General features: G+C 61.8%; 88 protein-coding genes, 1 tRNA gene and 2 pseudogenes (1 of these 91 cut by a window edge). 45 read left to right on the top strand and 46 right to left on the bottom strand.

The features are described from left to right. Positions 1 to 5: 5 nt before the first annotated feature. Both HU730_RS15575 and HU730_RS15570 read left to right on the top strand, forming a co-directional pair. On the top strand, positions 6 to 665 hold the full coding sequence (locus tag HU730_RS15575; protein ID WP_169922153.1) for a helix-turn-helix transcriptional regulator: 660 nt from the start codon (positions 6 to 8) through the stop codon (positions 663 to 665). Positions 666 to 771: 106 nt separating this feature from the next. After that, a pseudogene (locus HU730_RS15570) lies at positions 772 to 936 on the top strand (LuxR C-terminal-related transcriptional regulator); the annotation flags it as partial. A 119-nt stretch (positions 937 to 1,055) separates the two neighbouring features. Here the strand turns inward: HU730_RS15570 and HU730_RS15565 are convergent. From HU730_RS15565 to HU730_RS15550, 4 genes are all read right to left on the bottom strand, one after another. Then, positions 1,056 to 3,014 carry a MacB family efflux pump subunit gene (locus HU730_RS15565; RefSeq protein WP_034127385.1) on the bottom strand — a complete coding sequence of 653 codons (1,959 nt, stop codon included), beginning with the start codon at positions 3,012 to 3,014 and terminating at the stop codon, positions 1,056 to 1,058. A 3-nt stretch (positions 3,015 to 3,017) separates the two neighbouring features. After that, positions 3,018 to 4,169 carry a macrolide transporter subunit MacA gene (macA, locus tag HU730_RS15560; protein WP_034127384.1) on the bottom strand — a complete coding sequence of 384 codons (1,152 nt, stop codon included), beginning with the start codon at positions 4,167 to 4,169 and terminating at the stop codon, positions 3,018 to 3,020. An 888-nt stretch (positions 4,170 to 5,057) separates the two neighbouring features. Beyond that, entirely contained in the window at positions 5,058 to 16,385 is an 11,328-nt protein-coding gene (locus HU730_RS15555) for a non-ribosomal peptide synthetase (protein ID WP_186527150.1), read from the bottom strand. Further along, the gene (locus tag HU730_RS15550) at positions 16,382 to 29,293 is read right to left on the bottom strand and encodes a non-ribosomal peptide synthetase (RefSeq protein WP_186527151.1); all 12,912 of its coding nucleotides are present in this window, start codon (positions 29,291 to 29,293) and stop codon (positions 16,382 to 16,384) included. The genes HU730_RS15555 and HU730_RS15550 overlap by 4 nt, the downstream gene beginning before the upstream one ends. Positions 29,294 to 29,622: 329 nt before the next feature. On the opposite strand from HU730_RS15550, the pseudogene HU730_RS15545 reads away from it, so the two are divergent. The 3 genes and pseudogenes from HU730_RS15545 to HU730_RS15535 form a co-directional block, all read left to right on the top strand. Beyond that, positions 29,623 to 29,781, top strand: a pseudogene (locus tag HU730_RS15545) (transaldolase family protein); the annotation flags it as partial. A 62-nt stretch (positions 29,782 to 29,843) separates the two neighbouring features. Further along, positions 29,844 to 30,839, top strand: a complete 996-nt coding sequence (locus HU730_RS15540; protein ID WP_034127747.1) for a helix-turn-helix domain-containing protein — start codon at positions 29,844 to 29,846, stop codon at positions 30,837 to 30,839. A 111-nt stretch (positions 30,840 to 30,950) separates the two neighbouring features. Then, entirely contained in the window at positions 30,951 to 32,150 is a 1,200-nt protein-coding gene (locus tag HU730_RS15535; RefSeq protein WP_186527152.1) for an NAD(P)/FAD-dependent oxidoreductase, read from the top strand. 169 nt (positions 32,151 to 32,319) lie between these two features. Here HU730_RS15535 and HU730_RS15530 read toward each other — a convergent pair whose 3' ends face one another. The 3 genes from HU730_RS15530 to HU730_RS15520 form a co-directional block, all read right to left on the bottom strand. Then, the gene (locus HU730_RS15530; protein WP_020303072.1) at positions 32,320 to 33,510 is read right to left on the bottom strand and encodes a sugar transporter; all 1,191 of its coding nucleotides are present in this window, start codon (positions 33,508 to 33,510) and stop codon (positions 32,320 to 32,322) included. 112 nt (positions 33,511 to 33,622) lie between these two features. Beyond that, a complete protein-coding gene (locus HU730_RS15525; RefSeq protein ID WP_034127749.1) occupies positions 33,623 to 33,985 on the bottom strand; it encodes a type 1 fimbrial protein in 363 nt (120 codons plus the stop codon). Between the two features lie 87 nt (positions 33,986 to 34,072). Continuing rightward, complete coding sequence (locus tag HU730_RS15520; RefSeq protein WP_034127750.1) at positions 34,073 to 35,071, bottom strand: bile acid:sodium symporter family protein; 999 nt, start codon at positions 35,069 to 35,071, stop codon at positions 34,073 to 34,075. An 85-nt stretch (positions 35,072 to 35,156) separates the two neighbouring features. On the opposite strand from HU730_RS15520, the gene HU730_RS15515 reads away from it, so the two are divergent. Then, positions 35,157 to 35,945 (top strand): helix-turn-helix transcriptional regulator, encoded by a 789-nt coding sequence (locus HU730_RS15515; RefSeq protein ID WP_014718855.1) that lies wholly within the window; start codon positions 35,157 to 35,159, stop codon positions 35,943 to 35,945. Between the two features lie 92 nt (positions 35,946 to 36,037). Continuing rightward, positions 36,038 to 36,469 (top strand): hypothetical protein, encoded by a 432-nt coding sequence (locus tag HU730_RS15510; RefSeq protein WP_034127751.1) that lies wholly within the window; start codon positions 36,038 to 36,040, stop codon positions 36,467 to 36,469. A 286-nt stretch (positions 36,470 to 36,755) separates the two neighbouring features. Here HU730_RS15510 and HU730_RS15505 read toward each other — a convergent pair whose 3' ends face one another. The 10 genes from HU730_RS15505 to HU730_RS15460 form a co-directional block, all read right to left on the bottom strand. Beyond that, positions 36,756 to 38,000, bottom strand: coding sequence for a zinc-dependent alcohol dehydrogenase (locus HU730_RS15505; RefSeq protein ID WP_034127752.1), 1,245 nt, complete (start codon positions 37,998 to 38,000; stop codon positions 36,756 to 36,758). A gap of 84 nt (positions 38,001 to 38,084) precedes the next feature. Continuing rightward, positions 38,085 to 39,203: a carboxylate-amine ligase gene (locus tag HU730_RS15500; RefSeq protein WP_186527153.1), complete on the bottom strand. Its 1,119-nt coding sequence runs from the start codon at positions 39,201 to 39,203 to the stop codon at positions 38,085 to 38,087. 7 nt (positions 39,204 to 39,210) lie between these two features. Next, positions 39,211 to 40,155, bottom strand: coding sequence for a class I SAM-dependent methyltransferase (locus HU730_RS15495; RefSeq protein WP_186527154.1), 945 nt, complete (start codon positions 40,153 to 40,155; stop codon positions 39,211 to 39,213). An 11-nt stretch (positions 40,156 to 40,166) separates the two neighbouring features. Beyond that, positions 40,167 to 41,546 carry an iron-containing redox enzyme family protein gene (locus HU730_RS15490; protein ID WP_186527155.1) on the bottom strand — a complete coding sequence of 460 codons (1,380 nt, stop codon included), beginning with the start codon at positions 41,544 to 41,546 and terminating at the stop codon, positions 40,167 to 40,169. A gap of 295 nt (positions 41,547 to 41,841) precedes the next feature. After that, on the bottom strand, positions 41,842 to 43,584 hold the full coding sequence (locus tag HU730_RS15485) for an ABC transporter substrate-binding protein (RefSeq protein ID WP_003192009.1): 1,743 nt from the start codon (positions 43,582 to 43,584) through the stop codon (positions 41,842 to 41,844). 179 nt (positions 43,585 to 43,763) lie between these two features. Continuing rightward, positions 43,764 to 44,036 (bottom strand): DUF2160 domain-containing protein, encoded by a 273-nt coding sequence (locus HU730_RS15480; protein ID WP_014718862.1) that lies wholly within the window; start codon positions 44,034 to 44,036, stop codon positions 43,764 to 43,766. 11 nt (positions 44,037 to 44,047) lie between these two features. Then, positions 44,048 to 44,848, bottom strand: a complete 801-nt coding sequence (locus HU730_RS15475; RefSeq protein ID WP_003232361.1) for a carbohydrate ABC transporter permease — start codon at positions 44,846 to 44,848, stop codon at positions 44,048 to 44,050. 10 nt (positions 44,849 to 44,858) lie between these two features. Then, positions 44,859 to 45,725, bottom strand: a complete 867-nt coding sequence (locus tag HU730_RS15470; RefSeq protein ID WP_003192014.1) for a sugar ABC transporter permease — start codon at positions 45,723 to 45,725, stop codon at positions 44,859 to 44,861. Continuing rightward, a complete protein-coding gene (locus HU730_RS15465; protein ID WP_034127757.1) occupies positions 45,722 to 46,819 on the bottom strand; it encodes an ABC transporter ATP-binding protein in 1,098 nt (365 codons plus the stop codon). Before HU730_RS15465 ends, HU730_RS15470 begins: the two co-directional genes overlap by 4 nt. Beyond that, positions 46,819 to 47,913: an ABC transporter ATP-binding protein gene (locus HU730_RS15460; protein WP_014718865.1), complete on the bottom strand. Its 1,095-nt coding sequence runs from the start codon at positions 47,911 to 47,913 to the stop codon at positions 46,819 to 46,821. The genes HU730_RS15465 and HU730_RS15460 overlap by 1 nt, the downstream gene beginning before the upstream one ends. Before the next feature lie 351 nt (positions 47,914 to 48,264). On the opposite strand from HU730_RS15460, the gene HU730_RS15455 reads away from it, so the two are divergent. Beyond that, a complete protein-coding gene (locus HU730_RS15455) occupies positions 48,265 to 50,082 on the top strand; it encodes a sigma-54-dependent Fis family transcriptional regulator (RefSeq protein ID WP_060764788.1) in 1,818 nt (605 codons plus the stop codon). Position 50,083: 1 nt separating this feature from the next. Here the strand turns inward: HU730_RS15455 and HU730_RS15450 are convergent, their stop codons facing one another. The 6 genes from HU730_RS15450 to HU730_RS15425 form a co-directional block, all read right to left on the bottom strand. Further along, entirely contained in the window at positions 50,084 to 52,201 is a 2,118-nt protein-coding gene (locus tag HU730_RS15450; protein WP_186527156.1) for a TonB-dependent receptor, read from the bottom strand. 128 nt (positions 52,202 to 52,329) lie between these two features. Continuing rightward, positions 52,330 to 52,605, bottom strand: coding sequence for a hypothetical protein (locus HU730_RS15445; RefSeq protein ID WP_186527157.1), 276 nt, complete (start codon positions 52,603 to 52,605; stop codon positions 52,330 to 52,332). A gap of 132 nt (positions 52,606 to 52,737) precedes the next feature. Further along, positions 52,738 to 53,478: a hypothetical protein gene (locus HU730_RS15440; RefSeq protein WP_186527158.1), complete on the bottom strand. Its 741-nt coding sequence runs from the start codon at positions 53,476 to 53,478 to the stop codon at positions 52,738 to 52,740. 151 nt (positions 53,479 to 53,629) lie between these two features. Then, positions 53,630 to 53,947, bottom strand: a complete 318-nt coding sequence (locus HU730_RS15435) for a hypothetical protein (RefSeq protein WP_034127762.1) — start codon at positions 53,945 to 53,947, stop codon at positions 53,630 to 53,632. 351 nt (positions 53,948 to 54,298) lie between these two features. Continuing rightward, the gene (locus HU730_RS15430) at positions 54,299 to 54,496 is read right to left on the bottom strand and encodes a hypothetical protein (protein ID WP_032900739.1); all 198 of its coding nucleotides are present in this window, start codon (positions 54,494 to 54,496) and stop codon (positions 54,299 to 54,301) included. Positions 54,497 to 54,695: 199 nt separating this feature from the next. After that, positions 54,696 to 54,786 (bottom strand) — tRNA-Ser (locus HU730_RS15425). A gap of 152 nt (positions 54,787 to 54,938) precedes the next feature. Between HU730_RS15425 and HU730_RS15420 the strand changes: the two genes are divergently transcribed. Continuing rightward, the gene (locus tag HU730_RS15420) at positions 54,939 to 55,610 is read left to right on the top strand and encodes a Bax inhibitor-1/YccA family protein (RefSeq protein ID WP_003192030.1); all 672 of its coding nucleotides are present in this window, start codon (positions 54,939 to 54,941) and stop codon (positions 55,608 to 55,610) included. A 70-nt stretch (positions 55,611 to 55,680) separates the two neighbouring features. Here the strand turns inward: HU730_RS15420 and murB are convergent, their stop codons facing one another. The 8 genes from murB to HU730_RS15380 form a co-directional block, all read right to left on the bottom strand. Beyond that, on the bottom strand, positions 55,681 to 56,700 hold the full coding sequence (gene murB / locus HU730_RS15415; RefSeq protein WP_186527159.1) for a UDP-N-acetylmuramate dehydrogenase: 1,020 nt from the start codon (positions 56,698 to 56,700) through the stop codon (positions 55,681 to 55,683). Then, positions 56,697 to 57,161: a low molecular weight protein-tyrosine-phosphatase gene (locus HU730_RS15410; protein WP_054917236.1), complete on the bottom strand. Its 465-nt coding sequence runs from the start codon at positions 57,159 to 57,161 to the stop codon at positions 56,697 to 56,699. The genes murB and HU730_RS15410 overlap by 4 nt, the downstream gene beginning before the upstream one ends. Next, on the bottom strand, positions 57,161 to 57,925 hold the full coding sequence (kdsB, locus tag HU730_RS15405) for a 3-deoxy-manno-octulosonate cytidylyltransferase (RefSeq protein ID WP_054898278.1): 765 nt from the start codon (positions 57,923 to 57,925) through the stop codon (positions 57,161 to 57,163). Before kdsB ends, HU730_RS15410 begins: the two co-directional genes overlap by 1 nt. Further along, on the bottom strand, positions 57,922 to 58,107 hold the full coding sequence (locus HU730_RS15400; protein WP_003174668.1) for a Trm112 family protein: 186 nt from the start codon (positions 58,105 to 58,107) through the stop codon (positions 57,922 to 57,924). The genes kdsB and HU730_RS15400 overlap by 4 nt, the downstream gene beginning before the upstream one ends. Before the next feature lie 24 nt (positions 58,108 to 58,131). After that, entirely contained in the window at positions 58,132 to 59,142 is a 1,011-nt protein-coding gene (gene lpxK / locus HU730_RS15395; RefSeq protein WP_096143836.1) for a tetraacyldisaccharide 4'-kinase, read from the bottom strand. Next, positions 59,142 to 59,570 (bottom strand): biopolymer transporter ExbD, encoded by a 429-nt coding sequence (locus tag HU730_RS15390; RefSeq protein ID WP_014718877.1) that lies wholly within the window; start codon positions 59,568 to 59,570, stop codon positions 59,142 to 59,144. Before HU730_RS15390 ends, lpxK begins: the two co-directional genes overlap by 1 nt. After that, the gene (locus HU730_RS15385; RefSeq protein WP_034128146.1) at positions 59,567 to 60,202 is read right to left on the bottom strand and encodes a MotA/TolQ/ExbB proton channel family protein; all 636 of its coding nucleotides are present in this window, start codon (positions 60,200 to 60,202) and stop codon (positions 59,567 to 59,569) included. The genes HU730_RS15390 and HU730_RS15385 overlap by 4 nt, the downstream gene beginning before the upstream one ends. 108 nt (positions 60,203 to 60,310) lie before the next feature. Next, positions 60,311 to 62,536, bottom strand: coding sequence for a DNA internalization-related competence protein ComEC/Rec2 (locus HU730_RS15380; protein WP_186527160.1), 2,226 nt, complete (start codon positions 62,534 to 62,536; stop codon positions 60,311 to 60,313). A 135-nt stretch (positions 62,537 to 62,671) separates the two neighbouring features. Here HU730_RS15380 and HU730_RS15375 point away from each other — a divergent pair, with 135 nt between their 5' ends. Further along, the gene (locus tag HU730_RS15375; RefSeq protein WP_003192045.1) at positions 62,672 to 63,187 is read left to right on the top strand and encodes a DUF2062 domain-containing protein; all 516 of its coding nucleotides are present in this window, start codon (positions 62,672 to 62,674) and stop codon (positions 63,185 to 63,187) included. A gap of 3 nt (positions 63,188 to 63,190) precedes the next feature. Here HU730_RS15375 and HU730_RS15370 read toward each other — a convergent pair whose 3' ends face one another. Beyond that, a complete protein-coding gene (locus HU730_RS15370; RefSeq protein ID WP_186527161.1) occupies positions 63,191 to 64,549 on the bottom strand; it encodes a sensor histidine kinase in 1,359 nt (452 codons plus the stop codon). Then, positions 64,536 to 65,264 carry a response regulator transcription factor gene (locus tag HU730_RS15365; RefSeq protein WP_034127860.1) on the bottom strand — a complete coding sequence of 243 codons (729 nt, stop codon included), beginning with the start codon at positions 65,262 to 65,264 and terminating at the stop codon, positions 64,536 to 64,538. Before HU730_RS15365 ends, HU730_RS15370 begins: the two co-directional genes overlap by 14 nt. A gap of 205 nt (positions 65,265 to 65,469) precedes the next feature. On the opposite strand from HU730_RS15365, the gene HU730_RS15360 reads away from it, so the two are divergent. The 4 genes from HU730_RS15360 (at position 65,470) to HU730_RS15345 (ending at position 70,272) form a co-directional block, all read left to right on the top strand. Continuing rightward, positions 65,470 to 68,223 (top strand): response regulator, encoded by a 2,754-nt coding sequence (locus HU730_RS15360; RefSeq protein WP_186527162.1) that lies wholly within the window; start codon positions 65,470 to 65,472, stop codon positions 68,221 to 68,223. A 146-nt stretch (positions 68,224 to 68,369) separates the two neighbouring features. Continuing rightward, on the top strand, positions 68,370 to 69,359 hold the full coding sequence (locus HU730_RS15355) for a 2-hydroxyacid dehydrogenase (protein ID WP_034127862.1): 990 nt from the start codon (positions 68,370 to 68,372) through the stop codon (positions 69,357 to 69,359). 71 nt (positions 69,360 to 69,430) lie between these two features. Then, positions 69,431 to 69,871, top strand: coding sequence for a hypothetical protein (locus HU730_RS15350; RefSeq protein WP_003192054.1), 441 nt, complete (start codon positions 69,431 to 69,433; stop codon positions 69,869 to 69,871). After that, complete coding sequence (locus HU730_RS15345) at positions 69,868 to 70,272, top strand: META domain-containing protein (protein ID WP_034127863.1); 405 nt, start codon at positions 69,868 to 69,870, stop codon at positions 70,270 to 70,272. The genes HU730_RS15350 and HU730_RS15345 overlap by 4 nt, the downstream gene beginning before the upstream one ends. A 132-nt stretch (positions 70,273 to 70,404) precedes the next feature. Here HU730_RS15345 and HU730_RS15340 read toward each other — a convergent pair whose 3' ends face one another. Beyond that, on the bottom strand, positions 70,405 to 70,866 hold the full coding sequence (locus tag HU730_RS15340; protein ID WP_003192057.1) for a TlpA disulfide reductase family protein: 462 nt from the start codon (positions 70,864 to 70,866) through the stop codon (positions 70,405 to 70,407). 115 nt (positions 70,867 to 70,981) lie between these two features. On the opposite strand from HU730_RS15340, the gene arsC reads away from it, so the two are divergent. From arsC to HU730_RS15325, 3 genes are read left to right on the top strand one after another with little or no spacing between them, the layout of a single operon-like run. Further along, a complete protein-coding gene (gene arsC / locus HU730_RS15335; protein ID WP_034127864.1) occupies positions 70,982 to 71,335 on the top strand; it encodes an arsenate reductase (glutaredoxin) in 354 nt (117 codons plus the stop codon). After that, positions 71,332 to 71,946: an NAD(P)H:quinone oxidoreductase gene (gene wrbA, locus HU730_RS15330; protein ID WP_034127865.1), complete on the top strand. Its 615-nt coding sequence runs from the start codon at positions 71,332 to 71,334 to the stop codon at positions 71,944 to 71,946. The genes arsC and wrbA overlap by 4 nt, the downstream gene beginning before the upstream one ends. Next, entirely contained in the window at positions 71,930 to 72,334 is a 405-nt protein-coding gene (locus HU730_RS15325) for a DUF2069 domain-containing protein (RefSeq protein WP_034127866.1), read from the top strand. The genes wrbA and HU730_RS15325 overlap by 17 nt, the downstream gene beginning before the upstream one ends. A 133-nt stretch (positions 72,335 to 72,467) precedes the next feature. Here HU730_RS15325 and HU730_RS15320 read toward each other — a convergent pair whose 3' ends face one another. Next, a complete protein-coding gene (locus HU730_RS15320) occupies positions 72,468 to 73,139 on the bottom strand; it encodes a DNA-3-methyladenine glycosylase I (RefSeq protein ID WP_034127867.1) in 672 nt (223 codons plus the stop codon). A gap of 67 nt (positions 73,140 to 73,206) precedes the next feature. After that, positions 73,207 to 74,031, bottom strand: a complete 825-nt coding sequence (gene ttcA / locus HU730_RS15315; protein WP_054917314.1) for a tRNA 2-thiocytidine(32) synthetase TtcA — start codon at positions 74,029 to 74,031, stop codon at positions 73,207 to 73,209. 362 nt (positions 74,032 to 74,393) lie between these two features. Here ttcA and HU730_RS15310 point away from each other — a divergent pair, with 362 nt between their 5' ends. Further along, the gene (locus HU730_RS15310; protein WP_014718889.1) at positions 74,394 to 74,996 is read left to right on the top strand and encodes a Yip1 family protein; all 603 of its coding nucleotides are present in this window, start codon (positions 74,394 to 74,396) and stop codon (positions 74,994 to 74,996) included. Positions 74,997 to 75,124: 128 nt separating this feature from the next. Then, positions 75,125 to 75,619 carry a SprT family zinc-dependent metalloprotease gene (locus tag HU730_RS15305; protein ID WP_003192067.1) on the top strand — a complete coding sequence of 165 codons (495 nt, stop codon included), beginning with the start codon at positions 75,125 to 75,127 and terminating at the stop codon, positions 75,617 to 75,619. Positions 75,620 to 75,713: 94 nt separating this feature from the next. On the opposite strand, the gene HU730_RS15300 is transcribed toward HU730_RS15305, so the two are convergent. Next, positions 75,714 to 76,889 (bottom strand): CaiB/BaiF CoA-transferase family protein, encoded by a 1,176-nt coding sequence (locus HU730_RS15300; protein ID WP_186527163.1) that lies wholly within the window; start codon positions 76,887 to 76,889, stop codon positions 75,714 to 75,716. Between the two features lie 157 nt (positions 76,890 to 77,046). Here HU730_RS15300 and tusD point away from each other — a divergent pair, with 157 nt between their 5' ends. The 6 genes from tusD (at position 77,047) to HU730_RS15270 (ending at position 80,483) form a co-directional block, all read left to right on the top strand. Further along, positions 77,047 to 77,439 carry a sulfurtransferase complex subunit TusD gene (tusD, locus tag HU730_RS15295; RefSeq protein ID WP_186527164.1) on the top strand — a complete coding sequence of 131 codons (393 nt, stop codon included), beginning with the start codon at positions 77,047 to 77,049 and terminating at the stop codon, positions 77,437 to 77,439. A gap of 1 nt (position 77,440) precedes the next feature. After that, positions 77,441 to 77,791 (top strand): sulfurtransferase complex subunit TusC, encoded by a 351-nt coding sequence (gene tusC, locus HU730_RS15290; RefSeq protein ID WP_034127870.1) that lies wholly within the window; start codon positions 77,441 to 77,443, stop codon positions 77,789 to 77,791. Continuing rightward, positions 77,791 to 78,069: a sulfurtransferase complex subunit TusB gene (gene tusB, locus HU730_RS15285; RefSeq protein ID WP_186527165.1), complete on the top strand. Its 279-nt coding sequence runs from the start codon at positions 77,791 to 77,793 to the stop codon at positions 78,067 to 78,069. The genes tusC and tusB overlap by 1 nt, the downstream gene beginning before the upstream one ends. Continuing rightward, the gene (locus HU730_RS15280) at positions 78,066 to 78,401 is read left to right on the top strand and encodes a TusE/DsrC/DsvC family sulfur relay protein (RefSeq protein ID WP_186527166.1); all 336 of its coding nucleotides are present in this window, start codon (positions 78,066 to 78,068) and stop codon (positions 78,399 to 78,401) included. Before tusB ends, HU730_RS15280 begins: the two co-directional genes overlap by 4 nt. Next, a complete protein-coding gene (locus HU730_RS15275; RefSeq protein ID WP_186527167.1) occupies positions 78,398 to 79,399 on the top strand; it encodes a glycosyl transferase family protein in 1,002 nt (333 codons plus the stop codon). Before HU730_RS15280 ends, HU730_RS15275 begins: the two co-directional genes overlap by 4 nt. Before the next feature lie 88 nt (positions 79,400 to 79,487). Continuing rightward, a complete protein-coding gene (locus tag HU730_RS15270; protein WP_186527168.1) occupies positions 79,488 to 80,483 on the top strand; it encodes a glutathione S-transferase family protein in 996 nt (331 codons plus the stop codon). A 110-nt stretch (positions 80,484 to 80,593) separates the two neighbouring features. Here HU730_RS15270 and cysG read toward each other — a convergent pair whose 3' ends face one another. Genes cysG through ftsK form a run of 6 tightly spaced genes read right to left on the bottom strand, consistent with a single transcriptional unit; the run spans position 80,594 to position 88,095 of the window. After that, positions 80,594 to 81,988, bottom strand: a complete 1,395-nt coding sequence (gene cysG / locus HU730_RS15265) for a siroheme synthase CysG (protein ID WP_034127875.1) — start codon at positions 81,986 to 81,988, stop codon at positions 80,594 to 80,596. Further along, entirely contained in the window at positions 81,989 to 83,269 is a 1,281-nt protein-coding gene (gene serS / locus HU730_RS15260; protein WP_032896683.1) for a serine--tRNA ligase, read from the bottom strand. It lies immediately after the preceding gene. 15 nt (positions 83,270 to 83,284) lie between these two features. Beyond that, a complete protein-coding gene (gene crcB, locus HU730_RS15255; protein WP_003192080.1) occupies positions 83,285 to 83,659 on the bottom strand; it encodes a fluoride efflux transporter CrcB in 375 nt (124 codons plus the stop codon). Next, positions 83,656 to 84,981 (bottom strand): replication-associated recombination protein A, encoded by a 1,326-nt coding sequence (locus tag HU730_RS15250; protein WP_034127878.1) that lies wholly within the window; start codon positions 84,979 to 84,981, stop codon positions 83,656 to 83,658. Before HU730_RS15250 ends, crcB begins: the two co-directional genes overlap by 4 nt. Before the next feature lie 27 nt (positions 84,982 to 85,008). Further along, on the bottom strand, positions 85,009 to 85,632 hold the full coding sequence (gene lolA, locus HU730_RS15245) for an outer membrane lipoprotein chaperone LolA (RefSeq protein WP_003174700.1): 624 nt from the start codon (positions 85,630 to 85,632) through the stop codon (positions 85,009 to 85,011). Between the two features lie 54 nt (positions 85,633 to 85,686). Next, positions 85,687 to 88,095, bottom strand: a complete 2,409-nt coding sequence (ftsK, locus tag HU730_RS15240; protein WP_032896677.1) for a DNA translocase FtsK — start codon at positions 88,093 to 88,095, stop codon at positions 85,687 to 85,689. Positions 88,096 to 88,571: 476 nt separating this feature from the next. Here ftsK and aat point away from each other — a divergent pair, with 476 nt between their 5' ends. From aat to infA, 3 genes are all read left to right on the top strand, one after another. Further along, positions 88,572 to 89,252, top strand: a complete 681-nt coding sequence (gene aat / locus HU730_RS15235; RefSeq protein ID WP_054899047.1) for a leucyl/phenylalanyl-tRNA--protein transferase — start codon at positions 88,572 to 88,574, stop codon at positions 89,250 to 89,252. Positions 89,253 to 89,308: 56 nt separating this feature from the next. Beyond that, positions 89,309 to 90,016, top strand: a complete 708-nt coding sequence (locus HU730_RS15230) for an arginyltransferase (RefSeq protein ID WP_003192088.1) — start codon at positions 89,309 to 89,311, stop codon at positions 90,014 to 90,016. Positions 90,017 to 90,116: 100 nt separating this feature from the next. Then, positions 90,117 to 90,335 carry a translation initiation factor IF-1 gene (gene infA / locus HU730_RS15225; RefSeq protein ID WP_002553999.1) on the top strand — a complete coding sequence of 73 codons (219 nt, stop codon included), beginning with the start codon at positions 90,117 to 90,119 and terminating at the stop codon, positions 90,333 to 90,335. Positions 90,336 to 90,579: 244 nt separating this feature from the next. On the opposite strand, the gene clpA is transcribed toward infA, so the two are convergent. Together clpA and clpS are read right to left on the bottom strand one after the other, a co-directional pair. Continuing rightward, on the bottom strand, positions 90,580 to 92,850 hold the full coding sequence (gene clpA / locus HU730_RS15220) for an ATP-dependent Clp protease ATP-binding subunit ClpA (RefSeq protein WP_003192090.1): 2,271 nt from the start codon (positions 92,848 to 92,850) through the stop codon (positions 90,580 to 90,582). A 29-nt stretch (positions 92,851 to 92,879) separates the two neighbouring features. Beyond that, complete coding sequence (gene clpS / locus HU730_RS15215; RefSeq protein WP_005789091.1) at positions 92,880 to 93,248, bottom strand: ATP-dependent Clp protease adapter ClpS; 369 nt, start codon at positions 93,246 to 93,248, stop codon at positions 92,880 to 92,882. A 225-nt stretch (positions 93,249 to 93,473) separates the two neighbouring features. Here clpS and cspD point away from each other — a divergent pair, with 225 nt between their 5' ends. After that, positions 93,474 to 93,749, top strand: a complete 276-nt coding sequence (cspD, locus tag HU730_RS15210; RefSeq protein ID WP_034128147.1) for a cold shock domain-containing protein CspD — start codon at positions 93,474 to 93,476, stop codon at positions 93,747 to 93,749. A gap of 74 nt (positions 93,750 to 93,823) precedes the next feature. Here the strand turns inward: cspD and icd are convergent, their stop codons facing one another. Next, positions 93,824 to 95,080 carry an NADP-dependent isocitrate dehydrogenase gene (gene icd, locus HU730_RS15205; protein WP_034128148.1) on the bottom strand — a complete coding sequence of 419 codons (1,257 nt, stop codon included), beginning with the start codon at positions 95,078 to 95,080 and terminating at the stop codon, positions 93,824 to 93,826. Positions 95,081 to 95,563: 483 nt separating this feature from the next. Here icd and HU730_RS15200 point away from each other — a divergent pair, with 483 nt between their 5' ends. The 16 genes from HU730_RS15200 to nuoH form a co-directional block, all read left to right on the top strand. After that, positions 95,564 to 97,789 carry an NADP-dependent isocitrate dehydrogenase gene (locus HU730_RS15200; protein WP_106117762.1) on the top strand — a complete coding sequence of 742 codons (2,226 nt, stop codon included), beginning with the start codon at positions 95,564 to 95,566 and terminating at the stop codon, positions 97,787 to 97,789. A 204-nt stretch (positions 97,790 to 97,993) separates the two neighbouring features. Continuing rightward, complete coding sequence (locus HU730_RS15195) at positions 97,994 to 98,440, top strand: NUDIX hydrolase (RefSeq protein ID WP_106117763.1); 447 nt, start codon at positions 97,994 to 97,996, stop codon at positions 98,438 to 98,440. Positions 98,441 to 98,499: 59 nt separating this feature from the next. Further along, entirely contained in the window at positions 98,500 to 99,624 is a 1,125-nt protein-coding gene (gene mnmA / locus HU730_RS15190) for a tRNA 2-thiouridine(34) synthase MnmA (RefSeq protein WP_106117764.1), read from the top strand. Then, positions 99,621 to 100,244, top strand: coding sequence for a high frequency lysogenization protein HflD (hflD, locus tag HU730_RS15185; RefSeq protein ID WP_003192101.1), 624 nt, complete (start codon positions 99,621 to 99,623; stop codon positions 100,242 to 100,244). The genes mnmA and hflD overlap by 4 nt, the downstream gene beginning before the upstream one ends. A 125-nt stretch (positions 100,245 to 100,369) precedes the next feature. Continuing rightward, positions 100,370 to 101,740 (top strand): adenylosuccinate lyase, encoded by a 1,371-nt coding sequence (purB, locus tag HU730_RS15180; protein WP_014718906.1) that lies wholly within the window; start codon positions 100,370 to 100,372, stop codon positions 101,738 to 101,740. Positions 101,741 to 101,824: 84 nt separating this feature from the next. Next, entirely contained in the window at positions 101,825 to 102,991 is a 1,167-nt protein-coding gene (locus HU730_RS15175; RefSeq protein WP_014718907.1) for a cupin domain-containing protein, read from the top strand. Continuing rightward, a complete protein-coding gene (locus HU730_RS15170; protein WP_003192105.1) occupies positions 102,984 to 103,406 on the top strand; it encodes a GNAT family N-acetyltransferase in 423 nt (140 codons plus the stop codon). Before HU730_RS15175 ends, HU730_RS15170 begins: the two co-directional genes overlap by 8 nt. Before the next feature lie 227 nt (positions 103,407 to 103,633). Continuing rightward, positions 103,634 to 104,371, top strand: a complete 738-nt coding sequence (locus HU730_RS15165; RefSeq protein ID WP_014718909.1) for a secretin N-terminal domain-containing protein — start codon at positions 103,634 to 103,636, stop codon at positions 104,369 to 104,371. A 493-nt stretch (positions 104,372 to 104,864) separates the two neighbouring features. Further along, entirely contained in the window at positions 104,865 to 106,190 is a 1,326-nt protein-coding gene (aceA, locus tag HU730_RS15160; RefSeq protein ID WP_003174717.1) for an isocitrate lyase, read from the top strand. Positions 106,191 to 106,832: 642 nt separating this feature from the next. Then, positions 106,833 to 107,246 carry an NADH-quinone oxidoreductase subunit A gene (locus HU730_RS15155; RefSeq protein ID WP_003192109.1) on the top strand — a complete coding sequence of 138 codons (414 nt, stop codon included), beginning with the start codon at positions 106,833 to 106,835 and terminating at the stop codon, positions 107,244 to 107,246. A 10-nt stretch (positions 107,247 to 107,256) separates the two neighbouring features. Then, positions 107,257 to 107,931, top strand: coding sequence for an NADH-quinone oxidoreductase subunit B (locus HU730_RS15150; protein WP_003174719.1), 675 nt, complete (start codon positions 107,257 to 107,259; stop codon positions 107,929 to 107,931). Between the two features lie 72 nt (positions 107,932 to 108,003). Then, positions 108,004 to 109,788 carry an NADH-quinone oxidoreductase subunit C/D gene (gene nuoC, locus HU730_RS15145; protein WP_003192111.1) on the top strand — a complete coding sequence of 595 codons (1,785 nt, stop codon included), beginning with the start codon at positions 108,004 to 108,006 and terminating at the stop codon, positions 109,786 to 109,788. A gap of 2 nt (positions 109,789 to 109,790) precedes the next feature. After that, positions 109,791 to 110,288 (top strand): NADH-quinone oxidoreductase subunit NuoE, encoded by a 498-nt coding sequence (gene nuoE / locus HU730_RS15140; protein WP_056861694.1) that lies wholly within the window; start codon positions 109,791 to 109,793, stop codon positions 110,286 to 110,288. Next, complete coding sequence (nuoF, locus tag HU730_RS15135) at positions 110,285 to 111,640, top strand: NADH-quinone oxidoreductase subunit NuoF (RefSeq protein ID WP_032896666.1); 1,356 nt, start codon at positions 110,285 to 110,287, stop codon at positions 111,638 to 111,640. Before nuoE ends, nuoF begins: the two co-directional genes overlap by 4 nt. A 135-nt stretch (positions 111,641 to 111,775) precedes the next feature. Beyond that, complete coding sequence (nuoG, locus tag HU730_RS15130; protein WP_186527169.1) at positions 111,776 to 114,490, top strand: NADH-quinone oxidoreductase subunit NuoG; 2,715 nt, start codon at positions 111,776 to 111,778, stop codon at positions 114,488 to 114,490. Next, positions 114,487 to 115,343: the 5' portion of an NADH-quinone oxidoreductase subunit NuoH gene (gene nuoH / locus HU730_RS15125; RefSeq protein ID WP_003174724.1), read on the top strand. Its footprint extends 151 nt past the window's final position; only the first 857 of its 1,008 coding nucleotides appear in the window; its start codon is at positions 114,487 to 114,489; the stop codon falls past the right edge of the window. Before nuoG ends, nuoH begins: the two co-directional genes overlap by 4 nt.

The raw sequence follows: 115,343 nt of genomic DNA, 5'->3' as shown, positions 1-115,343 counted from the left end.
AATTGATGAACTCACACCTGTTCCCACAGATAGGCAAGGTCATCGCCAGCACCGGCAGCCGCCATTTCCCACGCATGCTGCATGACCTGATCCTCACCCAATTGGCAGTGGACGCCACCCATATCACCCAATTGCAAGTCAGCCGCGAAGGCCTTGGCCGCCGCAAGATCAGCCCGGTGTACACCGATTCGGCGGCGGCCCTGGGCAGCGAGCAACTCGCCGCACAACTGCACCTCACGCGTCGCAAGGACGATGTGCGCTATGTGCTGTCGGTGTATCGCTCGCACCCGTCCGACAGCTTTTCCGCGCAAGAGCGCAGCATGCTCCAGGACTTCTCCACGCTGTTGCTGCCCATGGTGGAAAAACACATCACCGCCCTGCAGCCCTCGCTCCCGGACAGCCCGTGCGCAGTGCCTCAACCCCAGGGCATCGACACCTTGCGCCGACGCATCCAGGAGCGCCTGCTGCAATCGGGGCTGACCTTGTCCAACCGTGAACTGGAAGTGTGCGTAGGCCTGCTGGCCGGGCGCACCGCGCCGGAGTTGGCCGAGCAATTGGCGTTGAAGGTCAACACCATCGAGAGCTACCTCAAGCGTGCGGCGATCAAGTTGGGGATCAGCGGGCGGCACTCGTTGTTGCGGTGGATGTACTCGACCGAAGACTAAGATCGTTCCCACGCTCCGCGTGGGAATGGATCCCGTGACGCTCTGCGTCACTGTGGACGCAGAGCGTCCATGGCGGCGTTCCCACGCAGAGCGTGGGAACGATCAACAAGTGTGCGTAGGCCTGCTGGCCGGGCGCACCGCGCCGGAGTTGGCCGAGCAACTGGCGTTGAAGGTCAACACCATCGAGAGCTACCTCAAGCGTGCGGCGATCAAGTTGGGGATCAGCGGACGGCACTCGTTGTTGCGGTGGATGTACTCGACCGAAGACTAAGATCGTTCCCACGCTCCGCGTGGGAATGGATCCCGTGACGCTCTGCGTCACCGTGGACGCAGAGCGTCCATGGCGGCGTTCCCACGCAGAGCGTGGGAACGATCAGCAGCTCCCTCAGGTCAGTCCCGGGCCAGTGCCTCTATGGGGTCCAACCGCGCCGCATTCCGCGCCGGTACAAAACCAAACACAATGCCGATCAACGTCGAACAGGCAAACGCGGTAATGATCGAGCCCACCGAAAACACCATCTCCCACTCCTTCACAAACAGCGAAAACAGGTAGCCGATGGCGTAGGACAAGGAGATCCCGATGATCCCGCCGATCAGGCACACCATCACCGCCTCCACTAGAAACTGTTGGCGAATATCCGATTGCCGCGCCCCCACCGCCATGCGAATCCCGATTTCACGGGTGCGCTCGGTGACCGACACCAGCATGATATTCATCACACCAATACCGCCCACCAGCAAAGAAATCACCGCAATCAATGACAGCAACAGCGCGAGGGAGCGGCTGGTTTTCTGCACCGTCTGCATGATGCTGTCGAGGTTGTTGGTGAAAAAATCCTTGGTGCCATGGCGTTGCAGCATGAGTTTATTGACGTTGTCTTCCACCACCTTGCTCGGCTGGCCGTCCTTGATGCGCACGGTGATGCTGTCCAGATGACGCTGGCCCAGCAGACGGCCCGCCGCGGTTTCGTATGGCACCCACACGTTCAGGGCCTTGCTGGCGGCGAACATGTTTTTATTGTCCGCCGTCACGCCGATCACCGTGCACGGCAGGTTGCCTATCAGGATCACCTGGCCCAGCGGGTCGATGTTGGGCCCGAACAGGCGCTGGCGGGTATTGTGGTCGATCACCACCACCTGGGCCTGGCGCCGCGCGTCGCTTTCGCTGAAGGCAATGCCGGCTTCAAGCTTGAGGCCCTTGACCTTGAAGTAGCGGTCACTGACACCATTGACCTGTGCATCCACGTCGATATTGCCAAAACGCAGCATCAGGTTGCGGCCCACCACCGGCGTGGCGCTGTCGACGTAATACAGCTGGTTCAGCGCGTCCACATCCGAGGGCATCAGCGTCTGGATCGCCGAGGCTCGACTGTCGCCAAAGCTGGTGCCGGAAAAGATATCGATAGTGTTGCTGCCAATCGCCTGGATGTCCTTGAGCACATAGCGCTTGGCGCCTTCGCCGATGGCCGAGATCGACACCACCGAGGTGATGCCGATGACAATCCCGAGCATGGTCAGCAAGGTGCGCATGCGGTGGGAAATCAGCGCCACCCACGCCATGTTGAACGCTTCCTTGAACAGCCCCAGGCTCGCCACCAGGCGCCGCGCCCCGCTGCGTCGGGGCTCGACCGGCGCCTCGACGGGCAATTCCAGGCCGACGCTGTCGTTGGCCTTGTCGCTGATGATCTCGCCATCACACACCTCGACAATGCGCTGGGCGTTCGCCGCGACCTTGGGGTCGTGGGTGACGATAATCACCGTGTGCCCCGCCGCGTGCAGTTCGGCGAGGATGCGCATCACCTCCTTGCCGCTGTGGGTGTCGAGGGCGCCGGTGGGTTCGTCGGCCAGGATCACTTCACCGCCATTCATCAAGGCCCGCGCGATACTCACCCGCTGCTGTTGCCCGCCGGACAGCTGGCTGGGCCGATGGCTGGTGTGGCCCGACAGGCCCAGGCGTGCCAGCAATTCCCCGGCGCGGCTATGGCGCTGGCTTTGCGGGGTGCCGGCGTAGATCGCCGGCATCTCCACGTTGTGCAAAGCGCTCAGGTGCGCGAGCAAATGGTAACGCTGGAAGATAAACCCGAAGTAATCGCGCCGCAGCTCTGCCAGTTGCTCATCGCCCAGGGAGCGGGTTTCGATGCCATTGATCTTGTAGCTGCCGGCGGTGGCGTAATCCAGGCCACCGAGGATGTTCATCAGGGTCGACTTACCCGAACCGGAGGCGCCGATGATCGCCAGCATTTCCCCGGCATGGATGGTCAGGTCGATGCCCTTGAGCGCGATGAATTCACGCTCGCCGGCCATGAAGCTGCGGGTGATGCCCTTGAGTTCCAACAGAGGCTGGGTCATGACTCAACTCCCCGCCACGGCAGGTGTAGCATCGCCGATCACCACGGTGTCGCCCTCGGCCAGGCCGTCCAGGATCTGCACCTTGACGTTGTTATTGATACCGGTCTTCACCGTGCGGGCGACCGCCTTGCCCTTGGCATCCAGCACCCGCACTTCGTAGCGGCCATCGGCATTGCGCACGCCCAGCGCCGCCACGGGCACTATCAGCGCGGCCTGGGCGGTGTCGAGCACGATGCGCACCTGGGCGGTCATGGCGATGCGCAGGCGGTGCTCTGGGTTGGGCACGTCGAACAACGCGTTGTAAAACACCGCGGTGTTTTGCTTCGGCGTGCCGGCGGTCTGGGTTTCCAGGAAGTTCTGCGGCGCCGGCTCGGTGCCGCGCAGCTTGGCGTAATAGCGCTTGTCCGCCTCGCCGAGAATGGTGAAGTACACCTGCTGGCCGGGGCTGATATGAATCACATCCGCTTCCGACACTTGGGCCTTGACGGTCATGGTGTCCAGGTCTGCCAGCTTGAGCAGCACGGGCGCCAACTGGCTGGCGATCACGGTCTGGCCTTCCTGGGTGACAATACCCACCACGTCGCCGTCGATGGGCGCGTTGATGCGGGTATAGGCCAGGTTGACCTTGGCGGTGTCGATCTCGATGTGCGCGCTTTTGATCTGTGCGTCCAGGGACAGCAGGTTGGCCTGCTGCACCTGGTAGGTCGATTCGGCGTCTTCGAAATCCTGGCGTGACACCGACTCGTCGGCCTGCAAGCCTTTGTAGCGTTCATATACAGACTTGGCCTGCTTGAGCTGCGCTGCTGTCGCCCGGCGTTGGGCCTGGAGGTTTTCTTCATCGACCTGGGCTTTGCGCAGGGTGTTCTGCAGGATCAAGGGGTCGATTTCGGCCAGCCATTGGCCCTTCTTTACCTTGTCGCCAACTTTGACTTTCAGCGACTTGAGCTGGCCAGAGACCTGGGCACCGACGTCGACTTGTTTGACGCCTTCGAGCAGGCCGGTGGCCAATACCGCGTTTTCGATATCGCCGCGTTCGGCGGTCGCGGTGAGGTATTGGGGGGCGTCGGCGGGGGCGTTTACGGTGTAGATGGCCAGGCCGATTGCGACGGCCACTGAAGCCAGAATGCCGATTTTGCGGAATTTAGACGTTTGCATGGTTGGCTTCTTGATTGAGTACAAATATGGTTGCGCGCTGACGCTGGCCTGGGTAAAGACCTGACAGCCGACCCCTGTCTACCTGACGCTCCCCGGTCCAAATGTGGGAGCTGGCTTGCCTGCGATGGCTGCCTTCTGGTCGACCATTTAGTTGGGTTGGAATGCGTACATATCCATTCCTGCGGTAACGGCCACCTAGGGTTCCGCTCTTACAGCGGCTCACTTTTGAAAAGCGCAAAAGTAAGCAAAACGCTCTTGCCCCACTACTCGGCACCTCGCCCAGGCTCGGTGTGCCCGTAATCCGCCAGTGATTTGGGGGGCCGCCGCCACGCGCCATCCATGGCGTGGGGCGGCTAAACCGGCATCCCTGCCGGTTTACCCCCCAAATCCCTGTCGAATTCCGGCCAGCGTGGTTTAACGGGGCGCCTAAGATCAAAAGCAGATCAAGATCAAAAGCCGCTCGCTTCGCATCGTGGTTTCCGGGGGCAAGATTGCCCCCCCATGTCTCACCGTGTTCCCCCTTACCACCCGGTCGGCTATAAGGCCGCCGCGCTCTGCTTTTGATTTGAAATCGCCCCGTTAAACCACGCTGGCCGAACGCGGGCTTTGCAGCGTGGGTAACCCGGCAGGACGCCGGGTTAGCCGCACTGGGCCAGGGATGGCCCATTGCGGCGGCCCACGCTGCAAAGCCTGCGGTCGGGCACACCGAGCCTGGGCGAGGTGCCGAGTGGTGGGGCGAAGGCCTTTTGGTTACTTTTGGGCCTTTCCAAAAGTGACCCGCTGTAAGAGCGGAACCATAAGTGGCCGTTACCGCAGGAACGGATATGTACGCAGACAAACCGTTATCGCAGGCAAGCCAGCGGCCACATCTGGATCGGTGCACACCCCTCAAGACACCACCTCCCCAACCCCAACAACTTCCAACCACCACCTGGCCAACCCCAAAACATTCGGCGCCTTGAGCAACGTAAAGTGATTCCCCCCGCCATACCAAACCTCCAACCCACCTCCCAGCCCTCGCCAGCCTTCGATCATCAACCCCTGCTCACGCTGGTTCCCCGCCGAATCCAACGCCGGGTCCTGCGCCAACACCAGGCGCACCACCCCGTCATACCGCCCTTGCGGCTGATACACCGTGCGCAACGCCGCCGCGTAAGTGCGCGCCGGCCCATCCATTGCCTCCAGCGCCGCACGCGCCGGCAACAACCCCACACTCACCATCCCCCCATGCAACGCTTGTCGCTGCGCCACCTCATCGCGCCCGGCAAAGTCCACAGGATCAATCCCCAGCGACTTCCCAGCCGCCAACTGCATCGCCTCGATCAACCGCAACAACGCCGCCGTCGAGGTATATGCCTTGCCCGCACGCCCCGGCGACTCGCTGTCGATCACCGTCAACGACCCCACCTCACGCCCCATTGCCTGCAAGCGCAGCGCCATTTCCAGTGCCACCCAGCCGCCGAACGAATGCCCGACCAGATGCACCGGCCCCTCGGGGCACTCCTGTTCCAGCGCCGCCAGGTAACACTGGGCCGCCGCTTCCACCTGGCTATGAGGCACCGCCTCGCCATCCAGCCCCCGCGGCTGCAAGCCATACAGCGGCCAGTCGCGCCCCAGCGCTTCGCTCAAACCCACAAAGCCGGTGACGCTGTCTCCCGCGCCTGGCACGCAGAACACCGGCGCATAACCGGCGCGCCCGCTCTGGATACGCAGCAAGGGTGAGTGCGCAGCGCAACTCACCGGAGTGCTCGCCGCCAGCGCTCGGCTCATGGCCTGGCCAAGGCTCTGAATATGCGGCGCCTGCATCATGCTCTGGTGATCCCCCGGTACCTGCACCTGGCGCAGTTGCCCAGGCGCCAGGGCGATGTCCCAACCCAGCGCGGCACTGCGCCGCGACAGTTCGGTAGGCCGCTGCTCGGCGCTGAACAAGTGAACCGGGATCGGCAGCGGGAACAGGCTGTAGTGGGCCAGGGCATGCCCATGGCCAACTTCCCGTTGCAAAAAGCTCAGCAGGTCGGCGTCCGTCGCCGCTGCCATTTGCGCGTATAGCAAACCTTGATCGCGACAGCGTTGCAGCAGAGCCGCAAAGTCCAGCTGTCCAAGGCCTGCCTCCAGTTGTTCCAGGTTCGCCAGCTCATCCACACCTCCCTGTGCCTTCCAATAGGCCGTGCACTGCAACAACAAATGCCGCTTGAGGGCATCCGGCCCGCTCCAGCGTGACTTGCCCTGGTCGGTCATGCGCGGCACGTAGCTGTCGATCAAGCCCAGAAACGCCACGGCCTCATCCTGCCCCAGCAACTGCATGGCAACTTCATAGGCCAGCACACCCCCAAAGGACCACCCCGCCAGCCGGTAAGGACCGTGGGGCTGGATCTGGCGAATCAGCCCGACCATGCGCGCGGCCAGGCCTTCCATGCTGTCCAGATGCGCCTCGCCCAGGGCCATGCCCGGCAGGCCATAAATCGGGTAATCGCCAGGCAGGTGCTGGCCCAGCGCCGGGAAGTACACGTCCATGCCACTGAACTCATGCACCAGGAATAACGGTGCCTGCGCCCCGCGGCTACGCACTGTGATCACTGCCGCCTCAGGCAGCACATCGTCACCGCGTAGGCGCAGCAGCGCCGCGACCGAGGCCACGCTGGCATGCTCGAACAGCTCGGCCAGCGACACCGGCAACCCGGCCTCGTCCAGCCGATGGACCAGGCGAATCGCCAACAAGGAATGCCCGCCCAGTTCGAAGAAACTGTCATGGCGCCCCACCTGCTCAAGCTTCAACACCTCGGCCCACAGCTGGGCCAAGGTCTGCTCCAGTGCATCGACCGGTGCTTCAAATGTGCCGCTGGCCGAAGCGTCCCACGTCGGTACCGGCAAGGCTTTGCGATCGACCTTGCCATTGGCCGTCAACGGCAGTTGCTCAAGGATCACAAAGGCCGACGGCACCATGTAGGCCGGCAAGTGCGTCTGCAGATAAGCACGCACCGGCTCGATGCCGACCGGCTCGCCCGCCCAGGTGAAATAGGCCACCAGGCGTTTGTCCCCCGGCACGTCTTCGCGGGCCAGCACCACCCCCTCGCGGATTCCGGAGAATGTCGCCAAGCGTGCTTCGATCTCACCCAGCTCAATGCGAAAGCCACGGATCTTCACTTGGTCGTCATTGCGCCCGATGCACTCCAGCAGTCCGTCTGCGGTCCAGCGTCCGAGGTCGCCGGTGCGGTACAGCAAGGCGCCTGGGTTGAACGGGTTTTGCACGAACTTTTCCGCCGTCAACTCAGGGCGGTTCAGGTAGCCCTGGGCGACACCGTCGCCGCCGATGCAGATTTCGCCGGTCACCCCCAGGGGCAGCAGGTGCAACTGCGCATCCAGCACGTAGACCTGCGTGTTGGAAATGGGTCGCCCTACCGGCACGCTGTCGGCTTCAGCGGCAATGGCGCGCACTTCAAAAGTGGTGGCGTAGGTGGTGGTTTCGGTCGGCCCGTAGCAATGCACCAGGCGCAGCCCCGGAGCCAGCCCCAGCAGGTTGCGGAACGCCGCCGGGTCGGCACGCTCGCCGCCGCACAGCAAAATACGCAAGCCGGCCAGGGCCTGGGGAATCAGTTGCACATACTGGTTGAACAGCGCCGTGGTAACGAACAGCACCGTCGCGCCCTTGAGTGCCGCGCCGAACGCCAGCGGGTCGAGCAAGGTGGCGTGGTCGATCACCTGCACCTGACCGCCGTTGAGCAACGGCCCCCAGACGTCCATGGTGCTGGCATCGAAGGCCGGGTTCGAGGCGAAGGCTACGCGATCATTGGGATTGAAATCGGCGTAGCCGTTGTTGAGCACCAGGCGCGTGATGCCACGGTGAGGCACCAATACGCCTTTGGGCATGCCGGTGGAGCCGGAGGTGTACATGATGTACGCCACGCTCTGCGAGGATTGCGGCAGGCCCGGGTTGTGGTCGGGGTGCGAGTCAAGGCCCAGGGTGTCCAGGTCCAGGCGCTGCGCCGCGCTCTCCACGCTGCAGTCGCTACCGGTCAACAGCCAGGCCGCGCCGCTGTCTTGCAGCATGAAGCCTTGGCGTTCGGCCGGCGCGCTGATGTCCAACGGTACATAGGCGGCGGCGCATTTGAGAATCGCCAGTTGGCTGACCAGCAACGCCACCGAGCGTGGCAGCAGGATCGCCACGTTATCGCCGGGGCACACACCCAGGCCGAGCAGGTGATGGGCCAGGCGGTTGGCGCGGCTATTGAGCTCGCCATAGCTTATCCGTTGTTCGCCGTGCAGCACCGCCACCGCGTCGGGGCGCGCCTGCGCCTGGGCTTCGAACACCTGCTGCACGCTGTGTTCACGTGGGAACGCACGAGCCGTAGCGTTGAAGCCCTCAAGCAGTTGCTGGCGTTCAGCCAGGGGCAGGATCGGCAAACCACTGAGGACGATGTCGCTGCGCTCTTCCAGTGCCTGCACCACCTGCACCAAGGCGTTATGCAGGTAGTCGCCCAAGCGTCGGGCCCCCTGCCCCATGGCCGTGAGGCTGAAACCTTCACCCAGGTCATCCACGCTCATCGACACGCCGTAGTGGGTGTGTTCCTCGGTCTTGAGCACCTCGATCCCCTGCCACGCGTCGGCCACGCCCCCGGCCTGGGGCGCACTGTGGCGGTAGTTGAACAGCACGCTGAACAACGGCGTGGCCATGGGTACGCCGCTGCAACGCTGGGCCAGCGCCAAAGGCGCGTGTTCGTGGCTGAGCAATTGGGTCAGGCGCCCATGGGTGGCACGCAGCGCATTCAGTACCGAGTGTTCACCCAGGTCGACTCGCAGCGGCAAGGTATTGATAAACACCCCCATGGCGCGCTCGGCACCTTCGCCGCCTTGCAGGCGACCGAGCATCACCGTGCCGAACACCACCTGTTCACGGGCGCAGACCGTGCCCAGCACATGGGCCCAGGCCAAGTGCATGAGGCTGGCGGCGCTGACTCCCGCTTGACGCGCCTGGTGGCGCAGGCGCCGACTCAACCCGAGGTCGAGGTTCAGATACGCATGCTCATCGGCACCCAGGTGCGGTACGTCGGTGGGTTCGTCGACCTCAGCGAGCATCTCGCGGAAAAACGGCTCGTGGTCCTCAGCGCCCAGACGAGTCTGGGCCACGTAGTTGCGGTACGGCACGGGCGCGGCCAAGGTGTCTTGCGTGCCCAACAGGAAGGCCTGCATTTCCTGTTGCAGGATGTCCAACGCGATGTGGTCCATCACCAGATGGTGGAACAGCAACGTCGCCACCACCCGCTGCGACTCCTCGGCATACACCAGGCGCATCAAGGGTGCCTGGGCGAGGTCCAGGCGTGGCGGCACCGAGCTGTTTTCAACACGTAATGAGGCGGTGCGCCATACCACCTGCACCGGCTCCTCCAGCCCGTCCCAGTGGAAGGATGAACGCAGGATGTCATGGCGCTGGATCACCGCCTGCAAGGCATGGGCAAAGGCGTCCAGGCGCAGGCGGCTGTCGAAGGCAAACTGCGCCTGCAGCACATAGGCATCGTCACCTTGCACGGCGCGATGCTGATACAGGATGCCGGCCTGCAAGGGTGCCAGCGGGTAAATATCCTGCACATTCGCCGCACCGCCGGGGATGCTGGCAACGATGCGCTCGATGGCAGCGGGGTCCAGGGTGATCAGCGCAAGCATGTCCGGCGTAATCCGGGTGCAATCGGCCGCAATGCGATTGGCCGGCACCGTCACTTCACGCCCACCGCCCAAGGCCGCAGCCAGGGCGGACAAGGTCGGTTGGCCGAACAGCACTTTCACATCCGCCGACAAGCCCAGGCGGCGCATGCGCCCGATCAGGCTGACTGCCAGCAATGAGTGGCCACCCAATTCAAAGAAATTGTCATGCCGACCCACGCGCTCCACGCTGAGCAATTCGGCCCACAGTGCGGCCAGGGTGATTTCCGTATCACCCAAGGGCGCTTCATAGTCGCGCACGCTCAACGCGTCCAGGCCCGGCGCCGGCAGTGCCTTGCGGTCGAGCTTGCCGTTGGGGCTCAGCGGCAGCGCCTGAAGGTGCATAAAGCTCGTCGGCAGCATGAATTCCGGCAGGTGTTGCAGCAGGTGGGCGCGCAGGCTTTCGACGTCGCTCGGCACGCCGGTGTAATAGGCGATCAGGCGCTGCTCGCGGGCAATCACGGCAGCTTCCTGCACCGCTGGATGCTCGGTCAGGCGCGCCTGGATTTCCCCCAGTTCGATGCGCAGGCCACGAATCTTCACCTGGTCATCATTGCGCCCCAGGTACTCGAGAGTGCCGTCGGGCAAGTAGCGACCCACGTCACCGGTACGGTACATGCGCCCCGGGGTAAACGGGTCGTCGAGGAAGCGTTCGGCTGTCAGCTCAGGACGGTTGAGGTAACCCCGCGCCACCTGCACGCCGGCGATAAACAATTCACCGACCCCCCCCAACGGCACCGGCTGCAACTGCTCGTCCAGTACATACAGGCGCGTATTGGCAATCGGCTTGCCGATGGGGGTGTTATCCGGCACCACGGCGCCTGCGCAGTCCCACGCGGTGACATCCACCGCCGCTTCGGTGGGGCCATACAGGTTGTACAAGCCACCCCCCGGCAATTGCTGTTTGAAGCGCCGTACCAGGCTGCCCGGCAGGGCTTCGCCACTGCACATCACCCGCACCAGCCCGGCGGCCTGGCTGACATCGCCGTGGGCCAGGAACACGTCAAGCATCGACGGCACAAAATGCAGCGTCGTGACCCCCTCGGCCTCGATCACCTGGCACAGGTAGTCAGGGTCTTTATGCCCACCAGGACGAGCCATGACCAGGCGTGCGCCGGTGAACAGCGGCCAGAAGAACTCCCACACCGACACGTCGAAGCTGAACGGGGTTTTCTGCAAGACCGTATCGCTGGCGGTCAACGCGTATTCGTCTTGCATCCACAGCAGGCGGTTGACCACCCCAGGGTGTTCGTTGATCACACCCTTGGGCTGGCCGGTGGAACCGGAGGTGTAGATCACGTAGGCCGCCACGCTGGCCGCCTGCGGGTTATGGGTGGGCTGGTGCTGCCAGGTGGGCGAATCCAGGTTTACCACCGGCACCTCGCCCAGCAACCCAAGGGTGCTGGACTGGCCCAGCACTACCGTCGGCGCGCTGTCGTGGAGCATGTAGGCGATGCGTTCCAACGGGTAGGCCGGGTCCAGCGGCACATAGGCGGCGCCGGCCTTGAGGATCGCGTACAGGCCGATGACCATGTCCAGGCCACGCTCCACGCAGATCGCCACCCGCGCCTGGGGCTGCACACCCAGGGCTTGCAGGTGATGGGCCAGTTGGTTGGCGCGCGCGTTCAGTTCGGCATAGCTCAGTTGCTGCGCGCCCGCCTTCAGGGCAATGGCCTGGGGTGTACGCAGTACCTGGGCTTCAAACAGGCCGTGCAGGGTCTGGTCGAGGTTGTACTCAACGGCGGTGGCGTTGAAATCCACCAGCAGTTGCCGACGCTCGCGCGCATCCACCAGCGGCACCTGCGCCAGCACCGTCTGGTCGTTATCGACCATGGCCTGCAACACGCGGGTGAAATAGCCGACGTAACGCTGCATCGTCGATTCGTCAAACAGGGCCACGGCATATTCCAGCGCACCGAGGATGCTGCCCTGCACTTCCCCCAGGTTCAACGACAGGTCGAACTTGGCGAAATGGCTGTTCTCGACAATGCTCTCCAGGGCCAGGTCGCCCAGGGCCAGGGTCGGCGCGCTGCTGTCCTGCCAGCTCAGCAGGGTCTGAAACAGCGGGCTGTGGGCCAAGCTGCGCGGCGGCCGGGTGATTTCCACCACCTGCTCGAAGGGCAAGTCCTGATGGGCCTGGGCTTGCAGCGTCAGCGCCTTGACCCGCGCCATCAACGCCTCGGTGCTCAGCTCGCCCGAGGTGTCGATACGCAGCGCCAGGGTGTTGACGAACAGGCCAATCAGCCCTTCGACTTCGGTGCGCATGCGGTTGGCCACCGGCGTGCCGATCACCAACTCGGGCTGCCCGGACAAGCGCGCCAACAGTGAAGCCCAAGCGCTCATCAAGGTCATGTACAAGGTGGTGCCATGGCGTTGGCTCAAGGCCTTGAGCCCGGCGGTGAGGCGTTCATCCAGGCGCACTTCGACGCTGCTGCCAGCGTAGTCCTGCTGCGCCGGGCGCGGGCGGTCGGTGGGCAAGGTCAGCAACGCCGGCGCACCGGCCAACGCCTGTTGCCAGTAGCTGCTTTGGCGCTGCAGCACCTCGCCGCTCAGCCACAGGCGTTGCCACACGGCAAAGTCGGCGTACTGGATCGGCAAGGGCGGCAGCGGGTCGGCGTGGCCGTGGCTGAACGCCTGGTACAGCGCCATCAGCTCGCGGGTCAGCACGCCCATGGACCAGCCGTCAGAGACGATATGGTGCAGGGTCAGCAACAGCACATGGTGATCATCGGCCATCACCACCAGGCGCCCGCGCAGCAACGGGCCGCGCTCAAGGTCGAACGGTGCCGAAGCTTCGCCGTGGATCAGCGCGTCCAGGGCCTGTTGCGGCTGCGGATGGCGACGCAGGTCCTGCACTTGCAGCGGCAATACCTCTTCGGCCGGCACGACCAGCACCTGGGCCTGGTCACCCTGCTGGGCGAAGCGGCTGCGCAGGGTTTCATGCCGCCCCACAATGCGCGCCAGGGCCCGTTGCAACGCTTGCACATGCAACTGCCCGCGCAACCGCAAGCCGATGGGAATGTTGTAGGCGGTGTTGGCACCTTCCATCAAGGCCAGGAACCACAGGCGTTGCTGGGCGAAGGACAGCGGTACGTCCTCATCACGGTTGGCCGGCAAGATATCCGGCAAGGTGCTGCGACCGGCCTGGGCCAGTACCTCGGCGACCGCCGCCAGTTCGGCGTTGGCAAACAGGTCGCCCAGCGCCAACTCGACGCCCAGCCGCTGGCGCACCTGGGACACCATGCGCATGGCCAGCAGCGAATGCCCACCCAGCTCAAAGAAATGGTCATAGCGCCCCACGCGCTGCACCTGCAACACATCGGCCCAGATCTGCGCCAGCACGGTTTCGATTTCGCCCAGGGGCGCGGCGTACTCGCGGGTAAAGACGGCGGCCATGTCCGGCGCCGGCAGGGCCTTGCGGTCAAGCTTGCCATTGGCCGTCAGTGGCAGTGCGTCGAGTTTCATGAACGCGACGGGCACCATGTAGTCCGGCAGATGCGCCACCAGGTGGGCGCGAATCTGGGCCACCGTCAGCGGGTCCAGTTGTGGGTTTTCGGTGAAGTAGGCCACCAGCCGTTCTTCACGCACCACCGCCACCGCTTCCAGAATCCCGGGCAACTGGTTGAGCTGGGTTTCGATTTCGCCCAGTTCGATGCGCACGCCACGGATTTTCACCTGGTCATCGTTGCGCCCCAGGTAATCGAGTGTGCCGTCCGGCAGCCAGCGCACCAGGTCGCCGGTGCGGTACATGCGTCCTTCGTTGAACGGGTCGCGCACAAAACGCTCGGCGGTCAGTTCCGGGCGGTTGAGGTAACCGCGTGCCACGCCCTTGCCGCCCACGTACAACTCCCCCGCCACCCCCAGCGGGACTGGGCGCAGGTGTTGGTCGAGCACGTAGACCTTGGCATTGGCCATGGGTTTGCCGATATGCAACGGCTGGCCCGCCTCGACCTTGCCGGAAGTGGCCACCACCGTGGCTTCGGTGGGCCCGTAGTTGTTGATCAGCTCAAAGCGCTGTGCCCGCCCGAACTGGCGCAGGCGGTCGCCACCGACCAGCAAGGTGCGCAAGGTCGGGTGCTCGATGTTCTGACTGAAGGCGTATTCCGCCACCGGCGTCGGCAGAAAGCTCACATCCAGTGGCTGCGCGCACCACCAGGCCAGCAGTGCGTCGATATCTTCGCCGCCCTCATGGGCCGGTGGCAGGTGCAAGGTGGCGCCCACACACAGCGCCGGCCACACTTCCCAGGCCATCGCGTCAAAGCCGAAGCCGGCAACACTGGCGGTATGCCGCCCGGCGCGCAGGTCGAAGGCGCTGCAATGCCAGTCCACCAGGTTGGCGACGCTGTGGTGTTCCACCATCACCCCCTTGGGCAAGCCAGTGGAGCCGGAGGTGTAGATCACATAGGCGAGATTCGTCGGGCCGACGGCGATTGTGGGGTTGCTCGCCGAATGGTGCTGCCAGGTGAAGCGGTCCAGGTTGATCACCGGCACTTCCAGCACCGGCAGGCGCGTCAGCAACGCATGCTGGGTGAGTACCGCCACCGGCGCGCTGTCGCTGAGCAGATAGTGGAGGCGCTCGGCCGGATGGGACGGGTCCACCGGCACATAACCGGCACCGGCCTTGAGAATCGCCAGCAACCCGGCCAGGGTGTCGAGGCCGCGCCGCGCCACAATCGCCACGCGGTCGTCGGGCTTGACCCCCAGCGCCAGCAGATGATGCGCCAGCAGGTTGGCTTGCTGGTTCAATTCGGCGTAAGTCAGTTGCCGGCCCTGATGCACAGCGGCAATGGCGTGCGGCGTGAGCGCGGCCTGGGCTTCGACGCGGCCATGCAGGGTGGTGCCTTGGGGGAAAACGGTCTGGGTGGTGTTGAACTGTTCCAGCAGCAAGCGCTGTTCGGCAACGGGCACCACCGAGAGTTGATCAAGCGCGGTATGGGGGGCCTGCTCCAGTGCGCTCACCAGGTTTTCCAGCGCGGTGTGCAGGTAGGCGCAGACGCGCTGAGGGTCAACCAGGGTGCTGGCCAGCAAACTCAGGCCGAAGCCCTCACCCAGGTCGTCCACGCTCAGGGTCAGCGGGTAGTTGGTGCGCTCCTCGGCGCGCAGTGCGGTGATACCGTGCCAGGCCGACACCGCCTCGGCGCTGGCGGCGGGCGCGCTGTGGCGATAGTTGAGCAGCGCGCTGAACAGCGGCGTCGGCGCGAGCACGCCACTGCAACGCTGGGCCAGGGCCAACGCCGCGTGCTCATGGCGCAGCAAGGTAGTCAGGCGTGCGTGGGTGGCCTTGACTGCGGTGCGTACGTCCTGGGCGTCTACGTCCACGCGAAACGGCAAGGTATTGATGAAAATGCCCAGGGCGCGGTCGGTGTCATGGCTGCCCTGCATGCGCCCCATCAATACGGTGCCGAACACCACCTGGGCTTTGCCGGCCAACACCCCCAGCACCTGGGCCCAACCCAGGTGAAACAGGCTGGCGGCGCTCACGCCCAGTTGGCGCGCCTGCCCGCGCAAGCGCTGGGCCAGTGCCGGCGCCAATGGCAGGCTGACTTCAGCGATACCCCGCGCATCACCTTGCACGTCCTGCAAACCGAACGGCAAGGTGGGCTCGCTGATATCGCCGAGCATCTGCCGGAAGAAACATTCGTGCTCCTGCTCACTGATCCCCAACCGCGCCTGCGCCACATAGTTGCGAAACGGTACGGCCTGGCCCAGGGCCGCGCCTTGGCCCAACAGGCACGCCTGCATTTCGTGGCACACCACGTCCAGGGCGCTGTGGTCGAGCGCCATGTGATGGAACAACAGGGTGGCGACGATGCGCTGGTTGGCCGGGTCCTCAGCGCGCACCAGGCGCAACAACGGCGCCTGGGTGACGTCGAGGCGATAGTGGCGGGCATCAAACAGGTCATGCAGTTGCGCGGCGATATCGCCATCGGCCGGGTCCAGCATCAAGGCTTGCACCGGCAGGCGTGCCTGGCGCCACACCACTTGCGAGGGTTGCGTCAGGCCATCCCAGACCACCCCGGTACGCAGGATGTCGTGACGGTCCATCACCCGTTGCAGCGCCTGGGCAAACGCATCGAAACGCGCAAGGTTGTCAAAGGCGAACTGCGACTGCATCACATAGGGGTCACCCTGCTCGGCACTGACATGGTGGAACAGGATGCCTTCCTGCAACGGCGCCAGCGGGTAGATGTCCTGGATATTCGCCACGCCGCCCTGCACCGTGGCGACAATGCGCTCGATCTCGTCTTGGCTCAGGGTCGACAGGGTCAGCATCTGGGGAGTGATACGCTCGGCGTTGGCCGGGATGCCATTGGCCGGTACCTGCACCTCACCGGCCTTGGTCGCGGTGTATTCACCGGCCTTGATCAGTTCGATCAGCGCCGGCTTGTGCTCACGCAAGCCGGCCAATATCGCCGGGTCGCTCAAGGCTTGCTTGTTGCCGTTCACCGACAATTGCTCGCCCTTGAGCGCCAGTTGCACATCCTTGGTTTTCAGGGTTGCCAGCAGCTCGAGGATGTTCACAGGACGATCTCCATTCGTTCGGTCATTGCGGCGTAGCCGGCCAGGGTCGGTTGTTCGAACAAGCCCCGCACATCGGCTTCCATGCCTTCCTGGCGCAGGCGCCCGATCAAGCTCACGGCCAGCAGCGAGTGCCCGCCCAGTTCAAAGAAGTTGTCGTGGCGCCCTACCCGCTCCACCTTGAGCAGCTCGGCCCAGAGTTGGGCCAGGAGGATCTCGGTGTCGCCTTCGGGCGCCGCGTACTCACGTACCTGCAACGCGTCCATACCTGGTGCAGGCAGGGCCTTGCGGTCGAGCTTGCCGTTGGGGCTCAGGGGCAAGGCGTCCAGGTGCATGAACAGCGCCGGCACCATAAAGTCAGGCAGGTGCTGCAACAGCTGGGCGCGCAGGCTTTCGATGTCGGTGGGCGCACCGGTGTAATACGCGACCAGGCGCTGGTCACGGGCGACGACCACGGCGTCCTTGACCGCCGGATGCTCGATCAGGCGCGCCTGGATTTCCCCCAGTTCGATGCGCAGGCCACGGATCTTCACCTGATCGTCGTTGCGCCCCAGGTACTCGAGCGTGCCGTCGGGCAAGTAGCGGCCCAGGTCACCGGTGCGGTACATGCGCCCAGGGGTGAACGGGTCGTCGAGGAAGCGCTCGGCGGTCAGCTCAGGGCGGTTCAGGTAACCCCGCGCCACTTGCACGCCGGCGATGAACAGCTCACCGACCACGCCCAGCGGCACCGGCTGTAACTGCCCATCGAGTACATACAGGCGGGTGTTGGCAATCGGCTTGCCGATCGGGGTATTGTCCGGCACCTCAGGGCGTGCGCAGTTCCAGGCCGTCACGTCCACCGCCGCTTCAGTGGGGCCATACAGGTTGTACAAACCAATCCCCGGCAACTGCCGCTTGAAACGCCGCACCAGGCTGCCCGGCAAGGCCTCGCCGCTGCACATCACCCGCACCAACCCCGCCGCCTGGCTGACATCGCCGTGGGCCAGGAATACATCGAGCATCGACGGCACAAAGTGCAGGGTCGTGATCTGCTCCGCCGCGATCACCTCGCACAGGTACGCCGGGTCCTTGTGCCCTTCAGGGCGCGCCATCACCAGACGCGCGCCGGTGAACAGCGGCCAGAAGAACTCCCACACCGACACGTCGAAGCTGAACGGGGTTTTCTGCAACACCGCATCGTGAGCCTTGAGGCTATAGGCGTCCTGCATCCACAACAGGCGGTTGACCACCCCGGCATGTTCGTTGATTACGCCCTTGGGTTGGCCGGTGGAACCGGAGGTGTAGATCACATAGGCCGCGTGTTGGGCAATGAGGCCCGGTACTTGCGGGTTGGTGACGGGTTGGTGCTGCCAGGTGCTGTGGTCGAGGTCGACTACCGCCACGTCCCCCAGCAGGCTGCGGGTGGCGCTTTGGGCCAGCACCACCACCGGCGCGCTGTCGTGCAGCATGTAGGCGATGCGCTCTGGCGGGTACGCCGGGTCCAGCGGCACATAGGCACCGCCGGCCTTGAGGATGGCGAACATGCCGATGACCATGTCCAGGCCGCGCTCGACGCAGATACCCACCCGTGCATCCGGGCGCACACCGCTGTCACGCAGGTGATGGGCCAGGCGGTTGGCGCGTTCATTGAGTTGCTGGTAGCTCAAGGTGTGCTCGCCGGCCTTCACCGCCACGGCCTGCGGGGTACGTACAACCTGGGCTTCAAACAGCCCGTGCAGGGTCTGGTCGAGGTTGTAGTTCACCTCGGTGGCGTTGAACTGCACCAGCAGCTGTTGCCGCTCTTGCAGCCCCAGCACCGGCAGGCGGTTCAGCGCCTGGTGCGGGGCCTGCTCAAGGGCTTCGACCAGACCGCTCAACGCGTTATGCATATAGCCGCACACCCGTTGCGCATCCACCTGGGCCAGGGCGGTGAACGCGTAGCCGTCGCCCAGGTCGTCCACGTTCAAGGTCAGCGGGTAATTGGTGCGCCCGTCATTGACCAAGGTCTGCATGCCTTCCCATGCCAACTGCGCATCCGCCGAACGGGTGGCGGCGCCGCGATGGCGATAGTTGAGCATCGAGCTGAACAAGGGCGCCGGGGCCGCTACGCCACTGCAACGCTGGGCCAAGGCCAGGGAGGCGTGTTCATGGCCGAGCAATTGGGTCAGACGCGCATGGGTGGCCCGCACGGCGGCGCGGGCGCCCTGGTCGTCGATATCCAGGCGCAGCGGCAAGGTGTTGATAAACACACCCAGGGCGCGGTCGGCGCCCTCGCCGCCTTGCAGACGACCCACCAGCACCGTACCAAACACTACCGAATGGCGCGCCGATACCGCGGCCAGCACCTGCGCCCAGGCCAGATGGAACAGGCTGGCAGCACTGACCCCCAGCAGCCGTGCCTGGCTGCGCAGGCGGCGGTTGAGCTGGCTGTCCAGTTGCAGGGTGTGTTCGTCGATGGCATTGCCGTCGCCGCGCACGTCCTGCCAGCCGAACGGCAACGTCGGTTCGTCGACATCGCCCAGCATCTGGCGGAAGAACTGCTCATGCTCCTGTTCGCTGACACCCAAACGGGCCTGGGCCACATAGTTGCGATACGGCATTGGCGCGGCGGTAGGCGCTGCGTGGCCCAACAGGTGGCCCTGCATTTCGCGCAACACCACGTCGAAGGCGGTGTGGTCCAACACGATATGGTGATAGAGCAACACCGCCACCACGCGCTGGTTGGCCGGGTCCTGGGCGTACATCAGGCGGATCAGCGGGGCCTGGCTGATCTCCAGGCGATACCGCCGCGCATCAAACCGCTCGTGCAGGCCGGCGAGTACGTCACCTTCCAGTTGCAGTTCCTGTACGCACAACTGCGCCTGGCGCCACACCACTTGCAGCGGTTGCGCCAGGCCCTCCCACACCACCCCGGTGCGCAGGATGTCGTGGCGGTCGATCACCTGTTGCAGTGCGCGCATAAAGGCGTGCAGGCGCTCGACACCGTCAAACGCCAGGTGTGATTGCAGCAGGTAAGGATCGCCCTGCGCCGCCGTGAGGTAGTGATAGAAAATCCCTTCCTGCAACGGCGCCAGCGGGTAGATGTCCTGCACGTTGGCAGCGCCGCCAGGCACCTGGGCCACCACCTGGTCGATCGCCGACTGGTCGAGGTCCACCAGGGCCAGCATGTCCGGGGTGATGCGCTGGCAACCGGCACTGATGCGATTGGCCGGCACCTGCACTTCGCGGCCACTGCCGACAGCGGCGGCCAGCGCGGCCAGGGTTGGCTGGCTGAACAACACGCGCACATCCGCGCCAAGGCCGGCCTGGCGCATGCGCTCGATCAGGCTGACGGCCAGCAATGAATGGCCGCCCAGTTCGAAGAAGTGGTCATGGCGACCCACTTGCTCCACCTGCAACACTTCGGCCCACAGCAGCGCCAGGGTGGTTTCGACGTCACCCTGGGGGGCTTGGTATTCACGGCTGAGCAAGGCGCACTGGTCTGGCTCTGGCAATGCCTTGCGGTCCAGTTTGCCGTTGGCGGTCAGGGGCAACTGATCAAGCCGCATGTAGGCGACCGGCACCAGCGCCTCGGGAAGTTGGGCCTGCAGGTGCGCACGCAAGGTCTCGATCTGCAGCGGGCGCTGTTCGGTGAACCAGGCCAACAGGCGGCCTTCGCGCACCAGCACCACGGCCTCGCGGATGCCGTCCAGTGCCGTCAGGCGGCTTTCGATTTCACCCAGTTCAACCCGCACGCCGCGCAGTTTTACCTGGTCGTCGTTACGGCCCAGATACTCAAGATTGCCATCGGGCAGCCAACGCACCAGGTCACCGGTGCGGTACATCTGCCCTGGGTTGAACGGGTCTTGCAGGAAGCGCTCGGCCGTCAGCTCGGGACGGTTCAGGTAACCCCGCGCCACGCCGCTGCCGCCCACATAGAGTTCACCGGCCACGCCCACCGGTACCAGGCGCAGGTGCGCATCCAGCACGTAGCTGGTGGCATTAGCGACAGGCCGGCCGATATGCAACACCTGCCCGGCCCGCACGCGGCCGGAGGTGGCAACCACCGTGGCTTCGGTGGGGCCGTAGTTGTTGACCACCGCAAAGCGCCGCTCATGGGTGAACTGACGCAGGCGGTCACCGCCGATCAGCAGGATGCGCAAGGTGGGGTGCTGCTGGGGCAGGCTGAAAGCGTACTCGGCCACCGGGGTGGGCAGGAAACTCACGTCCAACGGCTGTGCCAGCCACCAGGCCAGCAGTTCATCGATGTTTTCGTTGCCGATGTCGGCGGGTGGCAGGTGCAGGGTCGCGCCGACGCACAGGGCCGGCCAGACTTCCCAGGCCATGGCATCAAACCCCATGCCGGCCACGCTGCTGGTGTGGCTTACCGCTGTCAGACCAAAGGCTTCACAGTGCCAATGCACCAGGTTTTCCACGGTGCAGTGTTCCACCATCACGCCCTTGGGCTGGCCGGTGGAACCGGAGGTGTAGATCACATACGCCAGGTGCGCGGGCGTCAGGGCGGGCAGTTGCGGATTGCTGACGGCGTGGCGCTGCCAACCGGGGTCCTGCAGATCGACCACGGCGACGGGCCCCAGCAGCTCCCGCGTGCTGGTCTCGGCCAGCACCGCCACGGGCGCGCTGTCTTGCAACAAGTAGGCGATACGCTCGGCGGGGTACGCCGGGTCGATCGGCACATAGCCCGCGCCAGCCTTGAGAATGCCCAACAGCCCCACCAGCATCTGCGGGCCGCGACGGCAACACAGTGCCACGCGGTCATCGGCTTGCACGCCGAGTTCCAGCAAGTGATGAGCCAACTGGTTGGCCCGTTGATTGAGCTGCTGATACGTCAGCGCCTCGCTGCCTTGCTGCACGGCAATGCGATGGGGTTGGCGCTCGGCCTGTACCTCAAACGCACCGTGCACCGTCTGGCCATGGGGGAAGTCGTGGGCAGTGGCGTTGAACTCGCGCAGCACCGTGTCGCGCTCTGCGGCGGGCAAAATCGGTAACTGGCGCAGCGCGCGGTGGGGCGCCGTCTCAAGGGTGGCAACCAGTTGCTCCAAGGCGCTGAGCATGTAGTCGCAAAGGCGCTGCGCGCCGATTTGCGGCACGGCCAGCACGCTCAGGCCAAAGCCTGCGCCCAGGTCATCCACGCTCAGGGTCAGCGGATAGTTGCTGCGTTCTTCACCGCCCAGCAGTTGCACGCCTTCCCAGATGCCGTGTCCGTCGCGGGCCATTTCGCCTGGGTTGCTGTGGCGGTAATTGAGCAAGGCGCTGAACAGCGGCGTGCTGGTCGGCACGCCGCTGCAACGCTGGGCCAGGGCCAGTGACGCATGCTCATGCCCGAGCAAGGCGCTCAAGCGTGCATGGGTGGCTTTGACCGCCTGCGCTGCGCCGGCTGCAATATCGACCCGCAGCGGCAAGGTGTTGATAAACATCCCCAGCGCACGGTCTGCGCCCTCGCCGGCTTGCATACGGCCCATCAGCACCGTGCCGAATACCACCTCGTCGCGGCCCGAGACCAGGCCCAACACCTGGGCCCAGGCCAGGTGCATCAGGCTGGCGGCGCTGACGCCCAGTTGGCGCGCCTGCTGGCGTACACGCTGGGCCAGGCCCGCTTCCAGGTGCACCTCGGCTTCTTCGATTGCACGGCCATCGCCCTGCACATCCTGCAGGCCAAACGGCAAGGTGGGCTCGTCGACCTCGGCGAGCATGTCGCGGAAAAACTGCTCATGCTGCGCCACACTGACGCCCAGTCGCGCCTGGGCCACATAGTTGCGAAACGGCGCGGCGGCGGGCAAATCCTGGGCCTGGTTGAACATAAAGGCACGCATTTCCTGGCCGACCACTTCCATGGCGGTGTGGTCCAGCGCCAGGTGATGGAACAGCAGGATCGCCGCGACCCGGTTGTGCGCCGGGTCCTGGGCATAGACCATGCGCAGCAAGGGCGCCTGGGTAATGTCCAGGCGGTAGTGACGCGCATCGAAACGCTCATGCAGTTGCGCCATCACGTCGCCGTGTGCCGGGTCGAGCATCACCTCGTGCACCCCCAACTGGGCGGTGCGCCACACCACTTGCACCGGGCTTTCGAGCCCTTCCCACACCACAGCGGTACGCAGAATGTCGTGGCGCGCCACCACCTGTTGCAGCGCGCCCATAAAACCGTGCAGGCGCTCGGCAGTGTCAAAGGCCATGCGCGATTGCAGCAGGTACGGGTCGCCCTGCTCGGCGCTGATGTGGTGGTAGAGAATGCCTTCCTGTAGCGGCGCCAGCGGGTAGATATCCTGGATATTCGCTGCACCACCCGGCACGCTGGCGACAATCCGCGCGATGGCCTGCGGGGTGAGTTGCACCAGGCTCAGCATCGACGGTGTGATCTGTATGCAGCCGGTGGGGATGCCATTGGCGGGCACCACGATTTCTCTGCCGCTGCCCACGGCTGCCGCCAGCGCGGCCAGGCTTGGCTGGCTGAACAACACGCGCACATCGGCGCTCAGGCCCACCTGGCGCATGCGTTCGATCAGGCTGACCGCCAGCAACGAATGCCCGCCCAATTCGAAGAAGTGATCATGGCGCCCCACGCGTTCAAGCTTGAGCACGTCCTGCCAGATCTGCGCCAGCAGGCTTTCCACCTCGCCTTGTGGGGCTTCGTAGCCACGGCTGATCAAGGCGGCCTGGTCGGGTGCCGGCAATGCCTTGCGGTCGAGCTTGCCGTTGGCGGTAAGCGGCAACTGCGCCAGCCACACATAAGCCGAAGGCACCATGTAATCGGGCAACCGGCCTTGCACATGAGCTCGCAGGGTTGCGATATCCAACGTTGCGTTGGCGGCGTAATAGGCCACTAACCGTTTGTGGCCAGGCTCGTCTTCGCGAACCAATACCACAACGTCCCTGATCCCGGCACAGGCACACAGGCACGCTTCGATTTCACCGGGTTCGATACGAAAGCCACGAATCTTCACCTGCAGGTCATTGCGCCCCAGATACATCAAATTGCCGTCGGCTCGCCAGCAGGCCAGATCACCGCTGCGGTAGAGTTGGCCATCGCCGAATGGGTTCGGGACGAATTTTTCCGCGCTCAGCTGAGGCAGATTCAAGTAGCCTTTCGCAACGCCCGCACCGCCGATATAGAGCTCGCCGGTCACACCCACGGGCAGCGGTTGCTGGCGCGCGTCCAGTACATAGGCCTGAGCGTTGGCAATCGGTCGACCAATCGGAATAGCGCCCTCGCCAAGGGTAGTGATCTCAAACGTGGTGGAGAACGTGGTGGCTTCGGTCGGGCCATACCCATTCAGCAGATGCTGGGGTTTGCCGAGCTTGAGTACCCGGCCAATCACCTGAGGGTCAAGCACGTCGCCGCCGACGATCAGGTAGCGCAATTGGCGGAACACCGGCATCAACGCATCGGCGTACTGATGAAATAGCCCGGCGGTCATCCATAACACGCTGACCGCCTGTTCCCGCAACAGCTCGGCGAACGCGGCTTGGGATAACAACTGCACCTGCTCGACCACCACCACACAACCGCCATTGAGCAACGGCGCCCACACCTCGAGGGTGCTGGCGTCAAATGCCGGGTTGGAAGCAAAGGCCACCCGGTCGTGGGCATTGAATTCGGCAAAACGGTTGTTAAGCACCAGCCGCGAGATAGCGAGGTGGGGCACTTGCACGCCCTTGGGCGTCCCGGTGGAGCCGGAGGTGTAGAGGATGTAGGCAACGCTCTGCGCGGATTGGGCCAAGTCTGGGTTAGCGGGCGACTGCGCGTCCAGATCCAACTGCGCCAGGTCGTCCAGCACATGGCGTGCGCCGCTGTCTTTGACGATGAAGGCCTGGCGTTCGACAGGCGCGTTGACGTCCAGCGGCACATACACCGCAGCGCACTTGAGGATCGCCAGTTGGCAGACCAGCAGATCCAGGCAACGCGGCAAGGCAATCGCCACGCTTTCGCCGGGCTGCACACCCTGGCTGATCAGATGATGGGCCAGGCGGTTGGCACGGCGATTGAGGTCACGGTAGCTCAGTGACAGCTCGCCCTGCACCGCCGCCGGCGCTTCAGGGCGGGCCAGCGCCTGGGCTTCAAACAGTTGCGAGACAGTAAGTTGCGAGGGGTATTGCCGGGCGGTGGCGTTGAAACCTACCAGCACTTGATGACGCTCGGAAGGCGGCAGGATCGACACCGCCTGCAGCGGCGTGGTCGGCGCATGTTGCAGCGCGCTCACCACATGGCGCAACGCGGTGAGCATGTACTCACCCACGCGTTGCACATCCAGGTGCGCGACGCCTTGCACCGTCAGCGCAAAGCCACTCCCCAGGTCATCAACGTTGAGCACCAGCGGATAGTTGCTACGTTCTTCGGAGCTGAGAATCTCGATACCGGAAGCGGCAAAGGGGTTGTCCCCCGGCGCTTCATCGGCTGCGCTGTGCCGGTAGTTGAGCAAGGTGCTGAACAGCGGCAGCGAGCCCGGCACGCCACTGCAACGCTGGGCCAGGGACAACGAGGCATGTTCGTGCCCGAGCAGTTGCGCCAGGCGCGCATGGGTGGCGCGCACGCCGGCCTGCACGCCGACGCTGCCAACGCTGACCCGCAGCGGCAAGGTATTGATAAACATCCCCAGCGCCCGGTCCGCGCCCTCGCCGCCCTGCATACGGCCCAGCAACACGGTGCCGAATACCACCTCCTGCTGGCCAGACACCTGGCCCAGCACCTGGGCCCAGGCCAGGTGTACCAGGCTCGCGGTGCTCACGCCCAGTTGCCGCGCCTGTTCGCGCAAGCCCAGGTTGAGCGCAGGCTCCAGCGGCAGGCGCGCTTCATGGATGCCGCTGCCGTCACCGTTCACGTCCTGCAAGCCGAAGGCCAGGGTCGGCTCGTCGATGTCGCCCAGCATCTGGCTGAAGAAGGCTTCATGCTGGGCCTGGGTGACACCGAGGCGGGCCTGGGCCACGTAGTTGCGATACTGCACCGCGTCAGGCAGTTGTGCGCTGTGGCCATGCAGGCTGGCACTCATCTCTTTGACCAGCACGTGCAGGGCCGTGTGGTCGAGGAGGATATGGTGCAGCAGCAAAATGCCGACCAAGCCGTGGCTGTCCTGCGCATACGCCAGGCGCATCAGCGAGGCGCGTGACAGGTCCAGGCGATAGTGGCGTGGGTCGAAACGCTGTTGCAGATGCTCCAGTGCATCACTGCCCAGCGCATCCAGGCGCTCGATCACCAAGGGTGCCTGGCGTAACACCACTTGCACCGGCTCTTCCAGGCCCTCCCAGAGGATGGCGGTGCGCAGGATATCGTTGCGCTCGATCACCGTGTGCAGCGCGTTGACAAACCCGTCGACGGCGCCCTGGTCGTGAAACCGCAACTGCACCTGCAACACGTAGGGGTCGCCCTCGGTGGTCGCCAGGTGGTGGTAGAGAATGCCGGCCTGCAACGGCGCCAGGCCATAAATGTCCTGCACGTTGGCAACGCCACCGGGCACGGCCTCAAGGATATGGTCGATAGCGGCCTGATCCAGCTCGACCAGGGGCAGCATGTCCGGGGTGATGGCCTGCGTGTCTGCTTGAATAAGGTTGGCCGGCACCTGCACGGTCTGCTGGCCGCCCACCGCCGCAGCGAGCGCCGCCAAGGTCGGTTGACCGAACAGCACGCGCACATCGGCGCTGAGGTCGACCTGGCGCATGCGCTCGATCAGTTTGACCGCCAGCAGCGAATGGCCGCCGAGTTCGAAGAAATTGTCCTCACGACCGACACGGTCGACGTTGAGCAGGTCTTGCCAGAGCATGGCGAGGGTGGTTTCCACCGCCCCCTGGGGCGCCGCATACTCGCGTCGGGCCACGGCGTCGGCATCGGGTGCGGGCAAGGCCTTGCGGTCGAGTTTGCCGTTGGTGGTCAACGGCAGCGTATCCAGGCGCACGAAGGCGCTGGGCACCATGTGTTCGGCCAGGCTCAGCAGTAGATGGTCACGCAGGGCGGCCACGTTGAGTTCGCCATCGCTAATCACATAGGCCACCAGGCGTTTGTCGCCCGGCTGATCTTCACGGGCGATCACCACCGCATCGCGCACGCCGCTGGCAGTGGCCAGGTGCGCCTGGATTTCACCCAGTTCGATACGGAAACCACGGATCTTGACCTGGTCATCGTTACGCCCCAGGTACTCAACACTGCCGTCGGCCAGCAGGCGGCCAAGGTCGCCGGTCTTGTACATGCGCAAGCCGGTGGCCGGGTCGGCAAGGAAGCGTTCGGCATTCAGCGCCTGGCGGTTGAGGTAACCACGCGCCACCCCGGCACCGCCCACATACAACTCGCCCACCACACCCAGGGGCAAGGGCTCATGGCGCTCATCCAGCACGTACAACTGCAAATCGGGAATACGCACGCCAATCGGGCTCACGCCGACCAAGTGCGCGTCGGCCGCTTCCAGCGCACGGTAGGTCACATGCACGGTGGTTTCAGTGATGCCGTACATGTTCACCAGTTGCGTACCGGCATTCACTGCCCGTGCGTACCACGGCTTGAGCATGCCCGGTTCCAGGGCTTCGCCGCCGAAAATCACTTGGCGCAAGGAATGGGACTGGGCACTGTTGCCCTGGGCCGCGATCAACTGGCGGAACGCGCTCGGCGTCTGATTGAGGATGCTCACCTGGGCGTCGCACAACAGCGCGTAGCACTCATCCGGCGAGCGGCTGACCAGTTGCGGCACGATCAGCAACTGGCCGCCGTGCATCAGCGCGCCCCAGATTTCCCACACGGAAAAGTCGAACGCGAAGGAATGGAACAGCGCCCACACATCGTGCGGGTTGAACCCGAACCAGTGGTGGGTGGCGCTGAACAGGCGTGCGACCTGGCGATGCTCGATCATCACGCCCTTGGGCTGGCCAGTGGAGCCGGAGGTGTAGATGACGTAGGCCAGGTTGGCCGGGCTCAGGTGCAACCCAGGGTTGGAGATGGGCAACGGGCCCAGGTGGTCCAGGTCGATCCGGGCCAGTGCGCCGGCCCGCTGCGCCGTGTTGGCCTGCACCAGCACCGCCACCGGCTGGCTGTCGGCCAGGGTGTAGGCGATGCGTTCCTGGGGATAGGCCGGGTCGATGGGCACATAGCCCGCACCGGCCTTGAGAATGCCAAGTAGGCCGATGATCATCTGCGGGCCACGCTCCACGCAAATCGCCACGCGCGCGTCGGGGCACACGCCGTGGGCCAGGAGCGCGTGGGCGACCTGGTTGGCGCGTTCGTTGAGTTGGCGGTAGGTCAGGACGTGGTGCTCGAAGCGCAACGCAATGGCATCGGGCTGGGCAGCGGCGTGGGTTTCGACTTGCTGGTGGATCAGTTGGGTGTCGGCGTAATGCGTGGAGCAATGATTCAAAGTGTGCAGCAAATGGTGGCGTTCAGCGTCAGGCAGGATGTTCAGGCCGCAGAGCGGCATATCCGGTCGTTGTTCAAGGGCGTCGGCCAGGCTTTGCAAGGCCGTATGCAGATAACCCGCAACCCGCTGCGCGCCAATGGACGCATCGACCATCACGGTCAGGGCGAAGTCTTCACCCAGGTCATCGACGTTCAGCGTCAGCGGGTAATTGGTGCGCTCCTCGGCGCCCAACACCTGGATGCCGTCGGCGACTTCGATCACCGCCGCCATGTCGGTGGCGGCGCTGTGACGGTAGTTGAGTATCGCGCTGAACAGCGGCGTAGGCGCCGCCACGCCGCTGCAACGTTGTGCCAGCGCCAGGGACGCATGTTCGTGATCGAGCAAGCGCGTGAGGCGCTCATGGGTGATCTTGACCGCAGCGCGCACGCCCTGCTCACCCACATCCACCCGCAGTGGCAAGGTGTTGATGAACATGCCCAAGGCCCGCTCACCGCCCTCACCTGCGCCCATGCGCCCGAGCATCACAGTGCCAAATACCACCGCCTCCCGACCGGAGACTGCACCCAGCACTCGCGCCAAAGCCAGGTGCATCAGGCTCGCCACACTCACCCCCAGCGGGCGCGCCATGCTGCGCAGGCGGCGGCTCAGAGCGCTGTCGACGGGAATGCGCACTTCGTCGATCCCCTGGCCGCCGCCCTGCACATCTTGCAGGCCGAACGGCAGCGTCGGTTCATCGATATCCGCCAGCATGTCGCGGAAGAACGCCTCATGGGCCTGCTCGCTGACGCCATGGCGCACCTGGGCGATATAGCTGCGAAACGCTACCGGTGCAGGGGCCTGGGCTTGCTGCCCGGCCAGGTACAGCTGGATCTCATGCCGAACGCCATCCAGGGCCGTGTGATCAAGGATGGTGTGGTGGAACAGCAGCATCGCCACCACCCGCTGGTTGGCCGGGTCGTCAGCGAATACCAGGCGCAGCAGCGGCGCCTGGCCCAGGTCCATGCGATAAGCGCGGGCATCATAGCGAGCGAGCAATTGAGCGAGGCGGTCAGCACCGTCCAGAGGCACCTCTTCGCAGGCCAGCACAGCCTTGCGCCACACCACTTGCAGCGGCTCGTCCAGGCGCTCCCAGACCATCGAGGTACGCAGGATGTCGTGACGGTCGATGACCCATTGCAACGCCTCGGCAAAGGCCTCAAGGCGTGCGCGGCTGTCGAACACGAACTGCGCGTGCAGCACGTAAGGGTCACCCTTCTGCGCCGAAAGATGGTGATAAAGCATGCCTTCCTGGAGCGGCGCCAGGGAGTAGATATCCTGCACATTCGCCGCGCCGCCGGGGATCGCCGCGACGATGCGGTCGATGGCCGGCTGGTCGAGGTTGACCAGGGCCAGCATGTCCGGTGTGATGCGGTAGGCCGGGCTCAGCCAGTCACCGCCATGTTCGGCGACCAACTGCAACAGTTGGGGTTTGTGCGCGATCAATTGATCCCAGAGCGCGTCGTCCAACGCTTCGTCATCGCCCAGGACGATCAGGTCGCCCTCTTCGGTCTGCAGACGGATCGCATGGGTGGAGATCGCTGCCAGTAAGTCGCTGAACTGCATGGGTAACCTGCCTGATAATTCACGGTTGACGAGAATGTCCGTATTCAGTTTTGCCGCTTGGATCGGCAGTGCCGGGCGCCCAGGAAAAAATAGCGGGCGCAGCCGAGGGCCTGGAGTGGCTTCCGGCAGGCTTGGAAAATTAAGGTATCTGTGGGCTGGGGGGTGACATGGGAAGCGGGGACAAGTGCCCGGCTGAAGGGTTCCACCGAACTCTGGCGGTTACCCCTCTCTGTGGATGCCAAGGCGGCCCGGAGCTGACAGCCTCAGGGTAAACAAGGTGCGCGGGACATGGTAAAACAGCGCCGTGCCCTTTTCCGGAGAACGCGGCGATGACGTCCAAACTTGAACAACTCAAGCCATTCACCACTGTGGTCTGCGACACCGGCAATCTGGAAGCCATCAGCCGCCTGCGGCCCGTGGGCGCCACCACCAACCCGTCGCTGCTGCTCAAGGCCTGCGCCATCCCGGAATACGCCGAGCGATTGCGTGCCGAAGGGATCCGGCCGTTTGCGCGGGATCAGGAAAAACTGGAAAAGCTGCTGGCCAGCGCATGACTGCACTCTCTGCTTTGGCCCAACCACGCACGTTGGTGTTCCTGACCTACCCGCACATGGGCTTGCTCGACCTGACTGGCGCCCAGACGGTGTTCTGGGCCGCGACCAAGGCCATGGCCGAGCGCGGTTTGCAAGGTTATGTGTTGCACAACGCCAGCCTGGCGGGCGGGCTGATGCCGACCGCCGAGGGCTTGAGCGTCGACACAGTCGCCTTGGCACAGTTTGACCCCGCTGCCATCGACACCCTGGTGGTACCCGGCGCGCCAGCCATTGAGCAAGCCATGCTGGAAAATACCGCGCTGGTGGACTGGTTGCGCAACGCCTCCGGCCAGGCGCGACGGACCGCCTCGGTGTGCAGCGGCACGTTTTTGCTGGCGCTGGCGGGCTTGCTGGAGGGGCGCCGCGCGGCAACGCATTGGGCCATGTGCGAGCTGCTCAAGCAACGTTTCCCGAGCATCGAGGTGGACGTGGACGCGATCTTCGTGCAGCAAGGCCAGGTGTGGACCTCGGCGGGCGTCAGCGCCGGGATCGACCTGGCGCTCGCGCTGGTGGAGGCTGACTGCGGGCGCGAAGTGGCGCTGCAAGTGGCACGCGAATTGGTGGTGTTCCTCAAGCGCCCCGGTGGCCAGGCGCAGTTCAGCCAGGTGCTGCAAGCGCAAACCGCCGACAGCGCCAGCTTTGATGCGCTGCATGCATGGATCAGCGACAACCTGCGCGACAGCGACCTCAGTGTCGAGCGCCTGGCCGCGCAGAGCCATATGAGCCCACGCAACTTTGCCCGGGTCTATAAGCAAAAAACCGGTCGCACCCCGGCCAAGGCCATCGAACTGTTTCGCATGGAAGCGGCGCGCCGCATGCTCGAAGACTCCCAGCGCAGCATCGACCAGATCGCCGGGCTTTGCGGGTTTGGCGATGAGGAACGCATGCGCTGCACCTTCCACCGCCACCTGGCCATCTCACCCCGCGACTACCGCGAGCGCTTTTCCCGCTAGGCCGGCAGAGGTGGCAGTCATCCAGGGTTATATGTCCTTTCGGACAGACCCTGCTGCTTTTACAGTGATCCGGCAATGCCTTGCGGCTTATCTGGTCTCTGGAGCAACCCCATGAAACAACACATTCTGATCATTGGCGCCGGGTTCGGTGGCGTGTGGAGCGCCTTGAGCGCGGCTCGGCTACTGGATAAACACGACCGCAACGATGTGCGCATCAGCCTGCTCGCACCCCAAGCGGAGCTGCGTATCCGCCCGCGGTTCTACGAGCCCGATGTACATACCATGCTGGCCCCGCTTGATGCGCTGTTCGACGCTGTGGGCGTGACCTTTGTGCAAGGCGCCGCCGACAGCATCGACGCCACTAATAAGCAAGTGACCTACCGCAACGCGGCCGGCATCCCGGCCACCCTCGCCTACGATCGCCTGGTAGTGGCCGCCGGCAGCCGCCTGAACCGCCCCGGCATGGACGGCATCGAGCATGTGTTCGATGTGGATCAGATCGAAGACGCGGCGCACCTTGAAGCCCATATCAACGCCCTGAAAAACCTGCCCGACAGCCCGGCCCGCAATACCGTTGTGGTGGCCGGCGGCGGCTTTACCGGTATCGAGACCGCCACCGAAATGCCGGCGCGCCTGCGTGCGGCACTGGGTGAGACGGCCAACATCCGTGTGATCGTGGTCGACCGCGGGCCGCAGATTGCCGCGTCGATGGGCGATGGCATACGCCCCTCGATCATCGAAGCCAGCCAGGCACTGGGGCTTGAATGGGTACTGAACACCTCGGTCGCCTCGGTGGATGCCGGTGGCGTGACCCTGGCTGATGGGCAGCGGATTGAATCGAGCACCGTGATCTGGACCATCGGCTTTCGCGCCAACCCCCTGACCGAACAGATTGAGGGCACCCGCGATCCCCAGGGCCGCCTGCACGTGGACGCCCACCTCAAGGTCAAGGGCCAGGCTGCCATCTTCGCCGCTGGCGACGTGGCCTACGCCGCCACTGACGCGCTGGGCAACTTCGCTGCCATGTCCTGCCAGCACGCCATCGCGCTGGGCCGCTACGCCGGCAACAACGTCGCCGCCGATCTGATCGGCGAGGCCCCCATGGCCTACAGCCAACCCAAATACGTCACCTGCCTCGACCTCGGCGCTTGGGGCGCGGTGTACACCGAAGGCTGGGACCGTCAGCTCAAGCTGGTGGGCCAGGAAGCCAAGGAACTCAAACAGCAGATCAATAGCGTGTGGATCTACCCACCGGCAGCGGATAGAAAGGTGGCGTTGGCGGCGGCGGATCCGTTGATCCCGGTGGCGTAGGACAGTCAGTCAAGCGAACGCATTGCTCAAGGCAGTGAAGATCAAATGTGGGAGCTGGCTTGCCTGCGAAAGCGGTCGTGCAGCAACAGATGCAGTGGCTGACACACCGCCATCGCAGGCAAGCCGGCTCCCACACTTAGTCTGTAGTTATCCGGTAGATACGGGGCGATCAGCTTGGCATCGGGGCACCACCCTGCCCAAACCGCCGAATCGCCAGGCAATACCCCACCAACGCCAGCCCCGCCAGCAAACCGCCCGCCGCGCCGATCCAGGCGAAGCCGAAGTGGCTGCCCACCCAACTGCCCATCAACGCGCCGCCGCCGATGCCAATGTTGTAGATCCCGGAAAACATCGCCATGGCCACATCCGTGGCATCCGGTGCCAGCACCAGCACCTTGGACTGCATGGCCAGGCCAAACCCCATGATCGCCATGCCCCAGAAAATGCTCAGCCCCACCAGGTAAGACTCGGCGCCGCTCAACGGCAGCATCAGCGCCAGGCACGCGGCGAGGATAGACACTGCGCCGATCACGAACAGGTGGGGGTTGAAGCGATGCACCAGGCTGAACAACAACGAGCCGATGATGCCAGCACCACCGAACACCAGCAGGATCAGGGTCACGGCACTGCCGCCCAGGCCGGCGACGCCTTCGACGAAGGGTTCGATGTAGCTGTAGGCGGTGAATTGCGCAGTGACGGTCATTGCGGTCAGCACATAGAGCGCCACCAGCGCCGGGCGCTTGAACAGCAACGGCAGGCTGCGCAGGGAGCCGGAGTTCTGGCTGGGCAGCAGCGGCAAGGTGCGCCCAAGCCAGAACACCAGGGCGGCGGCGAACGCGGCGATCACCAGAAAGGTGGTACGCCAGCCCATGGCCTCGCCCAACAGACGGCCCAAGGGAATGCCCAACACCATCGCCAGGGACGTGCCGGTAGCCAGCAAGCCAAGAGCCTGCACCTGCTTGCCCTCTGGCGCCAGGCGTACGGCCAGTGAAGCCGTGATCGACCAGAACAACGCATGGGCCAGGGCAATGCCGACCCGACTGACCATCAGCAAGCCGAAGCTGGTGGCCACGCTGGAGAGGATATGGCTGGCGATAAACAGACCGAACAGCACGATCAGCAATTTGCGCCGTTCGACGTTGCGGGTCAGCAGCATCACCGGCAGCGAGGTCAGCGACACGATCCACGCGTAAATGGTGAGCATCAGGCCGACGCTGGCCACGGGCATGTCAAAGCTGGCACCAATGGCGCTGAGCAGCCCCACAGGCACGAATTCGGTGGTATTGAACACAAACGCGGCCAGCGCCAGGGCGATGACCGGTTGCCAGTTGGCTTGGGGGGTTGCGGCTGAAAGGCTCATTGACGGGCGCGGTACTCTGACGATGATCAAGCGGCCACCCAGGACAAGCGCCGCCGCCGAGCATTCTATAGGTTTCTCGCACCGCTGTTGCTGCGGATCGTCGCCCCAGGGTTTATGGCGAGGTCATGGTAATCACGTAATTGCCCGACTGAATCAGCTTGCCGGCGCGGTCTACCAGCACGTAACGCTGATCGTAATAGCGCCCCTCGCCGGTGTCCGCTACCAGCCGCACATGGGGTGCGTCGACGCTGACCACCGGCGCGACACTGCGCACCTCGATTCGGCTGCCACGACTGGATTGGGCGCAACCGCGCAGTTCCATTACCGAGCCGCTGCGCGCATTTGTCGCACACCCTGACTCGACAATCGCGCCGCTGAACCTGATGGTGCCCTGCCCCACGGTCTGGGCGGCTCCGCAGGTACTTGCCCACAGGCCCAGGAGGCCAGTCATTACCGCAACACGACGAACGTTCATGCCGACACTCCTTCTTGGGTTAGTTAAGAAGTAAGTCGTCGGCACGCCGGTTAACTTGAGCTTATTTACCCGCGAATGAGAGGTGCATCACGGATCCACCTGCCCCATCAATTCAGGAATGCTCTCCGGCCGCTGGGCATAGCGTTGGGCCAACGCCGCACAAACCATCAACTGGATCTGGTGAAACAGCATCAACGGCAAAATCAACACCCCCATGCTCGCCCCGGCAAACAGCACCTGCGCCATCGGCACGCCGGTCGCCAGGCTTTTCTTCGAGCCGCAGAACAGGATGGTGATGCGGTCTTCCTGGTTAAAACCAAACGCCTTGCCCAGCAGCGTCGACGCCACCAACACCAGGGCCAGCAACACGCAGCAGGCCACCACCAACCCGCCCAATTCCCACAGCGGGATCTGGTGCCAGATGCCTTCGTTGACCGCCTCGCTGAAAGCCCCGTAGACCACCAACAGAATCGAGCCCTGATCGACGAATTTCAGCCAGGCTTTGTTACGCCCGACCCAGCCCCCAATCCAGCGGCTGGCGACTTGCCCGGCAATGAACGGCAGCAACAACTGCACGCTGATTTTGACAATCGCATCGACTGTGGAGCCGCCATCCCCATGCACGTTGAGCAGCAGCGCTACCAGCAGCGGCGTCAGGAAGATGCCGAACAGGCTGGACGCCGCCGCGCTGCAGATGGCCGCCGGGATGTTGCCGCGGGCCAGGGAGGTAAAGGCAATCGCCGATTGCACAGTGGCCGGCAAGGCGCAGAGGTAGAGCATGCCCATGTACAGCTCGTTGCCGATCAGCGGCGACAGCACTGGCTTGAGCGCCAGGCCCAGCAACGGAAACAGTACGAAGGTCAGGCTGAACACCAGCAAATGCAAACGCCAGTGGCCGGCACCGGCGACGATGGCCTTGCGCGACAGCTTGGCGCCGTGCAGGAAAAACAGCAGCGCGATGGCCAGGTTGGTGACCCAGCCGAACGCCACGGCGGTCTGGCCGCTGGCGGGCAGCAGTGAGGCGAGGATCACCGTGGCGATCAGGGTGAGGGTGAAGTTGTCGGGGAGAAACCGGGGCCGGGTCATAAGCAATTCTTCCAGGGGTTGCCAAGAGCGTCGCGACGACTCTAACGTAACCACCTGTTACCGACTAACGCCAATGAGCCAGTAAATGCCGCCTAAAGGACATGAAAAAGCCGTGCGCCGCAGTGTACCTGGGCTTTCCAGCCTGCCGAGGCCGGTGTACGGGCGTACTGAATCCTTGCCCAACCGGGCGCTGACACGACGCCACAGCCACCCGTGGGTGCAGTTGTCCTACGCGATTTCCGGGGTGCTGGAGATCCAGACCAGCGTCGGTCGTTTCGTCGCGCCACCGCAGCGCGCCGTATGGATTCCGGCAGGCATGCCCCATCGTGTGTTCAGTTCGCCCCATACGGAAATGCGCAGCTTGTACCTCGATTGCAGCGTCACCGCCTGGGCCGCCGAGCGTTGCCAGGTGCTGGAGGTGAGCAGTTTGTTACGCGAGCTGATCCGCAACTTCAGCCAATTGCCGGTGGAATATACCGAGGACGGGCCGGACGGGCGCCTGGCTCAGGTACTGCTCGATCAGCTCGCCGCCGCGCCCCAGGTGGATTTGATGTTGCCGCTGCCTCACGACCCACGGCTGCGGCAGATCTACCGCAGCCTCAACCTGCATCCCGAGCAGCAGACGACGTTGGGCGAGTGGAGCCGCAAGCTGGAGGTGAGTGAAAAGACCCTCAGTCGGGTGTTCCTGAGTGACACCGGGCTGACATTCCGCGCGTGGCGCCAGCGCCTGCGCCTGTTGAGCGCCCTGCCCGCCCTGGAACAAGGCGAGCGTGTGACGGATGTGGCATTGGGGTGTGGCTATGAATCGACCTCAGCCTTTATCAATGCGTTTCGTCAGCAGTTCGATTCCACCCCCGGTGAGTTCTTCCGCTGACCCTCCCACGACGCAAATAATCCCCAAACCCACGCTCGGCTGGTATTGTGCCGCGCTTTGAAACACAGCAACCGACTGCGAGGAAATGGACGTTGAACACTGACGAAAAAATGACCGGGGACCTGTTCGAGGTTGATAAGCGCCTGTCACTCAAGCCCGTGGTGGACTTCAACGCCTACCTGCGCAGCGCCTTCGGCGACGGCCCTTGCACCTGCGTGCGCTGCACGGCCAACGGCGGCGATGAAAGCGGCTATGAGTTCCAACACACCTTCACCTTCGAGGGTAAGCCGGTGCACCGTCGCTTCGCTTCGACGGCGGGCAGTGATGTATTGATGGCGTTGAAGAAGGCATGGTTGTCGTACACCAAGGCCGAGCTGCCGCTCAGTGGTACGTTGGCGCTGGATACAATCAAAGAGTTTGTCGAGCCACAGTTGCACAAACGCCTGGCGCCACTGTTTGTCGCCAGCGGGTTGGTCAAAGATGTCGAAGGTGAATTGCGCATCCAGCCGCAAGCCGCAGCCTGACACCGGTTAATGTGGGAAACACCACTGTCGAAGCAAAGAAGATCCATGTGGGAGCGAGCTTGCCTGCTATAGCGGTAGTGCAGTAGCAGGCGCAGTGACTGTCACGCCGCCTTCGCGGGCAAGCCAGCTCCCACATTGGTCATGCATCGCCCACAAAATCAGCGTCCGGCACAGATCCCCTGTGGGAGCGGGCTTGCCCGCGAAGGCGGCGTGTCAGTCACTGAATATTCAACTGAACCACCGCTATAGCAGGCAAACCAGCTCCCACATTTTTCCGGTTATTGGCCTAGAAACCGGGAACGCTTTGCACGCGCAACTCAGGGGTCAGTTCGTCCAGCGGCTCGGTCAGCGGCCGGTCGCTCCCACCCGGCAGCAGGATCACCTTGCGGCATTCCTCCTCGGCTTTATCAAACAGCTCATACCCCCGCGCCGCCTGCTCCAGGGGCAGCCTGTGAGTGATGATCGCTTCCGGGTGCAGATGCCCCAGCTCGATGTGCTCCAACAACTCCGGTAAAAACCGCTGCACATGGGTCTGGCCCATCTTGAAGGTCAGGCCCTTGTCGAAAGCATCGCCAAACATGAAGCCATGGATAAACCCGGCATACACCCCGGCCACGCTGACCACACCACCGCGACGTACGGCGGCGATGCACTGGCGCAGCGCCTTGCCGCTGCTGCCCTCGATCTTGAGCGCGGTGAGCAGGGTTTCCGTGGTGCTGCCCTTGGCCTCGAAACCCACCGCGTCCACCACACCATCGACGCCGCGCATGCCGGCGGTCTGGCGGATGATGGTGTCGGCCGGGTCTTCGTCTTCTTCGAAGTTGATCGGGATCACGCCGTACATTTTCTGCGCATAGGCCAAACGATACGGATGGTCGTCGACCATGAAGATCTGCTCGGCACCCAGCATCTGCGCGCAGGCCGCACTGAGCAGGCCCACGGGCCCGGCACCATAGATGGCCACGCTGGAGCCTTTGTCGATGCCAGCGTTGGTCACTGCCTGCCAAGCGGTGGGCAGGATATCGGAGAGGAACAGCACCTTCTCATCCGCCAGGGTGCCGGGCACCTTGAACGGCCCGGTATTGGCCTTGGGCACCCGCACCCACTCCGCCTGACCGCCGGGAATACCGCCATACAGGCGGCTGTAGCCAAACAGCGCGGCACCCGGTGGGATGGATTTTTTATTCAGGATCGCGCCGCGCCCATCGTTGGTGGTTTCGCAGGCGGCGAATTGCTGGAGCTGGCAGAAAAAGCAATCGCCACAGGCAATCACGAACGGAATCACCACACGGTCGCCGCGTTGCACGGCGGTGACGGCCGGGCCGGTTTCTTCGACGATGCCCATGAACTCATGGCCGAAGATATCGCCGTGCTCCACGGTCGGGATCTTGCCCCGGTACAGGTGCAGGTCCGAGCCACAGATCGCGGTGGCGGTGACCCGCAGAATGATGTCGTCGGGTTGTTCAATGATCGGATCGGGCACGGTATCCACCTGCACCTTGTGTGCGCCCTGGTAAGTCATCGCTCGCATGCTCTGCGCTCCTGCCGTTGAGGGGTTACTGATTAAGGGCGGAGCAAGACCATCAGTGTTCCATCAACCTCGTTCAAGACCCGATCAATGGTCGCCGCGAGTCTGGGCCAACAGCAGGTCGACTACCTGGCGCAAGCTGGCAAGCGCATCGGCGCCGCTCGCCTGAGCCTGGGCCTGCCAGCGCAACTGCTCGGCCGCGCTGTTGCCGCGTCGCAGCAGCGCCTGCAGGGTATCGAACAGCAGCGGCTCGCCCATGGCCTCTGCGGTGGCGGCAAAGGTCTGCCGGGCGCACTGCAGCCATTGCTCAGCGCTGCCCAGGGTGCCTGCGGCGTCCAACGCGAAGGTGCCAGCGGCACCATAACGCTTGGCCTGCCAGCGATTTTCCTTGAGTAGCCAGCGCGCCTCGGAATTGAACCTGGCGCCAGGGCGCTGCATCGCGCAGGCATGGGCGACCATCACCCGAAACAGCGTGGCGAGGGCCAAGGTGTCCGCCAACCGTGGGCAGGCGTCGGTCATGCGCAGTTCCAGGGTGGGATAGCGTGCCGCTGGGCGGATTCCCCACCAGCCATTGCCATCGGCCTTGATCGCGCCGATGCGCTGTAACATGGCCAGGTAGCGCTGGTACTCGGCCCAATCGCTGAAGTGTTCCGGCACGCCCATGCGGGGCCACTCGTCGCACGCGGCCTGGCGGTAGCTCATGAAGCCGCTGGGCGCGCCGTCCCAGAAGGGGGACGAGCAACTGAGCAGCAGCAACAACGGCAACCACGGCGACACCTGGTTCATCACCGCGATACGGTCCAGCGTTTGCGGCACCTGCACATGCACATGCAGCCCACACAACACACTGCGCCGCGCTACATATTGAATATCGTCGAACAGGTGCCGGAAATGCGCCTGATCGGTTGGCCGCTGCCCACGCCAATCGGCCAGGGGGTGGCTGCCGGCGCACACCACACCGAGGCCGAACTCAGCCAGGGATTGCGCCAGGTTGCCGCGCACTGCCCGGAAGTAGTCCGCCGCTTCGGCGCTGGAGGTGAACACCGGAGAGGCCGCCTCGATCTGGCCCTGGAACATCTCAAACGAGAAGCCCGCGCCAATCGCTTCGCGACAGGCCGCCAGCACTGCCGCCGAGGGCTCGCCGACCATCTGGCGGCTGTGCAGGTCGGTGATGAAGTATTCCTCTTCAATGCCAAAGGTGAGCATCGGGTATTCAGCGCAATCGGGTGACAGTCAGTGCGACCACGGCGATGCGCTCCACCTGCTCATAGCCTGGTTTTTCCAGTTCTTCACCGAAAACATCCGGGTCCAGTTCGCGGTAGGTCCAGCCGTAGGCGTCGCTGCCCAGCAGCGGCTTGACCGCCTCCACGAAGGGGTCGCTGCCGGCCACCATCGCCACCCCGGTATACAGCAACAGGCTACCGCCCAGGGCCAGGCGCCCGATGGACTCACTGACGATGCGCAGCGACAACTGCTCCCCCAAGGCGCCGCCGCCATGGCGATAGGCGCGCTGGCGGTCATCTTTCATGTACGGCGGGTTAGCGACGATCAGGTCGAATTCGCCCTCCACACTGGCCAGCACATCACTGTGATACACGCTGACGTTATTCAGCGCGGCCAGCTCGGCATTCACCGCGGTCATGCGCAGGGCACGGGGGTTGATATCTACCGCCAGCACCTGGGCGTCATGCCGGGCTTTAGCAATCACCAGCGCACCGACGCCGGCGCCACAGCCAATGTCCACAGCGCGCTTGAGCGGCTCGAAACGCTGTTGCAGATAGGCTTCGATCACGTGGGCAAAGCGGTAGCTGTCGGGGCCGAAAAACACCGCGTCCGCCTGGTCGGTGGGATAAGGCGAATGGGCGAACAGCAGCTCGTCGAGGCTCGACCATCGCACTGCGCTGCGCCATAGCGCGCCGTGCTTTTCGATCACATCCGCTTGCTGCAATTCTTCACGTAGGGCCTCGGGCAACAGGCCTTGATCGAACGGCATCGACCAACCGAACACATCGCGCAGCGTCATTGCCAGGGGCGTCGCCAGCCGCCGATAGACACGCTCATGGGTCAAGGGCGTTGGCGTGATAAAGCGATAACCACCCTCCTTCAACCCGCGGCCCAAATTCAACAAGGCACGATCAGCCAGTTGTTGCGCAGACATAGGCACATTCCTTAGCGCAGGCGCGCACGCAGTTGGATAAAGCGGCGAGTGGCATACAGCCCGGCAGGCGTGCAGTGACGGCGGGCCGACAGCCACGGGATCAGCGCATTGAGCTGTTGCTCATCGGGCAAGTTGCACAATGACTCCGCCAGGGCCTGGGTATCAGGATCCGCGGGACGATGCTGCTCGCGGGAAAACCGGCTGCCGCGTCCCGGCCGCACGGGCGGCACGCGTTCGCTGGCAACCCATTCACCCGCAATCCAGTCATGGATCAGTTGTTTTTCATAACCGCTGAACACCCCGAACATCGCGGCGCCAGCGCCCTCGATCAATTGCCAGAAGCGACTGTTGGTGGGGTCCTGGTTGTGCTTGATCCAGCCTTTGTCTTCGAGGGCCTTGAGGAAAGCGCCGATCTGCCCAGGCCGGGCCAGCCATTGGTTGACGGTCTGCCCTTCAAAGCGGCAATAGTCCGAATGCATGTGCTGGCCGAAGGCGCGCTTGCGCTCAAGCATCGCCACCACCTCGTCCTGCAAGTTGAATTGTTTGATGATAGACGTGGTACCCAGGCCCAAATCATTCAGACGGTAGCCTGCCGCCACACGGCGATAGAAGTCTGCCCTGCCCTCGCCCAGCGGCAACAGGTTCAGCACCGATTGTGCAGCTTTGCACGCGTGGCCACTGCTGGCGTTGTCGATGGTGACATGCAGCGTGAAGTAATAAGGGTCGATGCCTAGCTCACTGAGTTCATAGGCGGTGATCAACAGGTGCAGCGGCAGTTGCTCGTAACCCAGGTTGAAGCCAATGACCTCCGGCAGGAACTCGTCGGCGCACACGCCAAGCGCCAGTTGCAGCGCGCCTTGCAGGTAATGGTCATCCTCCAGGCCGGCTTCGCTGTCGGCATCGTGCTCGCTGAGCAACTTGCGGTAGATCACCACGTGGTTCTGCGCGGCTTCACCGTCGCCCAATTCTTCAAGGTAAGTGGTGAGCAGGCCGTCGAAGCGCTGGTCTTGCCAATAGCGCAGCAAGCCGTATAGCCAGGCGCCGTCGACCTGTTTGGTCGGCGCCACACACTGCAGGAAATACAACGCATGGGCCTTGTTCTGGAAATACCGTCGTGGCCCCCCTTGCTGGCGCTGCTCAAGGTAGTCGGCATAGGCCTGGGCCACCTCGGCGCAGCGTTGCTCGACCCAGGCCATCAGCTGTTCGGGCGCCTCAGGCAAGTCGCAGTCGGTGGCCTCTACCAGGGCCAATTGATCGTGCAGGTATTCACGCGCCAGTTCGGTGGCGTATTGGGTTTCGCCATGCAGCTGTTGGTAGACCCGTTGATGGCGACCTTGGGCCGAGTCGGTGAGAGAGGCCGGCTGGCCTGACAGCGCTGTGAGGAGTGTCATGATGGCAGTTTCCGCAAAGTCCGTTACAACGGGCCTCCCACAAGGTGGCCCCGCAAGAGCGCTCAACATCACGCGCTTCTAAAATGCAGAGCCTCGGGGCGTGCGGAAAATTCAAATGAGGTTGGGTTGGGAGGGATAAGCGGTCGTTTGTCAGGGCTCACAAAACCAAAAAATGCCTGTAGGAGCGAGCTTGCTCGCGAAAAACGTCAACGATAACGCGTGCTTCCTGAATAAACGCGGCGTCGGTGAGTTCTTCGCGAGCAAGCTCGCTCCTACAGGGGTTGAGATGGCGCTGTTACTTACGCGCCGCCTCCCACTGCTTGAGCAGGTCGTTGTAGTTCACGGTTTCGCCCTTGGGCTTTTCGTTGGCCAGTTTCGGCTTCGGTGCACCCGGCTGGTCGAACCAGTATTGCGCGTCACGCTCGGGGTTCATTTTCGGGCCGCACACCGGTTGCACCTTGGAGCGTTCCAGGCGCGTCATGATCGCATCCTGCTCCTTGGCCAGGTTGTCCAGCGCCTGTTGCGGGGTCTTCTCGCCGCTGGCCGCTGCGGCGATATTGCTCCACCACAGTTGCGCCAGGCGCGGGTAGTCCGGCACGTTGGTGCCCGTCGGGGACCACTCGGTGCGGGCCGGGCTGCGGTAGAACTCCACCAGCCCCCCGAGTTTGGGCGCCATGTCGGTCATGGCCTGGGAGTTGATATCGGACTCACGAATCGGCGTCAGGCCAACGATGGTTTTCTTCAGCGACACCGTTTTTGAGGTCACGAATTGCGCGTAGAGCCAGGCCGCGAGTTTCTGCTTTTCGGGGGTGGACTTGAGGAAGGTCCAGGAACCTACGTCCTGATAGCCCTTCTTCATGCCCTTTTCCCAATACGGCCCGACTGGGGACGGTGCCATGCGCCATTTCGGCGTACCGTCGGCATTCACCACCGGCAGGCCCGGCTTGACCATATCGGCGGTAAACGCGGTGTACCAGAAGATCTGCTGGGCGATGTTGCCCTGGGACGGCACCGGGCCGGACTCGGAGAAGGTCATGCCCGCCGCTTCCGGAGGCGCGTAGGCTTTCATCCAGTCCACGTATTTCTGCGTGGCGAATACCGCCGCCGGGCCGTTGGTGTCGCCGCCGCGGGTGACGCTGGAGCCCACCGGGTGGCAATCCTCTACACGGATGCCCCACTCGTCCACCGGCAAACCGTTGGGCAAGCCTTTGTCGCCACCGCCGGCCATGGAGAACCAGGCATCGGTGAAACGCCAGCCCAGGGACGGGTCTTTCTTGCCGTAGTCCATGTGCCCATAAATGCGCTTGCCGTCGATTTCCTTGACGTCTTCGCTGAAGAACTTGGCGATGTCTTCATAAGCCGACCAGTTCACCGGCACGCCAAGGTCGTAGCCGTATTTCTCCTTGAACTTGGCCTTCAACTCCGGCCGCTCGAACCAGTCGGCGCGGAACCAGTAGAGGTTGGCGAACTGCTGGTCGGGCAACTGGTAGATCTTGCCGTCCGGCGCGGTGGTGAAAGACAGGCCGATAAAGTCCTTGAGGTCCAGGGTGGGCGAGGTGAAATCCTTGCCTTCGTTGGCCATCAGGTCGGTGATGGATTCGGTCTTGCCGTAGCGAAAGTGCGTACCGATCAAGTCGGAATCGTTGACCCAGCCGTCATAGATGTTCTTGTCGGACTGCATCTGGGTTTGCAGCTTCTCCACCACGTCGCCTTCCTGCAGCAGGTCGTGGGTCAGCTTGATGCCGGTGATTTCACTGAAGGCCTTGGCCAGCACCTTGGATTCGTACTCGTGGGTGGTGAGGGTTTCCGACACCACGTTGATCTTCATCCCACGGAACGGCTCCGACGCCTTGATAAACCACTTCAACTCTTCAAGCTGCTGGGCTTCGGTAAGGGTCGAGGGTTTGAACTCGCTGCCGATCCATTTTTTCGCGGCATCTTCATACGCATCGGCCCAGGCCGAAGCGCTCAAACCACTGAGGGCCAGTACGGCGGCCAATGAAATGCTATGTCGCAGCTTATTGTTTTTATTCAACATAGAGACCTCCAGGTTAATTTCAAACGGGGCTTGTAGGAGCGAGCTTGCTGTGGCGAGGGAGCTTGCTCCCGCTGGGCTGCGAAGCGGCCCCAAAATAGATATCCGAGTCGGTTATCGGTTTGGGAGTGCTGCGCACTCCAGCGGGAGCAAGCTCCCTCGCCACACAAGCCCGTGCACAGCTAGCCCCAACGCATCACACTCAACAGCCAAACAAGGGAGAGCGCGGACGCCACCCAGATGCTCCAGTCGGTAACGCCAATGACCAGCAAATGCAGGTAGGCGCTGCCGAGAAGACCGATAAACAAGCGATCGCCACGGGTGGTGCTGATCGGCAGCAAACCGCGCCGCGGGATACTCGGCGAACGTAATTCCCAAGTGGTCATGCCCGCCAGAATCAGGGCAATGCCGCCAAAGAACAGCGCAGTGGGGGTGGTCCAGGCCATCCATTCCATCATCGACTCCTCTAGACCCGGCCCAAGGCAAAGCCCTTGGCCACGTGGTTGCGAACAAACCAGATCACCAGCATGCCCGGCAGGATGGTCAACACCCCCGCCGCTGCCAGCACGCCCCAATCAATGCCGGAAGCCGACACCGTACGGGTCATTACCGCTGCGATGGGTTTGGCGTTGACCGAGGTGAGCGTGCGCGCCAGCAGCAGTTCTACCCAGGAAAACATGAAACAGAAAAACGCCGTGACGCCGATACCGGAGCCGATCAGCGGGATAAAAATCTTCACGAAGAACTTGGGAAAACTATAGCCGTCGATGTAGGCGGTTTCGTCGATTTCCTTGGGTACGCCGGACATGAAGCCTTCAAGGATCCATACCGCCAACGGCACGTTGAACAGGCAATGGGCCAGCGCCACGGCGATGTGCGTGTCGAACAGGCCAATGGATGAATACAGCTGGAAGAACGGCAGCAGGAACACTGCCGGGGGCGCCATACGGTTGGTGAGCAGCCAGAAGAACAGGTGCTTGTCACCCAGGAAGCGGTAGCGCGAGAACGCATAGGCCGCCGGCAGCGCCACGCTCAGGGAGATCACCGTGTTCAGGCTCACGTAGTACAGCGAGTTGAGGTAGCCGGTGTACCAGCTCGGGTCGGTGAAGATCACCTTGTAGTTGGCCAGGGTGAAATCCTGCGGAAACAGAGTCAGGCCGCCGAGGATTTCGGTGTTGCTCTTGAAGGACATGTTCAGCAGCCAGTAGATCGGTACCAGCAGGAACAGGATGTAGATCAGTAATGGAATAAGCTTGCGCTTGCTCATGTTGGCGGCCTCAGCGGTTGGCGTCGGAATGGGTCATGGCGGTGTAGAACAGCCAGGACACCAACAGGATGATCAGGAAGTACACCAGGGAAAACGCCGCCGCCGGGCCCAGGTCGAATTGGCCGACGGCCATCTGGGTAAGCGTCTGACTCAGGAAGGTGGTGGCATTACCCGGCCCGCCGCCGGTGAGCACGAAGGGTTCGGTGTAGATCATGAAGCTGTCCATGAAGCGCAACATCACCGCGATCAGCAGCACGCTTTTCATCTTCGGCAACTGGATATGTCGGAACACCGCCCAGGCCGATGCACGATCAATCCGCGCGGCTTGGTAGTACACGTCCGGAATGGCCCTTAAACCTGAGTAGCACAGCAGCGCCACCAGTGAGGTCCAGTGCCACACGTCCATCACCAGCACGGTGACCCAGGCGTCCATGGTGTTGGCCGCATAGTTGTAGCTGATGCCCAGGGCGTTGAGGGTCGAGCCCAGCAGGCCGATGTCGGCACGGCCAAAAATCTGCCAGATAGTGCCGACCACGTTCCACGGAATCAGCAAGGGAATGGCAAGGATGATCAGCACCAGCGAGGACCAGCGGCCCTTGGTGGGCATGGTCAGGGCGATGGCGATGCCCAGCGGGATCTCGATCAACAGCACGCAGGCCGAGTAGATGAACTGGCGCAGCAGCGAGTCGTGCAGGCGTGGGTCGAGCAGCACCTGCTTGTACCAGTCGGCCCCGACGAAATAGCGGCTGGATTGGTCGAAAATGTCCTGCACCGAATAGTTGACCACGGTCATCATCGGGATCACTGCACTGAACGCCACCAGCAGGAACACCGGCAGCACCAGCCACCAGGCCTTGTTGTTCTGCACCTTGTTCATGGCGCCACCTCCAGCAAATAATCGTCGGCGTAGAGCATCAGCCATTGCGCGGGGAAGCTGACGGAGGCCTTGCCTTCCGGCACCGGTTTGTCCTCGGCCAGGCGCACCTTGAGGGTGGCGCCATCGAGGTTGAGGGTCATGATCTTGTAGGTGCCGAGGTCTTCCACATGTACGACGTCGGCTTGCAGGGCGTCAGGGTTGTACTCGTCCCATACGTGGATAAATTCCGGACGAATGCCGACCTGGAGCTTTTTGTAGTCGGTGGTGTTGAGACGTTGCTGCATCGCTTCGGACAGCGGCAACAGGGTATTGGCGAACCCTACACCGCCAGCCTTGGCCTGCACCTCGATCAGATTCATCCCAGGGCTACCGATGAAGTAACCGACAAAGGTGTGGCTGGGCCGCTCGAACAATTCACGCGGCGTACCGAACTGCACGATCTGCCCGCCGTACATCACCGCGATCTTGTCGGCGAACGTGGAGGCTTCCAGCTGATCGTGGGTGACGTAGACCATGGTGATATTGAACTGCTCGTGAATCTGCTTGAGCTTGCGCCGCAGTTTCCACTTCAGGTGCGGGTCGATCACCGTCAGCGGCTCATCGAACAGAATGGCCGACACGTCATCGCGCACCAGGCCACGGCCCATGGAGACTTTCTGTTTTTCGTCGGCGGTGAGGTTGCGGGCTTTTTTGCTCAGCAGGTTTTGCAGGTCGAGGACTTCGGCGATCTCCTGCACCTTGCTGTGAATTCTCGCTTCGGCCATGCCTTGGTTGCGCAGTGGGAACGCCAGGTTGTCGAACACCGTCATGGTGTCGTACACCACCGGGAACTGGAACACCTGGGCGATGTTGCGCTTTTCCGGGGTCAAGTCGTTGACCACTTGGGTATCAAACAGCACCTGGCCTTCGGACGGGCTGAGCAGGCCGGAAATGATATTGAGCAGCGTGGACTTGCCGCAGCCTGACGGCCCGAGCAAGGCGTAGGCACCGCCCTGCTCCCACACATGGTTCATTTCCCGAATGGCGTAGTCTTCTGGCCCTGTAGGCGTAGGGCTGTAGCTATGGGCCAGGTTGCGCAAATGGATCTCGGCCATCAGGCAACCCTCGCGACACGGCGTCCGGGGGCCTGGACCAAGCGGCCCTGACCATCGAACACAAACAGTTTATGGGTGGGGATATACACGCGGATCGGCGCGTCGACATCGTATTCATGCACCCCCGGCAGGTGCAGCACCAGCAGGAAATGCTCACTGCGCACATGCAGGAAGGTTTCCGAGCCGCTGATTTCGGCGACTTCCACGGTCACCGCCAGCTCCAGGTCATCATCGTTGCTGGGCACCAGGCTGATATGGCTGGGGCGCACGCCAAAGCGGAATTCGCCTTCGCCGATAGGACGCAGGTCAACATTGAGTGGGAAATGCACAAAGTTGGCGAAACTCACTTCATTGCCACTGATACGCCCCGGCATCAGGTTGATCGGCGGCTCGGAGAACAGCTCTGCGGCGAGGACGGTTTGCGGCTGGTGATAGACCTCGGCGGCCTTGCCGCTCTGGATCACCCGCCCCTCGTGAAGAATGGTGGTGGTGCCACCCAAGGCCAGGGCTTCGTTGGGCTCGGTGGTGGCATATATCGCGATGGTGTGGCGCGCCTTGAACAGTTCGCGCATTTCCTGGCGCAGCTCTTCGCGCAGTTTGTAGTCCAGGTTGACCAGCGGCTCATCGAACAGAATCAGTTCGGCATCTTTCACCAGGGCGCGGGCCATGGCGGTGCGTTGTTGCTGGCCACCGGACAATTCCAGAGGGTGGCGCTGCAGGAATTTCTCGATGCGCAGCATCTTGGCGGTTTCCAGCACCTTGCTCTGGATCACCTCCTGGGACACACCGGCCTGACGCAACGGCGAGGCGATGTTCTCGAACACGGTCATGGTCGGGTAGTTGATGAACTGCTGGTAGACCATCGACACATTGCGCAGGCGTACAGGCTTTTGCGTGACATCCACACCGTTCATCAGGATGCGACCGCTGTCGGGCTTGTCCAGGCCGGCCATCAGGCGCATCAGGCTGGTCTTGCCCGACAGGGTGCGACCGAGCAGGACGTTGAAAGAACCGGCTTCGAACCGCAGGTTGGCGTCGTCGATCCAGGTTTGGCCGTCGACAACGCGGGAGACATGTTCCAGGGTCAATGACATGACACGACCTTTTTTATTATTGGAATGAATCTGGTGCGTTGTCAGAGCGAGTTTCGTGCCAAAACCGCAAGCGCTTGATGTGTAAGGAGATGGGTGAATCATGATGTTCAGGCGTGAACAATCCGGCTGAACAACTGAACACTGCCGGGGTTGACAATGAACAGTTGTGAACAACACTTTATGCGCGACGAAGATCAAATGTGGGAGCGGGCTTGCCCGCGATGGCGGTGCATCAGTTTGTAGATGCTGTGCCTGACCCTCTGCCATCGCGGGCAAGCCCGCTCCCACATTGTTCGATGTCCGACATTAGATGGCGCAAGACCCGACAACAATAATAAAGAAGGTCGCACGATGGCCGAACCCTTGACCCACGACACCCTTATCCAGGAATCCTGGCGCCGTTGCCGCGCCTACGGCCTGGACCACCAGAGCGCCCCCAGCTTTGACCAACTGCCCGCCGAAGGCATTCGCCAGCTCCTGGAAAGCCAGCATTCCCTGGTGCAGACCACCCACCAGGAAGTGTTGCCCTACTACGAGAACATCCTCAGTAATTCCAACTGCCTCATCATGCTGGCCGACAATCAGGGCCAGGTGCTGACCTCCTGGGGCACCCAGCGGTTTATCGAACCCACGCTGGCCCGTGGCTTCAGCCCCGGCGCCAGTTGGATGGAACGCGCCAGTGGCACCAACGCCATCGGCACCGCACTGGCCTGCGCCCAGGCCGTGCATATTGAGCACGATGAACACTTCCTCAAGGCCAACCGCTTCATGACCGGTTCCGCGGCACCGATTTTCGACGCCCAGCGCGAAATCATCGCGGTGCTGGACGTGTCCAGCGACAGTTACCTGCCGCCCTCCCACACCCTGGGCATGGTCAAGATGATGAGCCAGACCGTGGAAAACCGGCTGATCCTCAACCTGTTTCGCGGCGAACATTTCCAACTGACCTTCAACACCGGCCTGAGCAACCTCGACAGCCAATGGGCCGGCCTGCTGATCTTTGACGAAAGCGGCCAGGTGCTCTCGGCCAATCGGCGTGCGGATAACTTGCTGGGCATCAGCCTCTCGCGGGTGATGATCGACAGTCTATTCAAGGTGTCGCTGCTGGAGTTGCTCAACCAGCCGGAAGGGCTGCCCTTTGCGTTGCAAGCGGCGGGACGCAATCGGTTCCAGTGCCTGTTGAAGCGCCCCAGGCAGATGCCGGTGCAGGCCCGGGTGTTCAGCCAACCGCAGCCGCCAGCACCGACCTCGATCAACCTCCAGACCCTGCATTTTGGCGATGTGCGCGTGGAAAAAGCCGTGCGCCAGGCCGAGCGCCTGCTGGAAAAGGACATTCCGTTGTTGATTCACGGCGAGACCGGCGTGGGCAAAGAGGTGTTCGTCAAAGCCCTGCACCAGGCCAGTTCCCGCAGCCGGCAGGCGTTAATCGCAGTGAACTGTGCGGCGATTCCCGCAGAACTGGTGGAATCGGAACTGTTCGGCTACGAAAAAGGCGCCTTCACCGGCGCCAACCAAAAAGGCAGCATCGGTCTGATCCGCAAGGCCGACAAGGGCACGCTGTTTCTCGACGAAATCGGCGATATGCCGCTGCCCACCCAGGCCCGCCTGTTACGGGTATTGCAGGAGCGCTGTGTGCAGCCGGTGGGCAGTAGCGAGGTATTCCCGGTGGACTTGCGCATCATCTCGGCGACCAACCGCGCACTGCGCGAGCTGGTGCAGGCCGGGCGCTTTCGCGAGGACTTGTACTACCGCATCGGCGGCCTGACCCTTGAATTGCCGCCGTTGCGCGAGCGTACCGACAAGCAGGCGCTGTTCCAGCAACTGTGGCAGCAACACCGCGAGCCGACGCAATGGGCCGGGCTGAGCGCCGAGGTGCTAAGGCTATTCGAGCAACACCCGTGGCCGGGGAATTTACGCCAGGTGAGCAGCGTGTTGCAGGTGGCGCTGGCGATGGCCGAGGAGCAGCCGATCCGCGCAGAGCACCTGCCCGATGATTTTTTTGTGGATTTGCAGGCGACAGTGCCGCTGTCTAAACCTGAACACCTGGATGAAAGTCTCGACCTGAGCCAGCGCCTGGAAGCCGTGGGCGGGAATATTTCCCACCTGGCGCGAGAGCTGGGGGTGAGTCGCAACACCCTGTACAAGCGCCTGCGCCAACACGAAGGTTGATTTAACGCCAGCTCCAGGAAACGCCGGTGTAGATACCACGCCCATCAGCGGGGGTGGAGCGTGCAGCGTCCATGCCTTTATCGTCGTAGCCCGGCGTGACGGTGTTGGCGTAACGGCGGTTGGTGAGGTTGCGCAGGTCGACCCAGGCTTGCCAGTCCTGCTTGGGCGCGTCGTAGCCGAAGGTGGCGCCGAGGGTGGTGTAGGCCGCCGCGTAGTAGGAATTGGCGTAGTCCACCGCTACCCGTGATGCATGCTCGGTATTGAGGCTGGTGTAGAAACCCGTCGGGTGGCTGTAGCGCAGTTGCGCCTGGTAGTAGTGCTTGGGAATGCCGGGCAAGGTGTTGTCGCCGAAACGCTCGTCGTCGCGGTAGTGGAAGTCGCTGAAGGTGTAGGCCTGGCGCAGCTCGAGCTTACCGCTGCCGCCGCCGTCCCACAGCGGGCTGAGCAGGCTCAGTTCCACGCCCTGGTGCACGGTGGGGCTAGCGTTGGATTCGGCGATGATAGCGTTGCTGGTGGCAGTCTGGGCCTGGGTCTCTACAGAAAGCAGCTCGTGGCGAACTTCCGAGCGATAGAGCGCCAGGTCCCATTGGCCGAGCCAGGCTTCACCGCGCCCGCCGACTTCCAGGGTGGTGGCAGTCTGATTACGCAGCTTCAAGCCTTCGCGCTGCAACCCCGTGGCTGCCCCACTGCCCGGGCCAAAGTATTTGTTCGAACCCCAGATCATCGACCACGCGTGCGGTGGCTCTACCGAGCGGCTCAGGTTGCCGTAGACCTGCAACTGCGGGGTGAAGTCGTAACGCAGGCCAATGCGCGGCGCGTAATCCCAATCATGCTGACTGAGCGGTGCCTGGCCGTCAGGGTAAGTGACCTGGGTTTCGCGGCGCGTATAGATGGCGGCAAGGCCGGTGGTCAGCCACATATCCTCCACCAGTTCCAGCTCGTTGCCTACATGCAGCACAGTATCGGAGCCCAGGTAGCTGTAGTCGCGGGTCTTGGTGCCGGGGGCATAAATGGCAGTATTGCCCGCAGGGATGCGCACGTATTCCGACGCGCCATTGTTCGGCATCGCCTGGGTAGTACGCAGGCCGAGAGTGGTGGTGCTGGCATGGCCGAACAGGCTGTCCTGGCGGATGTAATTCAGGGTGCCGCTGATATCGGTGTAGGCAACTTTGAGGCGGTTGGTGCCTTCGCGCAGGTCCATGGGGTAATCGTGATAGGCCAGCCCGACCTCGACCCGCGCATTATCGTCCAACCGCAAGGTGGTCTTGTTGGCAATCCAGGTGGAGCCCGGTTGCAGGCGCTTTGAATCGCGGGCGGCATTGAGACTGTTGGCGGCACGCGGATCATGGCTGATCTGGTCACGCGTGAGCCTGCCGGGTGAATCGTTGGTGGTTTCGCGGTAACGCAAGTAGAAGCGCGTTTCCAGGTCCGGGTTAAAGCGGTAGCCGAAGTTCGCGGCGATGCCCTTGCCGCTGCCGGCGCTTTGGTGCTGATAACCGTCGGACTCCGAATCGGTGAGGCTGATGTAATAGTCGGCGTCCCCCAGCACTTGCCCGGAACTGACTTCACGCTGGGCATAGCCGCGACTGCCGACCTCATAGCGCACCTGTAGCTTGGGCGCGTCCAAGCCGGTGCGGGTGACGTAGTTGACCGCACCGCCCAAGGCCAATGCACCCTGATCGAACCCGTTGGCGCCACGCAGCACCTCTACCCGGCTTTGCCACAGCGGGTCCTTGAGCTCATAGGGCGTGCCGCCTGGGCCGGTAAGCGGCAGGCCGTCGAACATTTCATACAGGCCGGAGGCATGGGCACCGGGGGCACGGTTCAGGCCCGAGCCACGAATGGACACCTTCACCCCTTCGTTATTGGCCGCCTTGGCGTACACACCGGCCTGGTACTTGAAGACATCCTCGTTGGTGCTGACCCGCCCCTGCTGCACGCTGTCCATATCGATGTAATTGGTGCCACCGGGCACGCTTTTGAGCTGTGCCTGGGCGATTTCTGCGGCGCTGGCCTCAGCCGTGGTGACTTCCACCGGCGCCAATTGCAGGCTTTCAGCCTGTACCAGCGAACTGAGGGTCAAGGCGGCAAAAATAAACGGGGGGTGGCGCAGCAGCATGTGGGCAGGTCCTTGGAATCCGGGAACGTGCCAGGCCAAACCCACCACGCGAACAGTGATGGGAAGGCAGGCATGCCCGTCAGGTCACTCCTTGATGACGGACAGGGGCGTTTTAAAAACAGGATGAATCAGGTTTGGTCGTCAGGCATTGCCAATGCCCGCATCAGGTCATCGGCATCCGACCCCGGCGGAAAGCGGAAGCCATACATTTCGTCAGTGGCGAGAATCTCCCCCAAGGTTTCGCGCAACTGGACTTCCGTGGGCGAGTCACGCAATAACTTATGCGCCGGCAGCAATAACTCGGCAGACACGCCCTGGGCGGTCGCGGCGTCAATCACCGCATAGAGGATAAACCGCAAGCGTATTTCGCGATCCGTGGGCCAAACCGTTTTTCGTTTACCCAAGGGAGGGCCTCGTGTTTAAGAAAAATCCGAGGCTATTGCCCGCAGGCAAGCCTTTCAAGCCGCCGGAGGCAAGATAGGCCGCTTCCTACAGCCGAAAGGGAAACACCGCACCAATTGGTCGATGCGATGGCCTTACTGCACCGGTAGGAAGTTCATCAGCAACAGACTTTGTGCGTAATTGAGGCCAATGCGCCGGTAGCGCTCATCAAGGATTTGGGTCAGCAGGTCCAAACGCGCGACGATCTTGCCGAACTCAACGGCAAAACTGAGGTTACTGCCCTCCTCTGATATCTCGTTGGAAAACAACAGCAGCACGCCATTGGCATCCTGACGCTGACTGAGCAGCCAGGTGGCCTTTTCGATATTGCGTGCGGCATTGCTGACAAACTGCGGGTTGATCGAGTCGGTCACATAAAACTGCGTACGCCCGCCGTGAGCGGTCACGAGCATGCTGCCAATCGCGTAGATGAACGCGCCGACGCGGTCGCCGCGAAAGTCAGGGCTCAAGGAATAACTCAGGGCAGCCAGGTCACTACGATCTCCCAGTGCGGGCAAGGGTTGGCGATTTTCGATGGCCTGGCGGATTTGCCGGGCGGCGGTCACTGCATCCGGATACCCCGATTGACGCCACTGGTTGGGGTTGCGCAGGTAGAGCTTGCTCATCAGCAAGTAGAGGCTTTGCAGGTTGTCACGCATCCCCAGGGTGGCCATGCGGTCGACGCTGGTCTGGAAGAATTCATCCGGCTTGCCATCGCTGAACTGCCTGGCGATATCGCGACCCTGTTGTTGGCTGCAACCTGTTGTGCAGAGCGCGAAAACCGCAGCAAGCAGCAGCGGCCATCGGGAGGTGGAAACAGTTGACGTTCGATCCATCGGCACCGGGTCTGATCTGTGGGCCACGCGCAGGAGTCGGGTGGCTGGGACAGGGGTAGATCAGCAAAATGCAAAAAAGTGCAGCGGTGCGGGTCGGATCAGCGTCGGACTACAGATGCTGATCTGACCCGGCACTTGATTCCCCGGGGTGCTAGAGCACTACCGTCGCAAGCATCCCCAAGGCGCCCAGGCAGAACCCGATCAACGCGCCGCGCCCTGGAGCTTCATGAAACAGCGCCCAGACCACCACAGGCTCCAGCAGCAATAACGACGTGACCGAGACGACCGTGACGATCCAGATATCACCGACAACCACATACCCCAGCCAATAGGCACCCAGCAGGCACAGCCCGGCAAAACACATCAAGACCACAGGAAGTACAAAGGCCTCCCAGGAACCACTGCCGGTCTGGGCCAACTTGGCGGTCACCACCTCACTGTAGATTGCACAAAACTCACCGACCACCATCAACCCTAGAGCAAAAACTCCGAGTAATTCTTTGGACATATCAAAAACTCCTTCGTATTCAGCGCACTGTTTTTCAGCTCCCAGTCGGCAGTGCTGCAGCCGTCGTGAGCGTCGTTGCCTTGATACGAAAGGTTCTTGAAAAGGCCCGAATTACCGAAGTGCTTGTCCATGCTCATGTCCTTCAAAGGGTTGAGACTCAGTGATCCAATACAGCGCGTGCTGATCATAGAGGCATCGTGAAGCCATTCACAATTATGCGATGCCAATACTTAAGGATTACGGTTATTTAAATGAGCCGAAAGCCGCAATAAAAACCCGGCGCTGGGCCGGGTTTCATTGATCGGGAGGTCTTCAGGTAGCGGGGTGCTCACTTGCTACGGAGTCCGCCGCGTCTACATCCGACATGTCCTCCTCGATCGGGGCCTCGTCATCCGGGGGTAGCGGGATATCGTCCTCATCGCGCCTCGGGTCATGTCCCGTCTCATTATCGGTGTTACGAGTAACCGCTTGCTGGGAAATGTTGCCTGGGGCTTTCTCGTTGATTTCCATGCTGGCTCTCCGTGTATCGCTCGGGATATCCGTGCTTAAGATTGAGAGGAAGCAACGGATGGAGAGTGCCGGATGTTAGACGAATGGTGGTTCGTCTTTGAAAGGTATGAATGCGACAAACAGCATTTGTTTGATTATCAGCACACCCAAACCCAAGAAACGCAAAAGCCCCGCTTTCGCGAGGCTTTTGTGTAAATCTTGGCGGGAAACCAGGGATTCGAACCCTGGAGACGCTATTAACGTCCGCCGGTTTTCAAGACCGGTGCATTCAACCACTCTGCCAATTTCCCTTGTGCATCACGGGATTATAGTAGTCCATCCCGTGTCAGCGGGCGCCATAATACCCGAATGAAACACACTGTCAAACTCTCTGCATCGCTTGTTACAAGGCGTCTGTTATGATCTTTGCGACTGAACGTTTCAAAACTGAAGGAGTGTCGCCATGCGCGAACAGAATTACGCAGTGAATGGCAACGCGCAGGCTGAGCAGCTTGAAGTCAGCCGCGTGTTGCGCAACACCTACGGCTTGCTCGCCCTTACCCTCGCATTCAGCGGCGTGATGGCTTACGTGGCCCAGCAGATGCGCGTCGGCTACCCGAATATCTTTGTCGTGTTGATCGGCTTCTATGGTCTGTTCTTCCTGACCAACAAGCTGCGTGACTCGGCCTGGGGCCTGGTGTCGGCGTTTGCCTTGACCGGTTTCATGGGCTTTATCCTCGGCCCGATCCTCAACCGTTACCTGGGCATGGCCGGCGGTGCCGAAGTGGTCAGTTCGGCGTTTGCCATGACGGCCCTGGTGTTTGGTGGTCTGTCGGCCTACGTGCTGATCAGCCGTAAGGACATGAGCTTCCTGGGTGGCTTCATCACCGCAGGTTTCTTCGTGTTGCTGGCGGCGGTGGTGGCCAGCATGTTCTTCCAGATCAGCGGCCTGCAACTGGCGATCAGCGCGGGTTTTGTGCTGTTTTCCTCGGTGTGCATCCTGTTCCAGACCAGCGCCATCATCCACGGCGGTGAGCGTAACTACATCATGGCGACCATCAGCCTGTATGTGTCGATCTACAACCTGTTCATCAGCCTGTTGCAGATCTTCGGCATCATGAGCCGCGATGACTGATCAATCGCAGCAATAAAAATGCCCCGTATCGCGAGATACGGGGCATTTTCATTTTCAGAGCAGATAAAGCTCAGTACTGATTGGGTTCCATTTCCAGCTCGACCTTGAAGCGCTTGAAGATATCTTGCTGGATGCGTAGCGCAAGTTGGGCAATCTCTTGCCCGGTGGCGGTGCCGTAGTTGACCAGTACCAGCGCTTGCATCTTGTGCACGCCCGCATCGCCCTCCCGGAACCCCTTCCAACCGGCCTTGTCGATCAGCCAGCCGGCGGCGAGTTTCATTTGGCCGTCTGCCTGAGGGTAGGCCACCAGGTCCGGATACTGGCTTTGCAGTTCAATCGCCAGGGCCTGGGACACCAGTGGGTTCTTGAAGAAGCTGCCCGCATTGCCCAGCTCTGCCGGGTCTGGCAGTTTCTCGCGGCGAATGCTGCAGATCGCGCGGCTCACATCGCTTGGCGTGGCGTGGGTGATGCCCTGCGCGACCAGACGCTGTTGCACCGGGCCGTAGTCGAGTTTCAGGTGAGTGGCACGGCTGAGGGAAAAGCGTACCCGCAGGATCAGCCAACGCCCGACTTCGTGCTTGAACAGGCTGTCACGGTAGGCGAACTTGCATTCGTCGAGGCTGAAGTCCCGCAGTTCGCCCGTCTGGCGATCCAGGGCGGTGAGGCCGGCGAAGACATCCTTGATCTCTACACCATAGGCGCCGATGTTCTGCATCGGCGCGGCACCGACAGTGCCGGGGATGAGGCTGAGGTTTTCCAAGCCGCAGAAGCCGTGTTCAAGGGTCCACAGCACAAACGGATGCCAGGCTTCGCCCGCTTCGGCTTCGACCACCACGTGCGTGCCATCATCGCTCAGCACACGAATGCCTTGGGTCGCCATACGCAACACCAGCGCCGGAACGTCCTGGGTCAGCAGCAAATTGCTGCCGCCACCGATCACCAGCAACGGCACCGCATGTGCGGCGGCATAGCCGATGGCCTCGCGCACGTCAGCATCACTGTGGGCCTCGGCAAATAATTGCGCGCTCACATCAATGCCAAAGCTGTTGAATGGCTTGAGCGATACCTGCGCACGCACTTGCAAGGTCATAACCGCCCCTTCAATTCGATCACCAATAAGTCACAGGCGCGTTCGATCAGGTCAAGGACCCGTTCGAAACCTTGCTCACCTTCATAGTAAGGGTCTGGCACCTCGTCCACTTCGCCATCAAAGCGACGCAGGAACAAATCCAGCTCCGCCTTGCCCTGCCCTGGCTGCATGGCTTTGAGGTTGCGCAGGTTACTGTTGTCCATAGCCAGGATCAGGTCATAGCGGGCAAAATCAGCACGGGAAACCTGCTGGGCACGCTGGCCCGACAAGTCATAGCCGCGCGCCAGCGCCGCACGCTGGCTGCGCTGGTCCGGCGGGTTGCCGATATGCCATTCTCCGGTGCCAGCAGACGCCACCTCAACCTGGCCAGCCAAGCCTGCTTCACGCAACTTATGGCGCAAGATGCCTTCAGCGGTTGGCGAGCGGCAGATATTGCCCAGGCATACAAACAGAACTTCCATCAGGCGCCCAGCAGGCGACGGACGCGTTCGAGGTCTTCCTGGGTGTCGACACCGGCTGGCGGTGCTTCCAACGCATCGCCCACGTGGATACGCACGCCGTGCCAGAGGGCGCGCAGTTGTTCCAGGGACTCGGTATTCTCGAGCCAGCACGGGCCCCAACTGACGAAGTCGTGCAGGAAACCGGCGCGGTAGGCATAGATGCCGATATGGCGGCGATATGGCACGCCCTCCGGCAACACGTCGCGATTCTTGGCAAAGGCATCCCGCGCCCACGGCAAGGTGGAGCGACTGAACGTCAGTGCCAGGCCGTTGATGTCGCTGACCACTTTCACCACGTTCGGGTTGAACAGCGTCTCGATGTCTTCGATCGGTTCGGCCAGGGTCGCCATACGCGCCTCGCCATGGGCCGCGAGGTTGGCAGCGACCTGATCGATGACACCCGGCGGTATCAATGGCTCGTCACCCTGCACGTTCACTACGATCGCGTCGGGTGCCAGACCCAGCTGAGTGGCGACTTCGGCCAGGCGATCAGTGCCGGAGTTATGGTCTTCGCGGGTCAGGACCGCTTCGGCTCCAAAACCTTTGCACGCCTCGATGATACGCGGGTCATCGGTGGCCACCACCACGCGCTCGGCGCTGCTCTTGCACGCTTGTTCCCATACCAGCTGGATCATCGGCTTGGTGCCAATCATTTGCAGCGGTTTGCCCGGCAGGCGTGTCGAGGCATAGCGCGAGGGGATGACGACGGTAAAGGCGGTGGTCATTTATCCAGGCGCTCATCGGTGGTCAGGGTGCGGGCTTCGCTTTCGAGCATGACCGGGATGCCGTCACGGATAGGGTAAGCCAGGCCGGCACCTTTGCTGATCAGCTCGGTTTTATCGGCGCTGAGCTTGAGCGGGCCTTTGCAGATCGGGCAAGCAAGGATATCGAGCAGTTTGGTGTCCATGAATGTTTCCTGGAAAAAAGCGTTTTAAGGCAAAAGACGGTTGGGCAACAGACGCATCAGCTGCGTGTCGAACCAGGCGACGAACGCCGGCGACGGTACCGCATCCACCGCAAGGTACCACCAGTCGGGCTGGGCAAAGGCGCGGCACTTCACCGCGTCCTTTTCGGTCATGACCAGCGGCAATGACGGGGTAAAATTCAAGACCTCGGCGCTGTAGGGCGCGTGATCGGCAAAAGCATGGGGTATCGCCTGCCAGTGTAGCGTTTCAAGGGTATTGAAGAAACGTTGCGGATTGCCTATTCCGGCCACCGCATGCACCTGCTGGCCCTGCGGAAAATAGGTGACTGGCTGGCGTTCGCCGCTGTGCAGGTTGACCAGCGCTGTGGGCTGCAGGCGGAAGGCAAAGCCATTTTCACGGTCTGTAACGGCACCGTTATAAAGCACCCCGTCCACACTCTGCAGGCGCTCCACCGGTTCGCGCAACGGCCCGGCAGGCAGGCACCGGCGGTTACCGAGGCCACGGGCGGCATCGATCAGCACCAGTTCAAGATCGCGGGCCAGGCGGTAGTGCTGCAGGCCGTCATCGGAGAGGATCAGGTCCAGGGGCTCGCAGGCCAGCAGGGCCTTTACCGCACGACTGCGATCAGGATCGATCATCAGCGGTACACCGCTGCGCTGCACGATCAGCAAGGGTTCATCACCGGCCACCTCGGCACTGTGGCCGGCCTCGACCCGCCACGGCAACTGCGGCGGCTTGGCACCGTAGCCTCGACTGACCACTCCTACGCGCAAGCCGCTGCGTCGGCAGTGCTCGATCAACCACAGGATCAAAGGCGTCTTGCCGGTGCCTCCCACTGTAATATTGCCCACCACGATCACTGGCACAGGCGACTGATAAATCTCGCCCTCGCCCGCCACGAAGCGCGCACGCTTACGTTGAACCACGCAGCGATACAGCGATTCCAGCGGTCGCAGCAACATTAGTGCTGGATGACCTTCGTACCATGCCTTGAGTAAACGGTCGGAGATGGCCATCAGGGCGGGCTCGCCGCCTCGACGGTGGTCATGCGCAAATGGCTGAAACCGAGCTTGCCGGCAGCGTCCATGGCGGTGATCACGGCCTGGTGCGGGGTTTTGCCATCAGCGCTGATGGACAGCGGCAACTGGGTGTCGCCACCAGACTCCTTCTGCAACGCCTCCATCAGGCTGGCAAGGTCATTTTTCTCCAGCAACTGGTTATTCACCGAAAACACCCCTTCGGCGCTGATAGCGATGTCCAGTTGCTTGACTTGCTGGTCTTCGGCAGGCGAGCCACTCACCGCTTCAGGCAGGTCGACACGCAACTGGGTTTCCCGAGTGAAGGTAGTGGTCACGACAAAAAACAGCAGCAGGATGAACACCACATCGATCAACGACGCGAGGTTGATATCAACATTTTCCCGTTGCTTGCGGCGAAATTTCACGCTTTGCCCTCGACCAGGTCTACATCACGGTCGCCCTGCACCACCTCCACCAGCTTGATGGCTTCCTGCTCCATGCCGACCACCAGTTCATCAATGCGACGCAGCAGGAAACGGTGGAAGAAGACCGAAGGGATACCCACCATCAGGCCGGCTGCAGTGGTGATCAACGCCTTGGAGATCCCCCCGGCCAGGACCGCTGCGTTGGTGGTCATGCCCGAGCCTGTGAACGAGCTGAAGATATCGATCATGCCGAGTACTGTGCCGAGCAAACCGAGCAACGGCGCCATGGCGGCGATGGTGCCAAGGGCGTTGATGTAGCGTTCCAGTTCATGGATGACCCGGGCGGCCGCCTCTTCAATGCACTCCTTCATGATCTCGCGACCATGCTTGGAATTGGCCAGACCGGCGGCGAGGATTTCACCCAGCGGCGAATTGGCGCGCAGCTCCTTGAGTTTCTGCTTGTCGAGCTGCTTGTTCTTGATCCAGCCCCAGACCTGCCCCAGCAGATGCTCGGGGGTGACGCGACTGGCGCGCAGGGTCCACAGGCGTTCGGCAACGATGCCGAGTGCAGCGATGGAACTCAGAATGATCGGCAACATCATCCAGCCGCCGGATTTGACCAATTCCCACACAGTGAATGCCCCCTCGAAAAAGTGCGCCACTTTATCATATAGGTTCGACAGCGGGGTTCGTCGGCTACACACCCGCCTGTTGCGGCTCGGGTCTTTGGTAACACGCGATTACGGTAACGGTTCGCGCCAAAAACGGCGTTGACTGCGCGCAACCATCGGTGGCAGAAACGCCCCCAGACGCAAGCGTACGGCACCCTGCTCGGCGCTGTCGTAAACCCGGCTGCCCAGCACGTGGTAGCGCTCCAGGACCTGCGGATGGGGATGACCGAACGTATTGCTGCGCCCGCGGGAAATCAACACCGATGTGGGTGCCAACCGTTGCAGGAACGGCCAGGATGACGAACTGCGGCTGCCATGGTGCGGGGCTTGCAGCCAGTCGGTCTGAACCGCCAACGAAGAGGCCAGAAAAGCCTGTTCGGCGGCGCGATCAATGTCACCGGTGAGCAGCAGGCGCTCCCCACTGGCCTCAACCTGCAACACACAAGACCTCGGATTGCCATCAAGCCCATCAGCCCACTGCCACAATTGAAATGACACACCTTCCCATTCCCATCGTTCGCCGCTGGTACAGGGTTGGGTGGCAAGAAAGTCTGGCAAACCTTCGGTTTCACCGCCCACTACACGCTTGACGGGCAACCCCCGAGCCACCGCCGCCGCCCCCCCCGCGTGATCGGCATCGGCATGGCTGAGCAGCATCATGTCCAACTGGGCTACCCCGAGCTTTTTCAACGACGGCAACACGACGCGTGCGCCCAGGTCGACAGGCCCCGAGCGCGGCCCGGCATCGTAGAGCAACGTATGATGACGGGTGCGCAGGATCAGCGCCTGCCCCTGGCCGACGTCCAGTTGCACCACATCTACCTGCCCGTGGGGCACCCACTCCCTGGGCGCAAATACAGCCATCAACAGCATGGGCCAGCCCAGCACCCGGAACGGCAACCCCTTGGGCAGCAACAAAATCACCGCGCCAGCCAGGCTAACCAACCAATACCCCAAAGGTACCTCGGCGGGTACCCAGGCCGGTAATTGCGCAGCCAGCAGCCCCAGGCTTTTAAACAATCCGTCCAGCGCACCACCGGCCAGCCACAGCAACCCCTCCCCAGCCAGCGGCACCCACAGCAACGCCGTGCCCAGCAGCGCCAAAGGCAGCACTACCAGGCTGATCCAAGGCACGGCAAGGAGATTGGCCACAGGTGCGCTGAGGCTGATGGGCAAACCCAGCACCAACAACACTGGAAACAAACCAATGGCAATCAGCCACTGGGGTCGGGTCCACACCTGCCAGGCGCTCCAGGGCCCCAGGCGCCCGCCGAACGCCAACAGCAACACCGCGACCGCCGCAAACGACAACCAGAACCCTACCTGCAGGCTGGCCAAGGGCTCCAGTACCAGCACGCCGTTCAGTGCCAGCAGCAACGGCCACCATACTCCCAAATGGCGGAAACGCAGACGCCACAGCAGCACCAGGCCAACCATCATGCAGGCCCGTTGCACCGGCACGCCGAACCCGGCCAGCAGCCCATAACCCAACGCCGCGCCAAATGCCAGACCGCACGCCCACGGCAGCCACGGCCAGGTTCGGGGCCAGCAACCATAACGCGCCAGCATCGCGACCAAGCCGTAGATCAACCCCGCCAGCAAGCCGATGTGCTGCCCGGAAATCACCAGCAGATGCACCGTGCCCGTGTCCTGCAACACCTGCCAATCCTCAGGCGCCAGGCCGGAACCGTCGCCCAATACCAGCGCCGCCAAGCCCGCCTCGCGGCCTTGGGCATCCACCGCCATCAGGCGCTGGCGCACAGCATCGCGCCAGGCATTGCGGGCCGGTGCGAGACGCTCACCGTCTTTTACCGTTGCAGTAGCACCGATACGCTGGGCCAGCAGCCAGGCTTCATGGTCGACCCCATGGAAATTGAGCAGTCCCGCAGGCCGCTTGAGTGTCAACGCCAGACGCCAGCGTTCACCGCTGTTCACCACTGGCCCGCCGTGCCAGGACACGCGGATACGTTTGGGCAGCCGAACCTTGCGCGACCGGCCGTCGGCCAGTTCAAAGCGCACGCCCGTACCCGTCTGCTGGGGCAAGCCGACCACACGCCCCTCCACCCAGCGAGTCTGCCCGTCCAGGGCCGGCTGCAATCGATCATCCAGCGCCCGCTGCGCGCTGAAGCAAGCCCAGCTCAACCCCACCAGGAAGAAAGCCAAGGGATAGGACCGAAAAGGCAACAGCATCAAGGCCAGCAGCAGCATGGCCAATAGCCCGGCGCCGGACGGCAGCGCCGGCAACCAACGCAACATCAGCAACCCCAGCGCCAACGCCAACATCCCTGTCTTCATGGATCATCCTTTTCCAGTGATCCACTCAGTCTTAGCCGGCTGAACGACAGCGCCTATGATGTTTTGTCACAAAGTCTGAATTTTCTGTTTATAGAATCCGGGCATACTTGCCCCTCGAATTGACCTGGACCCCTTATGCCCCGGCGCTTATTCAAACGGTACATGCCCGATCCCAGCAGTATCAGGGAACACAAGTCATTACAGTTTCTTGGCACGCTGCTGCATGACCCCAACCTCTGGCACCTGAACCGGCACTCAGTGGCTCGCGCCATGGCGGTGGGTTTATTTGCGGCGTTTATCCCGATTCCATTGCAGATGTTGCTTGCCGCGGTCCTGGCGATTTCGGTGCGCGGCAATATGCCTATCGCCATCAGCCTGGTGTGGTTGACCAACCCCATCACCATGCCGGTGGTGTTCATCTGTACCTATATGACCGGCGCCTGGCTGATGAATGTGCCGCCACGCAGCTTGCCCGATAACCTTACGTGGGAATGGATCAGCGGCCAGTTGAGCACTCTTTGGCAGCCATTCCTGCTGGGTTCGGTGGTATTGGGGGTGGTATTGGGCGCCTTGGCTTATTGCCTGACCATGGCGTACTGGCGCTGGTGGGTGGCGCACCAGTGGAAAAAACGCAAACTGCGCCGGCGCTGAGCGCTAACGGGCCAGCAAACGCAAATGCACCCGCAGACCCCGCCCGGTATTTTCCGCCCATAAGCGGCCGCCCTGGCGCTGCACGGCGTTGCGGGCAATGCTCAGGCCCAAGCCGAAACCGCCATCGCCGGGCCGCGAGCCGTCCAGGCGGGTAAAGGGCGCGAAGATGCGCTCCAGATCATCCTCAGCAATCCCGGCCCCCTGGTCCTGCAGCCAGATATGCCAATAGCCCCCCTCCCGACATCCGTCGAGTTGCACGCAGCCGTCGTGGGACGAGTGGCGTATGGCGTTGCGCAGGATATTTTCCAAGGCCTGGGCCAGTGCATTGAGGTTGCCACGCACCCAACTGTCCGCGGGTAACAGGCACGGCAAGCGCGATGCGGACCAACCGCTTTCAAAACAAGCATTCTCGCGCAATATGTCCCACAAGGCCTGGAGCTGAATATCTTCCTGGGGCAACGGTGTAGTTTCGCTGTCGAGCCAGGCCAGTTGCAGGCTGTCTTCCACCAGGCGCTGCATGGCGTCGATTTCCCGACCCAGGCGCTCGCGCAGCTTGGCCAGGTCTTGCTCGCTGTCGCAGGCTACCCGCAGGCGGCTCAAGGGTGTGCGCAGTTCATGGGACATATCGCGCAGCAGCTGCTGCTGCAAACGCACCGTGCCCTGCAAGCGTTCGGACATATGGTCAAAGGCGCGGCCCAGCTCGCCCAGTTCGTCCTGGCGGCTGGTGGCATCCAGGGACATCCGCGTATTGAGTTGGTCCGCACGCCAGGCATTGGCCTGCTCGCGCAATTGATTGAGGGGCATGATCAACAGCCGGTAAAGGCCGATGCATAGCAAGAGGGTAAACAGACCTGGGATCACACCATTGGTGACCACCCGCCAGAACAGTTGATAGCGCCCAGGCATAAAGCGCTGCGGCAGCTCGATCACCAGCGACCCCGCGCCAGGGTCGACCGGAAACGGTACTTTCATCCAGGGCAAACCAATGACATGCCGGCTGACCGGCCAATCCAATCCACGCAAAAACGTCAGGCGCTGGCTTTCCTTGTCACTCAAGGGCGTGCCGCCCAGGGACTGCAGGTCGTTACCGATCACCCCTACCCAAGTGCTTTCGCGCTCGGCCATCCGCTGCAGCCAGGCATCTACGCCCGCGCTGCCTTGCGTGCTCCACGCCAGTTCGGCACCCGCGGCATAGCCATTGAGAATCTCCCGCGACTTGTCGGACAGGTAAGCGCTCTGCTGTTCCATGTAACGGCCCCACGACCAACTGAGCCAAATCATCAGCAAACAGAAGGCGATCAACAGGCAGGCCAGCTTCCAGAACAACGAGTGCTTGCCGGGCAGTCGCTCAAAGCCCTTCATCGTGACCGCTCAGCACGTAGCCCTTGCCCCATACGGTGCGTACTTCACGCTCGATGTAACCGATGGCCTTGAGCTTGCGGCGGATCTGGCTGACATGCATGTCGAGGCTGCGGTCATGGGGCGCATAACCGCGCTGCAACACCTGTTGATACAGGAAGGCTTTGCTGAGGACTTCTTCGGCGTTGCGGTGCAGGGTTTCCAGCAGGCGGTATTCGCTGCGCGTGAGCGCGGCCCACTGGTCCTGGCAGGACACATCGCAGCGTTCATCATCAAAGTGCAGCACCCGGGCATCTTCAAGTGCCGGGGCGCGCGTCGGCTCGGGCCGGCGATCCAGGGCAACGCGGCGCAGGATCGCTTCAATACGCACGCACAGTTCAACCATGCTGAACGGCTTGGGTAAATAGTCGTCCGCGCCCAGGCGAAAACCGCTGATACGGTCGGCTTCAGCGCCCAGGGCTGACATCAGGATCACGGGCATGGCGTGGCTCTGGCGCAAATGAGTGAGGATCGACAAACCGTCCAGCCCCGGCAGCAGAATATCCATCAGCACCAGGTCGAAGGCCTGGGCGCGGGCCAGTTGCAGGCCCTGCTGGCCGTTCTGGCACCAGGTCACCTGGAAACCACTGCGGCCGAGTTGCTCGTGCACGTAGGCACCCAACACAGGGTCATCTTCGATGGTCAGGATACTGGGTAGGCCAACTGCTGCGGGAGTCATTAGCGTCTGCAAGTCATTCTCAATCACTGATTATTCAAGATTAAACGTTCACAGGCAATCGCCACCCGGCGCCGAATGGCCCGAAGATTGCCGCATGTCATTAATTTGCAAGATTCCAGGCCGCGCAAATGGCTACACTGCGCAGGTGGCGCTGGCCGGATGCCGGCGTGGATGATTGATAACAACGTGGTAGCAGGAGAGTGGCGTGCTTAGAAGAATGGGGATAAAAGGCCGCGTACTGTTGCTGACCTTATTACCGACCAGCCTGATGGCGCTGTTGTTGGGCGGCTATTTCACATGGATGCAGCTGTCGGAGTTGCAGACCCAGCTATTGCAACGCGGCGAAATGATCGCCGAGCAACTGGCACCGCTGGTGGCCCCAGCCATGGGCCACAAGGACACCGACCTGCTGGAGCGTATCGCCACCCAGTCCCTGGAACAGCCGGATGTGCGCGCCGTGTCGTTCCTGGCGCCAGACCGCTCGTCCCTGGCCCATGCCGGCCCGACCATGCTCAACCAGCCACCCACCGGCAACAGCTCGCAACTGTTACAGCGTTCCGGCAACGACGCCACCCGCTATCTACTGCCGGTGTTTGGCCGCCATCGCAACCTGGCGGGCGAGTTGATTCCCGATGAGGCCGACCGCCTGCTGGGGTGGGTGGAAGTCGAGCTGTCCCACAATGGCATGCTGTTGCGCGGCTATCGCAGCCTGTTCGCCAGCCTTCTGCTGATCGCCATCGGCCTGATGTGTACCGCCGCCCTCGCCCTGCGTATCAGCCGTACCATCAATTCGCCGATTGGCCAGATCAAGCAAGCGGTGGCGCAGCTCAAGGACGGCAACCTGGAAACACGCTTGCCACCCTTGGGCAGCCAGGAATTGGACCAGCTCGCGTCTGGCATCAACCGCATGGCCGAAACTCTGCAAAATGCTCAGGAAGAGCTGCAACACAGCATCGACCAGGCCACCGAAGACGTGCGCCAGAACCTGGAAACCATCGAGATCCAGAACATCGAGCTGGACCTGGCACGCAAGGAAGCCCTGGAAGCCAGCCGTATCAAATCGGAATTCCTGGCCAACATGAGCCATGAGATCCGCACACCGCTCAACGGCATCCTCGGCTTTACTCACTTGCTGCAAAAAAGCGAATTGTCGCCGCGCCAGCTGGATTACCTGGGCACTATCGAAAAATCTGCGGATAACCTGCTGGGCATCATCAACGAAATCCTCGATTTCTCGAAGATTGAAGCCGGCAAACTGGTGCTCGACAGCGTGCCTTTCAACCTGCGCGACTTGCTGCAAGACACCTTGACCATCCTCGCCCCCGCCGCCCATGCCAAGCAGCTCGAACTGGTGAGCCTGGTTTACCGCGACACGCCCCTGGCGTTGGTGGGCGACCCGCTGCGGCTCAAGCAGATCCTGACCAACCTGATCAGCAATGCGATCAAGTTCACCCGCGAAGGCACCATTGTGGCCCGGGCCATGATCGAGGACGAGCAGGAAGACAGCGTGCAATTGCGCATCAGTGTGCAAGACACCGGCATTGGCCTGTCCAACCAGGATGTGCGCGCCCTGTTCCAGGCATTCAGCCAGGCCGACAACTCGCTGTCGCGCCAGCCCGGCGGCACCGGTTTGGGCCTGGTGATTTCCAAGCGGTTGATCGAGCAGATGGGCGGCGAAATCGGCGTCGACAGCACGCCGGGTGAAGGTTCGGAATTCTGGATCAGCCTGAACCTGCCCAAAACCCGTGACGACGTCGAAGACCTGCCCGCCGCGCCGCTATTGGGGCGTCGTGTGGCCGTGCTGGAAAACCACGAACTGGCGCGCCAGGCCCTGCAACATCAATTGGAAGACTGCGGCCTGGAAGTCACGCCGTTCAACACCCTGGAAAGCCTGACCAACGGCATCACCAGTGCCCACCAGACCGAACAGGCCATCAGCCTGGCGGTGCTCGGCGTCACCGCCAACGACATTCCGCCCGAACGCCTCAATCAACACCTGTGGGACCTGGAACACCTGGGCTGCAAAGTGCTGGTGCTGTGCCCGACCACCGAACAGATGCTGTTCAACCAATCGGTGCCCAACCCCAACAGCCAATTGCAGGCCAAGCCTGCCTGTACCCGCAAGCTGCGCCGCTCCCTGGCCGACCTGATCAGCCCGCGCCCTTCACGCAGCGAACCCGGTGAGCCGTTGTCCAGCCGTGCGCCTCGAGTACTGTGCGTGGACGACAACCCGGCCAACCTGTTGCTGGTGCAAACCCTGTTGGAAGACATGGGCGCCAAGGTGCAGGCGGTGGAGAGCGGTTACGCGGCCGTCGACGCCGTGAAGCAGGAAACTTTCGATTTGGTGTTGATGGACGTGCAAATGCCCGGCATGGATGGCCGCCAGAGCACCGAGGCGATCCGCCAGTGGGAAAGCGAACGCCACGGCACACCGCTGCCGGTGGTAGCCCTCACGGCTCACGCCATGGCCAACGAAAAACGCGCCCTGCTGCAAAGCGGTATGGACGACTACCTGACCAAACCCATCAGCGAGCGGCAATTGGCCCAGGTGGTATTGAAATGGACCGGCCTGGCGCTGCGTAACCAAGGCCCGGAGCGCACCCATGAAGGTGCGGCCCAAGGCGTGCAGCTCTTGGTACTCGACCACGAAGAAGGCCTGCGCCTGGCCGCCAACAAGGCCGACCTGGCCGCCGATATGCTCGCCATGCTGCTGGCCTCCCTGGAGGCTGATCGCCTGGCAATTACCCACGCCCGCGAAGCCAATGACAACCATGCCTTGATCGAGCGCGTGCACCGTTTGCACGGCGCCACCCGCTACTGTGGCGTGCCGCAATTACGCGCAGCCTGCCAACGCGCCGAAACCCTGCTCAAGCAGGATGACGCAAAGGCCACGGCCGCGCTGGACGAACTGGACATGGCGATTGCACGGCTGGCCAGTGAAGCCAGAGTGAGTGCCTGACCGTCCGACTGTAGGAGCGAGCTTGCTCGCGAAAAACCAGAGACACCGCGTTAAACCAGAATGAACGCGTTATCGTTGACGTTTTTCGCGAGCAAGCTCGCTCCTACAGGTACGCATCTATTCTGTCATTGCAGGGAGCCTTCTTAATGCGCGTCATTCTCTTCAGCAGCCAAACCTACGACCGCGAGAGTTTCCTCGGCGAACCGCTGCCGGCTGGCCTGGAACTGCAATTCCAACCCGCCCGCCTCAACCTCGAGACCGTGGCCCTGGCCGAACACCACGAGGTGGTCTGCGCCTTTATCAACGACGACCTCAGCGCCCCCGTGCTGGAGCAACTGGCCAAGGGCGGCACACGCCTGATTGCCCTGCGTTCGGCGGGCTACAACCATGTCGACTTACCCGCCGCCCAGCGCCTGGGCCTGACTATCGTGCGCGTGCCCGCCTATTCGCCCCACGCGGTGGCCGAGCACGCCGTCGCCCTGATCCTGGCCCTCAACCGTCGCCTGCACCGTGCCTACAACCGTACCCGCGACGGTGATTTCAGCCTGCACGGGCTGACCGGCTTTGATCTGGTCGGCAAAACGGTCGGCGTGGTCGGCACCGGTCAGATCGGCGCGACCTTCGCCAAGATCATGGCCGGCTTCGGCTGCCAGTTGCTGGCCTACGATCCCTTCCCCAACCCACAGGTGCAGGACCTCGGGGCCCGCTACGTGAGCCTGCCTGAACTGTTGGCCGAGGCACAAATCATCAGCCTGCACTGCCCGCTGACCGCCGACAGCAAACACCTGATCAATGCCCGCTCGCTCGCGCAGATGCAAACCGGTGCGATGCTGATCAACACCGGGCGTGGTGGCCTGGTCGATACGCCGGCACTGATCGAAGCGCTCAAGCTGGGACAGTTGGGCTATCTGGGGTTGGACGTCTACGAAGAAGAAGCCCAATTGTTTTTCGAGGACCGCTCGGACCTGCCCCTGCAGGATGACGTGCTCGCCCGCCTGCTGACCTTCCCCAACGTGATCATCACCGCGCACCAGGCCTTCCTCACCAGTGAGGCCCTGGCGGCGATTGCCGGCACCACGCTGGCCAACATTGCCGCGTGGGCCGATGGCCGCGCCCAGAACCAGGTCGAGGGATGATCAGCGGTCACATACCAGGCTCATGATAGGCCGGCACCCGTGATAGGATGCCGCGCCTATTTGGAGGATCCATGGCCGAACACGATTTCCGCTTCAGCTTGCTGAGCCCGCAACACACCCTGATCGAATGCCGTGCCCTGGTGCCGGGCCGTTACCAGGTCACCGGCAACGGTGGTTCGATCAAACATGGCGACGTCCTGATCGTCAGCCTGCGCGGCAGTAAAACCCTGTCGATGCGACTCACCGTCGAAGGTGACGCACGCTACTCCATCCGCCCGGCGGGCCAGTGGGTCGCCATGGCCCAAGGGCCGAAGTTCGGCGAACTCGAGATCCACACCTGGAAGGTCAATTGCGACAGCTGCGACGCCGTGCTGGAGTTTGAATTCGCGGTAGAAACCAAGCTGACCAAGGCACCGCTGCAACCGGCCGCCAACGCGCGTATCAAAGAACTGGGCTGGGCCAGCGAAGGCGACAAGCACCGTTGCCCGAAATGCCAACAGGCCGCGCAATGAAAGGTCGGCTGCTGCTCGCCGCCATCGGCATGGGCCTGGCAGGCTGCGCTGCCGATGGCGCCAAGCTCGAGCGCGACCACAGCTACGTCGTGGAATGGATCGGTGAGCGGCCGCTGATGGACTATGCGCACCTTACCGTCACCCTGGGCGCCGATGGCCGCGCCTATGGCAATGGCGGCTGTAACCACTGGTTTGCGCCGTACACGGTCGAAGGCGACAAGCTCAGCTTCGGCCCGGTCGGCAGCACCCGAAAAATGTGCGCCGAGGCCCTGATGGAGCAAGAGCATCGCTTCTTCCAGGCCCTGCAAGGCGTGCAGCGCTGGGACATCTCGCCGCTCGAGCAGACGCGGTTCTGGCCGGCCGAAGGCAAGCCGATCCGTTTGTGGCTCGAAGAAGGCTGACCTAGGCGCACTCTCCTGTACTAACGCGGTGTCCTCTGGCTCTGTGGGAGTTGGATTGCCTGCGATGCGGACGACGCGGTGTATCAGGTACACCGCAGCGATGCCATCGCAGGCAAGCCAGCTCCCATAGTTCTAGCCTTTCAGGGCCTTGAGCTTGGCCAACACCCCTTCCGCTGTCTGCTCACCCATCAACTGCTCACGCACCTTGCCCTTGTCGTCGATGATGTAGGTCACCGGCAAGGCCTCGCTGCGCGGAATCTCGAAGATCCCGTCCGGGTTCTGGGCCAGTACCGTGAACTTGATCCCCAGCTTGTCGCTGGCGGCCTTCAGTTCCTCACCCTGCACATTGTCGAAGTTGACGCCGAACACCCCGACATTCTGGCCTTTCAACTGTTCTGCCAGGGCATTGAGCTCGGGGATTTCCGTGCGGCACGGGCCACACCATTCGGCCCAGTAGTTGACCACCAGCCACTGTTTGTCCAGGCGTTCGGCCGCCACTTTCTGGCCGTATTGGTCAACGCCGTAATCGTTACCGCAGCCGCTGAGCAGCAGGGTTGTGATGATCGCCAATGCACCGATCAGTCGCCTTGTCATGGGGTATTCCTTCGCAAAAATGAACGTTGGCTGCGGCCTATCGCCTCTTACGGTTTAAGGACAGGCGCCAGCGCAGGTAGAATACCCGCCACCTTACGCAAGATGCGACCCGCACATGACCGATCTGACGCTTTATCACAACCCGCGCTGCTCGAAATCCCGCGGTGCGCTGGAACTGCTGGAAGCCCGCGGCCTCACCCCGACCGTCGTGCGCTACCTGGAAACCCCGCTGGATGCCGCGCAAATCGAGGCCCTGCTGAAAAAACTGGGGATCAGCGCACGCCAACTGCTGCGCACCGGCGAAGACGAATACAAAACCCTGAACCTGGCCGACGCCAGCCTCAGCGACACCCAACTGATCGCCGCCATCGCAGCCCATCCCAAGCTGATGGAACGCCCGATCCTGGAAACCGCCGACAAAGCCATCATTGGCCGCCCGCCCGAGAACGTGCTGGAGATCCTGCCGTGACTACGCCCTATGTGCTGGTGTTGTATTACAGCCGCAACGGCTCGGTGAGCGAGATGGCCCGACAGATTGCCCGCGGTATCGAGCAAGGCGGCATGGAAGCGCGGTTGCGCACCGTGCCAGCGATTTCCACCGACTGCGAAGCGGTGGCGCCGAGCATTCCCGACGAAGGCGCGCTGTATGCCAGCCTGGACGACCTGAAGCACTGCTCGGGCCTGGCCCTGGGCAGCCCGACCCGGTTCGGCAACATGGCCGCGCCGCTCAAGTACTTCCTCGATGGCACCAGCAACCTGTGGCTCACCGGCGCTCTGGTCGGCAAGCCAGCCGGCGTGTTCACCTCCACCGCCAGCCTGCATGGCGGCCAGGAAACCACGCTGATGTCGATGCTGCTGCCGCTGCTGCACCACGGCATGCTGATCACCGGCCTGCCCTACAGCGAGCAGGCGCTGCTCGACACCCAGGGCGGCGGCACGCCGTATGGCGCCAGCCACCATTCCGGGCCAGACGGCAAGCGTATGCTCGATCAACATGAAATCACCTTGTGCCGGGCCTTGGGCCTGCGCCTGGCCAAGACCGCCACGCTGTTGGAGAACGGCCGTGGCCAGGAAGCCTAAGGTCCTGCCGCCACGGGAGTGGCTGGAGCCACGGGTCAAGGTGGCACGCGCGCTGAGCCTGCTGGCGTTCTTGGGCCTGGTGGGCTTGTTGTGCGTGTACTACCTGTTGGTCGCCGACCTGCATGGGGCGCGCCCGTGGGTCATCCTGCTGATCGAGCTGGTGCCGCTGCTGATACTTGCGCCAGGCATGCTGATGGGCAGCGCACGCGGACATTCGTGGATGTGCTTTGTGGTGAACCTGTATTTCATCAAGGGCGCACTGGCGGCGTATGACCCGAACCGCCAGTGGTTTGGTGTTCTGGAAATGCTCGCGAGCCTGGCGGTGTTTTGCACGGCGTTGCTGTATGTGCGTTGGCGGCATCAATTGAACCGGCGACTGGCCGATTGACTGATCGTGACTGATCGTTCCCACGCTCCGCGTGGGAATGCATCCTGTGACGCTCCGCGTCACCCTTGCACTAGGCCCGGGACGCAGAGCGTCCTGGGCAGCATTCCCACGCAGAGCGTGGGAACGATCAGTATCAATGGTTGACGGTATAGGCCAACATCATCGACAGCTGACACATCGGCCGCCCACTCTCGGCATGCCACTGGTTGAAGGCACCCTGTACTGTCGCCAAATCGCGCAGGCTGGTCGGCGCCTTGTCGACGATCTTCTGCGCATTCAACGCTGCCACCACGTCATCGCTCGGTACAAAGGTGTCCTTGCCGACCATGCGCAGGAAGCGAGGCGCCGACAGGCCGCCCAACTGGTGGCCGTGCTTGCTCAGGTACTTCCAGAGCCCGACGATATCGGTCACCGGCCAATCAGCGATAAACGCGCCGAAGCTGCCTTTCTCCTGCTCGATATCCAGGATCATCTGCGCGTTGCGCGGCACACTCTTGAGCTTGCCCAGGTGGCGGATGATGCGGGTGTCCTGCATCAGCCGTTCCAGGTGTTCGGCACCCATCAGCACGACTTTTTCCGGGTCGAAGCCAAAGAACACCTGCTCGAACGCCGGCCATTTGGCATCGACCACGCTGTGCTTCAAACCGGCGCGGAACACTCGCAGCGCCAAGGTCGACAGGTAACGGTCATCCGTTATCTTGCGCAATTGCGCCGGGGTCTTGGGCACCGGCAGATGGGCTTCCAGCTTGGCCGCCGAACCGAAGCGGTTCAGACAATATTCGTGCAGCCACTTGTAATCGCGCATGCCCTCTCCTGTCAGTCGAATTGAAAACGGCGCCCGCAAGCGCCGTGTACTAGAGCCTCGGGAAGACTCAGAGGTTCACTACATTGACGAAACGCGATGCGGCGGTCTCATCGATTTTCAAGCTGGTGAAGTCGAACAGGTTGCGGTCGGCCAATTGCGACGGGATCACGTTTTGCAGGCTGCGGAAGATACTTTCGGTACGCCCAGGGGTCTTGCGCTCCCAGTCCACCAGCATCTCCTTGACCACCTGGCGCTGCAGGTTTTCCTGGGAGCCGCACAGGTTGCACGGGATGATCGGGAATTGCTTGAAATCGGAGTAAGCCTGGATGTCCTTCTCGTTGCAATACGCCAGCGGGCGGATCACTACGTTGCGTCCGTCGTCGGCGCGCAGCTTGGGCGGCATGGCCTTGAGCGAGCCGTTGAAGAACATATTGAGGAAGAAGGTTTCGACGATGTCATCGCGGTGATGACCCAGGGCCATCTTGGTCGCGCCGATCTCATCGGCAAAGGTATAGAGCGTGCCACGGCGCAGGCGCGAACACAGCGAGCAGGTGGTCTTGCCTTCCGGGATCAATTCCTTGACCACCGAGTAGGTGTCTTTCTCGACGATGTGGTACTCGACGCCCAGTTCTTTCAGATAGGCCGGCAGCACATGCTCAGGGAAACCGGGTTGCTTCTGGTCCATGTTGACCGCCACGATCTCGAACTTTATTGGCGCGACCTTTTGCAGGTGCAGCAACACGTCGAGCATGGTGTAGCTGTCTTTGCCGCCGGAGAGGCAGACCATGACCTTGTCGCCTTCCTCGATCATGTTGAAATCGGCGACCGCTTCACCGGCCAGGCGACGCAGGCGTTTTTGCAGTTTGTTCTGGTTGACTGTAAGAGTGCCCATGGCGCTTGGATCCGCAAAGGTGTGTGACGAAAAGCGCAGCATTTTACCGGTAAGACTGGCGCAGATCCAATGTGGAAGCTGGCTTGCCTGCGATAGCGGTGTGCCAGTCAACATCTCTGTTCCTGACAGGCCGCCATCGCAGGCAAGCCAGCTCCCACACTGGATCCCATGAATCCTGACAGACCACACCGCGATTAGCCCCCCTGTTTACAGCGCAATTTGCTCTAAAGGCCCTACGGTTATTCCGGTCATCCCTTTCTATACTGCGACTTGAGGTCGCACATCTATCCAGACCTTTCAGGCCATTTGGCCCGTGGGCGCTCCGATGGGGGGCGATGGTAATAACGACAGGAGTGACTGGCATGATCCATCACGTCGTGGGGCTGTTTACCCATCCCGACCAGGAATGGCGGGAAATCCGTGGCGATAAAGAAGAAAGCATCAGCCACATGTACCTCACTCATACCCTGATTCTCGCGGCGATCCCCGCCATTTCCGCCTTTATTGGCACCACTCAGGTCGGCTGGGTCATCGGCAACCGCGCCCCGGTGATGCTGACCCAGGAAAGCGCGCTGTGGATGACCCTCATGTCCTACGCGGCCATGCTGTGCGGCGTGGCGGTGATGGGCGCATTCATTCACTGGATGGCCCGCACCTACGACGCCAGCCCAAGCATGGCCCGTTGCGTGGCGTTTGCCACTTATACCGCCACACCCTTGTTTATCGGCGGGCTGGCGGCGCTCTACCCGCATATGTGGCTGGGGATGGTCGTGGGCACGGCGGCGATCTGCTACACGGTGTACCTGCTGTATGTGGGGCTGCCGACCTTCATGAGTATCGACCCGGATGAAGGCTTCCTGTTTTCCAGCTCGGTATTGGCCGTCGGCCTGGTGGTGCTGGTAGCGATCATGGCCTTTACCGTGATCGTCTGGGGCCTGGGCGTCGGGCCGATCTACACCAGTTGAACGAAAAACCCCGCAGGCAAGGCCACCGCAAGGTGGCTTTGTGCGTTATGCATGACCATTCGGCGCCTGACAGATTCGGAAACACCCAGCTTTGCGGCATACTGGGCGTCTCTGGAGATATGTACAGCATGCCCGAGCAACTCAATACCCGCGTCGAAGATTGTTTCCTGCAAGCCGAATCCTTTTTCAAACGAAGCTTCAAACGCCCCCAGGTCAGCCTCAAGCTGCGGGGCCAGAAAGCCGGTGTCGCGCATTTGCACGAGAACCTGCTGCGCTTCAACCCTCAGTTGTACCGTGAAAACAGCCAACACTTTCTCAAGCAGACCGTGGCCCACGAAGTGGCACACCTGATTGCCCACCAATTGTTTGGCGAGCGTATCCAGCCCCATGGCGAGGAATGGCAGTTGATCATGCGCGGGGTTTACGAGCTGCCGCCCGACCGTTGCCATACCTACGAGGTCAAGCGCCGGCAAGTGACTCGCTATATTTACCGCTGCCCGTGTGCGGACAGCGATTTTCCGTTTTCACCGCAGCGCCATGGGCTGGTGAACCAGGGGCGGCGGTATTTGTGTCGGCGGTGTCGGCAGACGCTGGTGTTCACCGGGGAAACTCGGGTGGAATGAGGGCCTCTTCGCAGGCAAGCCAGCTCCCACATCTGGATCTGTGAACACAATCCAAAATGTGGGAGCTGGATTGCCTGCGAAAGCGTCGGCTCAGTCAACCTACAACCTTGGCCTGCCGCAATTGCTCTATCCGCTCAATACCGAACCCCAACTCCGCCAGCACCTCATCACTGTGCGCCCCCACCGCCACTCCAATATGCCTCGGCGCCGGCAACCCCTCGGAGAATTTCAGCGGGCAGGCCAATTGCGCTTGTGTCGAGCCATCACCCCGGGGCACCTGGCTTACCAGCTCCCGCGCCTTCAACTGGGGATGCTCCACCGCTTCGCTCAAACTCAATACCGGCTCAACACAGGCATCCACTCCGGCAAACAACTCACACAACTGGTCAAAACTGCGCTTCTCGAACTCCACCTGCAACGCCTGCTTGAGCACGCCCTGCCGTTCGGGCGTCACACTGTGTGCCGCCAGTTCCGGGCGCCCCAAGGCCGCGCACAGCTGCTGCATAAACCCCGGCTCCAGACTGCCCACCGACATCCAGCGCCCATCGCGCGTGCGGTAATAGTCATAGAAACTCCCGCCATTGAGCACATGGTTCTCCCACCCAGGCTCGACCCCGCAAGCCAGGTAACCGGCCCCAGCCATGGCGTTCAGGCTGAACGAGCAATCGGTCATACTCACATCCAGGTATTGCCCCACCCCGCTTTGCTGCCTGGCAATTACCGCCGCCAGCAAGCCCACCACGGCATGCAGCGAACCGCCCGCCACATCAGCCAGTTGTACGCCCAGGGGCAACGGGCCGGTGTCCTGACGCCCGGTATGGCTGGCGACGCCGGCCAACGCCAGGTAGTTGATATCGTGCCCGGCGCGGTCCTTATAGGGGCCGGTCTGGCCGTAGCCGGTGATCGACACATAGATCAGCCGCGGGTTGATCGCCTTCAGCGCCTCATAGCCCAGACCCAGGCGCACCATGACACCGGGGCGGAACTGCTCGAGCAGGATGTCATGGCCCTTGACCAACTCACGCACAATCTCCAGCGCCTCGGCCTGCTTGAGGTCCAGGGCCAGGCTGCGCTTGTTGCGATTGAGGTAGGCGTGGCTAGCCGAGGTGCCACGATCATGGGGCGGCAACACACGCAACAGGTCCATCCGCGTGGGCGATTCGATACGCAGCACCTCGGCGCCCATGTCCGCCAGCATCAGGGAGGCAAACGGGCCGGGCAGCAAGGTGGAAAAATCCAACACTTTAAGGGACGCCAAGGGACCTGACATGGGGACTCCAGTTGGGTTGCGAATACCCACAGACTAGGCAGCCTGGCGCCTGCCGGCAATCGTCAGAACGATCAACCACAGTGACCGTTTTGATCACGGCGGGCTTTTTCGCGGCGGCGGCTTTATCATTGGCCGACGTTTGTTGGCAGAGTCTTCCATGAAGTTCGCGATTGCACTGTATAGCGCCGCCCACGCGCCCTCCTCGCGCCGCGCCCTGTTGTTCGCACAGGCGGCGCTGGCTGGCGGGCATGAGATCGTGCGGCTGTTTTTCTACCAGGACGGCGTGTACAGCGCGTCCAATAACATCGTCGCGCCCCAGGATGAGCAAGATATTGCACGCCAATGGCGCGAGTTTGTCAGCCAGCACCAGCTCGACGGCGTGGTGTGCATCGCCGCCGCGCTGCGCCGCGGGGTGCTTAATGCCGAGGAAGCTGCGCGTTACCAACGCAGCGCGATCAACCTGGAAGCACCCTGGGCGTTGTCGGGCCTGGGCCAATTGCATGACGCGATCCAGGACGCCGACCGCCTGATCTGTTTTGGAGGGCCGTGACATGTCCAGATCCTTGTTGGTGATCAGCCGCCAGGCCCCGTGGTCCGGGCCGAGTGCGCGGGAAGCACTGGATATCGTGCTGGCCGGTGGCGCGTTCGATCTGCCCATTGGCCTGTTGTTCCTGGATGACGGTGTGTTCCAACTGGCGCCGAACCAAGCGGCCAAGGCCGTGCAACAGAAAGACCTGAGTGCCAACCTGCAGGCCCTGGGCCTGTTCGGCATTGATGACGTGTTCGCGTGCAGCCATAGTCTTTCCGCACGCGGGTTGCCGCCACCCGCCAACGCACAGGTGCTCGACAGCCAAGCCATTTCCCAGTTGATTGACCGTTACGACCAGGTGATTACCCTCTGATGTCGACTCTACATGTGGTGTCTCATTCCCCGTTTACCGACAGCCGCCTGGACAGCTGCCTGCGCCTCTGTGGCGCCGGGGACGCAATCCTGCTGTGTGGTGACGGCGCCTATGGCCTGCACACGCCCGTGCTTCAAACCAAAGGCATAAAGGTGTTTGTACTGGCCGAAGACATGCAAGCGCGCAACCTGCCGCTGCCCGACTGGGCTGACAGCGTGGACTACCCGGGCTTTGTGCAACTGTCCATCGACTACGACAAGGTCAACACCTGGCTATGAACACCCTGACCGTAGGGGCACGCGCCCTGGAACTGGACAAGGACGGCTACCTCGTCGACCTGAATGAGTGGTCCACTGAGGTGGCCGAAGCCCTGGCCGCCGCTGAAACGCTGGAACTAACCCCGGATCACTGGGAGATCCTCGCCCTGCTGCGCCAGTTCTACGCTGAATTCCAGCTGTCCCCCGCCACGCGCCCGCTGATCAAGTACACCGCCTTGAAGCTGGGTCCGGAGAAGGGCAACAGCCTGCACCTCAACAAACTGTTCAACGGCACTCCCGCCAAACTCGCCGCCAAGCTGGCGGGCCTGCCCAGGCCGACGAATTGCTTATGACCGACTTTGCCCCTCTGACTCTCGTAACGCCCCAAGAGCATCCCTTTGCGCAGTTCGTGCGCATCCTCGGCAAAGGCAAGCGCGGCGCGCGCAACCTCACCCGTGAGGAAGCTCGGGAAGCCATGGGCATGCTGCTCGACGAAAAGGTCGAGGACACCCAGCTCGGCGCCTTCCTGATGCTGCTGCGTCACAAGGAAGAAAGCCCGGAAGAGCTCGCCGGCTTCACCGAAGCGGTCCGTGAGCACCTGCACGCGCCAGCGTTGAACGTGGATATCGACTGGCCGACCTACGCCGGTAAAAAGCGCCACCTGCCGTGGTTCCTGCTGGCAGCCAAATGCCTGGCACAGAGCGGCGTGCGCATCCTGATGCACGGCGGCGGCGCCCACACCGCGGGGCGCTTGTACACCGAGCAATTGCTGGACAGCTTGAACATCCCGCTGTGCCGCGATTGGCAACAGGTCGAAAGCGCTTTTGCCCACGGCAACCTGGCGTTTATCCCGCTGGGTGATTGGGCACCACAGTTGCAACGCATGATCGACCTGCGCAACACCCTGGGCCTGCGCTCGCCTATCCATTCCCTGGCGCGCCTGCTCAACCCGCTGAATGCGCGCTGTGGCCTGCAAAGCATTTTCCACCCCGGTTACCAGGGCGTGCATCGTGATGCCAGCGGCCTGCTGGGTGACAACGTGATTGTGGTCAAGGGCGACGGCGGCGAGATCGAGATCAATCCCGACACCCTCAGTCACCTGTACGGCACCACCGGCGGCCAGAGCTGGGACGAAGAGTGGCCCGCCCTCTCCGACCAGCGCCACGTCAAGCCAGCCACGCTTGAGCCCGAGCACCTCAAAGCGCTGTGGCGCGGCGACGTTGAAGACAGCTACCCGCAACTGGCGTTGATCGCCACCATGGCGTTGGCCCTGCGCGGCCTTGGCCACCCACGGCAACAGGCGTTCGACTTGGCCCAGCAGTACTGGGACGCACGGGATAAATCGATTTAATCGATCATTCACGCCGGTTCTTTGCGCTTTTAGTTCGAACTCATCCCTTTAGACTGGGCTCCAACGCTTATCAGCCAAGGAGCCAGTCATGGGTTTATTGATCGAAGGACAGTGGAAAGACCAGTGGTACGAAAGTAGCGCCGATGGCGCTTTCCAACGGGAACAGGCACAACGCCGCAACTGGGTGACCGCCGATGGCGCGCCGGGCCCGAGTGGCGAAGGCGGTTTCAAGGCCGAGGCCGGTCGCTATCACCTCTATGTGTCCCTCGCCTGCCCGTGGGCGCACCGCACCTTGATCCTGCGCAAGCTCAAAGGCCTGGAAAGCCTGATCGACGTCTCGGTGGTCAGTTGGCTGATGCTGGAAAACGGCTGGACCTTCGACCAGGCCCACGGCTCCAGCGGCGACAACCTCGACGGTTTCAACTTCATGCACCAGCGCTACACTGCCGATACCGCCGACTACACCGGGCGCGTCACCGTGCCGGTGCTGTGGGACAAACAGCTCAAGCGCATCGTCAGCAATGAATCGGCGGAGATCATCCGCATGTTCAACAGCGCGTTCAATGAGCTGACCGGCAATACCCTGGATTTCTACCCCCAAGCCCTGCATTCGACCATCGACAGCCTCAACGAACGCATCTACCCCGCTGTGAACAACGGCGTGTACCGCGCAGGCTTCGCCACCTCACAACAGGCGTATGAAAGTGCGTTTGATGATGTGTTTGGCGAGCTGGATCATTTGGAACAGCACCTGGGCAGCCATCGTTATCTGGCCGGCGAGTACCTGACCGAAGCCGATGTGCGGCTGTTCACCACGCTGATTCGTTTTGATGCGGTGTACTACAGCCACTTCAAATGCAACCTGCGGCGGATTGCCGATTACTCGAATTTGTCGAACTGGCTGCGGGAGATATATCAGTGGCCAGGCGTGGCCGAGACGGTGGATTTCGAGCATATCAAGGGGCATTACTATGCCAGCCATCGCACGATCAACCCGACGGGGATTGTGCCGAAGGGGCCGTTGCAGGGGTTTGATACGAAGCATGATCGGGTGCGGCTGCCGGGTAAAGGTGTCTTTGGCTGATAACTCTTGTGGCGAGGGAGCTTGCTCCCGCTGGGCTGCGTAGCGGCCCCAAAATTTTGGGAGCGCTTCGCACTCCAACGGGAGCAAGCTCCCTCGCCACAAGAGCCGGTTCAGACTTGGGCCTGAGCGCCCTCGAACCACTTGAGCTTCTCACGCAACACCACCACTTCACCGACGATCACCAATGTCGGCGCATGCACTTCATGCTCCGCCACCATGCGCGGCAGGTCGGCCAGGGTGCCGGTGAACACGCGCTGGTTGGACGTGGTGCCCTGCTGGATCAGCGCCGCTGGGGTGTCCGACGCGCGCCCGTGCTTGATCAACTGCTCGCAAATGATCGGCAAGCCAATCAAGCCCATGTAGAACACCAGGGTCTGTGAGGGGCCGACCAGGTCTTGCCAAGGCAAGTCCGAGGTACCGTTCTTCAAGTGCCCGGTAATAAAACGTACAGATTGGGCATAGTCGCGGTGAGTCAGCGGAATCCCGGCATAGGCCGCGCAACCACTGGCTGCCGTAATACCCGGCACCACCTGGAACGGGATGCCGTGGGCCGCCAACTCTTCGATCTCTTCGCCACCACGACCAAAGATGAACGGGTCCCCCCCCTTGAGGCGCAGCACGCGCTTGCCTTGCTTGGCCAGGTCTACCAGTTGCTGGTTGATCTGGTCCTGGGGCACCGCGTGATCGGCGCGACGCTTGCCGACGTACACGCGCTCGGCATCACGACGGCACAGTTCCAAAATCGCCGGCGCAACCAAACGGTCGTACAGCACCACGTCGGCTTGCTGCATCAGGCGCAATGCGCGGAAGGTCAGCAAATCCGGGTCGCCTGGGCCCGCACCCACCAGGTACACCTCACCGGGCGCGTAAGGCGGCGCGCCATTGACCTTTTCGATCAACAGGCGCTCGGCCTCCTCGCCCTGCCCGGCCAACTGGCGATCGGCAATCGGGCCCTGGAACACTTCCTCCCAGAACGCCCGGCGTTGCTGCACATCCGGGTACAAACCTTTGACCTGAGCCCGAAAACGCGCGGCCAGCCCAGCCAATTGACCGTAGGTCGAGGGAATCCAGGTTTCCAGCTTGGCGCGGATCAGCCGTGCCAGTACCGGCGCGTCACCGCCGCTGGAGACGGCAATCACCAAGGGTGAACGGTCGACAATTGCCGGGAAGATCACGCTGCACAACGCTGGCGCGTCCACCACATTGACCGGCACGCAGCGACGCTTGGCATCACTGGATACTTGCGCATTCAGTGGCTCATCGTCGGTGGCTGCGATAATCAGGGTGCAACCGTCCAGGTCGGCCTCCTGATAACCGCGCAACATCAGTTCCCCGCCACTGCCCAGCACCAGCTCACGCAGCTGGCTTTCGATCTGGGGAGCAACCACCCGCAACACCGCGCCGGCGTCGGCCAGCAGCCGGGATTTGCGCAAGGCAATCTCCCCACCACCGACGACCAACACACGACTGCCGCGCAGGTTATGAAACAGCGGCAGAAATTCCATTTAGCGGATGACCTCAACGCCCGCCATGTACGGCTTGAGCACCTCAGGTACACGGATCGAACCGTCAGCCTGCTGGTAGTTTTCCAGCACGGCCACCAGGGTACGGCCTACGGCCAGGCCCGAACCGTTGAGGGTGTGCACCAGCTCCGGCTTGCCGGTTTCCGGGTTGCGGAAACGCGCCTGCATGCGACGGGCCTGGAAGTCACCGCAGTTGGAGCACGACGAAATCTCGCGGTATTTGTCCTGGCTCGGCACCCACACTTCCAGGTCGTAGGTTTTCACGGCGCTGAAGCCCATGTCGCCCGTGCACAGGGCCAGTACGCGGTAAGGCAGCTCCAGCAACTGCAGCACGCGCTCGGCGTTGGCAGTCAGGCCTTCCAGGGCCTCCATGGAGGTCGACGGCTCTACTACCTGGACCATTTCAACCTTGTCGAACTGATGCTGGCGGATCATGCCACGGGTGTCGCGACCCGACGCGCCGGCTTCGCTACGGAAGCACGGGCTGTGAGCAACCAGCTTCAACGGCAGTTGCTTGGCGTCGAGGATTTCGCCGGCGACGATATTGGTCAGCGACACTTCGGCGGTCGGGATCAGGTACAGGTCGGCTTCGCCGTCGCGGCTGATCTTGAACAGGTCTTCTTCGAATTTCGGCAGTTGGCTGGTGCCCATCAACGCCGGCGCCTGAACCAGGTACGGGGTGTAGGCCTCTTCATAACCGTGTTCGCCGGTGTGCAGGTTGATCATGAACTGCGCCAGTGCACGGTGCATGCGCGCAATCGGGCCGCGCAACAAGGCAAAGCGTGCGCCGGACATTTTTGCCGCGGTTTCAAAATCCAGGCCACCGGTCAATTCGCCCAGGGCGACGTGGTCCTTGATCTCGAAATCGAAGGCTTTCGGCGTGCCCCAGCGGCGCACTTCGACGTTGCCGTCTTCATCTTCGCCGACCGGCACAGATTCGTGGGGCAGGTTCGGAATGCCCAGTAGGATCGAATCCAATTGGGTCTGAATGCCTTCCAGCTCGATTTTGCCGTCGGACAGCTCAGTGCCCATGCGCTCGACATCCGCCATCAACGGCGCGATGTCTTCACCGCGCTGCTTGGCCTGGCCGATGGACTTGGAGCGCGCATTACGTTCAGCCTGCAGTGCTTCGGTGCGGGTCTGGACGGTCTTGCGCTGTTCTTCCAGCGCTTCGATGCGCGCAACATCCAAGGCAAAGCCACGGGATGCCAGGCGGTCCGCTACGTCCTGAAGGTTGCTACGTAACAGTTTGGAATCGAGCATGTCGGTCTCTCGTTATCAAAGTTTGGTCAAGGACAGGCCAGCCCAGGTGGCGAGCAGCCCGCCGAATACGCTGATGGCCGCATAGCCAATCGCCAGCGGCACTTGCCCGCTTTCCAGCAGGCGCACGGTATCCAGTGAAAAGGATGAAAAAGTCGTCAGGCCGCCAAGAAAGCCAACCATCAGGCCGGCACGTACCTCGACAGGCACTTCCGGGCGTAACAAAAACAGGCCGTATAACACGCCGATCAACAGGCAGCCCACGATATTAACGGCGAGCGTCGCCGTATAGAAGTGTTTCGGCCAATTGGCGTTGATCCAATTGCCGGTGGCGAAGCGCAGCAGTGTACCGGCGATACCTCCCGCCGAGACGGCGACCACTAAAGGAATCATGTTTTTCTCCGCTGCCTGGGGCTCAGACGGTCAAGGGTGGCCAGGTGGTTGAGCTTCTCGCCGATCTTCAGCTCCAGGCCACGGGGCACTGGCTGGTAGAACGGCTGCGGCTCCAGCTCATCGGGGAAGTAGTCTTCGCCGGCCGCGTAGGCGTCCGGCTCATCGTGGGCATAACGGTATTCGTCGCCATACCCCAGTTGCTTCATCAGCTTGGTCGGCGCGTTGCGCAGGTGCAGCGGCACTTCGAGGGAACCATGCTCGGCGGCCGCACGCAGGGCCGACTTGAAGCCCATGTACACCGCGTTGCTTTTGGGCGCGCAGGCCAGGTAAGTGATGGCCTGGGCCACCGCCAGCTCGCCTTCCGGGCTGCCGAGGCGCTCCTGCACCTCCCAGGCGGCCAGGCACAGGCTCAGGGCGCGCGGGTCTGCATTGCCGATGTCTTCGCTGGCCATGCGCACCACACGACGCGCCAGGTACAGCGGGTCGCAACCGCCATCGATCATGCGCGCAAACCAATACAGCGCGCCATCAGGGTTGGAACCGCGTACGGATTTGTGCAGCGCGGAAATCTGGTCGTAGAAGGCTTCGCCGCCCTTGTCGAAACGCCGGCGTGTGTCACCGAGCAAGCTTTGCAACAGGTCGACGCCAATCTCGCCGCCGTCTTCGGCCAGGTCGGAAGCATTCTCCAGCAGGTTGAGAAAGCGGCGCCCGTCGCCATCGGCGGCGGTCAGCAAAATCTTGAAACCTTCATCGCTGAGGCTCAGCTGGCGCTTGCCCAGCCCCTTGTCTTCGCTCAAGGCACGGTGCAGCAGCTTTCGCATCGCCGCTTCATCCAGGCTCTTGAGCACATAGACCCGCGCCCGTGACAACAAGGCGTTGTTCAATTCAAAGGAAGGGTTTTCGGTGGTGGCGCCGATAAATATCAGCGTACCGTCCTCGACATAAGGCAGGAACGCATCCTGCTGCGACTTGTTGAAGCGATGCACTTCGTCGACGAACAGGATAGTGCGTTTGCCGTACTGCCCGGCCTGCTGCTTGGCGACTTCCACCGCCTGGCGGATCTCCTTGACCCCGGCGAGCACCGCCGAGACCGTTTCAAAGTGCGCATCCGAGACTTTCGCCAACAACCGCGCCAGGGTGGTCTTGCCCACGCCCGGCGGCCCCCAGAAAATCATCGAATGCAGCGCACCCTGCTCCAGGGCTTCGCGCAAGGGCTTGCCCCGAGCGAGCAGATGTTCCTGACCGACGTACTCATCCAGGTTGGTCGAACGCAAGCGCGCGGCCAACGGCTGGGCAATCGGGTCACTTCGAAACAGATCCATGGGCAGCGTTTGAAACCTCTGGGCAGTTTATTCCTGGATCACGTCGGCACCCTTGGGGATGTCGAACTTGAACTTGGACGCGGGCACCGGCTGGTTGGCCTTGACCCCGGAGAACAGGATATCGGTGCGCTGGCCGACGCTGTCGACCAGGCGCATGTTGTTGATCACGCCGTTGCCGAACGACAGGGACAGCGTGTCAAACAACGTGTCCTTGGATTTTGGCTTGAGGGTGAACTCGATGACGTTGCTGGTCTGCTTGGAGGTGATGTCGAAGCTGTCGTTGATTTTCGACACATCACCCGACAGCAGCAGTGCCGGGGTCTGGTTCAGGCGCGGATCGAGCTTCTTGATGGTCGCCTGTTCCAGGTCCGGGTCCCACAGCGTGACTTTCTGGCCGTCGGAAACAATGGTCTGCTCCGCCTTGCCTTCGGTATGCCAATAGAACAGCCCTGGGCGCTGCACGGCCATTTCACCGGCGGTTTCCTGCAACTGGGTGCCGCCGGCATCCAGGGTCAGCTGGGAGAAGCGCGCGGTGAGGGTCTGGGATTTGTCCAACAGGTTCTTCAGGCTGGCGACGGAAGCCGGGTCAGCGTGAGCCGAAACAGCGGTCAGGGCTAGGGCTGGCAACAACAGCATGCGGATAAAGCGCATGGGAGTCCTCATTGAGTAGTCAGGGCACGCCGCGTGTTGCCACGCGGCGCGGAATCAGTCGCGCATCTGCCCGGGGGCGATGACTTCACGCGAGCCATTGGTGTTCATTGCGGTCACGACGCCGGCCATTTCCATGGCTTCGATCATGCGGGCGGCACGGTTGTAGCCGATTTTCAGCTTGCGCTGCACCGCGGAGATCGACGCACGGCGGCTTTCCAGTACGAAGGCCACGGCTTCGTCATACAAAGCGTCGGTCTCGGCATCGTCATCACCGCCACCGCCGCCATTTTCAAAGCCGCTGCCGGCTTCTTCGACGCCGTTGAGGATGTCGTCGTTGTACTCGGGCGCGCCGCGCAGTTTCCAGGCTTCGACCACACGGTGGACTTCGTCATCGGAAACAAAGGCGCCGTGAACGCGAATCGGCAGGCTGGTGCCCGGCGGCATGTAGAGCATGTCACCGTGGCCCAGCAGTTGCTCGGCGCCACCCTGGTCAATGATGGTGCGCGAGTCGATCTTGCTGGAGACCTGGAACGCCATGCGGGTCGGAATGTTGGCCTTGATCAGGCCGGTGATCACGTCCACCGACGGCCGCTGTGTCGCGAGGATCAAGTGGATACCCGCCGCCCGTGCCTTCTGGGCGATGCGGGCGATCAGCTCTTCAACCTTCTTGCCGACGATCATCATCATGTCGGCAAATTCATCGACCACCACCACGATGGTCGGCAGCTTGGTCAGCAGTGGTGCTTCATCGTGAATGCTTTCGCGCTTGTACAGCGGGTCGGTCAGCGGTGTGCCGGCGTCCTGGGCTTCCTTGACCTTGGCATTGAAGCCCGACAGGTTACGCACGCCCATCTTCGCCATGAGCTTGTAGCGGCGCTCCATCTCGGCAACGCTCCAGCGCAGGGCGTTGGCGGCGTCCTTCATGTCGGTGACCACCGGGCACAGCAGGTGCGGGATGCCTTCGTAGATCGACAGTTCCAGCATCTTCGGGTCGATCATGATCAGCTTGGCGTCATCCGGCCCGGACTTGAACAGGATCGACAGGATCATGGCGTTCACACCCACCGACTTACCGGAACCAGTGGTACCGGCTACCAGCAAGTGCGGCATTTTCGCCAGGTCGGTAATCACCGGCTTGCCGCCGATGTCATGGCCGAGCGCCAGGGTGACCGGCGATTTGAAGTTGTCGTATTCCGGCGTCGACAGCACTTCGGAGAAGCGCACGATCTGGCGGTCTTCGTTGGGAATCTCGATACCCACGGTGGTCTTGCCCGGGATCACTTCCACCACGCGCACGCTGGTCACGGCCAGGGAACGTGCCAAGTCTTTGGCCAGGTTGGAAATGCGGCTGACTTTTACCCCGGCGGCCGGTTGGATTTCGTAACGGGTGATCACCGGGCCCGGATGGATCGAGTCCACCGACACTTCGACGCCGAATTCCTTGAGCTTGATTTCCAGCAGGTGGCCGACGGCCGCCAGGGATTCGGGGGAATAGTTGAGTTGTTTCTTTTCGGCCGGGTCCAGAATCGAGATCGGCGGCAAGGTGCCTTCGACGGCGCTGTCGATGAACAGCGGTGCCTGCTTCTCTTTTTGCACGCGATGGCTGGGCTCCGGCGCCTTGGGCGGTGCCGGGGCGATCACGGGCGGCACCTGCTTTTCACGGTCCGACATGTGCTTGCTCAGGGCCTGCTCGCGCTCGATCAAGCGCTCCTTGACCTTGGCTTGCTCGCGCCGATCCGGCGTGCTTGGGGCCACCACCTCGTTGACACGGGTGTCGACCTCACGCAGCTGCGCCACCATTTGCTTGCGCTCGACACGGGCGGCCCACCAGCGGTTGGCGGCGCCCTGGAACAATTCGAACAGGTCGAGGGTGATCTTGCCGGTCACGTCCATCACCTTGAACCATGACAGGTCGGTGAATACCGTGAGGCCGAACAGGAACAGCGCGATGAACATCAGGGTGCTGCCCTGGATATTCAGGGTCCTGCGCGCCAGGTCGCCAAGGCTTTCACCCAGGGCCCCGCCCGCGCCCGCCGGCAGACCGGTCGGGGCATGGAAGTGGATATGCGCCAGCGCAGCGCCCGACAGCACCAGGAACACCAGGCCGATCAGGCGCCAGGAGAACAGCCAGCCGCTCCACTGCCACGGCTCGTGACGCTGGCGGAAGATCTGCCAGGTCTTGATCGCCAGCAACAGCGGGAAAATGTAGGCGAAGTAACCCAGGATCATGAAGAGGATATCGGCGCTGTAGGAACCTACAGGGCCGCCGAAATTCTGCACGTCATCGATCTTGCTGTTATGGCTCCAGCCCGGATCGTCCTTGCCATAGGTCAGCAAGGCCATCATCAGGAACAGGCACAGCGCACCGATGGCAATCAGTGCGCCTTCCTTGAGTCGGTAATGCAGGTGCTGGCGCCAGGCCGGTACGACTGCTGCTTTAGGTGCTGCGGCGGATTTCTTCAAAACGGGTCTATTCCTGCGCCTTTAGCGCGTCCATCTGTTGAATGACTACACACGACTGCTCTATCCGGAGCAGTTGAAAAATGAACGAATGTTGCTGAATCTACTTTTAACACCCGGTGACGGATAGGTGAAATGGCGATAACGCCACAATGGCCGCATTGTACGGGTTTGCGTGCGCGATGCCACACACTTGCCCTTCACCTGACTGCACGGACAATTTGAGCATGCATTGCCTTTGCTGACAAAGGCTTATGAGCTGTATTTAGCAATCCAGGCAAGCTTGGCAAATGGCCGGCATGCGCAAGACCCGATTACGACCACACCCTGTGTACAGAGTTGCAGAAACACCCGTTCATGCTAATCCTCGTCAATCGCCTATTCGGGCTGGCCCCATGGCGCAGGGTCGTCAATAATCAACGCTTGCGGTGCAGGTGCATGACCTGCCACTTCCCTCCCCTTCCCTAAGCCTGGATGCCATGCTGACCTGGTTACAACGCGACACCCTGACGTTCCCTCCCTTGGCCAAGGCCATGCGCGAACCCAACGGCCTGCTCGCCGCCGGTGGCGACCTGTCGGCCGAACGACTGATCCAGGCCTACCGCCATGGCTGCTTCCCCTGGTTCTCCGAAGGCCAGCCTATCCTCTGGTGGTCGCCAGACCCGCGTACGGTGATTTTCCCCGACGAGCTGCATGTTTCCCGCAGCCTGGGCAAATTATTGCGCCAGCAGCGCTATACCGTGACCTTCGACCAGGATTTCGCCGCCGTCATCCATGCCTGCGCCGCGCCCCGTGCCTACGCCGATGGCACCTGGATCACCGAAGGTATCCAGAAGGCTTATCTGGAGCTGCACCAACGCGGCTATGCGCATTCCGTCGAGGTCTGGGACCAGGGCGAACTGGTAGGTGGCCTGTATGGCCTGGCGATGGGCCAGTTGTTTTTTGGCGAGTCCATGTTCAGCCGCGCCGACAACGCCTCCAAATTCGGCTTCGCCACGTTGACCCGGCAACTGCAAGCCTGGGGATTTGTGCTGATCGATTGCCAGATGCCCAACGATCACCTGCACAGCCTGGGTGCCCGCGGCATACCCCGCAGCGTCTTCGCTGACTTCCTGCATAAACATCTGGACCAACCCAACGCTGGGCCGTGGGTTTCCTAGGCGACTTTCGCGCACGTGGCTTACACTTATTTCAAAGCTTATCCCGAGGGTTGATCATGACCGAGCTGGCGCGCTTGAAGTTCTATGCCACTCAAGCCCACTCATGCAGCTATCTGCCCGACGAGCAGGCCACCACACTGTTCCTCGATCCCAGCCAGCCCATGGACGTGCATGTGTATGCCGACCTGTCCGAGATGGGCTTCCGGCGCAGCGGCGATCACCTGTATCGCCCCCATTGCCAGAACTGCAACGCGTGCGTGCCTGCGCGTATCCCGGTTGCGCAGTTTTCGCCCGACCGTAATCAGAAACGCATTCTCAAGCGCAACGCTGACCTGACCGTACACGCCACCAAACCCCAATACAGCGAAGAATATTTCGATCTCTACCAACGCTATATCGAGCAGCGTCATGCCGACGGCGATATGTATCCGCCCAGCCGCGACCAGTTTTCCACATTCCTGGTGCGTGACTTGCCTTTTTCGCGTTTCTACGAGTTCCGCCTCGACGGCCGCCTGTTGGCCGTAGCGGTGACCGACCTACTGCCCAACGGCCTCTCGGCGGTGTACACCTTCTATGAACCGACCGAAGAACGCCGCAGCCTCGGGCGCTTCGCCATCCTATGGCAAATAGGCGAAGCGCTGCGCCTGGAGCTGGAAGCGGTGTACCTCGGATACTGGATCAAGAACTGCAAAAAGATGAACTACAAGACCCAATATAGGCCCATTGAGCTGCTGATTAATCAAAGATGGGTCACGCTTAACTAGAACCCCTTGGCTTGAACACCCTTTTTCGGGCACAATGCACGCCGCTTTTGCCTGGCGCAGTTGCACCGGGCCATTCACTGGATACCGAGGGCTTTACTGCATGTCGAAAGAAGACAGCTTCGAAATGGAAGGCACTGTCGTCGACACCCTGCCCAACACCATGTTTCGTGTGGAGTTGGAAAATGGGCACGTCGTAACCGCGCATATCTCCGGCAAGATGCGCAAGAACTACATTCGTATTCTTACCGGTGACAAAGTGCGCGTCGAGCTGACGCCCTATGACTTGAGCAAAGGGCGCATCACTTACCGCGCTCGCTAAGCAAGTCAATACAAAACGCCCGGTTATGCCGGGCGTTTTTGTGTGCGCAGGATTTAACAGTCACCACTTGACTGTGTGGGAGCTGGCTTGCCTGCGATAGCGGTGGGCCAGTTAACGATGTGCGACTGAAGGACCGCCATCGCAGGCAAGCCAGCTCCCACAGTTGACCGTCATTGTCTCGTAATCGTATTTCAGGCAGCAAAAAGGCGCCTTTCGGCGCCTTTTGCAATGTTGCAGCTAACGATCAGGCCATTTCAGCCGTGGTCTCGAACTCGAAGGTCAGCTCGCCGTCCTTCAGGTCGATGTGTACCACCCCACCATGGTCGGAGAGTTCGCCGAACAGGATCTCTTCGGCCAGTGGCCGCTTGATCTTGTCCTGGATCAGACGCGCCATTGGGCGTGCGCCCATTGCCGCATCGTAGCCGCCCTCTGCGATCCAACTGCGGGCCGCTTCCGTCACATCCAGCTGCACGCGCTTGTCTTCCAACTGCGCTTGAAGCTCGGTGAGGAACTTGTCCACCACGCTTTTGATGACCTCATGGCTGAGGCGACCAAACTGGATAATGGTGTCCAGGCGGTTGCGGAACTCCGGCGTGAAGCTCTTCTTGATCACTTCCATGGCATCGGAGGAGTGATCCTGATGCGTAAAGCCGATCGAAGCCCGCGCCGCGGTTTCGGCACCGGCGTTGGTGGTCATGATCACGATCACGTTGCGGAAGTCTGCCTTGCGCCCGTTGTTGTCGGTCAGGGTCCCGTGATCCATGACCTGCAATAGCAGGTTGAAGACTTCCGGGTGAGCCTTTTCGATTTCATCGAGCAGCAATACGCAATGTGGCTGCTTGGTGATCGCCTCGGTCAACAGGCCGCCCTGGTCGAAGCCGACATAGCCCGGAGGCGCACCGATCAAGCGCGACACAGTGTGGCGCTCCATGTACTCGGACATGTCGAAACGGACCAGTTCGATGCCCATGGCCTTGGCCAGCTGGCGAGCCGCCTCGGTCTTGCCGACGCCGGTCGGGCCTGCGAACAGGAACGAACCGACTGGCTTGTCCGGCGACTTGAGGCCAGCACGCGACAACTTGATCGCCGTGGACAGCGAGTCGATGGCCGCATCCTGGCCAAACACAGTGAGCTTGAGGTCGCGCTCCAGGTTACGCAGCAACTCCTTGTCGGAGCTGGTGACGTGTTTTGGCGGAATCCGCGCGATCTTGGCCACGATGTCCTCGACTTGAGGCACGTCGATGCGCTTCACGCGCTTCTCGACCGGCTGCAGGCGCTGATAGGCACCCGCTTCGTCGATCACATCGATGGCCTTGTCAGGCATATGCCGGTCATTGATGTAGCGCGACGCCAGCTCAGCCGCCGCACGCAAGGCCTCATCGGTGTATTCGATGCCATGGTGCGCTTCAAAACGCCCCTTGAGCCCGCGCAGGATACCGATGGTGTCTTCAACCGACGGCTCGGACACGTCGACTTTCTGGAAGCGACGCGCCAGGGCACGGTCTTTTTCGAAGATGCCGCGGAATTCCTGGAACGTGGTCGAACCAATGCAACGGATATCACCCGAGGACAGCAGTGGCTTGAGCAGGTTGGAAGCGTCCATCACCCCACCGGAAGCTGCACCGGCGCCAATGATGGTATGGATCTCGTCGATGAACAGGATGGCCTGTGGACGTTTTTTCAACTCACCGAGCAACGCCTTGAAGCGTTTCTCGAAATCGCCACGGTACTTGGTCCCGGCGAGCAACGCGCCCAGGTCAAGGGAATAGACGACACTGCTGGCCAGCAGGTCTGGCACCTGGTTGTCGACAATGCGCTTGGCCAGGCCTTCGGCAATCGCGGTCTTACCCACGCCCGCCTCGCCCACCAGCAACGGGTTGTTCTTGCGACGACGCGCAAGGATCTGCGCTACACGCTCAACCTCATGCTCACGCCCCACCAGCGGATCGATCCGCCCCTGGCGCGCCATTTCATTGAGGTTGCTGGCATAGGCATCCAGCGGATTGCTCGAAGAAGAAGACTCACCGCCCTCCTCGTCCTGCATATCCTGCTCACCCTCGGAATGATCGCCGTGCCCAGGCACTTTAGAGATACCGTGGGCGATGTAATTGACTACATCAATACGGGCAACGCTCTGCTGCTTGAGCAGGAACACGGCCTGGCTTTCCTGTTCGCTGAAAATTGCCACAAGCACATTCGCGCCCGTGACTTCACGCTTACCGGAGCTCTGTACGTGGAACACAGCACGCTGCAATACCCGCTGGAACCCCAGGGTTGGCTGGGTTTCGCGGTCCTCGTCATGCACGGGGATCAGTGGTGTGGTGGAGTCGATAAACTCCTGCAGGTCATGCTTGAGCTTGTCGAGGTTGGCGCCGCACGCACGTAGAACGGTGGCGGCAGCTTCGTTATCCAAAAGTGCCAACAGCAGGTGTTCGACGGTCATGAATTCATGACGCTTCGAACGAGCCTCCTTGAAGGCAAGATTGAGGGTGACTTCGAGCTCGCGGTTTAACATAGCTTCACCTCATACCCAAGTGGTCGGCGTTAACCGTCCTTCTCGATTTCACAGAGTAGCGGATGCTGGCTTTCCCTGGCGTACTGGTTGACCTGCATGGCCTTTGTCTCGGCGATGTCGCGGGTAAACACTCCACATACTGCCCGTCCTTCTGTGTGAACGGCCAGCATTACCTTGGTCGCCAACTCGCGGTTCAGGTTAAAAAACACCTCGAGCACTTCGACGACGAAATCCATCGGTGTGTAGTCATCATTGAACAAAACCACCTTGTACATCGGCGGCGCCTGTAAAGCAGGCTTGGCCTCCTGAACAGCAATGCCTGCAGAACCGTCGTCGTCATGTTCCTGATCCGGGCGATCCTGATTGAATGTTAGTCGAATCTGGCTGTTTGCATGCATGGGAAAGAAAGGTTCGTCAGTGGTTCAATTACAGTGGTGGGGGCGACCTGTCAGAATTTCAACTCTGACTCTTGGGTCACCTTGACTATCGGCGAAACGGTGTTACAACAAATAGAGCCCACAGTGGGTAAAAAAGGTCCGCGCAGTCAACCTTATTTATTCGGGTTAGGACGGATAGACAGGATGATACTCCAGTGATGGAGTCTGGTGCAGAGGGATAAGGGAATGGCTAGTGGTAAGGTCAAGTGGTTCAACAATGCCAAGGGTTACGGCTTCATTAATGAAGACGGAAAGAGTGAAGACCTCTTTGCGCATTTCTCAGCGATCAATATGGATGGGTACAAAACGCTGAAAGCGGGTCAAGTGGTCTCCTTTGAGATTACCCAGGGCCCAAAGGGCTTGCATGCGGTGAAGATCGAAGGAATCACCGCTAGTAGCCCTGCCGCAGAAAACGTTGCGGCGCCCGGCCAGAAATCACGACAAGAAAAGCAGAAGGCCTGACCAGTCACAGAACAAAGCACTGAAAGCAAACCGGCCACCCCGAATCACCAGGGCGGCCGGTTTTGTGTGCCTGTTTACATATGCTTGATCAACGCGTCACCAAAGCCCGACGACGACACCAACGTAGCGCCATCCATCAGACGCTCGAAGTCATAGGTCACAGTCTTGGCCGAAATCGCGCCATTGGTGCCCTTGATGATCAGATCCGCTGCCTCGACCCACCCCATATGCCGCAGCATCATTTCCGCAGACAGGATCAATGACCCAGGGTTGACCTGATCCTTACCCGCATATTTAGGCGCAGTGCCGTGGGTGGCTTCAAACATTGCCACGGTGTCCGACAGGTTGGCCCCCGGCGCAATACCAATACCGCCCACTTCCGCCGCCAGGGCGTCGGACAGGTAATCACCATTGAGGTTGAGCGTGGCGATCACGTCATATTCGGCCGGGCGCAGCAGGATCTGCTGGAGCATGGCGTCGGCAATAGCATCTTTAACCACCACATTCTTGCCGGTCTTGGGGTTCTTGAACTGCATCCACGGCCCGCCATCGAGCAAGGTCGCACCGAACTCTTCAGCCGCCACCTCATAGGCCCACTCCTTGAAGGCACCCTCGGTGAACTTCATGATGTTGCCTTTGTGCACGATGGTCAGCGAGTCGCGGTCGTTATCCACCACATATTGCAGGGCCTTGCGCGCCAGGCGCCTGGTACCCTCTTTGGAGACCGGCTTGACGCCAATCCCGCAATCCTGGTCGAAACGGATCTTGGTAACGCCCATTTCTTCCTTGAGGAACTTGATCACCTTGATCGCTTCCGGCGAACCGGCCTTCCATTCGATGCCCGCGTAAATATCCTCGGAGTTCTCACGGAAGATGGTCATGTCCACGTCGCCAGGCTTTTTCACCGGGCTGGGCACGCCTTCGAACCAGCGCACCGGGCGAAGACACACGTAGAGATCAAGTTGCTGGCGCAGGGCCACGTTCAGCGAGCGGATGCCGCCACCGACCGGCGTGGTCAGCGGGCCCTTGATGGACACCACGTAATCCTTGACCGCATCCAGGGTTTCCTGGGGCAGCCACGTATCCTGGTCGTAAACTTGAGTGGCCTTTTCACCAGCGTACACCTCCATCCAGGAGATTTTGCGCTTGCCGCCGTAAGCCTTTTCAACAGCGGCATCGACCACCTTGATCATCACCGGGCTGATGTCGACGCCAATACCGTCTCCTTCGATGTAGGGGATGATCGGTTGGTCAGGAACATTGAGAGAATGGTCTGCATTGACGGTGATTTTGTCGCCGACTGCCGGAACCTGAATCTTCTTGTATCCCATGCTGAACTCCATCTATGGATTGAACATCTGGCTGCGTTCGAGCCTACTCCAGATAAATGGCGACTGAAACCTCACGCCATGCTCATTTGCATCGAAAACAGCACATTTGGTGGCCTACAAGCCTGAAAGCAAAGGGAAAAGCGCCAATCTTGAGCACATCTCACCACCCCACGCACCTGCGACCTTTAGACCAATGGACGAGCCCCCTTTTGTATGAAGGCTCAGCGTAAGCATAGCGACCTATGTATAATGCCGCCGCTGACCAAAGAGTCACGACGGCGGACCGCTCTAGAACGTAGCCTTTCGCCAGAAAGCCGGACTATTACCATAGCCCACCCGCTTGACGCTCGACTGATGCAAACCAACATCACCGCGAAGAAACCTCGACATTTCGCTCATGGATGACTTTGAACGAACGCGCTCTACCCGGCGCATCTCGAGTTTCTGCGCACGCTTTCAGCAAAGAAGAGAGTTAATCCGAATATGCCCACCCGCTCGAAGATCATCTACACCTTCACCGACGAAGCCCCAGCCCTCGCCACCTATTCACTGCTGCCTATCGTAGAGGCCTTCACCGCTTCCGCTGATATTGCCGTGGAAACCCGCGACATTTCCCTCGCCGGGCGCATCCTCGCAAGCTTCCCCGAGCAACTGGGCACCAAGGCCATCCCGGACCACCTCGCCGAACTGGGCGACCTGGCCGTTACGCCTGAAGCCAACATCATCAAGCTTCCCAACATCAGCGCCTCGACCCCGCAGCTGCAAGCCGCGATCAAGGAACTGCAGGCCCAGGGCTACGCCCTGCCGGACTACCCTGAAACCGTAACCACCGACGCGGAAAAAGAAACCCGTGCACGTTACGACAAGGTCAAGGGCAGCGCCGTGAACCCGGTACTGCGCGAAGGCAACTCCGACCGTCGCGCACCGCTGTCGGTCAAGAACTATGCACGCAAGCACCCGCACAAGATGGGCGCCTGGGCTGCCGACTCCAAGTCGCACATTGCCCACATGAACAGCGGCGACTTCTACGGCAGCGAAAAAGCCGTGCAGATCGAAACAGCTGACGCGGTCAAAATTGCGCTGGTCGCAAAGGACGGCACCACCACCGTCCTGAAGGAAAAGACCAGCGTTCAGGCCGGCGAAATCATCGACACCGCCGTGCTGAGCAAGAAAGCCCTGCGCAGCTTCATCGCCGCTGAAATCGAAGACGCCAAGAAGCAAGGCGTGCTGTTGTCGGTTCACTTGAAAGCCACCATGATGAAGGTCTCCGACCCGATCATGTTCGGCCAGATCGTTGCCGAGTTCTATAAAGACGCCCTGGCCAAGCACGCGACCGTGCTGGAACAGATCGGCTTCAACCTGAACAACGGCATCGGCGACTTGTACGCTCGCATCAAGGCCCTGCCGGCCGACCAGCAAGCGCAGATCGAAGCCGACATCCAGGCGGTCTACGCCGTTCGCCCTGCCCTGGCGATGGTCAACTCCGACAAAGGCATCACCAACCTGCACGTGCCAAGCGACGTCATCGTCGACGCCTCGATGCCAGCGATGATCCGTGACTCCGGCAAGATGTGGGGCACCGACGGCCAGTTGCACGACACCAAGGCTGTGATCCCGGATCGCTGCTACGCCACCATCTACCAGGCGGTCATCGAAGACTGCAAAGCCAATGGCGCCTTCGACCCAACCACCATGGGCAGCGTGCCAAACGTTGGCCTGATGGCGAAGAAAGCCGAAGAGTACGGCTCCCACGACAAGACCTTCCAGATCAAGGCTGACGGCGTTGTCCGCGTCACCGACAGCCAGGGCAACCTGCTGATGGAACAGAACGTCGAAGCTGGCGACATCTTCCGCATGTGCCAGACCAAAGACGCTCCGATCCAGGACTGGGTCAAGCTCGCCGTCAACCGTGCCCGCGCCAGCAACACCCCGGCCATCTTCTGGCTGGACCCCCAGCGCGCCCACGATGGCGTAGTGGTCGAGAAAGTTCAGGCTTACCTGAAAGACCACAACACCGAAGGCCTGGACATCCGCATCATGGCCCCGGTCGATGCGATGAAGTTCACCCTGGAGCGCACCCGCAAGGGCCTGGACACCATCTCGGTGACCGGCAACGTACTGCGCGACTACCTGACCGACCTGTTCCCGATCATGGAACTGGGCACCAGCGCCAAGATGCTGTCGATCGTGCCGCTGATGAATGGCGGTGGCCTGTTCGAAACCGGCGCTGGCGGTTCGGCTCCAAAGCACGTGCAGCAACTGCTGGAAGAAAACTTCCTGCGCTGGGATTCCCTGGGCGAGTTCCTGGCCCTGGCCGCGTCCCTTGAGCATTTGGGTGTGACGTACAACAACCCGAAAGCCCTGGTACTGTCCAAGACCCTGGACCAGGCCACCGGCCAGTTCCTGGACAACAACAAGTCGCCATCGCGCAAGGTCGGCAACATCGACAACCGCGGCAGCCACTTCTACCTGGCGCTGTACTGGGCACAAGCCCTGGCCGCCCAGACCGAAGACACGGCACTGCAAGCGCAGTTTGGCGAACTGGCCAAAACCCTGGCTGAGAACGAAGCAACCATCGTTGCCGAACTCAACGCCGTACAGGGCAAGCCAGTGGACATCGGCGGCTACTACGCGCCGAACCCCGAGCTGACCAGCAAGGCCATGCGCCCGAGCAGCACGCTCAATGCGGCGATTGCCAAGTTGAAGTAAGGTTGTAAGGATGCAAAGAAGCCCCGGCCAAGTGCCGGGGTTTCTGCTTGTAGGGACTTCATTGAAGAAACCCAATCCAATGTGGGAGCTGGCTTGCCTGCGATTGCAGTCTGTCAGTTCATACAGGCGTAGCTGACCCACCGCCATCGCAGGCAAGCCAGCTCCCACATTGAGCATGCCACCTTCCAGATACCGAGGTTCGCAATGACCTGGCTCCCCCACATCACCGTCGCCACCATCGTCGAAGACAACGGCCGCTTCCTGATGGTCGAAGAACTCAAGGGCGGCCGCGCCGTGCTCAATCAGCCGGCAGGCCACCTCGACCCGGATGAAACCCTTACCGAAGCCGCCGTGCGTGAAACCCTGGAAGAAACCGGCTGGGACGTGGAAGCCACCGGCATCGTCGGCATCTACCTGTATACCGCCCCGAGCAATGGCGTGACCTACCAACGGGTCTGTTTTATCGCCAAGGCACTGAAACACCACCCGGAATATCAACTTGACGAAGGCATCCTGCGCGCCCGCTGGCTGACCCGTAACGAGCTGATGGCCCTGCGCGAGGACTGGCGCAGCGAGCTGATCATCCGCTGTATCGATGATTATCTGGCCGGCCACAGGCATAGCCTCGAATTGATCCGCCCTTCTCTTTAGCCTTGCGGGCCCAGGCCTGCTAGAATCGCGTCCTTTTTCAAGACACCCGTTGAAATCCTATGCGTGATCCAGCCCCTTCTGACACACAAAAGAAGCGCGTCATCGTCGGCATGTCCGGCGGCGTGGACTCTTCCGTTTCCGCCGTTCTGCTCATGGAGCAGGGCTATGAGGTGGAAGGCCTGTTCATGAAGAACTGGGAAGAAGACGATGGAACCGAATACTGCACCGCCATGGACGACCTCGCGGACGCCCAGGCCGTGTGCGACAAGATCGGCATCAAGCTGCACACCGCCAACTTCGCCGCCGAGTACTGGGACAACGTGTTCGAGCACTTCCTGGCCGAATACAAGGCCGGCCGCACGCCGAACCCGGACATCCTGTGTAACCGCGAAATCAAGTTCAAGGCCTTCCTCGACTACGCCATGATGCTCGGCGCCGACCTGATAGCTACCGGCCACTACGTGCGCCGTCGCGATATCGATGGGCGCACCGAACTGCTCAAGGGCCTGGACCCGAACAAGGACCAGAGCTACTTCCTGCACGCCGTGGGCGGTGAACAGATCGCCAAGACTCTATTCCCGGTCGGCGAACTGGAAAAGCCCGAAGTACGCAGGATCGCCGAGAAACACGGCCTTGCCACCGCCAAGAAGAAAGACTCCACCGGTATCTGCTTTATCGGCGAGCGACGCTTCAGCGATTTCCTCAAGCAATACCTGCCGGCGCAACCGGGCGAGATCAAGACCACCGAGGGTGAAGTGATCGGCCGCCACCACGGCCTGATGTACCATACCATCGGCCAGCGCCAGGGCCTGGGCATCGGCGGCTTGAAAGACGCAGGTGTTGAGCCGTGGTACGTGCTGGTCAAAGACTTGGAAAACAACGTGCTGGTGGTCGGCCAGGGCAACGAGCACCCGCTGCTGTTCTCCGGCGCCCTGCTCGCTTCCGAGATTTATTGGGTCAACCCTATCGACCTGAGCACCCCGCGCCGCCTGACCGCCAAAGTGCGTTATCGCCAGAGCGACCAGCCCTGCACCCTGGAAAAGACCGCCACCGGCTACCGTGCCACCTTCGATGACCCGCAACGCGCGGTCACCCCTGGCCAGTCCGTGGTGTTCTATGACGGCGAGATCTGCCTGGGCGGCGGCGTGATTGAAGTCGCGCAAGCCTGGAGCAACCCGGCATGAGCCCGACCCAGGAGCAGTTGACAGCCCTTGGCGGTGTCTTTCTCGCTGCGGTACTGGTGGACAAGATCGCCAAGACCGGCCAGGTCACTGAAGCCGGCCTGACCTGCATGCTCGGCAGCCTGCTGATCCGCGACCCCAAGGACACCCTTGAGGTTTACGGCGGCGACGACCTGGCCCTGCGTGAAGGCTATCGCGCCCTGATCGGCGCCCTGGAGCGCGACCCCAGTACTTTGCAGCGCGAGCCGCTACGTTATGCCCTGTCGATGCTCGGCCTTGAGCGCCAGTTGGCCAAGCGCGACGACCTGCTGGACACCATCGGCAAGCGCCTGCCGCAGATCCAGTCCCAGGTAGAACACTTCGGCCCGGCCCACGAAAACGTGATCGCCGCCTGTGGTGCGCTGTACCAGGACACCTTGAGCACCCTGCGCCAGCGCATCCAGGTGCATGGCGACATGCGCAACCTGCAACAACCCAACAACGCGTCGAAAATCCGCGCCCTGCTCCTGGCCGGTATTCGTTCGGCACGCTTGTGGCGCCAACTGGGCGGTCATCGCTGGCAGTTGGTGATCAGCCGACGCAAATTGCTCAAAGAGCTTTACCCGTTGATGCGCAACGAATAAGTCGCACCAGCAGGCTGTTTTCAAGCCATTACGCGTAATACGCCGGTCAGTTGGCGACGGACCGGCGGATTTTTTCATGTATGATACGCGCCCCATTTCGTTGCCCGACTGTCCGAGAACACCCCATGCAGCTCTCTTCGCTCACTGCGGTTTCCCCTGTTGACGGCCGCTACGCCGGCAAAACCCAGGCCCTGCGCCCTATTTTCAGCGAGTACGGCCTGATCCGTGCCCGTGTCCTGGTTGAAGTGCGCTGGCTCCAGCGCCTGGCCGCTCACCCCGCCATCAGCGAAGTGCCGGCGTTTTCCGCCGAGGCCAACGCTGTATTGAACACCCTGGCGGAAAACTTCTCCCTGGAGCACGCCGAGCGTGTGAAAGAGATCGAGCGCACCACCAACCACGACGTCAAAGCCATCGAATACCTGCTCAAAGAGCAAGCGGCCCAACTGCCGGAACTGGCCCAGGTCAGCGAGTTCATCCACTTTGCCTGCACCAGCGAGGACATCAACAACCTGTCCCACGCCCTGATGCTGCGCGAAGGCCGTGATGACGTGATGCTGCCGCTGATGCGCCAGACCGCCGAAGCCATCCGCGAGCTGGCGATCCGTTTCGCCGCCGTGCCGATGCTGTCGCGCACCCACGGCCAGCCGGCCTCGCCGACCACCCTGGGCAAAGAACTGGCCAACGTGGTGTACCGCCTGGAGCGTCAGATCGCCCAAGTCGCCGCCGTGCCATTGCTGGGCAAGATCAACGGCGCCGTAGGCAACTACAACGCCCACCTGTCGGCCTACCCTGAGATCGACTGGGAAGCCAACGCCCGCGCCTTCATCGAAGACGAATTGGGCCTGGGCTTCAACCCCTACACCACGCAGATCGAACCCCACGACTACATCGCCGAGCTGTTCGACGCGATTGCACGCTTCAACACCATCCTGATCGATTTCGATCGCGATATCTGGGGCTACATCTCCCTGGGCTACTTCAAGCAGCGCACCATTGCAGGCGAAATCGGTTCGTCGACCATGCCGCACAAGGTCAACCCGATCGACTTCGAAAACTCCGAAGGCAACCTGGGTATCGCCAACGCCCTGTTCCAGCACCTGGCCAGCAAGTTGCCGATCTCCCGCTGGCAGCGCGACCTGACCGACTCCACCGTACTGCGCAACCTCGGTGTCGGCTTTGCCCACAGCGTGATCGCGTACGAAGCCAGCCTCAAAGGCATCAGCAAGCTGGAGCTCAACGAGCAGAAAATTGCCGCTGACCTGGACGCGTGCTGGGAAGTATTGGCCGAGCCGATCCAGACCGTGATGCGCCGCTACAACATCGAAAACCCCTACGAGAAGCTGAAAGAATTGACGCGCGGCAAGGGCATCAGCCCCGAAGCGCTGCAAACTTTCATCGACGGCCTGGACATGCCAGCCGCAGCCAAGGCCGAGCTGAAACTGCTCACCCCGGCCAACTACATCGGCAACGCTGTAGAACAAGCCAAGCGCATCTGATCCAAGCAAGCTCCTTTGAGACGCCCGGCCGCGCCGGGCGTTTTTATTCCTGTCTTAAAAGTGCTTTTTTTCAATAGGTTACACATGAATCCTGATATCCCTCTTCAACTTCTGGGCGGCATCACGGCACGGGAATTCCTGCGCGACTACTGGCAGAAAAAACCGCTGCTGATCCGCCAGGCCATCCCTGACTTCGAAAGCCCGATCGACGCCGACGAACTGGCAGGCCTGGCCCTGGAAGAAGAAGTCGAGTCGCGCCTGGTGATCGAACACGGCGAGCGCCCGTGGGAACTGCGTCGCGGCCCGTTCGCCGAAGACGCTTTCAGCACCCTGCCCGAGCGCGAGTGGACCCTGCTGGTGCAGGCAGTCGACCAGTTCGTGCCGGAGGTGGCTGAGCTGCTGGAGCACTTCCGCTTCCTGCCGAGCTGGCGTATCGATGATGTGATGATCAGCTTCGCCGCGCCGGGTGGCAGCGTCGGTCCGCATTTCGATAACTACGATGTGTTCCTGCTGCAAGCCCAGGGCAAGCGCAACTGGAAGATCGGTCAGATGTGCAATTCCGAAAGCCCGTTGCTGCAACACGCCGACCTGCGCATCCTCGCCGAATTCGAAGAAAGCGCCGAATGGGTGCTCGAACCGGGCGACATGCTCTACCTGCCCCCGCGCCTGGCCCATTTCGGTATTGCCGAAGACGACTGCATGACCTATTCCGTAGGTTTCCGTGCACCGAGCGCCGCTGAAGTGCTGACCCACTTCACCGACTTCCTCAGCCAGTACCTGACCGACGAAGAGCGCTACACCGACGCCGACGCCCAGCCGGTCAGCGACCCACACCAGATCCAGGGCGACGCACTGGACCGCCTCAAGGGCCTGCTCGCCGAGCACATGAGCGATGAGCGCATGCTGCTGACCTGGTTCGGCCAGTTCATGACCGAGCCACGCTACCCGGAACTGGTGGCCGGTGAAGAGTTGGGCGAAGAAGACTTCATCAACAGCCTGCAAGACGGCGCGATCCTGGTGCGCAACCCGAGCGCACGCCTGGCCTGGTCCGAAGTGGATGACGACGTACTGCTGTTCGCCAGCGGCCAGAGCCGTTACCTGCCGGGCAAACTGCGTGAACTGTTGAAGCTGGTGTGCTCGGCCGATGCACTGCACAGCGAAAACCTGGGCGAGTGGCTGGCCGACGAAGACGGTCGCGACCTACTGTGCGAACTGGTCAAGCAAGGCAGCCTGGGGTTCGCGGATGAATAAAATTCACGTAAGTGTCGCGGACTGGCGAAAGGATATCGACGAGATTCGGCGCATTCGTGAAGCGGTATTCATCGCTGAACAATCGGTCCCGCCTGAATTGGAGTGGGACGCGGACGATGCCGGCGCCATGCATTTTCTTGCATACGAAGGCGACTTCCCGATTGGCACCGCTCGATTGCTGCCCAGCGGCGAGATCGGTCGGGTATCGGTGCTCAAGGACTGGCGCGGACTGAAAGTCGGCGACAAGCTGATGGAAGCAGTAATTGGCGAGGCCGTGAAACGCGGCCAGACCAGGCAATTCCTGAGTGCGCAGGTGTATGCGGCACCGTTCTATGAGCGACTGGGTTTCAAGATCGTCAGCGATGAGTTTCTTGAGGTCGGGATTCCGCATGTGGATATGGTGCGCGAGGGCTGATTCAAGCCCGCATCGCCTTTATCGCAGGCAAGCCAGCTCCCACAGCTGACCGAGCACATCCCTGGAATACGCTCAAGTGTGGGAGCTGGCTTGCCTGCGATAGCTATTTCAGCAACACCACAAAATGCCCTGCCTGCCAGGGCATTTTGCCGTCTACGATTCAACTTGCGACCCACCAGGCCGACAAACTGGCACTATCAAGCAAATGACTCGCAGAGATAACGGACATGTCCCTACGCACCCTGCTCACCGCCCTCGTGATGACCGTCAGCGCTTGCGCCATGGCCGCCACTGAAGTCGTCAACCTGAACAACCGCACCAGCGCCGACCTGCTGCCCGTGGCGCAGAACTTCATTGGCAAGGACGGCACCGTCAGCGCCTACGGCAACCAGCTTATCGTTAACGCTGAGCCCGCCAGGATCGAGGGCTTGCGCGCACTGCTCGGCCAATTGGATACACCGGCCAAACGCCTGCTGATCACCGTCGATACCAACGAGAACAACCAACAGAACAGCGGTGACAGCCAGACCCGCATCATCAGCTACGGCACTGCCAGCCGCGACGGTGGCGTGCAGCAGATCCAGGCCAGCGAAGGCGTGCCCGCGCTGATCCAGGTCGGCCAGAGTGTACCGCTGACCACCACGCAACAGGATAGCTATGGCCGCCTGCAAAACCAGACCCAGTATCGCAACGTCACCCAGGGTTTTTACGTGACCGCCAGCGTCACCGGCGAGACCGTCCACTTGGCCATCAGTACCAACCGTGACCGCATGAGCCAGGAACGTCCCGATGTAGTGAACGTGCAAAGCACCGACACAACCGTCAGCGGCCGCCTGGGCGAATGGATCCCCCTGGCCGGCATCAATCGTGAAACCCAGGCGGACAAATCCTCTACAACCCGCAGCTACTCTACTCAGGGCCGCGATGACCTGACTTTGCGGGTCAAGGTCGACACCCTGAACTGAGGCACCAAAAACTGACTGGCAAGTCGCATTAGACTAAAGATGTAGTGCCTTAAAAAAAGCACTACAAAACATTTGACGAGCCAAAAAAGCATGGGCATGATGGCCTCGCTCCCGCTAATCAGGGGCCCTGGCAAGGGCCTTCGGATCGCCGCTCTAAGCTACCCACCTGAGCCGATTCGTGTCTGTACCGCCCACAAGGTGTGTTTGACGTTGGTTGCGACTGGAACGAAGTTGTCCCGAGGGACGGAAGCCAACCAGGTAACCCGGCTACACACTGATGGATCGTACAAAGGCCCACGACGCCCGAAGACCGTTCGCAGTTTGCCCTTACCTGCTCAACTCCCCCTTGAGCCCCATCGTTCATACCGTCGCCTACCTCCGTCAGATTTGACTTGAACACCAAAGCTTCTGGTCAGCGAGCAACCCTACCCAGGCAACGAATGCCGGGCTGGCAAACGGATACTTCAAACAAGACGCGACGAGGTTTTTCCCCATGGCACTGACACGCGAACAGCAAATTGCAGCCCTTGAAAAAGACTGGGCTGAAAACCCACGCTGGAAAGGCGTGACCCGCGCTTATTCCGCTGCTGACGTCGTCCGCCTGCGTGGCTCGGTCCAACCTGAGCACACCTTTGCAAAACTCGGCGCCGAGAAGCTGTGGAACCTGGTCACCCAAGGTGCCAAACCTTCTTTCCGTCCCGACAAAGATTTCGTCAACTGCATGGGCGCCCTCACTGGCGGCCAGGCAGTCCAGCAGGTAAAAGCCGGTATCCAGGCGATCTACCTGTCCGGCTGGCAAGTGGCAGCGGACAACAACTCCGCTGAATCCATGTACCCCGACCAATCGCTGTACCCGGTGGACTCGGTGCCAACCGTGGTCAAGCGCATCAACAACTCGTTCCGTCGTGCCGACCAGATCCAGTGGAAAGCCGGCAAGAACCCAGGCGATGAAGGCTACATCGACTACTTCGCGCCAATCGTGGCTGATGCCGAGGCCGGTTTCGGCGGCGTACTCAACGCCTACGAGCTGATGAAGAGCATGATCGAAGCAGGCGCTGCCGGCGTGCACTTCGAAGACCAGCTTGCGTCAGTGAAGAAATGCGGCCACATGGGCGGCAAGGTACTGGTACCGACCCAGGAAGCCGTGCAGAAGCTGACCGCTGCACGCCTGGCCGCTGACGTTGCCGGCACACCGACCATCATCCTGGCCCGTACCGACGCCAACGCGGCAGACTTGCTGACCTCGGACTGCGACCCGTACGACCAACCATTCGTTACCGGCGAGCGTACCCAGGAAGGCTTCTATAAAGTGCGCGCCGGCCTCGACCAGGCAATCGCCCGCGGCCTGGCCTACGCGCCGTACGCCGACCTGATCTGGTGCGAAACCGCCAAGCCGGACCTGGACGAAGCCCGTCGCTTCGCCGAAGCGATCAAGAAGGAATACCCGGACCAACTGCTGTCCTACAACTGCTCGCCTTCCTTCAACTGGAAGAAGAACCTGGACGACGCGACCATCGCCAAGTTCCAGCGCGAACTGTCGGCAATGGGCTACAAGCACCAGTTCATCACCCTGGCCGGCATTCACAACATGTGGCACAGCATGTTCAACCTGGCGCACGACTACGCCCGCAACGACATGACAGCCTACGTGAAGCTGCAGGAGCAGGAATTCGCTGACGCCGCCAAAGGCTACACCTTCGTGGCGCACCAGCAGGAAGTGGGCACCGGTTACTTCGACGACATGACCACCGTGATCCAGGGCGGCACCTCGTCCGTGACCGCGCTGACCGGTTCGACCGAAGAAGAGCAGTTCCACTAAGTACCGCGTACACGGCCACTGCGGCCCCACGGAAGACCTAACCGCAGTGCCGCGCAACAATCACGCCCCGACTGGTTCGGGGCGTTTTTTTGCCTAGGAATCACCGAAAATCAATGGTGGGAGCTGGCTTGCCTGCGATGGCGGTGGGTCAGAGGCAGGTGTTTCAGCTGATCCGCCGCCATCGCAGGCAAGCCAGCTCCCACATTGACCGCGCCCTATCCATAGTTTTTTGCTAAAAACATTGATCCAGAGCGGTATCCGCGCACATCCGATCGGTTAAAAGAACCGTTGCGACAACTAAGCGACACTCAAGCAAGTAACGGTAACTTCCCGCGCCACATGAGAAACACTCGCTTACACCCCTCGCAAACAATATTCATTATCATTTGGCACCCGAAAACTTCGTTACAGCTTAAACAAAACATAATTGATGAAAAGCCCGCTAATGCCCACACCACAAGGGCTACAGCCCCAAGAAGGTGCACTATGTGCTTATTCCACCGAATAATTTCGCCCTGGGAATTTTACTTGCCCGGTGTTTAGCCATAAAATCACCGCGATTGATTGCAGTGCGACATATCGTCACTGCATCGTTACTTTTTCGAGCTCAGAGACCTTTGCTCTCTGTTAAGGATTTCCAGCATGACCGACGCGACAGGACTCATGGCCCACAACTGGGGCTTTGCCATTTTCCTTCTCGGTGTTGTAGGCCTTTGCGCCTTCATGCTCGGCGTGTCCAGCCTCCTCGGGTCAAAAGCCTGGGGCCGCAGCAAAAACGAACCGTTCGAATCCGGCATGCTGCCTACAGGTGGCGCCCGCTTGCGGCTCTCAGCCAAATTCTATCTGGTCGCGATGTTGTTCGTGATCTTCGATATCGAAGCCCTCTTTCTCTTTGCATGGTCTGTGTCCGTCCGCGAAAGCGGCTGGACCGGATTCGTCGAAGCTCTCGTTTTCATAGCAATTCTGTTGGCAGGTCTTGTCTACCTGTTCCGAGTGGGCGCCCTTGACTGGGCTCCGGAAGCTCGTCGCAAGCGGCAAGCGAAGCTGAAACAATGAGGCTTTGGCAATGCAATACAATCTCACCAGGATCGACCCGGATGCTCCTAACGAGCAGTACCCTATCGGCGAACGGGAAACCGTTTCCGACCCGTTAGAAGACCAAGTCCACAAAAACATCTACATGGGCAAGCTGGAAGACGTGCTGAGTGGCGCGGTCAACTGGGGGCGTAAAAACTCCCTGTGGCCGTACAACTTCGGCCTTTCGTGCTGCTACGTGGAAATGACCACCGCCTTCACGGCGCCCCACGACATCGCGCGCTTCGGCGCCGAAGTTATCCGGGCCTCGCCGCGCCAGGCGGATTTCATGGTTATCGCCGGTACCTGCTTCATCAAGATGGCGCCGATCATCCAGCGTCTCTATGAGCAAATGCTCGAGCCGAAATGGGTTATCTCCATGGGTTCGTGCGCCAACTCCGGTGGCATGTACGACATCTACTCGGTCGTTCAAGGCGTGGACAAGTTCCTGCCCGTGGACGTCTACGTGCCTGGCTGCCCGCCCCGTCCCGAAGCGTTCCTGCAAGGCTTGATGCTGTTGCAGGAATCGATTGGCAAGGAGCGTCGCCCACTGTCCTGGGTGGTCGGTGATCAAGGCGTTTATCGCGCCGAGATGCCGTCTCAAAAGGAACAGCGCCGCGAACAGCGAATCGCAGTCACCAACCTGCGCAGCCCCGACGAAGTCTGATCCAGCACCGCTTCTTTTATAGAACGAAAACCTGGCTTCATTCTTTACGTTGACCGAAAGCGATAAAAAACCATGACTACAGGCAGTGCTCTGTACATCCCGCCTTACAAGGCAGACGACCAGGATGTGGTTGTCGAACTCAATAACCGTTTTGGCCCTGACGCCTTCACCGCCCAGGCCACACGCACCGGTATGCCGGTGCTGTGGGTGGCGCGTGCCAGGCTCGTCGAAGTCCTGACCTTCCTGCGCAACCTGCCCAAGCCGTACGTCATGCTCTATGACCTGCATGGCGTGGACGAGCGTCTGCGCACCAAGCGCCAGGGCCTGCCGAGCGGCGCCGATTTCACCGTGTTCTACCACCTGATGTCGCTGGAACGTAACAGCGATGTGATGATCAAGGTCGCGCTGAGCGAGAGCGACCTGAGCATCCCGACCGTCACCGGTATCTGGCCGAACGCCAGCTGGTACGAGCGTGAAGTCTGGGACATGTTCGGTATCGACTTCCCGGGCCACCCGCACCTGACGCGCATCATGATGCCGCCGACCTGGGAAGGTCACCCGCTGCGCAAGGACTTCCCTGCCCGCGCCACCGAATTCGACCCGTTCAGCCTCAACCTGGCCAAGCAGCAGCTAGAAGAAGAGGCGGCGCGCTTCCGCCCCGAAGACTGGGGCATGAAGCGTTCCGGCACCAACGAGGACTACATGTTCCTCAACCTGGGCCCGAACCACCCTTCGGCTCACGGTGCCTTCCGTATCATCCTGCAACTGGACGGCGAAGAGATCGTCGACTGCGTCCCGGACATCGGCTACCACCACCGTGGCGCCGAGAAGATGGCCGAGCGCCAGTCCTGGCACAGCTTCATCCCGTACACCGACCGTATCGACTACCTCGGCGGCGTGATGAACAACCTGCCGTACGTGCTCTCGGTCGAGAAGCTGGCCGGTATCAAGGTACCGGACCGCGTCGACACCATCCGCATCATGATGGCCGAGTTCTTCCGCATCACCAGCCACCTGCTGTTCCTGGGTACCTATATCCAGGACGTCGGCGCCATGACGCCGGTGTTCTTCACCTTCACCGACCGTCAGCGTGCCTACAAGGTCATCGAAGCCATCACCGGTTTCCGTCTGCACCCGGCCTGGTACCGCATCGGCGGCGTGGCCCACGACCTGCCGAACGGCTGGGAACGCCTGGTCAAGGAATTCATCGACTGGATGCCCAAGCGCCTGGACGAGTACCAGAAAGCCGCCCTGGACAACAGCATCCTCAAAGGCCGCACCATCGGCGTCGCGCAGTACAACACCAAAGAGGCCCTGGAATGGGGCGTCACCGGTGCCGGCCTGCGTTCCACCGGTTGCGACTTCGACCTGCGTAAAGCGCGCCCGTACTCCGGCTACGAGAACTTCGAGTTCGAAGTACCGCTGGCGGCCAATGGCGATGCCTACGACCGTTGCATCGTGCGCGTCGAAGAAATGCGCCAGAGCCTGAAGATCATCGAGCAGTGCATGCGCAACATGCCGGCCGGCCCGTACAAGGCGGATCACCCGCTGACCACGCCGCCGCCCAAAGAGCGCACGCTGCAACACATCGAAACGCTGATCACGCACTTCCTGCAGGTTTCGTGGGGCCCGGTGATGCCGGCCAACGAATCCTTCCAGATGATCGAAGCGACCAAGGGTATCAACAGTTATTACCTGACGAGCGATGGCGGCACCATGAGCTACCGCACCCGGATTCGTACCCCAAGTTTTGCCCACTTGCAGCAGATCCCTTCGGTGATCAAAGGCGAGATGGTCGCGGACTTGATTGCGTACCTGGGTAGTATCGATTTCGTTATGGCCGACGTGGACCGCTAAGCATGAACAGCACGCTTATCCAGACAGACCGTTTCACCTTGAGTGAAACCGAGCGCTCGGCCATCGAGCACGAGCTGCATCACTACGAAGACCCGCGCGCGGCGTCTATCGAAGCCCTGAAGATCGTCCAGAAAGAACGTGGCTGGGTGCCCGACGGCGCCCTCTACGCCATCGGCGAGATCCTCGGCATTCCCGCCAGCGACGTTGAAGGCGTGGCCACGTTCTACAGCCAGATCTTCCGCCAGCCGGTGGGCCGTCACATCATTCGCGTGTGCGACAGCATGGTCTGCTACATCGGCGGCCACGAATCGGTGGTCAGCGAGATTCAGAACAAACTGGGCATCGGCCTCGGCCAGACCACCGCCGATGGCCGCTTCACCCTGCTGCCGGTGTGCTGCCTCGGCAACTGCGACAAGGCGCCGGCGTTGATGATCGACGACGACACATTCGGTGACGTGCAGCCTGCTGGCGTGACCCAATTGCTCGAGGGCTACCCATGACCCTGACTTCCTTCGGCCCGGCAAACCTGATCAAGCGTTCGGCCGAGACTCACCCCCTCACCTGGCGCCTGCGTGACGACGGCGAGCCGGTATGGCTCGACGAGTACCAGGCCAAGAACGGTTATGCCGCCGCGCGCAAAGCCTTCGCCGACATGGCCCAGGACGATATCGTCCAGACCGTGAAGGACGCCGGCCTCAAGGGCCGCGGCGGTGCGGGCTTCCCCACCGGCGTGAAGTGGGGCCTGATGCCCAAAGACGAATCCATCAATATCCGCTACCTGCTGTGCAACGCGGATGAAATGGAGCCCAACACCTGGAAAGACCGCATGCTGATGGAGCAACTGCCCCATCTGCTGATCGAAGGCATGTTGATCAGTGCCCGTGCGCTCAAGACCTACCGTGGCTATATCTTCCTGCGTGGCGAGTACACCACCGCCGCCAAGCACCTCAACCGTGCCGTGGAAGAAGCCAAGGCCGCCGGCCTGCTGGGCAAGAACATCCTCGGTTCCGGTTTCGACTTCGAACTGTTCGTGCACACCGGCGCCGGGCGTTATATCTGCGGTGAAGAAACCGCACTGATCAACTCCCTCGAAGGCCGCCGCGCCAACCCGCGTTCCAAGCCGCCCTTCCCTGCCGCCGTGGGCGTGTGGGGCAAGCCGACTTGCGTGAACAACGTCGAGACCCTGTGCAACGTGCCGGCGATCATCGCCGACGGCGTGGACTGGTACAAATCCTTGGCTCGCGAGGGCAGCGAAGACATGGGCACCAAGCTCATGGGTTTCTCCGGCAAGGTCAAGAACCCTGGCCTGTGGGAACTGCCGTTTGGCGTGACCGCGCGCGAGCTGTTCGAGGACTACGCCGGCGGCATGCGCGACGGCTACACCTTGAAAGCCTGGCAGCCAGGTGGCGCCGGCACCGGTTTCCTGCTCCCTGAGCATCTGGATGCACAAATGTATGCCGGCGGCATCGGCAAGGTGGGCACCCGCATGGGTACCGGCCTGGCGATGGCGGTGGACAACACGGTGAACATGGTCTCGTTGCTGCGCAACATGGAGCAGTTCTTCGCCCGCGAGTCCTGCGGTTTCTGCACCCCCTGCCGCGACGGTTTGCCGTGGAGCGTCAAGCTGCTGATGGCCCTGGAAAATGGCGAAGGCCGCGAGGGTGATATCGAAACCCTGCTGGGCCTGGTCGGTTTCCTCGGCCCAGGCAAGACTTTCTGTGCTCACGCACCGGGCGCCGTGGAGCCATTGGGCAGCGCAATCAAATACTTCCGCTCGGAGTTCGAAGCCGGCATCGCGCCCACCAGCGCCGCCGTCCCGCCTCTGGCAAAGCCGATCGTAGTCGGCGCGTAACGCTTAAACAGGCGAAGGGTCCGTGCCCTTTGCCTGCTCATGTGCTGACGCCGCAAAGGCTGTGTAGATGCACATGAATAACAAGATTCCATTAGCCACGCCCGCTGACAATGGGCCAACGAAGAACTTTGAACCATGGCCACTATCCACGTAGACGGCAAAGCGCTCGAAGTCGATGGGGCGGACAACCTGTTACAGGCATGTCTGTCACTCGGCCTCGACATCCCGTATTTCTGCTGGCACCCCGCTCTCGGTAGCGTCGGTGCCTGTCGCCAGTGTGCGGTCAAGCAATACACAGACGAAAACGACACCCGTGGTCGTATCGTCATGTCCTGCATGACCCCAGCCACCGACAACACCTGGATCTCCATCGACGATGAAGAATCCAAGGCGTTCCGCGCCAGCGTTGTCGAATGGCTGATGACCAACCACCCCCACGACTGCCCGGTCTGTGAGGAAGGCGGTCACTGCCACCTGCAAGACATGACGGTGATGACTGGCCACAACGAGCGCCGTTATCGCTTCACCAAGCGTACCCACCAGAACCAGGACCTCGGCCCGTTCATTTCCCACGAAATGAACCGCTGCATCGCCTGCTACCGCTGCGTGCGCTTCTACAAGGACTACGCCGGCGGCACCGACCTCGGCGTATTCGGCGCCCACGACAACGTGTACTTCGGTCGCGTTGAAGACGGCGTGCTCGAAAGCGAATTCTCCGGCAACCTCACCGAGGTCTGCCCGACCGGTGTGTTCACCGACAAGACCCACTCCGAGCGCTACAACCGCAAGTGGGACATGCAGTTCGCACCGAGCATCTGCCATGGCTGCTCCAGCGGTTGCAACATCTCGCCGGGCGAGCGCTACGGTGAATTGCGCCGTATCGAAAACCGCTTCAACGGTTCGGTCAACCAGTACTTCCTGTGCGACCGTGGCCGCTTCGGCTATGGCTACGTAAACCGCGAAGACCGTCCGCGCCAGCCGCTGCTGGCCGATGGCGCCAAGCTGAGCCTGGACGCCGCGCTGGATAAAGCCGCCGACCTGTTGCGCGGGCGCACTATCGTCGGTATCGGTTCGCCACGCGCCAGCCTCGAAAGCAACTTCGCCTTGCGTGAACTGGTGGGTGCAGAGCATTTCTACAGCGGCATCGAAGCCGGTGAACTGGAGCGCATCCGCCTGGTCCTGCAAGTGCTGAACGACAGCCCGCTGCCAGTGCCGAACATGCGCGACATCGAAGACCACGATGCGATCTTCGTACTCGGTGAAGACCTGACCCAGACCGCTGCACGCATCGCGCTGTCGCTGCGTCAGTCGGTCAAAGGCAAGGCCGAAGAAATGGCCGACGCCATGCGCGTACAGCCTTGGCTTGACGCCGCCGTGAAGAACATCGGCCAGCACGCGCTGAACCCGCTGTTTATCGCTTCCCTGGCTGAAACCAAGCTCGACGACATCGCTGAAGAATGCGTACACGCCGCGCCGGACGACCTGGCGCGCCTCGGTTTCGCCGTGGCCCACGCCCTCGACGCCAGCGCACCCGCCGTTGAAGGCCTGGACGCTGAAGCTGTCGAGTTGGCTCAGCGCATTGCCGACGCCCTGCTGGCGGCCAAGCGCCCGCTGATCATTGCCGGCACCTCGTTGGGCTCCAAGGCGATGATCGAAGCCGCCGCCAACATCGCCAAGGCCCTTAAGCTGCGCGACAAAAATGGCTCCATCAGCCTGGTGGTGCCGGAAGCCAACAGCCTGGGCCTGGCAATGCTCGGTGGCGAGTCCGTGGACGCGGCCTTGCAAGCGGTGATCGACGGCAACGCCGACGCCATCGTGGTGCTGGAAAACGACCTGTACACCCGCACCGCTGCCGCCAAGGTTGACGCTGCACTGGACGCGGCCAAAGTGCTGATCGTCGCCGACCACCAGAAGACCGCCACCAGCGACCGCGCCGACCTGGTGCTGCCAGCCGCCACCTTCGCCGAAGGCGACGGCACACTGGTCAGCCAGGAAGGCCGCGCCCAGCGCTTCTTCCAGGTGTTCGATCCGAAGTACATGGACGCCAGCATCCTAGTGCACGAAGGCTGGCGCTGGCTGCATGCCCTGCGCGCCACCCTGCTGAACCAGCCGATCGACTGGACCCAACTCGACCACGTGACCGCTGCCACCGCCGCCAGCGCGCCGCAGCTTGCTCGTATCGTGGATGCCGCGCCTTCTGCCGCGTTCCGCATCAAGGGCCTGAAACTGGCACGTGAGCCGCTGCGTTACTCCGGTCGTACCGCCATGCGTGCTGACATCAGCGTGCACGAGCCACGTACCCCGCAAGACAACGACACCGCGTTTGCCTTCTCCATGGAAGGTTATTCGGGTTCGGCCGAACCCCGTCAGCAGGTGCCGTTTGCCTGGTCGCCGGGCTGGAACTCGCCGCAAGCCTGGAACAAGTTCCAGGACGAAGTCGGTGGTCACATCCGCGCTGGCGACCCGGGCACTCGCCTGATCGAAACCAGCGGTGACTCGCTGAACTGGTTCGCTGCGGTACCGCGTCCGTTCAACCCGGCGCCGGGCACTTGGCAAGTCGTGCCGTTCTTCCACCTGTTCGGCAGCGAAGAAACTTCTTCCAAGGCCGCGCCGGTTCAAGAGCGCATTCCTGCCGCCTATGTTTCCGTGGCCAAGTCCGAAGCCGACCGCCTGGGCGTCAACGACGGTGCCCTGCTCAGCCTCAACGTGGCCGGCCAGACCTTGCGTCTGCCGCTGCGTATCAACGATGAGTTGGGTGCCGGCCTGGTTGCACTGCCTAAAGGCATCGCCGGTATTCCGCCTGCCATTTTCGGCAAAACCGTTGACGGTCTGCAGGAGGCAGCGCAATGACTTGGTTCACGCCGGAAGTAATTGACGTGATCATCTCGGTGGTCAAGGCCATCGTGATCCTGTTGGCCGTGGTCGTCGCGGGCGCCCTGCTCAGCTTCGTCGAACGTCGCCTGCTGGGCTGGTGGCAGGACCGTTACGGTCCGAACCGCGTTGGCCCGTTCGGCATGTTCCAGATCGCTGCCGACATGCTGAAAATGTTCTTCAAGGAAGACTGGACCCCGCCGTTTGCCGACAAGGTGATCTTCACCCTGGCACCGGTGGTAGCCATGAGCGCCTTGCTGATTGCGTTTGCGATCATCCCGATCACCCCGACCTGGGGCGTGGCGGACCTGAACATCGGTTTGCTGTTCTTCTTCGCCATGGCCGGTTTGTCGGTATACGCGGTGCTGTTCGCCGGTTGGTCGAGCAACAACAAGTTCGCCCTGCTGGGCAGCTTGCGTGCCTCGGCCCAAACCGTATCCTATGAAGTGTTCATGGGGTTGGCACTGATGGGCATCGTGGTGCAGGTTGGCTCGTTCAACATGCGCGACATCGTCGAGTACCAGGCGCAGAACCTGTGGTTCATCATTCCGCAGTTCTTCGGCTTCTGCACCTTCTTCATCGCTGGCGTGGCCGTGACTCACCGTCACCCCTTCGACCAGCCGGAAGCGGAACAGGAACTGGCCGACGGTTACCACATTGAATATGCCGGCATGAAGTGGGGCATGTTCTTCGTCGGTGAGTACATCGGCATCATCTTGATCTCGGCCCTGCTGGTCACGCTGTTCTTCGGCGGCTGGCACGGTCCGTTCGGCATCCTGCCGCAGTTGGCCTTCTTCTGGTTCTTCCTGAAGACCGCGTTCTTCATCATGCT

Source organism: Pseudomonas sp. SWRI22 (genome assembly GCF_014268395.2).
In the GTDB taxonomy this organism is placed as follows: Bacteria; Pseudomonadota; Gammaproteobacteria; order Pseudomonadales; family Pseudomonadaceae; genus Aquipseudomonas; species Aquipseudomonas paracarnis.
The sequence above is the reverse complement of the archived record's forward strand: the minus strand, read 5'-3'. Positions and strand labels throughout refer to the sequence as shown.

What these genes read in the sequence shown, in the direction of transcription:
- HU730_RS15575 (WP_169922153.1), top strand. Translation starts at nt 6, where the DNA reads ATGAACTCACACCTGTTCCCACAGATAGGCAAGGTCATCGCCAGCACC.
- HU730_RS15565 (WP_034127385.1), bottom strand. Translation starts at nt 3,014, where the DNA reads ATGACCCAGCCTCTGTTGGAACTCAAGGGCATCACCCGCAGCTTCATG.
- macA (WP_034127384.1), bottom strand. Translation starts at nt 4,169, where the DNA reads ATGCAAACGTCTAAATTCCGCAAAATCGGCATTCTGGCTTCAGTGGCC.
- HU730_RS15550 (WP_186527151.1), bottom strand. Translation starts at nt 29,293, where the DNA reads ATGCAGTTCAGCGACTTACTGGCAGCGATCTCCACCCATGCGATCCGT.
- HU730_RS15540 (WP_034127747.1), top strand. Translation starts at nt 29,844, where the DNA reads ATGACTGCACTCTCTGCTTTGGCCCAACCACGCACGTTGGTGTTCCTG.
- HU730_RS15535 (WP_186527152.1), top strand. Translation starts at nt 30,951, where the DNA reads ATGAAACAACACATTCTGATCATTGGCGCCGGGTTCGGTGGCGTGTGG.
- HU730_RS15530 (WP_020303072.1), bottom strand. Translation starts at nt 33,510, where the DNA reads ATGAGCCTTTCAGCCGCAACCCCCCAAGCCAACTGGCAACCGGTCATC.
- HU730_RS15525 (WP_034127749.1), bottom strand. Translation starts at nt 33,985, where the DNA reads ATGAACGTTCGTCGTGTTGCGGTAATGACTGGCCTCCTGGGCCTGTGG.
- HU730_RS15520 (WP_034127750.1), bottom strand. Translation starts at nt 35,071, where the DNA reads ATGACCCGGCCCCGGTTTCTCCCCGACAACTTCACCCTCACCCTGATC.
- HU730_RS15515 (WP_014718855.1), top strand. Translation starts at nt 35,157, where the DNA reads ATGCCGCCTAAAGGACATGAAAAAGCCGTGCGCCGCAGTGTACCTGGG.
- HU730_RS15505 (WP_034127752.1), bottom strand. Translation starts at nt 38,000, where the DNA reads ATGCGAGCGATGACTTACCAGGGCGCACACAAGGTGCAGGTGGATACC.
- HU730_RS15500 (WP_186527153.1), bottom strand. Translation starts at nt 39,203, where the DNA reads ATGCTCACCTTTGGCATTGAAGAGGAATACTTCATCACCGACCTGCAC.
- HU730_RS15495 (WP_186527154.1), bottom strand. Translation starts at nt 40,155, where the DNA reads ATGTCTGCGCAACAACTGGCTGATCGTGCCTTGTTGAATTTGGGCCGC.
- HU730_RS15490 (WP_186527155.1), bottom strand. Translation starts at nt 41,546, where the DNA reads ATGACACTCCTCACAGCGCTGTCAGGCCAGCCGGCCTCTCTCACCGAC.
- HU730_RS15485 (WP_003192009.1), bottom strand. Translation starts at nt 43,584, where the DNA reads ATGTTGAATAAAAACAATAAGCTGCGACATAGCATTTCATTGGCCGCC.
- HU730_RS15480 (WP_014718862.1), bottom strand. Translation starts at nt 44,036, where the DNA reads ATGGAATGGATGGCCTGGACCACCCCCACTGCGCTGTTCTTTGGCGGC.
- HU730_RS15475 (WP_003232361.1), bottom strand. Translation starts at nt 44,848, where the DNA reads ATGAGCAAGCGCAAGCTTATTCCATTACTGATCTACATCCTGTTCCTG.
- HU730_RS15470 (WP_003192014.1), bottom strand. Translation starts at nt 45,725, where the DNA reads ATGAACAAGGTGCAGAACAACAAGGCCTGGTGGCTGGTGCTGCCGGTG.
- HU730_RS15465 (WP_034127757.1), bottom strand. Translation starts at nt 46,819, where the DNA reads ATGGCCGAGATCCATTTGCGCAACCTGGCCCATAGCTACAGCCCTACG.
- HU730_RS15460 (WP_014718865.1), bottom strand. Translation starts at nt 47,913, where the DNA reads ATGTCATTGACCCTGGAACATGTCTCCCGCGTTGTCGACGGCCAAACC.
- HU730_RS15455 (WP_060764788.1), top strand. Translation starts at nt 48,265, where the DNA reads ATGGCCGAACCCTTGACCCACGACACCCTTATCCAGGAATCCTGGCGC.
- HU730_RS15450 (WP_186527156.1), bottom strand. Translation starts at nt 52,201, where the DNA reads ATGCTGCTGCGCCACCCCCCGTTTATTTTTGCCGCCTTGACCCTCAGT.
- HU730_RS15440 (WP_186527158.1), bottom strand. Translation starts at nt 53,478, where the DNA reads ATGGATCGAACGTCAACTGTTTCCACCTCCCGATGGCCGCTGCTGCTT.
- HU730_RS15435 (WP_034127762.1), bottom strand. Translation starts at nt 53,947, where the DNA reads ATGGTGGTCGGTGAGTTTTGTGCAATCTACAGTGAGGTGGTGACCGCC.
- HU730_RS15430 (WP_032900739.1), bottom strand. Translation starts at nt 54,496, where the DNA reads ATGGAAATCAACGAGAAAGCCCCAGGCAACATTTCCCAGCAAGCGGTT.
- HU730_RS15420 (WP_003192030.1), top strand. Translation starts at nt 54,939, where the DNA reads ATGCGCGAACAGAATTACGCAGTGAATGGCAACGCGCAGGCTGAGCAG.
- murB (WP_186527159.1), bottom strand. Translation starts at nt 56,700, where the DNA reads ATGACCTTGCAAGTGCGTGCGCAGGTATCGCTCAAGCCATTCAACAGC.
- HU730_RS15410 (WP_054917236.1), bottom strand. Translation starts at nt 57,161, where the DNA reads ATGGAAGTTCTGTTTGTATGCCTGGGCAATATCTGCCGCTCGCCAACC.
- kdsB (WP_054898278.1), bottom strand. Translation starts at nt 57,925, where the DNA reads ATGACCACCGCCTTTACCGTCGTCATCCCCTCGCGCTATGCCTCGACA.
- HU730_RS15400 (WP_003174668.1), bottom strand. Translation starts at nt 58,107, where the DNA reads ATGGACACCAAACTGCTCGATATCCTTGCTTGCCCGATCTGCAAAGGC.
- lpxK (WP_096143836.1), bottom strand. Translation starts at nt 59,142, where the DNA reads ATGGCCATCTCCGACCGTTTACTCAAGGCATGGTACGAAGGTCATCCA.
- HU730_RS15380 (WP_186527160.1), bottom strand. Translation starts at nt 62,536, where the DNA reads ATGAAGACAGGGATGTTGGCGTTGGCGCTGGGGTTGCTGATGTTGCGT.
- HU730_RS15375 (WP_003192045.1), top strand. Translation starts at nt 62,672, where the DNA reads ATGCCCCGGCGCTTATTCAAACGGTACATGCCCGATCCCAGCAGTATC.
- HU730_RS15370 (WP_186527161.1), bottom strand. Translation starts at nt 64,549, where the DNA reads ATGAAGGGCTTTGAGCGACTGCCCGGCAAGCACTCGTTGTTCTGGAAG.
- HU730_RS15365 (WP_034127860.1), bottom strand. Translation starts at nt 65,264, where the DNA reads ATGACTCCCGCAGCAGTTGGCCTACCCAGTATCCTGACCATCGAAGAT.
- HU730_RS15355 (WP_034127862.1), top strand. Translation starts at nt 68,370, where the DNA reads ATGCGCGTCATTCTCTTCAGCAGCCAAACCTACGACCGCGAGAGTTTC.
- HU730_RS15350 (WP_003192054.1), top strand. Translation starts at nt 69,431, where the DNA reads ATGGCCGAACACGATTTCCGCTTCAGCTTGCTGAGCCCGCAACACACC.
- HU730_RS15345 (WP_034127863.1), top strand. Translation starts at nt 69,868, where the DNA reads ATGAAAGGTCGGCTGCTGCTCGCCGCCATCGGCATGGGCCTGGCAGGC.
- HU730_RS15340 (WP_003192057.1), bottom strand. Translation starts at nt 70,866, where the DNA reads ATGACAAGGCGACTGATCGGTGCATTGGCGATCATCACAACCCTGCTG.
- arsC (WP_034127864.1), top strand. Translation starts at nt 70,982, where the DNA reads ATGACCGATCTGACGCTTTATCACAACCCGCGCTGCTCGAAATCCCGC.
- HU730_RS15320 (WP_034127867.1), bottom strand. Translation starts at nt 73,139, where the DNA reads ATGCGCGATTACAAGTGGCTGCACGAATATTGTCTGAACCGCTTCGGT.
- ttcA (WP_054917314.1), bottom strand. Translation starts at nt 74,031, where the DNA reads ATGGGCACTCTTACAGTCAACCAGAACAAACTGCAAAAACGCCTGCGT.
- HU730_RS15310 (WP_014718889.1), top strand. Translation starts at nt 74,394, where the DNA reads ATGATCCATCACGTCGTGGGGCTGTTTACCCATCCCGACCAGGAATGG.
- HU730_RS15305 (WP_003192067.1), top strand. Translation starts at nt 75,125, where the DNA reads ATGCCCGAGCAACTCAATACCCGCGTCGAAGATTGTTTCCTGCAAGCC.
- HU730_RS15300 (WP_186527163.1), bottom strand. Translation starts at nt 76,889, where the DNA reads ATGTCAGGTCCCTTGGCGTCCCTTAAAGTGTTGGATTTTTCCACCTTG.
- tusD (WP_186527164.1), top strand. Translation starts at nt 77,047, where the DNA reads ATGAAGTTCGCGATTGCACTGTATAGCGCCGCCCACGCGCCCTCCTCG.
- tusC (WP_034127870.1), top strand. Translation starts at nt 77,441, where the DNA reads ATGTCCAGATCCTTGTTGGTGATCAGCCGCCAGGCCCCGTGGTCCGGG.
- tusB (WP_186527165.1), top strand. Translation starts at nt 77,791, where the DNA reads ATGTCGACTCTACATGTGGTGTCTCATTCCCCGTTTACCGACAGCCGC.
- HU730_RS15280 (WP_186527166.1), top strand. Translation starts at nt 78,066, where the DNA reads ATGAACACCCTGACCGTAGGGGCACGCGCCCTGGAACTGGACAAGGAC.
- HU730_RS15275 (WP_186527167.1), top strand. Translation starts at nt 78,398, where the DNA reads ATGACCGACTTTGCCCCTCTGACTCTCGTAACGCCCCAAGAGCATCCC.
- HU730_RS15270 (WP_186527168.1), top strand. Translation starts at nt 79,488, where the DNA reads ATGGGTTTATTGATCGAAGGACAGTGGAAAGACCAGTGGTACGAAAGT.
- cysG (WP_034127875.1), bottom strand. Translation starts at nt 81,988, where the DNA reads ATGGAATTTCTGCCGCTGTTTCATAACCTGCGCGGCAGTCGTGTGTTG.
- serS (WP_032896683.1), bottom strand. Translation starts at nt 83,269, where the DNA reads ATGCTCGATTCCAAACTGTTACGTAGCAACCTTCAGGACGTAGCGGAC.
- crcB (WP_003192080.1), bottom strand. Translation starts at nt 83,659, where the DNA reads ATGATTCCTTTAGTGGTCGCCGTCTCGGCGGGAGGTATCGCCGGTACA.
- HU730_RS15250 (WP_034127878.1), bottom strand. Translation starts at nt 84,981, where the DNA reads ATGGATCTGTTTCGAAGTGACCCGATTGCCCAGCCGTTGGCCGCGCGC.
- lolA (WP_003174700.1), bottom strand. Translation starts at nt 85,632, where the DNA reads ATGCGCTTTATCCGCATGCTGTTGTTGCCAGCCCTAGCCCTGACCGCT.
- aat (WP_054899047.1), top strand. Translation starts at nt 88,572, where the DNA reads ATGCTGACCTGGTTACAACGCGACACCCTGACGTTCCCTCCCTTGGCC.
- HU730_RS15230 (WP_003192088.1), top strand. Translation starts at nt 89,309, where the DNA reads ATGACCGAGCTGGCGCGCTTGAAGTTCTATGCCACTCAAGCCCACTCA.
- infA (WP_002553999.1), top strand. Translation starts at nt 90,117, where the DNA reads ATGTCGAAAGAAGACAGCTTCGAAATGGAAGGCACTGTCGTCGACACC.
- clpA (WP_003192090.1), bottom strand. Translation starts at nt 92,850, where the DNA reads ATGTTAAACCGCGAGCTCGAAGTCACCCTCAATCTTGCCTTCAAGGAG.
- clpS (WP_005789091.1), bottom strand. Translation starts at nt 93,248, where the DNA reads ATGCATGCAAACAGCCAGATTCGACTAACATTCAATCAGGATCGCCCG.
- cspD (WP_034128147.1), top strand. Translation starts at nt 93,474, where the DNA reads ATGGCTAGTGGTAAGGTCAAGTGGTTCAACAATGCCAAGGGTTACGGC.
- icd (WP_034128148.1), bottom strand. Translation starts at nt 95,080, where the DNA reads ATGGGATACAAGAAGATTCAGGTTCCGGCAGTCGGCGACAAAATCACC.
- HU730_RS15200 (WP_106117762.1), top strand. Translation starts at nt 95,564, where the DNA reads ATGCCCACCCGCTCGAAGATCATCTACACCTTCACCGACGAAGCCCCA.
- HU730_RS15195 (WP_106117763.1), top strand. Translation starts at nt 97,994, where the DNA reads ATGACCTGGCTCCCCCACATCACCGTCGCCACCATCGTCGAAGACAAC.
- mnmA (WP_106117764.1), top strand. Translation starts at nt 98,500, where the DNA reads ATGCGTGATCCAGCCCCTTCTGACACACAAAAGAAGCGCGTCATCGTC.
- hflD (WP_003192101.1), top strand. Translation starts at nt 99,621, where the DNA reads ATGAGCCCGACCCAGGAGCAGTTGACAGCCCTTGGCGGTGTCTTTCTC.
- purB (WP_014718906.1), top strand. Translation starts at nt 100,370, where the DNA reads ATGCAGCTCTCTTCGCTCACTGCGGTTTCCCCTGTTGACGGCCGCTAC.
- HU730_RS15175 (WP_014718907.1), top strand. Translation starts at nt 101,825, where the DNA reads ATGAATCCTGATATCCCTCTTCAACTTCTGGGCGGCATCACGGCACGG.
- HU730_RS15170 (WP_003192105.1), top strand. Translation starts at nt 102,984, where the DNA reads ATGAATAAAATTCACGTAAGTGTCGCGGACTGGCGAAAGGATATCGAC.
- HU730_RS15165 (WP_014718909.1), top strand. Translation starts at nt 103,634, where the DNA reads ATGTCCCTACGCACCCTGCTCACCGCCCTCGTGATGACCGTCAGCGCT.
- aceA (WP_003174717.1), top strand. Translation starts at nt 104,865, where the DNA reads ATGGCACTGACACGCGAACAGCAAATTGCAGCCCTTGAAAAAGACTGG.
- HU730_RS15155 (WP_003192109.1), top strand. Translation starts at nt 106,833, where the DNA reads ATGACCGACGCGACAGGACTCATGGCCCACAACTGGGGCTTTGCCATT.
- HU730_RS15150 (WP_003174719.1), top strand. Translation starts at nt 107,257, where the DNA reads ATGCAATACAATCTCACCAGGATCGACCCGGATGCTCCTAACGAGCAG.
- nuoC (WP_003192111.1), top strand. Translation starts at nt 108,004, where the DNA reads ATGACTACAGGCAGTGCTCTGTACATCCCGCCTTACAAGGCAGACGAC.
- nuoE (WP_056861694.1), top strand. Translation starts at nt 109,791, where the DNA reads ATGAACAGCACGCTTATCCAGACAGACCGTTTCACCTTGAGTGAAACC.
- nuoF (WP_032896666.1), top strand. Translation starts at nt 110,285, where the DNA reads ATGACCCTGACTTCCTTCGGCCCGGCAAACCTGATCAAGCGTTCGGCC.
- nuoG (WP_186527169.1), top strand. Translation starts at nt 111,776, where the DNA reads ATGGCCACTATCCACGTAGACGGCAAAGCGCTCGAAGTCGATGGGGCG.